General features: G+C 44.7%; 89 protein-coding genes, 11 tRNA genes and 1 pseudogene (1 of these 101 running past the window's edge). 62 read left to right on the plus strand and 39 right to left on the minus strand.

Annotation, left to right across the window (positions count from 1 at the left end; translation table 11 throughout):
- Positions 1 to 43 precede the first annotated feature (43 nt).
- From KFE26_RS08540 to KFE26_RS08550, 3 genes are all read right to left on the minus strand, one after another.
- Positions 44 to 120: transfer RNA gene (locus KFE26_RS08540), tRNA-Met, on the minus strand.
- A 156-nt stretch (positions 121 to 276) separates the two neighbouring features.
- Positions 277 to 353: transfer RNA gene (locus tag KFE26_RS08545), tRNA-Met, on the minus strand.
- A gap of 41 nt (positions 354 to 394) precedes the next feature.
- Positions 395 to 471 (minus strand) — tRNA-Met (locus KFE26_RS08550).
- A 257-nt stretch (positions 472 to 728) separates the two neighbouring features.
- On the opposite strand from KFE26_RS08550, the gene rlmKL reads away from it, so the two are divergent.
- The 5 genes from rlmKL (at position 729) to rmf (ending at position 7,269) form a co-directional block, all read left to right on the plus strand.
- Positions 729 to 2,858: a bifunctional 23S rRNA (guanine(2069)-N(7))-methyltransferase RlmK/23S rRNA (guanine(2445)-N(2))-methyltransferase RlmL gene (rlmKL, locus tag KFE26_RS08555; protein ID WP_212600162.1), complete on the plus strand. Its 2,130-nt coding sequence runs from the start codon at positions 729 to 731 to the stop codon at positions 2,856 to 2,858.
- Positions 2,851 to 3,105, plus strand: a complete 255-nt coding sequence (locus KFE26_RS08560; RefSeq protein WP_113940891.1) for a glutaredoxin family protein — start codon at positions 2,851 to 2,853, stop codon at positions 3,103 to 3,105. The genes rlmKL and KFE26_RS08560 overlap by 8 nt, the downstream gene beginning before the upstream one ends.
- Before the next feature lies 1 nt (position 3,106).
- Positions 3,107 to 5,032, plus strand: coding sequence for an ABC transporter ATP-binding protein (locus KFE26_RS08565; protein ID WP_212600163.1), 1,926 nt, complete (start codon positions 3,107 to 3,109; stop codon positions 5,030 to 5,032).
- A gap of 28 nt (positions 5,033 to 5,060) precedes the next feature.
- Positions 5,061 to 6,905, plus strand: a complete 1,845-nt coding sequence (locus tag KFE26_RS08570; RefSeq protein ID WP_212600164.1) for a DUF3466 family protein — start codon at positions 5,061 to 5,063, stop codon at positions 6,903 to 6,905.
- A gap of 187 nt (positions 6,906 to 7,092) precedes the next feature.
- On the plus strand, positions 7,093 to 7,269 hold the full coding sequence (rmf, locus tag KFE26_RS08575) for a ribosome modulation factor (protein WP_006082074.1): 177 nt from the start codon (positions 7,093 to 7,095) through the stop codon (positions 7,267 to 7,269).
- A 122-nt stretch (positions 7,270 to 7,391) separates the two neighbouring features.
- Here rmf and fabA read toward each other — a convergent pair whose 3' ends face one another.
- Both fabA and KFE26_RS08585 read right to left on the minus strand, forming a co-directional pair.
- Positions 7,392 to 7,907, minus strand: coding sequence for a bifunctional 3-hydroxydecanoyl-ACP dehydratase/trans-2-decenoyl-ACP isomerase (gene fabA, locus KFE26_RS08580; RefSeq protein ID WP_028759638.1), 516 nt, complete (start codon positions 7,905 to 7,907; stop codon positions 7,392 to 7,394).
- A gap of 74 nt (positions 7,908 to 7,981) precedes the next feature.
- Positions 7,982 to 9,715, minus strand: coding sequence for an AAA family ATPase (locus KFE26_RS08585; RefSeq protein ID WP_113940941.1), 1,734 nt, complete (start codon positions 9,713 to 9,715; stop codon positions 7,982 to 7,984).
- A gap of 221 nt (positions 9,716 to 9,936) precedes the next feature.
- Between KFE26_RS08585 and KFE26_RS08590 the strand changes: the two genes are divergently transcribed.
- The 11 genes from KFE26_RS08590 to KFE26_RS08640 all read left to right on the plus strand — a co-directional run bounded on the left by KFE26_RS08590 (position 9,937) and on the right by KFE26_RS08640 (position 17,666).
- Positions 9,937 to 10,027, plus strand: a tRNA-Ser gene (locus KFE26_RS08590).
- Between the two features lie 671 nt (positions 10,028 to 10,698).
- Positions 10,699 to 12,696 carry a methyl-accepting chemotaxis protein gene (locus KFE26_RS08595; RefSeq protein ID WP_212600165.1) on the plus strand — a complete coding sequence of 666 codons (1,998 nt, stop codon included), beginning with the start codon at positions 10,699 to 10,701 and terminating at the stop codon, positions 12,694 to 12,696.
- A 178-nt stretch (positions 12,697 to 12,874) separates the two neighbouring features.
- Positions 12,875 to 12,965, plus strand: a tRNA-Ser gene (locus KFE26_RS08600).
- Positions 12,966 to 13,155: 190 nt separating this feature from the next.
- Positions 13,156 to 13,246, plus strand: a tRNA-Ser gene (locus tag KFE26_RS08605).
- Between the two features lie 478 nt (positions 13,247 to 13,724).
- Positions 13,725 to 14,369, plus strand: coding sequence for a UvrY/SirA/GacA family response regulator transcription factor (gene uvrY, locus KFE26_RS08610; RefSeq protein WP_006082070.1), 645 nt, complete (start codon positions 13,725 to 13,727; stop codon positions 14,367 to 14,369).
- A 103-nt stretch (positions 14,370 to 14,472) separates the two neighbouring features.
- A complete protein-coding gene (gene uvrC, locus KFE26_RS08615; RefSeq protein ID WP_212600166.1) occupies positions 14,473 to 16,302 on the plus strand; it encodes an excinuclease ABC subunit UvrC in 1,830 nt (609 codons plus the stop codon).
- 47 nt (positions 16,303 to 16,349) lie between these two features.
- Entirely contained in the window at positions 16,350 to 16,898 is a 549-nt protein-coding gene (gene pgsA / locus KFE26_RS08620) for a CDP-diacylglycerol--glycerol-3-phosphate 3-phosphatidyltransferase (protein ID WP_028759642.1), read from the plus strand.
- A gap of 214 nt (positions 16,899 to 17,112) precedes the next feature.
- A tRNA-Gly gene (locus KFE26_RS08625) sits at positions 17,113 to 17,188 on the plus strand.
- A gap of 44 nt (positions 17,189 to 17,232) precedes the next feature.
- Positions 17,233 to 17,306 (plus strand) — tRNA-Cys (locus tag KFE26_RS08630).
- 49 nt (positions 17,307 to 17,355) lie between these two features.
- Positions 17,356 to 17,442 (plus strand) — tRNA-Leu (locus KFE26_RS08635).
- Between the two features lie 137 nt (positions 17,443 to 17,579).
- Positions 17,580 to 17,666 (plus strand) — tRNA-Leu (locus KFE26_RS08640).
- A 466-nt stretch (positions 17,667 to 18,132) separates the two neighbouring features.
- Here the strand turns inward: KFE26_RS08640 and KFE26_RS08645 are convergent.
- Complete coding sequence (locus tag KFE26_RS08645; protein WP_249195627.1) at positions 18,133 to 19,716, minus strand: glucan biosynthesis protein G; 1,584 nt, start codon at positions 19,714 to 19,716, stop codon at positions 18,133 to 18,135.
- Between the two features lie 452 nt (positions 19,717 to 20,168).
- Positions 20,169 to 20,882, minus strand: coding sequence for a dipeptidase PepE (gene pepE, locus KFE26_RS08650; protein ID WP_168825265.1), 714 nt, complete (start codon positions 20,880 to 20,882; stop codon positions 20,169 to 20,171).
- A 435-nt stretch (positions 20,883 to 21,317) separates the two neighbouring features.
- Between pepE and htpX the strand changes: the two genes are divergently transcribed.
- A complete protein-coding gene (gene htpX, locus KFE26_RS08655; protein ID WP_006082065.1) occupies positions 21,318 to 22,181 on the plus strand; it encodes a protease HtpX in 864 nt (287 codons plus the stop codon).
- A 208-nt stretch (positions 22,182 to 22,389) separates the two neighbouring features.
- Here the strand turns inward: htpX and KFE26_RS08660 are convergent, their stop codons facing one another.
- Positions 22,390 to 23,325: a LysR family transcriptional regulator ArgP gene (locus tag KFE26_RS08660; protein WP_113940883.1), complete on the minus strand. Its 936-nt coding sequence runs from the start codon at positions 23,323 to 23,325 to the stop codon at positions 22,390 to 22,392.
- A 125-nt stretch (positions 23,326 to 23,450) separates the two neighbouring features.
- On the opposite strand from KFE26_RS08660, the gene KFE26_RS08665 reads away from it, so the two are divergent.
- Complete coding sequence (locus KFE26_RS08665; protein ID WP_028759646.1) at positions 23,451 to 24,068, plus strand: LysE/ArgO family amino acid transporter; 618 nt, start codon at positions 23,451 to 23,453, stop codon at positions 24,066 to 24,068.
- 244 nt (positions 24,069 to 24,312) lie between these two features.
- Here the strand turns inward: KFE26_RS08665 and bcp are convergent, their stop codons facing one another.
- Together bcp and KFE26_RS08675 are read right to left on the minus strand one after the other, a co-directional pair.
- On the minus strand, positions 24,313 to 24,780 hold the full coding sequence (gene bcp / locus KFE26_RS08670) for a thioredoxin-dependent thiol peroxidase (RefSeq protein ID WP_113940881.1): 468 nt from the start codon (positions 24,778 to 24,780) through the stop codon (positions 24,313 to 24,315).
- A 3-nt stretch (positions 24,781 to 24,783) separates the two neighbouring features.
- A complete protein-coding gene (locus KFE26_RS08675) occupies positions 24,784 to 25,335 on the minus strand; it encodes a glycine cleavage system protein R (protein WP_028759648.1) in 552 nt (183 codons plus the stop codon).
- Positions 25,336 to 25,507: 172 nt separating this feature from the next.
- On the opposite strand from KFE26_RS08675, the gene dapA reads away from it, so the two are divergent.
- The 10 genes from dapA (at position 25,508) to nadE (ending at position 39,922) form a co-directional block, all read left to right on the plus strand.
- A complete protein-coding gene (gene dapA / locus KFE26_RS08680; RefSeq protein WP_131523286.1) occupies positions 25,508 to 26,392 on the plus strand; it encodes a 4-hydroxy-tetrahydrodipicolinate synthase in 885 nt (294 codons plus the stop codon).
- A gap of 3 nt (positions 26,393 to 26,395) precedes the next feature.
- The gene (bamC, locus tag KFE26_RS08685) at positions 26,396 to 27,493 is read left to right on the plus strand and encodes an outer membrane protein assembly factor BamC (protein ID WP_198572357.1); all 1,098 of its coding nucleotides are present in this window, start codon (positions 26,396 to 26,398) and stop codon (positions 27,491 to 27,493) included.
- Between the two features lie 368 nt (positions 27,494 to 27,861).
- Positions 27,862 to 28,944 carry an efflux RND transporter periplasmic adaptor subunit gene (locus KFE26_RS08690; RefSeq protein ID WP_173244299.1) on the plus strand — a complete coding sequence of 361 codons (1,083 nt, stop codon included), beginning with the start codon at positions 27,862 to 27,864 and terminating at the stop codon, positions 28,942 to 28,944.
- On the plus strand, positions 28,941 to 32,036 hold the full coding sequence (locus KFE26_RS08695) for an efflux RND transporter permease subunit (RefSeq protein WP_212600167.1): 3,096 nt from the start codon (positions 28,941 to 28,943) through the stop codon (positions 32,034 to 32,036). The genes KFE26_RS08690 and KFE26_RS08695 overlap by 4 nt, the downstream gene beginning before the upstream one ends.
- Before the next feature lie 193 nt (positions 32,037 to 32,229).
- Entirely contained in the window at positions 32,230 to 34,143 is a 1,914-nt protein-coding gene (gene htpG, locus KFE26_RS08700) for a molecular chaperone HtpG (RefSeq protein ID WP_212600168.1), read from the plus strand.
- A 184-nt stretch (positions 34,144 to 34,327) separates the two neighbouring features.
- Complete coding sequence (locus KFE26_RS08705) at positions 34,328 to 35,191, plus strand: tetratricopeptide repeat protein (protein WP_212600169.1); 864 nt, start codon at positions 34,328 to 34,330, stop codon at positions 35,189 to 35,191.
- A gap of 140 nt (positions 35,192 to 35,331) precedes the next feature.
- Positions 35,332 to 35,976 (plus strand): adenylate kinase, encoded by a 645-nt coding sequence (adk, locus tag KFE26_RS08710; RefSeq protein WP_028759655.1) that lies wholly within the window; start codon positions 35,332 to 35,334, stop codon positions 35,974 to 35,976.
- A 112-nt stretch (positions 35,977 to 36,088) separates the two neighbouring features.
- A complete protein-coding gene (hemH, locus tag KFE26_RS08715; RefSeq protein ID WP_212600170.1) occupies positions 36,089 to 37,108 on the plus strand; it encodes a ferrochelatase in 1,020 nt (339 codons plus the stop codon).
- Between the two features lie 477 nt (positions 37,109 to 37,585).
- Positions 37,586 to 38,890 carry an inosine/guanosine kinase gene (locus tag KFE26_RS08720; protein WP_028759658.1) on the plus strand — a complete coding sequence of 435 codons (1,305 nt, stop codon included), beginning with the start codon at positions 37,586 to 37,588 and terminating at the stop codon, positions 38,888 to 38,890.
- Between the two features lie 201 nt (positions 38,891 to 39,091).
- A complete protein-coding gene (gene nadE, locus KFE26_RS08725) occupies positions 39,092 to 39,922 on the plus strand; it encodes an ammonia-dependent NAD(+) synthetase (RefSeq protein ID WP_212600171.1) in 831 nt (276 codons plus the stop codon).
- A 117-nt stretch (positions 39,923 to 40,039) separates the two neighbouring features.
- Here nadE and KFE26_RS08730 read toward each other — a convergent pair whose 3' ends face one another.
- Positions 40,040 to 40,540 (minus strand): DUF6942 family protein, encoded by a 501-nt coding sequence (locus tag KFE26_RS08730; protein ID WP_212600172.1) that lies wholly within the window; start codon positions 40,538 to 40,540, stop codon positions 40,040 to 40,042.
- A gap of 221 nt (positions 40,541 to 40,761) precedes the next feature.
- On the opposite strand from KFE26_RS08730, the gene KFE26_RS08735 reads away from it, so the two are divergent.
- Both KFE26_RS08735 and KFE26_RS08740 read left to right on the plus strand, forming a co-directional pair.
- Positions 40,762 to 42,291 carry a carboxylesterase gene (locus KFE26_RS08735; protein WP_212600173.1) on the plus strand — a complete coding sequence of 510 codons (1,530 nt, stop codon included), beginning with the start codon at positions 40,762 to 40,764 and terminating at the stop codon, positions 42,289 to 42,291.
- A 311-nt stretch (positions 42,292 to 42,602) separates the two neighbouring features.
- Positions 42,603 to 42,679 (plus strand) — tRNA-Pro (locus KFE26_RS08740).
- 349 nt (positions 42,680 to 43,028) lie between these two features.
- Here the strand turns inward: KFE26_RS08740 and KFE26_RS08745 are convergent.
- The 3 genes from KFE26_RS08745 to KFE26_RS08755 form a co-directional block, all read right to left on the minus strand.
- The gene (locus KFE26_RS08745; RefSeq protein WP_212600174.1) at positions 43,029 to 44,255 is read right to left on the minus strand and encodes a DUF819 domain-containing protein; all 1,227 of its coding nucleotides are present in this window, start codon (positions 44,253 to 44,255) and stop codon (positions 43,029 to 43,031) included.
- Positions 44,256 to 44,293: 38 nt separating this feature from the next.
- Complete coding sequence (locus KFE26_RS08750) at positions 44,294 to 45,175, minus strand: LysR family transcriptional regulator (RefSeq protein WP_212600175.1); 882 nt, start codon at positions 45,173 to 45,175, stop codon at positions 44,294 to 44,296.
- Positions 45,176 to 45,298: 123 nt separating this feature from the next.
- A complete protein-coding gene (locus KFE26_RS08755; protein ID WP_028759679.1) occupies positions 45,299 to 46,327 on the minus strand; it encodes a porin in 1,029 nt (342 codons plus the stop codon).
- A 226-nt stretch (positions 46,328 to 46,553) separates the two neighbouring features.
- On the opposite strand from KFE26_RS08755, the gene KFE26_RS08760 reads away from it, so the two are divergent.
- Positions 46,554 to 48,323, plus strand: a complete 1,770-nt coding sequence (locus KFE26_RS08760; protein ID WP_173496814.1) for a flavocytochrome c — start codon at positions 46,554 to 46,556, stop codon at positions 48,321 to 48,323.
- A gap of 469 nt (positions 48,324 to 48,792) precedes the next feature.
- On the opposite strand, the pseudogene KFE26_RS08765 reads toward KFE26_RS08760, so the two are convergent.
- Positions 48,793 to 49,116, minus strand: a pseudogene (locus KFE26_RS08765) (efflux RND transporter permease subunit); the annotation flags it as partial.
- Positions 49,117 to 49,133: 17 nt separating this feature from the next.
- On the opposite strand from KFE26_RS08765, the gene KFE26_RS08770 reads away from it, so the two are divergent.
- The 3 genes from KFE26_RS08770 to trmY all read left to right on the plus strand — a co-directional run bounded on the left by KFE26_RS08770 (position 49,134) and on the right by trmY (position 50,851).
- Positions 49,134 to 49,331 carry a hypothetical protein gene (locus tag KFE26_RS08770; RefSeq protein WP_249195628.1) on the plus strand — a complete coding sequence of 66 codons (198 nt, stop codon included), beginning with the start codon at positions 49,134 to 49,136 and terminating at the stop codon, positions 49,329 to 49,331.
- Positions 49,328 to 49,627, plus strand: coding sequence for an ATP-binding protein (locus KFE26_RS08775; protein WP_249195629.1), 300 nt, complete (start codon positions 49,328 to 49,330; stop codon positions 49,625 to 49,627). The genes KFE26_RS08770 and KFE26_RS08775 overlap by 4 nt, the downstream gene beginning before the upstream one ends.
- A gap of 627 nt (positions 49,628 to 50,254) precedes the next feature.
- Positions 50,255 to 50,851, plus strand: a complete 597-nt coding sequence (gene trmY / locus KFE26_RS08780) for a tRNA (pseudouridine(54)-N(1))-methyltransferase TrmY (protein ID WP_028759682.1) — start codon at positions 50,255 to 50,257, stop codon at positions 50,849 to 50,851.
- A gap of 84 nt (positions 50,852 to 50,935) precedes the next feature.
- On the opposite strand, the gene KFE26_RS08785 is transcribed toward trmY, so the two are convergent.
- On the minus strand, positions 50,936 to 51,802 hold the full coding sequence (locus KFE26_RS08785) for a LysR family transcriptional regulator (RefSeq protein ID WP_212600176.1): 867 nt from the start codon (positions 51,800 to 51,802) through the stop codon (positions 50,936 to 50,938).
- A 118-nt stretch (positions 51,803 to 51,920) separates the two neighbouring features.
- Between KFE26_RS08785 and KFE26_RS08790 the strand changes: the two genes are divergently transcribed.
- Complete coding sequence (locus KFE26_RS08790) at positions 51,921 to 53,027, plus strand: NADH:flavin oxidoreductase/NADH oxidase (RefSeq protein ID WP_212600177.1); 1,107 nt, start codon at positions 51,921 to 51,923, stop codon at positions 53,025 to 53,027.
- Positions 53,028 to 53,373: 346 nt separating this feature from the next.
- Here the strand turns inward: KFE26_RS08790 and KFE26_RS08795 are convergent, their stop codons facing one another.
- Together KFE26_RS08795 and KFE26_RS08800 are read right to left on the minus strand one after the other, a co-directional pair.
- Entirely contained in the window at positions 53,374 to 55,161 is a 1,788-nt protein-coding gene (locus KFE26_RS08795; protein ID WP_212600178.1) for a DUF3413 domain-containing protein, read from the minus strand.
- A 66-nt stretch (positions 55,162 to 55,227) separates the two neighbouring features.
- Entirely contained in the window at positions 55,228 to 55,446 is a 219-nt protein-coding gene (locus KFE26_RS08800) for a YejL family protein (protein WP_011847036.1), read from the minus strand.
- A gap of 77 nt (positions 55,447 to 55,523) precedes the next feature.
- Between KFE26_RS08800 and yejK the strand changes: the two genes are divergently transcribed.
- Entirely contained in the window at positions 55,524 to 56,552 is a 1,029-nt protein-coding gene (gene yejK / locus KFE26_RS08805; protein WP_006081997.1) for a nucleoid-associated protein YejK, read from the plus strand.
- A 159-nt stretch (positions 56,553 to 56,711) separates the two neighbouring features.
- On the opposite strand, the gene KFE26_RS08810 is transcribed toward yejK, so the two are convergent.
- Complete coding sequence (locus tag KFE26_RS08810) at positions 56,712 to 57,710, minus strand: cytochrome-c peroxidase (protein ID WP_105252705.1); 999 nt, start codon at positions 57,708 to 57,710, stop codon at positions 56,712 to 56,714.
- Between the two features lie 469 nt (positions 57,711 to 58,179).
- On the opposite strand from KFE26_RS08810, the gene KFE26_RS08815 reads away from it, so the two are divergent.
- Positions 58,180 to 59,052 carry a 6-carboxytetrahydropterin synthase gene (locus KFE26_RS08815; RefSeq protein ID WP_028759687.1) on the plus strand — a complete coding sequence of 291 codons (873 nt, stop codon included), beginning with the start codon at positions 58,180 to 58,182 and terminating at the stop codon, positions 59,050 to 59,052.
- Positions 59,053 to 59,350: 298 nt separating this feature from the next.
- Positions 59,351 to 60,289, plus strand: a complete 939-nt coding sequence (locus KFE26_RS08820; RefSeq protein ID WP_409437983.1) for a M23 family metallopeptidase — start codon at positions 59,351 to 59,353, stop codon at positions 60,287 to 60,289.
- A 154-nt stretch (positions 60,290 to 60,443) separates the two neighbouring features.
- Here the strand turns inward: KFE26_RS08820 and KFE26_RS08825 are convergent, their stop codons facing one another.
- The 3 genes from KFE26_RS08825 to KFE26_RS08835 all read right to left on the minus strand — a co-directional run bounded on the left by KFE26_RS08825 (position 60,444) and on the right by KFE26_RS08835 (position 62,367).
- Positions 60,444 to 60,704 carry a DUF5062 family protein gene (locus KFE26_RS08825; RefSeq protein WP_006081993.1) on the minus strand — a complete coding sequence of 87 codons (261 nt, stop codon included), beginning with the start codon at positions 60,702 to 60,704 and terminating at the stop codon, positions 60,444 to 60,446.
- A 292-nt stretch (positions 60,705 to 60,996) separates the two neighbouring features.
- Complete coding sequence (locus KFE26_RS08830; RefSeq protein WP_212600179.1) at positions 60,997 to 61,680, minus strand: VOC family protein; 684 nt, start codon at positions 61,678 to 61,680, stop codon at positions 60,997 to 60,999.
- Between the two features lie 174 nt (positions 61,681 to 61,854).
- The gene (locus tag KFE26_RS08835) at positions 61,855 to 62,367 is read right to left on the minus strand and encodes a murein L,D-transpeptidase family protein (RefSeq protein ID WP_028759690.1); all 513 of its coding nucleotides are present in this window, start codon (positions 62,365 to 62,367) and stop codon (positions 61,855 to 61,857) included.
- A 172-nt stretch (positions 62,368 to 62,539) separates the two neighbouring features.
- On the opposite strand from KFE26_RS08835, the gene KFE26_RS08840 reads away from it, so the two are divergent.
- Together KFE26_RS08840 and KFE26_RS08845 are read left to right on the plus strand one after the other, a co-directional pair.
- On the plus strand, positions 62,540 to 63,397 hold the full coding sequence (locus KFE26_RS08840; protein ID WP_212600180.1) for an ion transporter: 858 nt from the start codon (positions 62,540 to 62,542) through the stop codon (positions 63,395 to 63,397).
- Between the two features lie 45 nt (positions 63,398 to 63,442).
- Positions 63,443 to 64,984 carry an MATE family efflux transporter gene (locus tag KFE26_RS08845; protein WP_212600181.1) on the plus strand — a complete coding sequence of 514 codons (1,542 nt, stop codon included), beginning with the start codon at positions 63,443 to 63,445 and terminating at the stop codon, positions 64,982 to 64,984.
- Between the two features lie 260 nt (positions 64,985 to 65,244).
- Here the strand turns inward: KFE26_RS08845 and KFE26_RS08850 are convergent, their stop codons facing one another.
- Positions 65,245 to 65,442: a DUF2986 domain-containing protein gene (locus tag KFE26_RS08850; protein ID WP_028759693.1), complete on the minus strand. Its 198-nt coding sequence runs from the start codon at positions 65,440 to 65,442 to the stop codon at positions 65,245 to 65,247.
- A 338-nt stretch (positions 65,443 to 65,780) separates the two neighbouring features.
- Between KFE26_RS08850 and yqfB the strand changes: the two genes are divergently transcribed.
- On the plus strand, positions 65,781 to 66,101 hold the full coding sequence (gene yqfB / locus KFE26_RS08855) for a N(4)-acetylcytidine aminohydrolase (RefSeq protein WP_028759694.1): 321 nt from the start codon (positions 65,781 to 65,783) through the stop codon (positions 66,099 to 66,101).
- A 24-nt stretch (positions 66,102 to 66,125) separates the two neighbouring features.
- Complete coding sequence (locus KFE26_RS08860; RefSeq protein WP_212600182.1) at positions 66,126 to 67,220, plus strand: hypothetical protein; 1,095 nt, start codon at positions 66,126 to 66,128, stop codon at positions 67,218 to 67,220.
- Between the two features lie 115 nt (positions 67,221 to 67,335).
- Here KFE26_RS08860 and KFE26_RS08865 read toward each other — a convergent pair whose 3' ends face one another.
- From KFE26_RS08865 to KFE26_RS08880, 4 genes are all read right to left on the minus strand, one after another.
- Positions 67,336 to 70,383 carry an efflux RND transporter permease subunit gene (locus KFE26_RS08865; protein ID WP_212600183.1) on the minus strand — a complete coding sequence of 1,016 codons (3,048 nt, stop codon included), beginning with the start codon at positions 70,381 to 70,383 and terminating at the stop codon, positions 67,336 to 67,338.
- A complete protein-coding gene (locus KFE26_RS08870; protein ID WP_212600184.1) occupies positions 70,380 to 73,631 on the minus strand; it encodes an efflux RND transporter permease subunit in 3,252 nt (1,083 codons plus the stop codon). Before KFE26_RS08870 ends, KFE26_RS08865 begins: the two co-directional genes overlap by 4 nt.
- Positions 73,632 to 73,643: 12 nt before the next feature.
- Positions 73,644 to 74,708, minus strand: a complete 1,065-nt coding sequence (locus KFE26_RS08875; protein ID WP_212600185.1) for an efflux RND transporter periplasmic adaptor subunit — start codon at positions 74,706 to 74,708, stop codon at positions 73,644 to 73,646.
- Positions 74,709 to 75,286: 578 nt separating this feature from the next.
- Positions 75,287 to 76,573, minus strand: a complete 1,287-nt coding sequence (locus KFE26_RS08880; protein WP_105252697.1) for a citrate synthase — start codon at positions 76,571 to 76,573, stop codon at positions 75,287 to 75,289.
- Positions 76,574 to 76,987: 414 nt separating this feature from the next.
- On the opposite strand from KFE26_RS08880, the gene sdhC reads away from it, so the two are divergent.
- The 10 genes from sdhC to KFE26_RS08930 all read left to right on the plus strand — a co-directional run bounded on the left by sdhC (position 76,988) and on the right by KFE26_RS08930 (position 88,023).
- A complete protein-coding gene (sdhC, locus tag KFE26_RS08885; protein ID WP_012089416.1) occupies positions 76,988 to 77,383 on the plus strand; it encodes a succinate dehydrogenase, cytochrome b556 subunit in 396 nt (131 codons plus the stop codon).
- Positions 77,377 to 77,724, plus strand: coding sequence for a succinate dehydrogenase, hydrophobic membrane anchor protein (gene sdhD / locus KFE26_RS08890; RefSeq protein ID WP_028759700.1), 348 nt, complete (start codon positions 77,377 to 77,379; stop codon positions 77,722 to 77,724). Before sdhC ends, sdhD begins: the two co-directional genes overlap by 7 nt.
- Positions 77,725 to 79,491: a succinate dehydrogenase flavoprotein subunit gene (gene sdhA / locus KFE26_RS08895; protein ID WP_011847025.1), complete on the plus strand. Its 1,767-nt coding sequence runs from the start codon at positions 77,725 to 77,727 to the stop codon at positions 79,489 to 79,491. It abuts the gene before it with no gap.
- A gap of 11 nt (positions 79,492 to 79,502) precedes the next feature.
- On the plus strand, positions 79,503 to 80,210 hold the full coding sequence (locus tag KFE26_RS08900; protein WP_028759701.1) for a succinate dehydrogenase iron-sulfur subunit: 708 nt from the start codon (positions 79,503 to 79,505) through the stop codon (positions 80,208 to 80,210).
- A 214-nt stretch (positions 80,211 to 80,424) separates the two neighbouring features.
- Positions 80,425 to 83,256, plus strand: a complete 2,832-nt coding sequence (gene sucA, locus KFE26_RS08905; RefSeq protein ID WP_212600186.1) for a 2-oxoglutarate dehydrogenase E1 component — start codon at positions 80,425 to 80,427, stop codon at positions 83,254 to 83,256.
- Positions 83,257 to 83,287: 31 nt separating this feature from the next.
- A complete protein-coding gene (gene odhB, locus KFE26_RS08910; protein ID WP_105252694.1) occupies positions 83,288 to 84,478 on the plus strand; it encodes a 2-oxoglutarate dehydrogenase complex dihydrolipoyllysine-residue succinyltransferase in 1,191 nt (396 codons plus the stop codon).
- A 105-nt stretch (positions 84,479 to 84,583) separates the two neighbouring features.
- Positions 84,584 to 85,750, plus strand: a complete 1,167-nt coding sequence (gene sucC, locus KFE26_RS08915; protein WP_006081976.1) for an ADP-forming succinate--CoA ligase subunit beta — start codon at positions 84,584 to 84,586, stop codon at positions 85,748 to 85,750.
- Positions 85,750 to 86,622, plus strand: a complete 873-nt coding sequence (sucD, locus tag KFE26_RS08920) for a succinate--CoA ligase subunit alpha (RefSeq protein ID WP_028759703.1) — start codon at positions 85,750 to 85,752, stop codon at positions 86,620 to 86,622. Before sucC ends, sucD begins: the two co-directional genes overlap by 1 nt.
- Positions 86,623 to 87,022: 400 nt before the next feature.
- Positions 87,023 to 87,430, plus strand: a complete 408-nt coding sequence (gene rnk / locus KFE26_RS08925) for a nucleoside diphosphate kinase regulator (RefSeq protein WP_028759704.1) — start codon at positions 87,023 to 87,025, stop codon at positions 87,428 to 87,430.
- A gap of 95 nt (positions 87,431 to 87,525) precedes the next feature.
- Positions 87,526 to 88,023, plus strand: coding sequence for a GNAT family N-acetyltransferase (locus KFE26_RS08930; RefSeq protein WP_212600187.1), 498 nt, complete (start codon positions 87,526 to 87,528; stop codon positions 88,021 to 88,023).
- Positions 88,024 to 88,106: 83 nt separating this feature from the next.
- Here the strand turns inward: KFE26_RS08930 and fur are convergent, their stop codons facing one another.
- Positions 88,107 to 88,538 (minus strand): ferric iron uptake transcriptional regulator, encoded by a 432-nt coding sequence (fur, locus tag KFE26_RS08935; protein ID WP_028759706.1) that lies wholly within the window; start codon positions 88,536 to 88,538, stop codon positions 88,107 to 88,109.
- Between the two features lie 257 nt (positions 88,539 to 88,795).
- Between fur and cobB the strand changes: the two genes are divergently transcribed.
- From cobB to corA, 4 genes are all read left to right on the plus strand, one after another.
- Positions 88,796 to 89,527, plus strand: a complete 732-nt coding sequence (cobB, locus tag KFE26_RS08940) for a Sir2 family NAD+-dependent deacetylase (protein ID WP_212600188.1) — start codon at positions 88,796 to 88,798, stop codon at positions 89,525 to 89,527.
- Positions 89,524 to 89,973: an ATP-binding protein gene (locus KFE26_RS08945; protein ID WP_212600189.1), complete on the plus strand. Its 450-nt coding sequence runs from the start codon at positions 89,524 to 89,526 to the stop codon at positions 89,971 to 89,973. Before cobB ends, KFE26_RS08945 begins: the two co-directional genes overlap by 4 nt.
- A gap of 324 nt (positions 89,974 to 90,297) precedes the next feature.
- Entirely contained in the window at positions 90,298 to 90,669 is a 372-nt protein-coding gene (locus KFE26_RS08950; protein WP_212600190.1) for a hypothetical protein, read from the plus strand.
- A gap of 127 nt (positions 90,670 to 90,796) precedes the next feature.
- Entirely contained in the window at positions 90,797 to 91,744 is a 948-nt protein-coding gene (gene corA, locus KFE26_RS08955) for a magnesium/cobalt transporter CorA (RefSeq protein ID WP_028759710.1), read from the plus strand.
- Between the two features lie 188 nt (positions 91,745 to 91,932).
- Here corA and KFE26_RS08960 read toward each other — a convergent pair whose 3' ends face one another.
- Positions 91,933 to 93,195 (minus strand): HD-GYP domain-containing protein, encoded by a 1,263-nt coding sequence (locus tag KFE26_RS08960; RefSeq protein ID WP_028759711.1) that lies wholly within the window; start codon positions 93,193 to 93,195, stop codon positions 91,933 to 91,935.
- A gap of 116 nt (positions 93,196 to 93,311) precedes the next feature.
- Here KFE26_RS08960 and KFE26_RS08965 point away from each other — a divergent pair, with 116 nt between their 5' ends.
- Positions 93,312 to 94,007, plus strand: coding sequence for a 2OG-Fe(II) oxygenase (locus tag KFE26_RS08965; RefSeq protein ID WP_131523317.1), 696 nt, complete (start codon positions 93,312 to 93,314; stop codon positions 94,005 to 94,007).
- Between the two features lie 15 nt (positions 94,008 to 94,022).
- On the opposite strand, the gene KFE26_RS08970 is transcribed toward KFE26_RS08965, so the two are convergent.
- From KFE26_RS08970 to KFE26_RS08985, 4 genes are all read right to left on the minus strand, one after another.
- Positions 94,023 to 95,372, minus strand: a complete 1,350-nt coding sequence (locus KFE26_RS08970) for a sensor histidine kinase (protein WP_028759713.1) — start codon at positions 95,370 to 95,372, stop codon at positions 94,023 to 94,025.
- Positions 95,363 to 96,037, minus strand: coding sequence for a response regulator (locus KFE26_RS08975; RefSeq protein WP_028759714.1), 675 nt, complete (start codon positions 96,035 to 96,037; stop codon positions 95,363 to 95,365). Before KFE26_RS08975 ends, KFE26_RS08970 begins: the two co-directional genes overlap by 10 nt.
- A gap of 182 nt (positions 96,038 to 96,219) precedes the next feature.
- Positions 96,220 to 96,579: a hypothetical protein gene (locus KFE26_RS08980; RefSeq protein ID WP_028759715.1), complete on the minus strand. Its 360-nt coding sequence runs from the start codon at positions 96,577 to 96,579 to the stop codon at positions 96,220 to 96,222.
- Between the two features lie 171 nt (positions 96,580 to 96,750).
- Positions 96,751 to 98,073: a dicarboxylate/amino acid:cation symporter gene (locus KFE26_RS08985; protein WP_173496825.1), complete on the minus strand. Its 1,323-nt coding sequence runs from the start codon at positions 98,071 to 98,073 to the stop codon at positions 96,751 to 96,753.
- Between the two features lie 222 nt (positions 98,074 to 98,295).
- Here KFE26_RS08985 and KFE26_RS08990 point away from each other — a divergent pair, with 222 nt between their 5' ends.
- Positions 98,296 to 100,737, plus strand: a complete 2,442-nt coding sequence (locus tag KFE26_RS08990) for a hypothetical protein (protein ID WP_212600191.1) — start codon at positions 98,296 to 98,298, stop codon at positions 100,735 to 100,737.
- Between the two features lie 104 nt (positions 100,738 to 100,841).
- Here KFE26_RS08990 and astB read toward each other — a convergent pair whose 3' ends face one another.
- On the minus strand, positions 100,842 to 102,176 hold the full coding sequence (gene astB, locus KFE26_RS08995) for an N-succinylarginine dihydrolase (RefSeq protein WP_212600192.1): 1,335 nt from the start codon (positions 102,174 to 102,176) through the stop codon (positions 100,842 to 100,844).
- A 330-nt stretch (positions 102,177 to 102,506) separates the two neighbouring features.
- Here astB and topA point away from each other — a divergent pair, with 330 nt between their 5' ends.
- Positions 102,507 to 105,149 (plus strand): type I DNA topoisomerase, encoded by a 2,643-nt coding sequence (topA, locus tag KFE26_RS09000; protein ID WP_105252683.1) that lies wholly within the window; start codon positions 102,507 to 102,509, stop codon positions 105,147 to 105,149.
- A 243-nt stretch (positions 105,150 to 105,392) separates the two neighbouring features.
- Here topA and zomB read toward each other — a convergent pair whose 3' ends face one another.
- Positions 105,393 to 106,172 (minus strand): flagellar motor control protein ZomB, encoded by a 780-nt coding sequence (gene zomB, locus KFE26_RS09005; RefSeq protein ID WP_028759720.1) that lies wholly within the window; start codon positions 106,170 to 106,172, stop codon positions 105,393 to 105,395.
- 228 nt (positions 106,173 to 106,400) lie between these two features.
- Between zomB and cysB the strand changes: the two genes are divergently transcribed.
- Positions 106,401 to 107,384 carry an HTH-type transcriptional regulator CysB gene (gene cysB / locus KFE26_RS09010; RefSeq protein WP_028759721.1) on the plus strand — a complete coding sequence of 328 codons (984 nt, stop codon included), beginning with the start codon at positions 106,401 to 106,403 and terminating at the stop codon, positions 107,382 to 107,384.
- A 66-nt stretch (positions 107,385 to 107,450) separates the two neighbouring features.
- Here the strand turns inward: cysB and KFE26_RS09015 are convergent, their stop codons facing one another.
- From KFE26_RS09015 to KFE26_RS09030, 4 genes are all read right to left on the minus strand, one after another.
- Positions 107,451 to 108,113, minus strand: coding sequence for a response regulator transcription factor (locus KFE26_RS09015; RefSeq protein WP_028759722.1), 663 nt, complete (start codon positions 108,111 to 108,113; stop codon positions 107,451 to 107,453).
- Positions 108,114 to 108,333: 220 nt separating this feature from the next.
- Positions 108,334 to 108,798, minus strand: coding sequence for an acyl-CoA thioesterase (locus KFE26_RS09020; RefSeq protein WP_168825401.1), 465 nt, complete (start codon positions 108,796 to 108,798; stop codon positions 108,334 to 108,336).
- Between the two features lie 180 nt (positions 108,799 to 108,978).
- The gene (locus KFE26_RS09025; RefSeq protein ID WP_028759724.1) at positions 108,979 to 110,043 is read right to left on the minus strand and encodes a 3-deoxy-7-phosphoheptulonate synthase; all 1,065 of its coding nucleotides are present in this window, start codon (positions 110,041 to 110,043) and stop codon (positions 108,979 to 108,981) included.
- 182 nt (positions 110,044 to 110,225) lie between these two features.
- Positions 110,226 to 111,038 carry a pyruvate, water dikinase regulatory protein gene (locus tag KFE26_RS09030; protein WP_028759725.1) on the minus strand — a complete coding sequence of 271 codons (813 nt, stop codon included), beginning with the start codon at positions 111,036 to 111,038 and terminating at the stop codon, positions 110,226 to 110,228.
- A gap of 124 nt (positions 111,039 to 111,162) precedes the next feature.
- On the opposite strand from KFE26_RS09030, the gene ppsA reads away from it, so the two are divergent.
- Positions 111,163 to 113,532: a phosphoenolpyruvate synthase gene (gene ppsA / locus KFE26_RS09035; RefSeq protein ID WP_028759726.1), complete on the plus strand. Its 2,370-nt coding sequence runs from the start codon at positions 111,163 to 111,165 to the stop codon at positions 113,530 to 113,532.
- A gap of 98 nt (positions 113,533 to 113,630) precedes the next feature.
- Positions 113,631 to 115,343, plus strand: partial view of an FAD-binding and (Fe-S)-binding domain-containing protein gene (locus KFE26_RS09040; protein WP_212600193.1) — the 5' portion only. Its footprint extends 1,329 nt past the window's final position; only the first 1,713 of its 3,042 coding nucleotides appear in the window; it begins with the start codon at positions 113,631 to 113,633; the stop codon falls past the right edge of the window.

Raw genomic sequence — 115,343 nt, forward strand, 5'->3', positions numbered from 1 at the left:
TGAGCCCGATAAGCTGTTTCTCTTTATAAACACATATAGAAAGTGGTTGCGGGAGCCGGATTTGAACCGACGACCTTCGGGTTATGAGCCCGACGAGCTACCATGCTGCTCCATCCCGCGTCCGATTGTTGCTGTTAATAACTATTTTAATTCTGTCATCTAAGAATTGGTAGCGGAAGCCAGATTGCTAATGTTAAATCAGCGACGACCTTCGCCTGTTGTTTATAAGGAGTTGGGCCCGATAAGCTGTTTCTCGTTATAAACACATATAGAAAGTGGTTGCGGGAGCCGGATTTGAACCGACGACCTTCGGGTTATGAGCCCGACGAGCTACCATGCTGCTCCATCCCGCGTCCGATATCTATCTGTATTACTTTACTATTTTGCTTTTAAATGGTTGCGGGAGCAGGATTTGAACCTACGACCTTCGGGTTATGAGCCCGACGAGCTACCATGCTGCTCCATCCCGCGTCCGTCTTCAAAGCGGGGCAGACTATAACGGCAGCGCCTTGGCATTGCAAGGACGAAGATCGAAAAAGGTGGTGAACGCTTAAATATAAAGCGGAGTGGGGGGCTTTCATACAATTTAAACATAAGTTAGGGATTTTTCGTTGATTATCTTAAGTCGAGGATGAGACTAAATGGGGTTTCGACTAATAACTGTTTATCTTTTATGTATTCGAGCAGGTATAATGTCGCTTTGATTTTGACTGCGTACTGATTATCCCATGCTTAATTTTTTTGCCGCCGCCCCTAAGGGCTTTGAATATAGCTTAGCCCAAGAGCTGACAGAATTTGGTGCGACTGAAGTAAAAGAGAGTGTTGCTGGTGTGTATTTCACTGCCCCCTTAGCTTTAGCGTATCGGATTACTTTATGGACACGTTTAGCCAGCCGTATCGTGTTGGTTATCTATAAAGGTAGCTGCGAGTCGGCAGAGCAACTTTATAATGCCGCCTATTGTGTCGATTGGCCGGCGCATTTTTCCAATAAAAGCACTTTTAGTATCGATTTTCATGGTACGGGTGGTTTTATCAATAATACCCAGTTCGGCGCACTTAAGATTAAAGACGCGGTTGTGGATAGATTCCGGGACGATGAGGTTGAGCGCCCAAATGTGTCACGCGTCGATGCTGACTTTAAAGTTGATGCCCATTTTCGTAATGGCGTAATCACGATTGCGATGAACTTCTCTGGTCCATCATTGCATCAACGTGGCTATCGTTCTACTACTGGCGAAGCGCCTCTGAAGGAAAACTTAGCCGCCAACATGTTAGTACGCAGTGGCTGGCAAGCAGCGCCTTCGACCTTGCTCGATCCTTTCTGTGGTAGTGGAACTGTGCTGATTGAAGCGGCTTTAATGGCGGCCGATATTGCCCCAGGCTTACAGCGTAGCCGTTTTGGGTTTGAACATTGGCGTCGTCATGATAAAGCTGTGTGGCAAGAAATCGTTGAAGAAGCAAAAGCGCGTGCCTCATTAGGCGTGAAACGTTGCGAGATTAAATTCTACGGCTCAGATATCGATTCGCGCTTAGTCGCGTTAGCCAAACGTAATGCCGAAAATGCCGGTGTACTCGAGTTAATTGAGTTTCAAGTTGCAGATGCGTTGACGATAACGCCGCCTGCAGAAAGTGGATATTTGATCACTAACCCTCCTTATGGTGAACGTTTAGGCAATGTGTCTGAGTTATTGCAGCTTTACTATCAGCTAGGCGACAAGTTTAAGAAAGAGTTTGGCGGCTGGAAAGTGGCCATGCTGTGTAGTGATATTGAGCTGGTATCATCACTTAAGCTTAAAGCCGACAAACAGATGAAGATGTTCAACGGTGCCCTAGAATGTGCCTTTAACATTTATACCTTGCATGCGACCAGTACACGCCGTGATACGCCAGTGCTGCCAGACGGCGTCGACATTGCCGATATCGCCCCTGCATTTGCTAACCGCATTAAGAAAAATGCCAAGTCATTAGAAAAATGGGCGAAAAAAGAAGGCATCGACAGCTATCGTATTTATGATGCCGACATTCCTGAATACAACGTCGCAGTAGATAAGTATTTAGATTACGTGATTATTCAAGAATATATGGCGCCAGCAACTATACCAGAAGCCGTAACCAAGCGTCGTTTAAGCGATGTATTGTTAGCACTGCCGTCGGCCATTGGTATCAATCCGAACAAGATGATTATGAAGACGCGTGAGCGTCAAAAGGGCACTAGTCAGTATCAAAAGCTGGATGAGCGTAAGTTAGAGCTTATCACTACTGAATATGGCGCTAAGTTCAAACTGAACTTAACTGGTTATTTGGATACAGGTTTATTCCTCGATCACAGATTGACACGCCGTTTAGTCGGTCAAAAATCTAAGGGACGCCGTGTACTTAACCTGTTCTCTTACACAGGTTCTGCTTCTGTGCATGCGGCGCTTGGTGGGGCTAAATCGGTGACGACGGTGGATATGTCAAATACCTATATTGCTTGGGCGAAGGACAACTTTGCACTCAATGGACTGCAAGGTAAGCAGTATGAGTTTGTTCAATCTGACTGCATGCAGTGGATCCGTGATTGCCGTGAACAGTACGATCTGATTTTTATCGATCCGCCGACCTTCTCAAATTCTAAGCGTATGGAAGATTCATTCGATGTGCAGAGAGACCATGTGAACTTACTGGCATCCTTAGTGAAACTGCTTAGCCCAACGGGCGAGCTAGTGTTCTCTAATAATAAACGTAAGTTTAAGATGGACATAGAGGCGCTGACAAAGATGAACATTAATGTGAAGAACATTGATGACGTGACTTTGCCTATGGACTACAAACGTAATCCACATATTCATAATACTTGGCTTATCACCCATGCCTGAGTTGACTCAAGCAGAATTAGATAATAGGCATTATCTGCTATATCACACAGAGGGATGTCATCTGTGTGAACTGGCCGCAGCCTTATTGGCAGCGGCTGACATTGGCTATCGGGCCATAGATATTTGTGACGATGAATACCTCGCGCAGCGTTATGGCGTATCGATCCCTGTGCTTAAAGCTTGGGATGGTAGAGAATTACATTGGCCATTTAACGCAACGCAATTACAAGAGTTTACAGGAGCTTAGTTTGAGTCTGGTTCGTATCAATAGTGGCTCTTTAGCCTATGGTTACACTCCGTTGTTACAAAAAGCGGATTTTACTATTCAACGCGGTGAGCGCGTGTGTATTGTTGGCCGTAATGGTGCTGGCAAGTCGAGTTTATTAAAAGTGTTATCTGGTGATGTACTGCTGGATGAAGGCGAATTCAACATCGCTGGTAATGTGACCGTTAGCCGTCTACAACAAGATCCGCCAAAGGCTGAGCAAGGCACGGTATACGCTTATATTGCTGCGGGATTAAAGGAAGTGGGCGAGGCGCTTGAGCGTTATCATCAACTGTCCCACGATGTGGCCCATGCCGATCCCGAGCAAATGGATCGTATGCTGAATGAAATGCAAGGTCTGCAAGAAACCTTAGACCACTATAATGGATGGCAGCTAGATTCTCGCATCCAACAAAACTGCGAATTATTAGGACTCGATCCTGACAAATCCTTGAGCGAGTTATCGGGTGGTTGGCAGCGTAAAGTGGCGTTAGCCAGAGCACTGGTGAGCGAGCCAGATCTGTTGTTACTTGATGAACCGACCAACCATTTAGACATAGACACTATCGAGTGGCTTGAAAAGTTTTTACTCGATTATCAAGGCGCTATCGTCTTTATCAGCCACGATAGGGGCTTTATTGCCCGTATGGCGACGCGGATTGTCGATTTAGACCGTGGCGTGGTGACCTCATGGCCGGGCAACTATCAAATGTATCTTGATGGTAAGCAAGAATGGTTGCGCGTCGAAGCTGAGAAAAATGCCTTGTTTGACAAGCGTCTCGCCGATGAAGAAGTGTGGATCCGTCAAGGCGTTAAAGCCAGACGTACCCGTAACGAAGGTCGAGTTCGCGCACTTAAGGCGCTACGTGAAGAGCGAAGTGAACGTTTGAATCGTCAAGGCAATGCTAAAATGGCAGTATCGGATACTGAACGTTCTGGTAAGTTAGTCTTTGATGTGACCGATCTTAACTTCAATCTGCCCGATAAAAATCTGGTTAAAAACTTTAATACAACTGTTATCCGCGGTGACCGTATTGCGCTGATTGGGCCAAACGGTTGTGGTAAATCAACCTTGATCAAGCTGTTAATCGAGAAGCTGCAACCGCAATCGGGCGAAATTAAAGTCGGTACTAAGCTCGAAATCGCTTATTTCGACCAATATCGTGAAGCGTTAGATCCTGAGCAAACCGTTGAAGATAACGTTGGTGAAGGTAAAAAGACTATCACGATCAATGGTCAAGACCGCCACATTTTAAGTTATTTGCAGGACTTCTTGTTCTCGCCTATGCGTGCCAGAACGCCAGTGAAAGCGCTGTCGGGTGGTGAGAAGAACCGTTTGTTATTGGCTAAGTTATTAATTCGCCCTGCAAACTTAATCATTCTCGATGAGCCAACTAACGATCTTGATATTGAGACCTTAGAATTGCTAGAGTCGTTGCTCACTGAATACCAAGGTACGTTGTTGCTAGTGAGCCATGATAGGGCATTTATCGACAATACTGTGACCAGTAGCTGGTGGTATGCGGGTAATGGCCATTGGAGCGAGTATGTAGGTGGTTATCAAGATGCCGTGAACCAAGGGGCAAAGTTTTATTCTGAGGAACCTAGTTCGCAAAAGGCGGTCGAAGCTCCTGCGGTTGAAACTAAACCCGTTGAAGTTAAAACTGTAGAACCTGTGAAAGTGGTAAAAAAACTGTCGTATAAGCTACAGCGTGAGTTAGAGTCGCTACCTAATGTGATGGAGCAATTGGAGGCAGAAATTCTCGCATTCCAGACCACTATTGGACATTCAGACTTTTATAGTCAGGCGCAGGATAAAGTCAATCAGGTATTGAGTCAGTTGGCTGATAAAGAAAAGCAATTGGAAGTTTGCTTCGAGCGTTGGGAAGAGCTTGAGTCACTGAAGTAAACCAATAATAAAAATGGGAATAGAATTAATGAAGTCAAAGTTGGATAAAGCCCTTTCCTTGGTTGCCTTAGGTGTCCTTGGTGTATTAAACAGTGCCCATGCTGCACCTGTCTATGAAATCGTTAATATCGATAATTATGACCTGCAGGGCACGCTTGAAGGCACTCGTAACGGTTATGCTTTAGGTGTAAATGCTAGTGGTGAATTAGTCGGTATTTCAAAGGGTAAGAAAAAACTCAGCAGTTCAGATGTCGAAGGCGGCGTGATTGATGTTGCCGATGGTATCGCACCGGAAGAAACCATTACGTATTCGATAGATAAAGCAATTATTGCCAATAACTTTGCCTTTATTGCTAAGGAAAATGACGATACATCTAACCCTTGGACCCCCAATTTTGACAGCATTAATGGGACTACAGCACCAAGTGATACTACTGTGATTAACTCTGTTGATACCTTTTATTACGGTATTAATGATGCCGGTATTAAAGTGGGCAGCATGACTGCGCCTGAAAAGAAAACAGAGAACACTGCAACTACTGATGTTACCGATGATTACTGGTATTACCGCGACTATGAGCTCCGCGGTGCGGTAAAAAATGGTGACACTCAAATTGATTTACCACCGCCGTATCATACATTTGTCAATCCTGATACCACTAACGCCATAAAAGAGGTTAAGTTAGGTGGATGGTCTGCAGCAACGGCGGTTAATAACAATAATTTAGTAGCAGGCTACGCCAGTACTGCCATCAGTAAATATGGTAGTGAGCGTGTTACTTACTGTTTAAGTACCGATAATACTTTGCCTTTGGATGTATGCGTTCAACGTGAACAATACCCGAATACAACGGGTACACGTAATATTCAGTACCAGACCCGTGCCTATGTATGGCAAATTGACAATGATGTTGCTACTGGGACTGAGTTACCTTTGGGGCTGACTCCAGCGACAGATAATACCTTGACCTTTACCGCTCAAGCACTGGGTTTGAATGATAATGGTGTCGTTGTGGGTCGCTCACATGTTTATCGTGGTGGTGACACCAATAATTTGCGTCAAGATGCAGCTTATTGGGCTAAAGATACTGAAGGTAAATACCAATACCATTGGATCCCTATGGTCGATTCGATTTCTAGCTCTATTGCCTATGACATCAACGATAGTGGTATTCTTGTCGGTAGTTATCGCAGCTATATTCAAGGTTATTTGCGCGACAAGTTTTTCTATTTTGATACGAATCAAGCTGATGCAACAATAGTAACCCCGAATGATTTCGCCGCTTCTACAACGGATCTTTCGAGTAAACCAAAGGATATTAATAATAAAGGTCAAGTCGTAGGTTATATAGAAACCACCTATGATAAGGAAAAACCACGTCCTAAGGCGGGCTTCCTGTATGAGAAATCTACCGGTGAATTTAGTAACCTTAACAACTTGTTGACCTGTGAATCTAAGGGCTATGAAAAGGGCTCTGATGGCAATTGGACCCGTCATAAGGTTGAATTTACGGATGGTACTGGAAAAGTACTGACTTATAACAGTGATATTCTCGTTGTTGAAGCGACCAGCATTAATGAAGATGGCACCATTGTGGGAACTGCCTTTATTCGTAAGCCTTCTTTCCAGTTAGACTCTAATGGTAATATTATTGTTGGTGAGAATGGTGAACCACTATTTGAACTGAATGGTAATGGTGATCCAGTGACTGCTTATGTTCTACGTATGGTTGTGCTTAAACCTACAAGCAGTGGCGCAGCCTGTACTATGGATGATAGTCAAGATACCGGTAATTTTGAGCGTTCTGGTGCGGCAACGTTAGCTTGGTTATTTGCCTTGCCATTGGTGTGGTTCCGTCGTCGAATTCGTTAAGTTTTAAGCTTCAATTCAGACTAAAAAAATCGAGGCGAAATGCCTCGATTTTTTTTCGCTAAGATCTCAATAGTTTAATAAATAGTCAGTATAATAGCCGATTTTTTGATTGATCTTGGCGTCAAAAAGCACTATTTCTATGGGTGAAGCTTTTGCTTCTATTTTATGTAGAACAGAGGACGCTTGCATGAAAAGACAAAAACGAGATCGTTTAGACAGAGCTTTTTCAAAAGGATTCCAAGCTGGGGTTGGTGGACGCTCTAAGGAGCTCTGTCCATATGCAAATCTTGATTCGCGATCGCAGTGGTTAGGCGGTTGGCGTGAAGGTGTGGATGGCCGAGTTAATGGGCTATTTAATAAATAATTGAGTTTTACTCATTAATTAAATAGCCCAGAACAAGCAAAGTAATGCAGCATATTGCCCTCAGATGAGGGCATTTTTATATCTGTAGTACTGATATCTTCAGTGTATTGGAGTAAGACTGTTCAGAATGTAGACGTATCGCTAAAGACACCGACTTTAAGATCGGTTGCACTGTAGATTTGACGGCCATCAACTTCAAGGATTGCATCGGCAATACCCATCACCAGTTTACGGTGAATAGTACGCTTGATATTGAGTTTATAAGTGACTTTCTTAGCGCCTGGTAATACTTGACCCGTAAACTTCACTTCACCTACACCCAGAGCACGTCCTTTGCCTTCTGCGCCTTCCCAGCCTAGATAGAAGCCAACGAGTTGCCACATGGCATCAAGCCCTAAACAGCCAGGCATTACCGGGTCGGTAATAAAGTGGCAGTCAAAAAACCATAAGTCTGGATTAATATCGAGTTCAGCGACAATTTCACCTTTGCCAAACTCACCGCCATTATCATTGATAGTAACGATTCTATCTATCATCAGCATGTTATCGACAGGCAGACGAGGTGAGTTTGGACCAAATAATTTCCCATGGCCACAGGCGATGAGTTCTTCTTTATTGAAACTGTTTGCTTTGTTCATTGTTTTACTACTCCAGCAATAAGAGCCGCCAAGGTTAGCGAACACGTGTAAGCTAAACAACTCCGATCAGCTAATTAGCGGCGAAAAAATCCCAATTTTGCGAGTAATCTCGTGATTATGCCGATTTCCTCCTCGCCATTTCCTGCGAGCTTGTCTAATCGTTCCTGTACAAGGCCGTATAATGAATCATGTGGAAAATCATTATCTTCATCGGCTACACCCGCAGGCATTTGCATTAATAGCTCAACAGCTTGGTCCATATGCTCGATTGCATAGAGGTGAAATAAGCCTTTGCCTACAGCTGTAATCACTTTGGGATTGAGGTTAAGCTGTAACACGTTCGACTTGGGCATAATAACGCCTTGTTCTCCCGTGAGACCACGACGTTCACACAGATTAAAAAAGCCTTCAATTTTCTCGTTGATGCCACCAATCGCTTGCACATTACCAAATTGATCCAATGCACCAGTTATTGCCAGTGACTGAATAATGGGTTGTTCAGCAATCGCTGACATCAAACAGCAGTATTCGGCGAGTGATGCGCTATCACCATCAATTTCTTGATAGGATTGCTCGAAAACGATATTGGCATTTAGGTGTAATGGTGCATCTCGCCCAAAGATACGGTACAAACAGGCAGAAAGGATCATCATTCCTTTGGCATGTATATTGCCACCAAGTTCAGATTTTCTTTCGATATCGGCGACTTCACCATCACCGTAGTGAACAGATGCCGTGATCCGCGCTGGCTCACCATAACTGTAATCGATGGCATCAATGACAGTTAAGCCATTGATCTGACCAACCATAGCACCCGAAGTTGGCAGATTTATGAAGTTGTCATCGAAGCTTTGACCTGAATACTCTTCCGAGCTGTTATGACGATAGTTGGCTTGGGCTAACGCGAGCTCAATACTGCTCGCATTGATACTCGGTTTACCACAATAGGCTTTAGCTTGCACCATCAGTTGGGCAAACTCGAGCATAGACAAACTGAGGCGGCGCTGATGTTCAGTTAAACGTGCACTATAACGAAAAAGTGGCGCTAGGCTTGATTGTTCTAGAGTGACCTCGACACTTTGTGCAACCGCTTGCAACCATGCGACGTATTGTGACTCTGTATAACGGACCAAGTCGATTTCGCTAGCGAGTTCTGCTAGTAGGGTAAAGTGACGTTGAAATTGCCAATCCTCAGTTCTGACTTGGCTATAAATCATTCCTGCACCGATAAGGACAATTTTACAATTGAGCGGGATAGGACTTAAGTTATTACTAATCTGATACGCTTTATGGGTGAGGATTTGCATCACTAATTCCCATAAACCTTCACGTTTCCAAAGTGACTCGGCGCAAATAAATACATAATGACATTCGGCCAGAGCACCAGCTTGATACTGACTTGTTGTTCCTGTTTGTGCCATACGGCCAATGAGGTCTACACGGCGAATATTACCACTGAGGTAGCGATAGCGAGTCGTTTTTTCGGCAATACTGACCTGATTTTCCTGTGGTTTCTCTGATTGCCACTGAAATGTTGCCGCTTTGTCAGTCGGGCGTGTTGCCACTAAATAAGCTGGAGATAACGGCGCTAGGCTATCAATACAGGCTTGGATCATTAATTGGCGGTCAATGCTCGGGAAATCAGCCAGATACAAGTGCTGATCGACAATAGCTTGGTGGAGTTTAAACGCATCCACAGCACGCTCTTGTCCTAAGAGTAATGCGCTTAGATTGTCAGCCGTTTCGGGAAGGGTTGGCAGGCTAAATTCAGGTGCGAGTGAAGACGTGGGTATCAAGAGTGAATTCATATAAGCATTTACCGTGAAAAGTTGCAGTGATTTTACCATACCAAGGCGACAAGTCTCTCACTGTATAGGTGTTTTTACGTCTGTTTACTCGATTATTCGTTGAAACTGGCCATGTATTTGTTGTAAAAAACATCGGGGTGAACATAAGTTGAGCATTTGACTCGATATTTAAAAATTGAGGTTTACAAGTTAGCGGTATACTTATATTATTTTCGGCGTTCGGAGGGGTGGCAGAGTGGTTTAATGCACCGGTCTTGAAAACCGGCGTGGGTTTATAGCCCACCCAGGGTTCAAATCCCTGCTCCTCCGCCATATTAACGAGAAAGGCCATCAGTAATGATGGCCTTTTTTGTTTGTGTAATTTGAACCAAGGTTCCTTATTCTAAGCTCAGCTCCTACGTCATATTAAGTCAAAAAGCCGCTAAGCAATTAGCGGCTTTTTGCATTTATACAGTTTGAACCCTTGGGTTCCTGATTTGAAGCGCAGCTCCTGCGCCATATTCACGAGAAAGGCCATCAGTAATGATGGCCTTTTTTGTTTGTGCAATTTGAACCAAGGTTCCTCATTCTAAGTTCAGCTCCTCCGCCATATTTAGTCAAAAAGCCGCTAAGCAATTAGCGGCTTTTTGCATTTATACAGTTTGAACCTTTGGGTTCCTAATTTGAAGCGCAGCTCCTCTGCCATATTCACGAGAAAGGCCATCAGTAATGATGGCTTTTTTGTTTGTGCAATTTGAACCCTTGGGTTCCTGATTTGAAGCGGAGCTCCTCCGCCATATTCACGAGAAAGGCCATCAGTAATGATGGCCTTTTTTATCCGCGCTTCTCATTTATGGTCTACACTAAGTTTGTGGCCAAGTTAATGGTTTTTATGGCCTTTAAAATTTGCACTAGGATGGTGCGACGTATGATTCTCGACAGTCTTGGACCATACGGCCGAACAATTCTCCCATCTGGGTGACTTATTTTAAGTAGAGAAAGCTATGTTGTTACCTACACGTATTTCGCAGCGGCTCACAATGGGCAGTGTAGTGCTGCTTCTACTGACCGGGCTCGCAGTTTTTGGTGTGATGTCACTTCGAGGGCAGCCTCGAGTGGTGGCGGCGAGTCAAGAGTTAATTGAGCAAACGGGTAGCAGTATCGTAAGGCAACTCGCCCTTAAGTTGGCAAGCATTGAGGGGATTACTTTAAGCCTTGCACACCTCGCCGAAGTGTTGCCCCACGAGCAAGCTCTTTATCTTAATTCTTTACCTAATCTAATTGATAACAATGGCGATCTCACTATTGCTGGCGGTGGGATCTGGCCTGAGCCAGATAAATTCGTCGCTGGGGGTATCCGCCACAGTTTCTTCTGGGCCCGTGGTAGCGATAATCTACTGGCTTATTCGGATGACTATAATGCGCCATCTGGCCCTGGGTATCATAATGATCCTTGGTATACGGGCGCGCGGACTAGCTCAGTATCTCAATGTTTATGGTCAGAGGCTTATCAAGATCCAGTCACAAAGGTGGCTATGGTGACATGTAGTGTGCCATATCGTCTCACGGGGACATTTGCAGGGGTCGCAACGATAGATTTAAAACTTGATGATTTAGCCAAATTTTTAACAGAACATGGCAATGTAACTGACGGTTATGCTTTCGCTTTAGACCAAGCGGGTAATATCTTACATTTTCCTGAAACGAATAAGTCCGACACTATGTTGCGTTTTACGGATCTCGTCGGGCAGTTACCTTGGCTTGCCCCCGTTGAAACTGCACTTAAGCAAACCTCAATCAACAAAGTGGTGTCTGTAAGCTTAAATAAGGATGGAAGACTTAATCAGGCGAGTGAGGTGAGCCTTTTTGTAATGGCTGATACTGGATGGGTGATTGGCCTTGTGACGCCTAAAACGCGAGTCACAGGGCTTGCCCGTGAGCTGACATTTGATATTTTATTGTTTTTATTACCATTACTCGCCATTTTACTTTCTCTGGCTTGGTTATCGGGTAAAAAACTGTTGGCGCAACTTGAGGAAACCACAGATCAAATTGCTTCCCTTGGGAGCGGTAGTTTGGGGGCGAATGTTGAACTGCAAATTCAGCGGGATGATGAGATTGGTGCTTTGCGCCGAGCCGTAAACACCTATGCAGGGACGTTAAGGGCAATGTTAGATCTGATCACTCAAGAAGCGAAGAAAATTCAATTTGAGGCAACGCAATTAAGCGGACTTAGCCGTAAGTTAGCTCAGCGCGCAGAGCAACAGCGGCTGGAGAGTGCACAATTAGCCGCTGCGATAACGCAAATGTCTTCAAGCGCTATGGAAGTCGCGAATAATACCAATGACTGTGCTGCAACTGCGCAATCGTCTTTGATTGTAGTGCGAGAAGGGCAAACCCGTGTTGCAGCCAGCAATACTTCTATTGAGGCATTATCAGGAGAAATTGCCAACGCAACTAAGGTGATATCCCAATTGGCCCAAGACAGTCAAAAGGTGGGCGCTGTATTAGATGTGATTAAGGCGATTTCTGAGCAGACTAATTTGCTCGCTCTCAATGCGGCAATTGAGGCGGCTAGAGCGGGCGATCAGGGCCGCGGTTTTGCAGTCGTTGCTGATGAAGTTCGAACCCTTGCGGGGCGAACTCAAGATTCGGCCAATGAAATTAGTACCATGATTAACGCTTTGCAATCGGCTTCGCGGCTCGCTGTGCAAGCAATGCAAGCTGGGGAGTCCCGCACTGTCCATGCAGTTGCGGAGGCTGAGGGCGCTGCCAATTCTCTATCGAGTACCGTACAAAGTTTCGATGATATTTCACAGCGTGCCCAACAAATCGCGTTAGCTGCTCAGCAGCAAAGCCAAGTCACTCAAGAAATTAATGAGTTGGCGGTGCGAATAAATAGCATCAGTGAAGATAACTCTCTCGATGCAACGGCGCTTGATGTGTTAAGCCTTGAGATGCAGAAACTATCTGACCGTTTAATCAATATCAATCGAGCTTAGTCTTAATATAGTGTGAAGTGTGCCACCTTAAAATGGCGCTTCAACTGACAAGGGTGTCAAAGATAAGTTGAATAACGCGATATTTTTAAGCGGATTGGATGTAGATTGACCATGTAGATTGCTTCTTTAAATTAAGGGTTTACAGCAGAGTAGTAGATAGCTATTATCTCGCTCGTTCGGAGGGGTGGCAGAGTGGTTTAATGCACCGGTCTTGAAAACCGGCGTGGGTTTATAGCCCACCCAGGGTTCAAATCCCTGCTCCTCCGCCATATTTACGAGAAAGGCCATCAGTAATGATGGCCTTTTTTGTTTGTGCAATTTTCATTTCAGTTTTCTCATCCTAAGCCCTTTGTTGTTCACGGCTTTCGATTTAAGTGAATATGAAATAGTCAATCAACACTATTAACCATAAATTTAAGTTTACAGTGGCGACAGAGATAGCTATTATCTCGCTCGTTCGGAGGGGTGGCAGAGTGGTTTAATGCACCGGTCTTGAAAACCGGCGTGGGTTTATAGCCCACCCAGGGTTCAAATCCCTGCTCCTCCGCCATATTTTACAAAAAAGGCCATGTTTATTCATGGCCTTTTTTGTGTGTGAAATTTGAACTAGGGTTCTTCATTCTAAGCGTAGCTCCTACGCTTTTTTGCATTTAAGCTATTTAAAAACCTTAGGTTCCTGATTCTAAGCGTATCTCTTCTGCTATTTTCACGTGAAAGGCTAACAGTAATGATGGCCTTTTGTTTTTCTTGAACTGAAAAATTGCCTATATTTTCTGGATACTTTGATATCGATTTAACAGGGATTTTAGGCTGGTCATTCTGGGGTTATTGCTTCGTTTTTAAACGCTTTTTATTGGTATGCTATTCTGGAATCCTTCCTTTAAATATCATCTAGTTAACAATGTTGAATTTATGCTTTGCGAAATGGGGTTGTTGGGCTAAATTAGCCCTATGAACTCGTTATCCGTTTGCCATGTTGCTTTTTCTAACACACGGATCGAGCTGTAAATTGTAAAAGGTGGGTTAAGTTGATTTCGATATATTTGGTTGACGATCATGAGCTTGTGAGAACTGGGATCCGCCGCATCTTGGAAGATGAACGTGGGATCAAAGTCGTGGGCGAAGCCCCTGATGGTGAGACTGCGGTGCAGTGGGCTCGCCAAAATGAAGCGGATGTGATCTTAATGGATATGAATATGCCTGGGATGGGCGGATTGGAAGCCACTCGAAAAATTTTACGATATCAACCCCATGCAAAAATTATTGTATTAACTGTACACACGGAAGATCCGTTCCCAAGTAAGGTGATGCAGGCTGGCGCTTCGGGCTATTTAACAAAAGGAGCGACGCCGCCGGAAGTACTGCAAGCGATTCGTCAGGTCTCTCGCGGACAACGTTATTTGTCCCCAGAAATTGCCCAACAGATGGCGCTGAGCCAGTTTAATCCTGCCGATGAAAACCCGTTTAAATCTTTGTCCGAGCGTGAGTTACAGATCATGTTGATGATCACCAATGGCGAGAAGGTTAACGATATTTCTGAGCAACTGAACTTAAGTCCTAAAACCGTTAACAGTTACCGTTATCGTTTATTTGCTAAGCTGGGGATCAGTGGTGATGTCGAACTAACGCGGTTAGCTATTCGCTATAAGATGTTGGATGCTGGCCATTTTTAATGGAAAGTGGATTGCGTTGGTCGATGACTTTAATCTAGCGAGTTCCTGGGTTATATGTTCCTATGTTGTTTGTGTTAAGTCTCCAAAACTGTGGGTGTGAATGATGTCTAATGAATTTAACGCCCAAAGTTTCTTACGTACTGTTTCATCCTCCGCTGGGGTTTATCGCATGTATGACGTCAAGAATGACGTCATTTATGTGGGTAAAGCCAAAGATCTTAAAAAACGGCTCAGCTCGTATTTTCGTAAAAACCTCGGTAATGTTAAGACCCAAGCCTTAGTTTCACATATTCACCATATTGATGTGACGCTGACCCACAGTGAAACAGATGCTCTGTTACTTGAGAATGATTACATCAAGCAATACATGCCAAAATACAATGTGTTATTGCGTGATGACAAATCTTATCCTTACATCTTATTAAGCCAGCACGAACACCCAAGGCTCGCCTATCATCGCGGTCCGCAGCGGGAAAAAGGCCACTATTTTGGTCCTTATCCCAATGGCGGCGCCGTGCGTGAAAGCCTGCATTTGATGCAGAAGCTGTTTCCTATTCGTCAATGTGACGATCTTTACTACAAATCGCGCTCACGCCCTTGTTTGCAATATCAACTGTCTCGCTGTAGCGCGCCCTGCGTGGGCAAAGTCAGTAACGCTGATTATGATGAGCAAGTGAAATTAGCCAGCCTGTTTTTAAAGGGGAAAGATCAGCAAGTGATCAGCGCCTTGGTTGATAAAATGGAACTTGCGGCTGAGCAGCAGGCCTATGAACAGGCTGCACGATTTCGCGATCAGATCATGGCGCTGCGTAAAGTTGCCGAGCAACAGGAAGTCTCTAATAATAAAGGCGATATGGATGTTATTGGGGTGCATTATGCGTCAGGCATCGCCTGTTTCCACCTGCTATTTATCCGCGAAGGTAAAATTTTTGGCAGTCGTAGTTATTATCCTTCAGTGCCAGCCCAAACTGATATGGATGAAGTGCTGCGCTCCTTTATCCTACAGTTTTATTTAAATGCAGATATTCAACGCACGATTCCAAAAGAAGTGGTGATTAGCCATAATTTTGAAGAATTACATGAACTTGAAGCGGCGATTTCAGAGGCGCTAGATAAAAAGTTTTCGATTAAGACCAATGTTCGCGCCGACAGGGCGAGCTTCTTACGTTTAGCCGTGACCAATGCGACGAATGCAGTGGTTACGCGCTTGTCCCATAAGAACACCGTCGAACAGCGTTTTGTGTTACTCGAAGAAGTTTTAGAGTTGAGTGGGCCTATCCAGCGAATGGAATGTTTCGATATCAGTCATACCATGGGAGAGAGCACCGTTGCCTCCTGTGTGGTGTTTAATCGAGAAGGGCCGCACAAAGGCGAGTATCGTCGTTATAATATTGACGGTATTACACCGGGTGATGATTATGCGGCGATGAAGCAAGCGGTGAGCCGCCGTTTCGATAAGATTGAGGCAGGCGGTAAAATCCCTGACATTCTGTTTATCGATGGTGGACTCGGGCAGTTACGTATTGCCCAAAAGATAGTGGATGAAAAGTTTGTTCATTTGGATAAAGCGCCGCAGCTTATTGGGGTGGCGAAAGGTGAGGGCCGTAAACCTGGGCTTGAAACCTTGATCTTAGGGGATACCGAAACCAGCTTTTCCCTCGAAGGGGATTCGCCAGCACTGCACCTTATCCAACATATTCGTGATGAGTCTCATCGATTTGCAATCACTGGCCACCGTAATCGTCGCCAGAAAACCCGCAATACTTCAACACTGGAATCGATTCCTGGAATTGGTCCTAAACGTCGTAAAGCTTTGTTACAGCATTTAGGAGGCTTGCAGGAAGTGAAAGGGGCAAGTGTGGCGGAATTAGTCAAAGTACCAGGGATCAGCATAGAAATGGCACAAACCATTCATGATGCATTGCGAGGGTGATAAAATTAAGGCAAGATTGGCGCTGCTTTTGACTAACTGGTTTGATCATGCCGTTTAACTTACCTATAGCATTAACTCTTTTCAGGCTTTTTTTACTGCCCATTTTTGTGGTGCTGTTTTATTTACCCTATGACTGGACCCCTTTTGTTGCCGCATTTACCTTTTGGCTCGCGGCGTTAACGGATGCATTAGATGGTTATGCTGCCCGTAAATTGAAACAATTAACTCGTTTTGGCGCTTTTCTTGACCCAGTCGCTGATAAGTTGATGGTGATTACAGCTTTAGTTTTGTTGGTCGATCAATACGCGAATATCTGGCTGACATTGCCCGCCCTGTTTATGATTGGTCGCGAGATTGTCATTTCAGCGTTGAGGGAATGGATGGCTGAAATTGGTAAACGTGGTACTGTCGCCGTGTCTTGGATCGGTAAATATAAGACGGCTGCGCAAATGGTGGCAATTATTGGGCTGATTTGGCAATACAATCCTTTAATGACTAATGCCGCATTTGTACTGTTATATATCGCCGCTGTATTAACGTTTTGGTCAATGATGAGTTACATTTTAGCCGCTTGGAAAGATCTTACCGCTGAATAGTGCAATAAAAAATCAAAGAGATTATTTAGTGTGCAAGCAGTAAGTTATCGATAAAACAGCGGTTGACACTGGGTGGTAAATCGGTAGAATGCCACCCCGTAGACAAGAGGCAATGTGCAAACAAAGTCTTAACGTTACCAAATATTGATGTTTGATATTAGCTAGGTAATAAAGTGAAATGCTTTGTTTATCTGAGTGAATAGTAAAACAAGATGCGACATTAGCTCAGTTGGTAGAGCGATACCTTGCCAAGGTATAGGTCATCGGTTCGAACCCGATATGTCGCTCCAATATTTTTAAAGTCTAATTCTACTCAATATGAGTTAGCAACTATGGCGCGATGGCAGAATGGCTATGCTGCGGATTGCAAATCCGTCGATCTCGGTTCGACTCCGGGTCGCGCCTCCATAGATTAAAGTATTAATGACACGATTCCGTCGTTAATATCAAGAGTTTGGCCCGAGTGGTGGAATCGGTAGACACAAGGGATTTAAAATCCCTCGCTGGTAACAGCGTGCCAGTTCAAGTCTGGCCTCGGGTACCATTATTTTGATAGTGATGGTAAAAATAAAGTCTGAATCTTCAATAGGCTTTATTAAATAGATTTATTAGTGTTAAGCGTTAATGATGTAGAGTTAATAATATTTTTGACATGATTCCCGTCATGAATATTCAGCGTTTGCCCGAGTGGTGGAATCGGTAGACACAAGGGATTTAAAATCCCTCGCTGGTAACAGCGTGCCAGTTCAAGTCTGGCCTCGGGTACCAAAAAAGAAAAAGCCTCGATATTTATATCGAGGCTTTTTTGCATTTAGATTTCTACTTTTAGTCGGCATTCTTCGTGAGGGGTTTAAGGTCAAACTTGACTGACGCACTTAACTTACTGCTTACTTTAGTTCGCAGAGGTCCTTGCGGCGACGCACATCAGGAGAGGCTAATAACCCTAAAATCACACAATAGTGCTACGTTTTAAGCTGATAGTGTCATTTTGAAGTAAGCCAGCAGTTATGCTGGCAGAGAAGTCGAGCGATAAGGTATGGGATTATGTTTGCTGAAAAGCAGATCGTGAGTTTTTAGCTTTGGCTTGTTCTATTTATGCTAGAGATAAAACCTATAAATAGTAAGCCTATAAATAAAACCCTAGGCATAAAAAAACGCCAGTAAAAACTGGCGTTTTTATTCATTTACTCAGTCAGTTTATGTTTGTTAGACAGTGATACTAGTGAATATTAGCTTATTGCCAATCATCGCTATTCCAGCGGTACAGCCAAGTCGCTGCAAGTGGTTTATCGTCTTTCTTAAGCTGTATTCTCAGTTCGGCTACATTGGTACTTTCTGGTTCGAAGCTGATAAATACTCGAGCGCCATTGATGTCTGGGTGGGCGACAATCCGAGACGACAGGATTTTACCTTTGCTGATGCTGGCATCGATGATAATTTTATCAATATCTTGCGGCTTGATGTTACTGAAATCAATAAGTAATTCTTTGCCTTTTGCTAAGACTTGCCCCTTAGTACTGCGAACAACACGTGCTTTTGACGCCGTAGACGGGCTGTCGTTTGAGGCTGTTATGCGATAGGAGTATTTATAGGGCTGATCCTTTTTCAGTCCGCCTTGCGGCTCCCAATAGGCAACTATGTTGTCGTTGGTTTCAGCATTAGAGGGAATTTCAAGCAACACCAGTTGGCCTTTGCCCCAATCATTGAGGGGTTCAATCCATGCAGAAGGTCGAAGTTGATAGTTTGCACTCAGATCTTGATAGTCTTCAAATTTACGATGGCGCTGGATAAGACCAAACCCCTTTATATCTTCATCGCCAAAAGCACTGATCTGCAGTTTGTTAGGATTATTTAATGGACGCCATAGGCGCTCGCCATTACCGCGATCGATTTGTAGGCCGTCGGAGTTATGTACTTGTGGGCGGTAATCGGGTTTATCTGAGTTATCGAGTCCGCCAAAGAGGAACATAGAGGTCAGCGGTGCAAGACCAACATGTTGGATATCTTTGCGTGGGAATAAGGTTACATCCACTTCGACACGTGATGGTGCGCCGGGATAAATACCAAAACGATAGGCGCCAGTGACACTTTGACTATCTAGCAGAGCATGAACCACAATTGCCGTCTGATATTTAGATGGGCGCTCGACCCAGAAACGCTTAAACAGGGGATATTCTTCACCTTTTGGCTGAGCGACATCAATCGCTAAACCACGATTAGACAAGCCATAGGTTTGCCCTTTAGAGAGCACGCGAAAATAGCTCGCACCTTGAAACATGATGAATTCATCTTTTATTTCATCATCATTGATAGGGTAATGTAAACGCACACCCGCGTATTGGCCCACCTGAGTGATGAGTTTTTCAATGGTGTCGTTAGGGACATCGAACGAAGCTTCTGTTAGCTCAATTGGAATAGCTTTGCTGTTTTCGACCACGTCGATATCGACAAGGTTTTTATAGAGAAAGCCTGGAGCAAAAAGTTGTACCGAAAATTTGGTCGGTGTTCCGCCCCAAATCGCGGCATTTTCTTGGTAATTGATTTTGCCATAGGTTGCGAAATCGAGATCAACCAGTTCTTTAGGTGCTTTTTTCGCTTCTTTAAATGGCTTTTGCGACAGTTGTTGAGCGAGTTCAATAACTGTGTCTTGGGAGAATTTTTTAGATTTCTTCTCTGGTGCTGGCGTTGGTGTTGTCTCTGCCGCTGCGGCATTGACGTTGTTTATGCCGACGACATAGACGATGGCGGTCAAGATGACAAAAGGTAGTTTTTTGAGTAATGCCGGATAACCGGTAGGGTAATTCATCATAAGATTCATTCGCAAAATGGAAACTCCTTACTAAAATGACGCTGATTCATAGGCACAATGTATGCTTCAGTCTATCTAATCCCTAAATATTAATAACTTGTCTGCTATAAAATCCTCAGTCGTGGGATTCGAGTAGCTGAGGTGAGGGATAATTTTACCTGCGTAGCTGGAGATTTGTAACATAAATTATGCTTGGCGCTATTTTAGGTGCCGTTCTCAATACTTTGCGGTGTGATATTACGATAAGTAATCGCAATTGGTACTGCAGTAAAAACTGTCTTGGCTGAGCTAACACTGTTCTCATAGAATTCAGTGGCGTTTTTACACAAAATTGGTGCAGTTGAATCGAGAATGTTAATTAAAAACTTACAATATCAAATAGTTAATCTTAATTATTGCTAATGAGTGATTTAGGCTCACGGTGTTAACTGTGAGCCCATTTAGATATGCTAACGTGGATATTATGACTTGAGTAAGTGCGATAGGTCACTGCCCACAGGGATTGGGATCTCTTGTTGCTCACCACAGAATAAATACGCAGGTTTGTCACCTAAGAGTGATAGTGTGTCTCCTTGTCGCCACAAAGCTGAGCCTTCAACTATGCCGATCACTGGGGTTAATGGGTCGACTTTAGTGAATTCTAATAATCGCTGGGCACGGGTTTCACCATTGTGGCCCGGTGCTTGGTAATTGGAATAGTGTGGATTGAGCTGGAACGGCACTAAGTTTAATGCGTTGAACGAAGGCGGTTCGATGATCGGCATATCATTAGTGGTGCGAATACTCAGTCCCGATACGTTTGAACCCGCACTCCAGCCGATATAAGGTTTACCAAGGGCGACTTGCTCACGAATAAGCGCGACCAGATCATAATGATATAGTTGGTGTAACAGGTGAAAGGTATTACCCCCACCGATTAAAATTCCATCGGCATCTTTTATTGCTTGTTTAGGGTCTGGATGCTGATGAATACCACTGATATCGAGTTCAAGCTCAGCTAGCCCAGTCACGACAGATGCTAAATAAGTGTCATAACTCATGCTAACCCCTGCATAGGGGATAAAAATCCATTTTTGTGCGTTGGCGGTGAGCGGTTTAATAAAAGGGAGCGCGTGGGCAAGATAAGGCGTATCACCGACACGAGAGCTGCTCAGTAGTAGGGCGTTGATTGTCATTTTGTATCCTGAAATCTCGGAGTGTATTGGTATGTTAACAAAGATTAATTCCGATAAACATAGAGAGTTAAAGCAGAATTGCGCCATAGCACGGCTAGCGGTGGTGTTTTTCAAGATAGTGATCCCCACCAAGATGGAGCGTTCTGGGCATTCTACTTCTGTGTGGCATCAATGCAAAAGTCAGAGATTGATGCGCCTTGAATTAAAGCTCTCAGAACGCGATGAAACTCGTATCTTGAGGTTGCTTGGGCATAAGTTTAAGTTTCGATTAATATACTGTCCCTAGACTCTCGGCCATGAAAGGCAGTGTCTATATACGAGAAAAATAACCTATTTTAAAAACTCTTTTCTTTTACCACTTGAATTTCGATGATTTGGACATATTATGTCTTTGAACAAAGTTAAATGGCCTATTCTTGCCCTAAAGGAGCTGAAATGAAGCGTATATTTCTATTGATTGCGACTAACCTAGCTGTGTTGCTAGTAGCCTCAATTGTGATGTCTATTCTAGGCGTGAACACGTCTACTATGGGTGGACTGCTGGTGTTCGCTGCCATTTTTGGATTCGGTGGGGCCTTTATCAGCTTAGCCATTTCAAAATGGATGGCGAAAAAGACCATGGGTTGTGAAGTCATCACTACCCCACGTGACAGTACCGAACGTTGGTTAGTGGAGACGGTTGCCCGTCAAGCTAAGCAAGCTGGGATTAAAATGCCAGAAGTGGCGATTTATCAATCACCAGACATGAATGCGTTCGCTACTGGTCCAAGTAAAGATAATTCATTAGTGGCTGTCAGTACGGGTCTATTATATGGTATGAGCCAAGATGAAATTGAAGGCGTATTAGCCCACGAAGTGAGCCACGTTGCTAACGGTGACATGGTGACCTTGACACTGATCCAAGGTGTGGTTAACACGTTCGTGATCTTCGCGGCCCGTGTGGTTGCTGGTATTATCAACAACTTCGTGTCGAGTAATGATGAAGAAGGCGAAGGTTTAGGTATGTTCGCGTACATGGCCGTTGTTTTCGTACTGGATATGTTATTCGGTATCTTGGCTTCAATTATCGTCGCTTACTTCTCACGTATTCGTGAGTACAAAGCCGATGAAGGTGCAGCACGTTTAGCGGGTAAAGGTAAGATGATTGCTGCGCTTGAGCGTTTACGCCAAGGCCCTGAAAGTACGGCAATGCCTGCACAAATGTCAGCCTTCGGTATTAACGGCAAACGTTCAATGGCAGAAATGATGATGAGTCATCCTCCATTAGAGAAACGTATTGCTGCGTTAAGAGCAAGCTAATAGATAGTGAGTTAGATTTTAAGTTTTAAGACTCACAATTTCGGGCTCAAACTTTGGTTTGAGCCCGATTTTTTATGCCTGCCATTTAACTCACATTTGATGAAGCAAAAAGACGCCGCTATGAGAATCATCACACCGCGTTAAATACCATCGCAGGTAAATCGCTGTAGATTCATGCGGGTTGTGCGTTCTGTCTTGATGCAACAAATCATACCTGCAGCAAATTATGCTGCGCTGTTGCTGCAAGGGCGCGATAGACCAGTGTCGTTTGTTTTGCTTTGATATTCCAATGCTGCCAAAACAGCGGCACGCGCATGCGCCGTTCAGGGGTGATCTCAATCAGTATCCCTTTATCGATTAATGGTTTAGCTTGTAAATGCCCAACGAGTCCATAACCTAAACTCAAGTTAATCGCTTCTAAAAAGCTCTCGGAAGAGGGGATCGTATGTTGCCACCATTGCCCTGGCGTCATATTGAAATACTGGGCGAGAAACTTCTCGTGAAGCTTATCTTTGGTGGAGAACACCACTGCTGGCGCCTTTGCTAACTGAGCTTGGTTGATGGTGTTGAATGACGAGGTGTTACTAAATGATGGAGTGTCGCTCAGATCGCTAAAATAGCGCGCGGCAAATTCGGGCGTGGCTACACACCAATATTCCATCGTGCCTAAAAACTCACTGCTGCAACCCGCCATCGGCACTTCGGTTGTGGTGACACATCCGACCGCTTCACCATTTTTCAATAGATGATGGGTGTAAGACTCATCATCGACAATTAATTCCAATAACCAAGCGTGGCGACTGAACATGCCTGCTAGCGCAGGTAAAAACCACGTGGCCAAACTGTCGGCATTCACAGCGATGCGCACTGTGGTTGGATGGTTGGGATCGTCGGCGTCCATCTCGGCTCTTAATTCACTCTCTAGTAATTGTACCTGTGAATAGTGGCGCAACAGGCGCTTACCTGTGGGCGTTGCGACCACAGGATTGGAGCGAATAAGCAGTGACTGACCGACTTTTTCTTCAAGTTGTCGAATGCGCTGTGATACCGCCGACTGGGTGATGTGCAGCACTTTGGCGGCGCGGTCGAAGCCGCCTTCCGAGACCACAACGGCGAGCGCTTTGAGATTCGCGTATTCCAGCATAGTCATCCTCAAATGAGTGTGTTTGGACGGTTATTAATTTTACTTATGATACATAAAAAACATTAGTTATATTAATTTTGTTGTTTTGACTATGCTAGCGCCTTCTTTGAACATGAGAGGTGGTTATGCAAGCGGCATTTATACAGGGTATGGGGATTGGTGGGAGTTTGATTATTGCTGTGGGCGCACAAAATGCCTTTGTGCTCAAGCAAGGCATCAAGCGCTCATACCCGTTACCGATTGCCTTGCTCTGCTCAATCATTGATGCGCTGATGATCACTGCGGGTGTAGCGGGGCTAGGACATATTATTGAGTCGTTTCCCACTATTAAGCATGTGGCGAGTTTCGGTGGCGCCGCGTTTCTACTCTGGTATGGTGCGAATGCACTAAAGGCGTCGTTTGTGGCTAAGGGTATTGAGATGGATCAAGCCGATAATGCGGACACATTTAAGAAAGCCGTACTGACGACGCTTGGGATCAGTTTACTTAATCCGCATTTGTATCTTGATACTGTGGTGTTACTCGGCAGCATTAGCACTCAATTTGATGATTTCGATCGGCCTTGGTTTGGCGCGGGTGCCGTACTGGCATCATTTATTTGGTTTTTTGGCTTAAGTTTTGGTGCGCGTTTGTTAGCGCCCATTTTTACTCGCCCAGCGGCATGGCGTTACCTTGACCGTTTTATTTGGTTAACCATGTGGAGCATTGCCGCTGCGATTATTTGGCCCTATGTGGCAGGATAACCGGTGTTGGGATGCCATAGAATACGGGCATAGCTGAATACTTTTGCGGTTTTTTTGCTCGGTTAGAACGTATCTTGTGATATGAAAGTGAAAATTTTTCATGAAAAAGGTCCTGATTTCAGGACCTTTTCGTTATCGATTGCCGATTATTTATTCAGGCTACCAAGATCAACTGACAACGTTTACACTTTTGTGCCGATTAAAGCAGCAGCTTGAAGCCTTGTATTCGTCGTCATATTAGTCATTAACCCGCGATTTGCGCGAGTACGACTTCATGGTGATCTTTGGTTTTAAACTTATCGAATACGTGGGCGATGGTGCCGTCGGTATTGATAAGGAAGCTTAATCTGTGGATGCCATCATAGGTTTTTCCCATGAATTTCTTTTCACCCCAGACCCCAAAAGCGTCGGCGACACTGTGGTCTTCATCGCTCAGCAAAGTGAAGTTGAGTGCTTGTTTCTCTGCAAATTTAGCCAGTTTAGCCACAGGATCTGGGCTAATGCCAAATACAGTGACATTATGACTATCGAGCTCGGCTTTACTGTCACGTAGACCGCAGGCTTGAACTGTGCAACCCGGCGTTGATGCTTTCGGGTAAAAATACACTAAAACAGGGCCTTGCTTAAGGCTGTCAGCCAGCGATACTGAGTTGCCATGTTGATCTTGCAGTGTAAAGTGAGGCGCTTTTGCCCCAGCCGTTAAGGTATTCATCTATTATCCTCTGTCCTCTAAGATGGCAGTGCCTTCCATACGACGAATAGTACAATCTAAGGTCATATCTTGGGCGAGCTGATAGATACTCTGTTCGAGCTTTTCTAGTTCAACTTTTTCAGGAATATTAATGGTTAGCGACACATTTTGCGTTTGTTCACCACCGGGGAGTTCCTCAGAAAATGAACGTACTGCGGCAAGATCTAATGACCTGTCAGCAAGGAACTGGGTAATACGTTTAATGGTGCCGCGTTGGTCTTTACCCGTAAAGCGTACTTCGAGGCGAGAAAGGTAGTTTTGTGGTGTGTGTTTAGAGGTGCGTTTCATCACCGTCAGCAGTTCTAACTCAACGCTGAGACTGGGGAACATACTTTCAATTTTCGTTATTGATGCCCACGAGCCAGACAACATCATAATCAGGGTAAATTCGTTACCAAATAATGCCATACGGCTGTCGACGATATCGCAGTCACAGTCACTGGCAAGTCGAGCTAGTTTACTTACAAGTCCAGGACGGTCGAGACCCATCGCTGTTACGACCAGGAAATTGGTCATGAATTTTCCTCACTTTTTCGATATCATAGAGCGAAAACTCAGGGTTAAAGCTGAGTTTTTGTGCGGGATGTAATGCTACCATAACTAATTCAATTTGAGAGCCCCGTTAATGCTTGTCATTAGTGGTTGGCATCAGTACCATAGCGAATCCTGAAATCTTGGGGAAAGTCAGATGATAAACGGAAGCATCGTAGCCTTAATCACGCCAATGAACAGTGATGGCTCAGTAGATTTTGCAAGTCTTGAAAGGTTAGTCGAATTCCATATTGACCAAGGCACAGATGCCATTGTGGCCGTTGGTACTACTGGCGAGTCAGCGACTCTGCCTATGCCTGAGCATGTAGCGGTCGTTTCACAAACCGTTAAATTTGCTGCGGGACGTGTTCCTGTCATTGGTGGCAATGGCGCCAATGCCACATCTGAAGCCGTTGAGCTCACCAAGTCCTTATCTAAGGTGGGTGTTGCTGCTATGCTTGGCGTAACGCCATATTATAATAAGCCAACGCCTAAGGGATTGATTGCGCATTATAAAGCCGTGGCCGCTAGCACAGATATTCCACAAATTCTTTATAATGTTCCAGGCCGTACAGCCGTTGATATGCTGCCAGAAACTGTTGCCGAGCTTGTTAGCGTAAGCAACATTATTGGTGTAAAAGAGGCGACAGGTGACTTATCCCGTGTAAAACGTCTGCGCGAACTGTGCGGCGACGATTTCCTCTTGTATAGCGGTGATGATGCCACTGCCAGAGAGTTTTTACTCTTAGGTGGAAATGGCGTAATTTCTGTTGCTAACAACATAGTACCAAAGGCTTTTAAAGCTATGTGTGATGCGGCGCTCGCGGGCCATGCCGAGCTGGCTCAGAGCATCGATACCCCGCTGCGCGGTTTGTATAGCACACTGTTTTGTGAAGCCAACCCTATCCCAGTAAAATGGGCTGCCCATCGTATGGGTTTGATTGAATGTGGCCATATTCGTTTACCTTTGACTGAACTTTCTGAGCAATGTCATGGTCTGTTGATAGAAGCAATGACTCGTGCCCAGATAGAGGTTAAATAATTAATGTTAAAGAAAGTCACTCCACTGATCTTAGTTGCTGCTGTTGCAGCCTGTAGTTCGCCACTTGATCGCCGTCAAGCGAACGGTAACGACGACTATGTTCAGGCCGAGCAAGCGCCTTTGCTTAAGATCCCCGCGGGATTAAAAACGCCACCCTACAATAAAGAATTCGATGTACCAGCACTGGGTTCTAAAGTGAATGCTTCGCTGTATGGCAAAAACTTAGATATCCGTCCGCCACTGCAAGTACTGCCAATGGCGGAAGGTACTCATGTGGAAGAGGGCAGTGACAACATTAAAATCGTAGTTGAATCCATAGACAATGCTGTGGATTTGAAACAAGAAATCTTCACAAACTTAGATGGTTTCTTTGCTCAAAAAGGTATTGCTGTTCGTAGCCGTGATTTTGACAAAGGCAACGTAGAAACCGATTGGATTGAAAGTCGTGAAGTGATTGAATCGAGCATGTGGGGTGCGGATAAAGTTTATCTGTTGCGCCAACGCTATCGTTTTGATGTGGAAACACGTCCACATGGTCGCACTGCCAATATCGTTATTCACTTAGTTGAACACGAAGAGTTCTACGACGATAAAGCGCAACAAGTTTTATTAAGCGGTGAAGATAAGCAAAGATACACTATTGATATGCTGAACAGCGCCATTGCGTATATCAGCGTTAAGCGCGACCAAGCGATCCAATCGAATCGTTTGAAGCAAACCTTAGGTATTAATGTAGATCTCGTGACGCCTGAAGAAGGTAAAGCTTACTGGTCTGCTAAAGCCTCTTACAAGCAAGTATGGGATCGTCTACGCATAGTGCTACCTGAAATGGGCTTTGAAATTGCCGATATGGATAGTGCTAAAGGATTGTACTTTATCAAGTTTGACGATAACTCTGGTTTCTGGAGTTCATTGTGGGGCGAAGATAAGTTAGCACTGAAAGAAGGTAGCTACCGTTTACTGCTTGAAGATGGTGATACTCCAGAAGAAACGAAAATCTTCCTTCGCGATAACGAAGATCAGCCATTAAGCGATGAAGTAGTTAGCAATGTGTACCAGTCACTGTCAAACCTGATGAAAGAAGAACGTCAAATACGTTAATTTCAGCAGTTGACTAGAAAAGGGCGAATTATCGCCCTTTTTTATTGGCTGCAATTTGAGTTTTAAGCAGGGGATTGTCGATTATCTAGGCGATCTGTGTTGCAGAATTAAATTATCTATATACCAATCTTTTTCAAATGGTTTTAGTGATAAATGTTGATTTAGTGGTGATAAGTAAAATTAATCACTTAAAAACCTTGTTATCGTACTGCATTCTGGCAACTCAACCATTGATATCGCCAAAGACACTTAATCATACATATTTTGCGCTATCAGCGTAATTTGTAAGAAAAAGTAAAACGTATTGATGCGATGATGTGAGTGAGTAAACTAGCCGTCATTAATGCGAGTCATTCCTTGGAAGCCCGATGAAAAAAATTATTCTAATAATCGCCATATTGGCCGCGGCATGGTTTGGATACCAAGCCATGCAACCGCAAGAGATTGCTGCAGCCCAGATTAAACTCATACCTAATGTTGTGATTGCCACTGCCGCTATGGCGCCCATTCGCGATGAAGTTGAAGCTATTGGTAGCAATAAAGCCACAGAATCTGTAACGATAACGCCTAAAGTTACCGACATGGTGATAGCGCTTAAATTTGACGACGGCGATATCGTTAAAAAGGGCGAGTTATTAGTCCAACTGCAAAATGCTGAGCAGATCGCTAAGGTTAAAGCCGCGCAAGTCAAAGTCAGTGATAATCAACGTGAATTAGCTCGGATCAGTTCGTTGGTGACTAGCCGCACTGTGGCCGAGTTAGAACGCGACAGATTACAAACCCTTATTGATACCACCCGTGCCGAGCTCGAACAGGCACAATCATCACTCAATGATCGCAGTATTCTGGCGCCTTTTAATGGCCGTTTAGGTTTACGTCAAATCAGTGTGGGCAGCTTAGTGTCGCCCGGCACTGTGATTACGACATTGGATGATATTTCTACCATTAAGCTCGATTTTTCAGTGCCAGAGCGCTTTATTCAAGATTTAGAGCCAGGTAAAAAGGTGGAAGCCAAAGCGGTCGCTTTCCCTGATGTGACTTTCAAAGGTGTGGTGACATCGATTGATAGCCGCGTGAATCCAACCACGCGCACAGTGATCGTTCGCGCCGAAATCCCAAATCCTGAGCTGCGTTTATTACCGGGCATGTTGATGAAGGTTAAACTCATCAAGCGTAGCCGCGAGGCCTTGATGTTACCTGAATCTGCCATTATCCCGATCCAAAACAGCCATTATGTTTATAGCGTCAATGCTGACAAGGTGATTGAACGTAAACAAGTCACTATTGGTATTCGCACCCGTGGCTGGGTGGAGATCTTAGACGGTTTAGCCTTGGGCGAAAACGTGGTGATCCGCGGCTTACTGAAAGTTCATCCTGGGGATAAAGTGCAAACGGAGTTCGCGGAAAAGTTTAGTTATCTTGCCGATACGAACGCGGAGCCAAGTGTATGATCCTTACTGATCTCTCGGTCAAACGTCCCGTATTTGCCTCAGTGATCAGCTTGCTGCTGGTCGCTTTCGGGCTTGTCTCCTTTGATAAATTACCCCTGCGCGAATACCCAAACATAGATCCGCCAGTGGTATCTATCGACACGAATTACCGCGGTGCCAGTGCTGCCGTGGTGGAAAGCCGCATTACCCAATTGATTGAAGACAGGATCAGTGGCGTCGAAGGCATTCGTCACGTGAGTTCATCGAGCAGTGATGGCCGCTCATCGGTTACCTTAGAGTTTGATATTAGTCGTAATATTGAAGATGCAGCTAACGATGTGCGCGACAGGATATCAGGTTTACTCGACAATTTACCCGATGAAGCTGATCCCCCAGAAGTACAAAAGGCCAATGGCAGTGATGAAGTGATCATGTGGCTCAATCTCGTGTCGGATCAAATGACGACCCTAGAATTGACCGATTACACCAACCGTTATTTGTCGGACCGCTTTTCGGTGGTCGATGGTGTGGCGCGGATGCGTATTGGTGGCGGTAAGGTTTACGCCATGCGCGTTTGGCTTGACAGACAAGCCTTGGCCTCTCGCAGTTTAACGGTTGCCGATGTTGAGGCCGCGCTCAGAGCTGAGAACGTCGAGTTACCTGCAGGTTCGATAGAGTCGAAGGAGCGGCACTTTACAGTGCGACTGGAGCGGGGTTATCGCACTGCCGAAGATTTCGCAAACTTAGTGATCACCCAAGGGGAAGACGGTTATTTAGTCAAACTGAGCGATGTCGCGCGGGTGGAAATTGGCTCTGATGAAGAGCGGATTATGTTCCGTGGCAACAAAGAGGCAATGATAGGTTTAGGCGTGTCTAAACAGTCAACCGCCAATACGTTAGAAGTGGCGCGCGCAGTGAACGCGCTGGTTGACAAAATCAACCCGACCTTGCCAGCGGGCATGTCGATTAAACGCAGCTACGATAGCTCAGTGTTTATCGAAGCCTCGATTAAAGAAGTGTATCAAACCCTGTTCACAGCGATGATTTTAGTGATTATCGTGATTTATCTGTTCCTTGGCAGCGTGCGCGCTATGTTGATCCCCGCGATCACTGTGCCTGTGTCTCTGCTCGGCACCTTTATTGTGCTGTATGCGCTAGGTTATACCATTAACCTCTTGACCTTATTGGCGATGATCCTCGCCATCGGTATGGTGGTGGATGATGCGATTGTGATGCTGGAAAACATCCATAGACGTATCGAAGAAGGAGATTCCCCACTCAAAGCTGCTTTTCTCGGTGCGCGTGAAGTGGCTTTTGCTGTTATCGCGACTACACTCGTGTTGGTCGCGGTCTTTATGCCAATCACTTTCCTTGAGGGTGACTTAGGTAAACTCTTTAAAGAGTTTGCCGTGACCATGAGTGCGGCCGTGCTGTTCTCTAGCCTAGTGGCGCTTACACTCACGCCCATGATGTGTTCTAAGTTGCTTAAGCCGAGCTCGCAGGATTCTTGGTTGGTGCGTAAGGTCGATGGCATAATGACAAAAGTGTCAAATCGGTATCAATTGTCCTTAAAATCCGCCATGGCCCACCCTATATTGGTGTCGATTCTGGTGTTAGTCGCATTAGGTTCTAGTGTCTATTTAGTCCAAAAAGTACCGCAAGAATTTGCGCCACAGGAAGACCGTGGTTCGTTATTCTTGATGGTCAACGGGCCACAGGGCGCGAGTTACGAATACATAGAATCCTATATGAATGAAGTGGAAAACCGCTTGATGCCATTGGTCGAAACGGGTGATATCAAACGTCTGCTCATTCGTGCCCCCCGTGGTTTTGGCCGCGCGGCGGATTTCTCTAACGGTATGGCAATCATAGTACTGGAAGACTGGGGCAAACGTCGTCCAGTAAAGGAAGTTATCGTCGACATTAATAAACGTCTTGCCAATCTCGCCGGAGTGCAAGCGTTCCCTGTAATGCGCCAAGCCTTTGGTCGCGGTGTAGGTAAACCTGTGCAATTTGTGATTGGTGGACCTAGCTACGAAGAGCTTGCCCGCTGGCGCGATATCATGATGCAAAAGGCGGCCCAGAATCCCAAATTATTAGGATTAGATCACGATTATAAAGAGACTAAGCCTCAACTTCGTGTCGTCATCGACAGAGACAGAGCCGCGAGCCTTGGGGTGTCGATTTCAAACATTGGCCGTACGTTGGAATCCATGCTGGGCTCACGCTTAGTGACGACGTTTATGCGTGACGGTGAAGAATACGATGTGATCGTTGAAGGCGAGCGCGATAATCAAAATACTGCGGCAGATCTGCAAAATATCTATGTTCGTTCCGAGCGCAGTCAGGAGCTTATTCCGCTGTCTAACTTAGTGACTGTGGAGGAGTTTGCCGACGCCAGTTCACTGAACCGTTACAACCGTATGCGCGCGATCACCATAGAAGCCAGTTTAGAAGATGGCTATAGTCTGGGTGAAGCCCTTGATTATATGAATCAATTGGCGCGTACCCATTTGCCAGCGGAAGCGGTGATTAGCTACAAGGGCCAATCCCTCGATTATCAAGAGTCGGGTAGCTCTATGTACTTCGTATTCATCCTCGCACTGGGGATTGTATTCCTCGTGCTCGCGGCGCAGTTTGAGAGTTATATCCACCCTGTGGTGATCATGCTTACTGTGCCGCTGGCTACCGTCGGTGCATTAATTGGTTTGTGGCTTACGGGGCAGAGTCTTAATATTTACAGTCAGATAGGCATTATTATGCTGGTCGGGTTAGCCGCGAAAAATGGCATCTTGATTGTCGAGTTTGCTAACCAATTGCGGGATAAAGGCGTTGATTTTGATAAGGCCATTATCCAAGCGTCAGCGCAGCGGTTACGACCTATCTTAATGACAGGGATCACCACTGCTGCTGGTGCCGTGCCATTGGTATTGGCGGTAGGCGCGGGTGCTGAAACTCGTTTTGTGATTGGTGTGGTTGTGCTATCGGGGATTTTACTGGCAACCCTATTCACTATCTTCGTGATCCCAGCCGCTTATGGACTCTTTGCCCGCAACAGCGGATCGCCCGAAGCCATCGCCCAACAGTTAGAAAAAGAATTAGCCCAAGACTAACGCCTCGTGCGGGCTGATGTTGAAAGCACACGAAAGTCCACATATATAGGCGCTTGGTATTCATCAAGCGCCTTATTTTTCGCCATTCGAACCTCGTTTTAGCCCTTGCCCTTGAAAAGCAAATTTGGAGCCCCATTTAGTAAACACTAAGCGTTACTTTTACCAAATTGCGTAACAAATAAAGGAAAATTTCATGTCACAACAAGAAACTCATGGTTTTCAAACAGAAGTCAAACAGCTGTTGCATTTGATGATCCATTCTTTGTATTCCAACAAAGAAATTTTCTTGCGTGAACTGGTCTCCAACGCTGCGGATGCGGCGGACAAGCTGCGTTATCTGGCGTTGACCAATGACGCACTCTATGAAGGCGACGGTGAACTGCGAGTCCGTATCAGTGCCGATAAAGAAAAAGGCACTGTGACCATCGAAGATAACGGCGTGGGTATGACCCGCGACGGCGTGATTGAGCATTTAGGCACAATCGCAAAATCAGGCACCGCTGATTTCTTTAAGAATCTATCGGGCGAATCCTCAAAGGATTCACAGTTAATCGGCCAATTTGGTGTCGGTTTCTATTCGGCTTTTATTGTGGCGAAAAAAGTCACCGTTCGCACTCGCGCTGCCGGTCATAAGGCCGATGAAGCCGTATTGTGGGAATCTGAAGGCGAGGGTAACTTCACCGTTGATACCATCACTAAGGCGAGCCGTGGTACTGAAATCACGCTGCACCTACGTGACGAAGAAAAAGAATTTGCCGATGATTGGCGCCTGCGTTCGATCATCACTAAATACTCAGATCATATCTCTGTGCCAGTCGAAATGTGGCAAGAAGGCTCGCCAGAGCGTGATGGTCCTGATGGCGAAAAAATTCCTGCGACCGAAGGTCAATGGAAAGTCATGAACAAAGCCACGGCTTTGTGGATGCGCAATAAAGCTGACATCAGTGACGAAGAGTATCAAGAGTTTTATAAACACATTTCCCACGATTACACCGACGCACTACTGTGGAGTCATAATCGGGTAGAAGGTAAGCAAGAATACACTAACCTATTGTATATTCCTGCAAAAGCGCCTTGGGATATGTGGAATCGCGACCGTAAACACGGCCTAAAACTGTTTGTGCAACGTGTGTTCATCATGGATGACGCCGAGCAATTTATGCCATCTTATCTGCGCTTCGTGCAGGGCTTAATTGACTCAAACGATCTGCCGCTGAACGTATCCCGCGAAATTCTGCAAGATAACCACGTGACCAAAGCGATGCGTACTGGTATCACCAAACGTGTGCTTGGCATGCTGGAAAAACTGGCGAAAGACGATGCGGAAAAATATCAACAGTTCTGGGCTGAATTTGGTCAAGTGCTGAAAGAAGGGCCTGCGGAAGATTTCGCCAACCGTGAGCGTATCGCGGGCTTATTACGTTTTGCCTCGACCCACACGGGCAGTGCTGCGCCGACTGTGTCACTTGATGACTACATCAGCCGCATGAAAGAAGGCCAAACTAAGATTTATTACATTGTTGCCGACAGCCATGAAGCCGCCGCTAACAGCCCACATTTAGAGTTGCTACGTAAGAAAGGCATTGAAGTCTTACTGATGTCAGAGCGTATCGACGAGTGGCTAATCAACCACTTAACTGAGTACAAAGAGAAACAATTGCACTCAGTGACCCGTGGTGATTTAGAACTTGGCGAGTTGGAAGATGCATCTGAAAAAGAAGCGCAAGAAAAGCTTGAGCAAGAATCGGTAGCTTTAGTTGAACGCATTAAAACGGCATTAGGCTCAACCGTTGCGGATGTGAAAGTCACGTCACGCTTAACCGACACTCCTGCCTGTGTGGTGGCGGGTGAAGGCGAAATGTCGACTCAGATGATCAAGCTGATGCAAGCTGCGGGTCAACCTGTGCCAGAAGTGAAGCCGACATTTGAGATCAACCCAGCGCACCCATTAGTATCGCGCTTAAATGATCTTCAAGATGAAGCCGTCTTCGCGGATTGGTCAAATCTGCTGCTGCAACAGGCGCAATTATCTGAAAAAGGTAGCCTTGCGGACCCATCGGCCTTTATCAAGCTGATGAACCAAATGTTACTGGCTAACATGAAGTAAATGACTATCGGGGCCCTTCTTTGAACGGCCCCGATATTGTTTCTAGTGCAGGAAGAGTGGTTTGCGCCTAGCCTGTCACTCAATCCGTTAGCGGTAAGACTCGATTTTAAGACTCGGTTCTAACGCTTAGTTTTAAAAGAATAAGGCCTCCCATGATAGAGGCCTTAAATGTTAAGGGAATACTATGGATAATATCCTCAGTCTGACTAAAGACAATATTCAGCAAGTGGTTGACGCCTCGATGCAACAGATCGTGGTGTTAGCATTTTGGGCACAGCCGCAGGAACAAAGTGTGGCTATGCTGCACACCTTAGAGAAAATTGCCGCGCAAAATGCGGGTCGATTCGTGCTCGCAAAAGTTGACTGTGAAGCCGAATTAGAAATTGCCAATTACTTTCGGATTCAAAGTCTACCGACCACGTTAGTATTGGATAAAGGTCAGCCTGTCGATGGTTTTGCGGGGGTGCAAGATGCGGCGCAAGTCACGGCTATGCTGGATAAATATTTACCGCCTATGTGGCAGTTACAGTTAGCACAGGCCAAAGCATTACTCGCCCTGAGTCAAGTTAGCGCAGAGGATCTTGCCACTGCCGCCGTGTTGCTTAAAGACGCGCATGCGGGGTCAAATCAAGCGGGTGAGGTGAGTCTAGTGCTTGCCGATGTGTATCTGATGCAGGGCGAATTAGTGTTAGCACAAGCCATGCTTGAGAAGGTAGGGCTTGCTGACCAAGATGGTTACTACCAGAGTTTAAAAGCTAAGCTCGTACTTGCCTTAGATGCGGCGGATACCCCTGAAATTCGCGATTTGCAGCAAAAGTTTGAGCAAAATCCAACAGATTTAGTGTTATTACTCGAGCTGAGTAAGGCATTGCATGCTGCCCACCGCGATGATGAAGCATTAGAACTGTTATTCGGTGTGCTAAGTAAAGATTTAGGTGCTGAAAATGGCACAGTAAAACAAGTATTTATGGAAGTATTAACGGCACTTGGCCAAGGTAATCCCATAGCCAATCAATACCGCCGTAAGCTCTATACTTTGCTCTATTAATGAAAAAAATCGCTTAGTAACCGCAGTTTATTTGCGGTTTCTGAGGCTAAAGTCGAAGCTAAAACCCTTCTCAATGGCGGCCAGATGTGCGAAGATCGCCGCCCTAAGAAGAATATCAATGCGAAAAGAGGACTCTTGAGATGCGCATTATCCTATTGGGCGCCCCAGGTGCCGGTAAAGGTACCCAGGCCCAGTTCATTATGGAACAGTATGGTATCCCACAAATTTCCACTGGTGATATGTTACGTGCCGCGGTAAAAGCGGGTACTCCACTGGGTTTGGAAGCGAAAAAAGTGATGGATGCTGGCCAACTGGTTTCTGATGATCTGATCATCGGTCTGGTTAAAGAGCGTATCGCACAGGAAGACTGTGTTAAAGGTTTCTTGTTAGACGGTTTCCCACGTACCATCCCACAGGCGGATGCGATGGCAGCAAACGGTATTAGCATTGATCACGTGATTGAAATCGACGTGCCAGACGAAGAAATCGTTAAGCGCATGAGCGGTCGCCGTGTTCACCCAGGTTCTGGCCGTGTTTACCATGTGGTTTTTAATCCACCTAAAGTGGAAGGTAAAGACGACGTGACGGGCGAAGATTTAGCTATTCGTCCAGATGATGAAGAAAGCACAGTGCGTAAACGCCTCGCGATTTATCACGAGCAAACTAAGCCGCTGGTTGAATACTACGGTAAAGTGGCTGCCGCTGGCCAAACTCAATATAACAAGTTTGACGGTACTCAATCGGTTGCGGCCGTGAGTGAGCAGTTAGCTAGGGTATTGAAATAACCGAATAAAGGTTAATTTACGAGAACAAGTTCTCATATTAAGAAAAAGCCTGCCGATGCAGGCTTTTTTTATGGGTATCGCAATGTTAGCCTCCAAGTGAACTTCATTAACCATGAGCCTAACGTTGAATCCTTCCCCTGCTTTTGGTGTGTTATTGGTTAACCTCGGCACGCCTGATCAACCTAGTCCTAAGGCCGTTAAACGCTTTTTAAGGCAGTTTTTAAGTGATCCGCGTGTCGTCGATTTATCGCCGTGGATTTGGCAACCGCTGCTGAACGGCATTATCCTCAACACCCGTCCGACGAAAGTCGCCAAACTTTACCAAAGCGTGTGGACGCAGGAAGGCTCGCCCTTGATGGTGATAAGTGAGCGCCAAGCACAAAAACTGGCGGTGGACTTAAGCGCAACCTTTAACCAGAGCATTCCGGTTGAACTGGGTATGAGTTACGGCAATCCCTCCATCGATGCGGGATTTAAACGCCTGAAAGATCAAGGAGCAGAGCGTATTATTGTGCTGCCTTTGTATCCCCAATATTCCTGCTCGACGGTGGCAAGTGTGTTCGATGCCGTTGCCCGTTATCTTAAAACCGTGCGTGACATGCCGCAGGTTCGCTTTAATAAAGACTATTTTGACCATAGCGCTTATATTGCTGCGCTGGCACACAGTGTGACGCGCCACTGGAAAACCCATGGGCAGGCCGACAAGTTGCTCTTGTCATTTCATGGTATTCCACTGCGTTATGTGAAAGAGGGCGATCCATACCGCGAGCAGTGTTTTGTCACGGCTAAACTGTTGGCGCAAAAACTTGAGCTGAGCGAGTCGCAATGGCAAGTGTGCTTCCAATCGCGCTTTGGCCGCGAAGAATGGTTAACGCCCTACGCCGATAAATTACTGTCCGAGTTACCTGCGCAAGGGATCAAAAGTGTCGATGTGATTTGCCCTGCGTTTGCGACCGATTGCCTCGAAACCTTAGAAGAAATCTCCATTGGTGCTAAGGAAACCTTTTTACATGCGGGTGGCAGCGACTATCGGTTTATCCCTTGTTTGAACGACGATGAGTTACACATTGAATTATTACGGCAATTAATCCAAGAACAAGCGGTATCTTGGGCCCATACCCAAGCCACCTGAAGATACGAGTTTCAGAGCGCCTAGGGTGATTCAATTCAAGGCGCATCAATGACAGAATGTCGGCCACCTTTTGAATTGATGCAACACGGAAGTGAAGTGCCCTAGGCGCTCCGTTCCGGCGGCAGATGTTAAACACGAGGTAACGCACTTTATGCCGTGTTGGTTATTCTTAACTTAGTCCACTAGGTCTGCAAATAGCCGCAATCGCCATGTATGGCGTGAATGCCATTTATGCAGGAGCAATAAATGGCCTTGTCTGAACCATTCCGTTAAATTCCCGCTGAATCCTGCATCTTCAGGTTGTTTGGGTATTGGAGCACTGGCTTCGAACTGATTTTGTGATAGAATCTGCGCCCTTCCGGCTAAGGGGTGGTTTTTTTGTCTCGCTAGCCTAGACTCAATATTTTTAGGATGCTGCTTGGCTTGACCGCCTCGGCAGACGCCAATTAGCATGGATGCCAGGAAAAGAGAGCCACTATGAAGTTTCCCGGTCAGCGTAAATCTAAACATTATTTTCCGGTTAAAACCCGAGATCCGCTGCTTGAACAGCTGACTCAACAGCCTCAGCCGTTTGCGACCTATATCAGCGGTATTGATCAAACCTTAGTGGATATCGAAGCGAAAGTGGAAGACGAATTGCTGAGCCGTTATGGCTTGCCCAAAGGCAATTCTACCTTGATCAATGATGAACAGGCCCACAGACTCTACACTGAGTTAAAAATTCATGGTTTGATTAGCGATGAATTTGCTGGTGGCACTATTGGTAACACAGTGCACAACTATTCTATTCTGGCCGATGACCGTTCAGTGCTGTTTGGGGTAATGAGTCAGAATATCGAAGTGGGCAGTTACGCCTACCGCTATTTATGTAATACCTCTTCTAAAGTCGACCTTAACTTTCTACAACCTGTAGATGGTCCTATCGGTCGCTGTTTTACCCTGATTTCTGAGTGCGGCGAGCGAACATTTGCGATCAGCAAAGGCGCTATGGATAAACTCACACCTGAATTTATCGATAAAGACGTGGTGCAGGGCAGTTCAGCCTTAGTGTTGACCGCGTATTTGATGCGCGCTAGCGATGGCGACCGTATTACCGATGCGGCCATGTGCGCTATCGAATATGCAAAAGCCGCCGAAGTTCCCGTGGTATTAACCTTAGGCACGCGTTTCTTGATTGAAGAAGATCCACAATGGTGGCAAAACTTCATCAAAGAACATGTCACCATTTTGGCGATGAATGAAGACGAAGGTGAAGCCTTAACGGGTTCACGGGATCCTCTGCTTGCCAGTGAAAAAGCCTTGGAATGGTGCGACATGGTATTAACCACAGCGGGTCCAATCGGGCTTTATACTGCGGGTTATACTGAAGATTCTGAAAAACGCGAAACGACTCACACGCTGTTGCCGGGTGCTATCCCTGAATTTAATCGTTATGAATTTTCCCGTCCAAAGCTTAAAAGTGACTGTGAAACACCAATCAAAGTCTTTGCCCACATTTCACCTTACATGGGCGGCCCTGAAAAAATCGGTAACACTAATGGCGCTGGCGATGGCGCATTATCGGCGTTATTGCACGATCTGGCGGCCAATACTTTCCACAAGACTAACGTGCCAGGCTCAAGTAAACATAAGCGTGATGGCCTATGTTATTCCTCGTTTTCTCAAGTGTGTAAGTATGCTAACCGCGTCGCCTATGAAGTCTTAGCTCAGCATAGCCCGCGTTTATCCCGCGGTTTACCTGAGCGCGAAGACAGCTTAGAAGAATCCTACTGGGAAAGATAAGTCGGTAGCTGTATTGGTATTAAGCTGACTGATTTACGCTAGGGCAATAACGGCAAACCGTTGTTGCCCTTATTTTTATGGTGTTTATCAATAATCAATTAACTAAGCATTAATTTTAACTACAGGCAGTTGCGAATAAATGTTAACGTTAGTTGGGTTCAGGTAGTCCAAATACAGCGATAATTTAAGGTGGAATTTTCGGTGAAAGCGCAAATCTTAAGAGAAATGAAGGTACTCACGGCTATAGAGCCTGAGTTCGAAGTGCAACGTCGTGTCGCGTTTATTAAAACCAAACTAAAAGAAGCGCGAAGCAAGGCATTGGTATTAGGGATCAGCGGTGGGGTGGATTCTTCTACTGCTGGGCGTTTGTGTCAGTTAGCGGTGGACAGTTTAAACCAAGAAAATAGCCAAGGCGGTTACCAGTTTATCGCTGTGCGATTACCCTATCAGATCCAAAAAGATGAGCATGAGGCGCAATTAGCCTGTCAGTTTATTCAGCCCTCTAAGTTGGTCACTGTGAATGTGCATCAAGGGGTTGATGGTGTGCATAGCGCTGCCGTTGCCGCGTTAGTCGAAGCTGGACTGCCTTTGCCCGATGTGGCGAAAGTGGATTTTGTGAAGGGTAACGTTAAAGCCCGTATGCGGATGATAGCGCAATACGAACTCGCCGGACTCGTAGGCGGGCTTGTGGTGGGGACAGATCACAGCGCCGAAAATATCACAGGTTTTTATACCAAGTGGGGCGATGGTGCCTGCGATTTAGCGCCATTATTTGGTCTTAACAAGCGCCAAGTTCGCCAACTCGCCGCGTATCTTGGTGCGCCAGAATCGTTAGTCTATAAAGCGCCGACCGCGGATTTAGAAGACAATAAACCTTTACTCGAAGATGAAGTCGCGCTTGGTCTAACCTATGCGCAAATCGATGATTTCCTTGAGGGTAAAGACGTTGGCAAGGCGGTTGAGGACAAGTTGATTGGTATTTATAAGGCGACACAGCATAAACGTCAGCCTATTCCAACCATTTACGACTAATCCTGAATCGTCCTTGAATATGCACTCGTTTGAACTCTGTTCACGAGTGCTTGTTTATGCCTTTGTTATTTGGTGACTAATGCTGTGGTGACAGCCGTTACCACAATCATAATGGAATTATTCACTGTGGTGGTGCTCAGGCGTTGCTAAGTGTTGGCGTGTCAGGGCGATCAGTTGGTTTGGGTATTGGCGATAATCCAAATAGGGCGTGAGTAAACAATGCTGTCTTGGCGAAGATGGCAGCTTAAGTGCGGTTATGGATTTATCTTGGGCAGTTAAATGCTGTGCATTGTAATCGTGCTCGGACATGGTGAGCCCTAAAGCATTTACGGCCACTTGCCCCGCAATGAGATGAATCTTAGCGTTTGCCATCAGCTCTATAGCGCCTATGCAGATCATTTCATTTTGCTTGAGTAACACTTGGTCACGATAGCTGCGCCAATCTTCTCCATCCGTGCTGATTTTTGCCATAATAGTGAAGATCTTACGCCAATGATTGCCATTTAACGCTATGAGAGCCCCGACAGCGTCTGGTTGAGTGTAATGCCAGCTCTCAGGTACCAGCGGCGCGGTAGGAAGATAGTAGACGAACCTAGCGTGTGGATTACCGATTATCATCGAGAGTGTATAAGTTTCGTTGGAATAAGACTATTTTCGATCCTAACCCGATTAAGGCCTATGCGGCTAATAAAATTGCGAGATGAGTAAATTGGGGTGACTAAATTGGAGTGATTAAATTGTACTGCTTAAGTGGTTTTTATCGCGGTAAAACGTTTGAAGGATGTTTTTATCTACCCGTATAATCTAGTTGCACATTTTATCTTCATGTAGGAACAGCGATGAAGGCTATCATCATAGGTTCGACAAAACACCTATTTTTAGCTGCAGTGTATGCGAGTACTGGCATAGTGGTGGCGTTACTCGCGACAGGGATCTATTTTCTTAATGCGCGCCCTGAGCTGTCACTTTGGCATACGGTTGAGCTAAAAAATGAGTTCCATTATAATACTAAACTCGCTAATTTTAATGAGTACTTAGCGTTAGAAGACCGCTTATTCGCCGAAGTTGAGCACAAAGTTGTACAGAAAATTCCTGCCTCTGAACTATCTCCCGTGAACCGCTATGTCAAAAATAGCTTATCTGATCCTGCCCATTGGCCACAAAACTGGAATCGCAGTTATGAATGGCCTGTGGCTAATGCCGAATTTGGAGTATTACTGCTCCACGGTATGTCGGATTCGCCCTATGCTCTATCCAATGTGGCAGTGCACTTTAAAGGTAAAGCTCATGTGCTCGGTTTAAGACTGCCAGGACATGGCACGATTCCAAGTGGATTGACTGAGCTTTATTGGCAAGATCTGGCCGCAGCGGTTAATTTAGCCACAGCGCATATGCGGCAAATTCTGAAAGATAAACCATTATTTGTGGTGGCTTTTTCGACGGGTGCCGCCGTCGCGCTGAACCATGAGTTAGAACGTATCAGCCATAATAAAACCCCAGATTATGATGGAATGATTTTTATCTCTCCCGCGATAGGGCTAGCGCCATCTGCGGCGGCCGCACGCTGGCAGAGTTGGATAGGACGATTGTTGGAGCTGGATAAACTGCAATGGAACAGTATTCAAGTGGAGTACGATCCCTTTAAATACACCTCTTTTGCGGTTAATGCGGGCGATGTAGTTTATCAATTAGCCCTGCGTAACCAAGGTTTATTGGCAGGATTAACGCCGCAGCAACGGGCGCAAGTTCCGTCGATACTCACCTTTCAGTCGGTAGTGGATGCAACCGTTTCAACCGCGGCGGTGGTGAATAATCTGTATCAAACATTGCCTGAAAAAGGCCATGAGCTAGTGTTGTTTGATATGAACCGACTCGATGTAAATGCCAAGATGGTGTCCAATGATCCGCTTGCGGGCTTGTTGGCGAACATTAATAACCCTGAGTTACATTATCGTGGCACTGTGGTGGAAAATATCAGTAATGAAACCACGCAGGTTCAGGCGCGATACTTTGGTTTAGATGAACTGGGTTTAGATGAACAGAATTTAGATACACAGGATATAGACGCACAGGGTAAAGTGCTCACTCAGGTCAGTGAAAACGTGCGGATATTAGATTTATATTGGCCTGCAGGTGTGTATTCCTTATCCCATGTTGCGCTACCTTTTGGCATAGATGATGGGCTTTATGGTGCCGTGATCCAGCCTGATTTACATAGGATCCAAATCGGAGCCTCAGCTTCGCGGGGAGAGCGCGGCTTGTATAGCGTGTCAGCATCTGAAATGTTACGACAGAAATGGAATCCCTTTTTCCCATATCTACTCGAGCGCATGGATGAGTACCGACTCGCCCATATGCACTCGCATTGAATGATGATTGAGTAAACGGGTGTCATTATGTCTGTTCTGCAGCTAAATCCTGTTTGAGTATGGTCGTAATCAGTATCGAGCAATCATTATCGACGAAAATTGTGTCATTCAGAACATAAACTAAGCAGTTGATCAAAGAGATGTAATGAAGCCCTTGCGCAGTTGCGAGGCAATTGCTACAGTTCTGGCTCGCTTAAGATAAACCCCATAAACAGTATCTTAGGTGATAAGTAATTGAGCAAAAACCGTAAAGATTATCGCTAAACAATATTTAGCTAAGTCAGCACAGGTATGCAATATACTTAAAAATTCGGTATGTAGCGCAGCCCGGTAGCGCACTGTCATGGGGTGTCAGGGGTCGGAGGTTCGAATCCTCTCATACCGACCAAATTCCTCTTTTTATAAGAGTTAAAAAGCCTGCAAACTTAATCGTTTGCAGGCTTTTTTATTTTAGTGCGATTTTTAAATTCATTTTAGTCATACCAAAAGACTGAGGTATATGTATGGTAAAGTGTCTCCAGTTTGAATCATGAAAAAACATAACAAATATGGGCAGGCTGCGCGTAGCTGCGACTTTATCACAGTGTTGAATCACCCCGAGGTTTGATTGATAGGGGGGATGTATAAGTTGTATTGTTAAATAGAAATTTTCTGAAAGCTTTGGGTAATGCTTTGAAGATTCAGAAGTGGCATTTATTGGGAGCAAAAAATTAGTTGGACACACTTTTGTTCCCATCTTATGGTTGAATAAACTGCATTAAAAAACCCAAATACCACGCCAACAAAGACGCCCAAGTATAACCCCAAACTGCCATCAATAAAGCAGCGGAAGCCAGCCTTGGGTGAAAAGCGCTGGCGATAACTGGTGCAGAAGCCGCACCACCAATATTACACTGACTCGCGATCGCGAAGTACATGATAGGTAATCGAAAACATACAGTAAAAATAAATAAGATAATAATGTGTATAGAGAACCAAATAAGAGCGATACAAACGTAATAGGGCGCGGCGCTCAATGCGCTAATATCAAAGTTCAACCCCATCAACATTATCATGATATAGATAAAAAAAAGAGCTGCCTGCTGAGTTTCCTTGACTAACACATGTCTTGCATTTGTTAATGAAAATAATAATCCTAAAAAAGTTGCAATTAATACTGACCAAAAAAATTCAGAAGTAAGATTGTATTTAAATAAGTGTTGGAAACTATTAGCGATTCTTGTTGCAAGGAAGGATGATAATTTTTCACTGAAGAAAATTACAATGAAAAAAGTCAAGCTCAATATCAGAATCCAATAATAGCTTGTTTGTTTTCCTATCACTTTACGTTTGATGTCAGTGCAAAATATCGGTCTATAGCTTTTATCAGCTTTCAAGAAATCATCGATTTTATCTTGGCGTTCTGCAATGAAAAGTAATATAACCATCCATATACCGGAAAAAAGAATATTAATAGCCATCATTACCGCAAATACGGCATCACCGACACTGTGGATTTCTTTTACAGCCAATTGATTGGCGGTTCCGCCAAGCCAGTTTGCCATCAGTGTTGACATGCCTTTCCAGGCAGCATTATCTCCCTGCCAGACGAGTTCGTTCGGAAAAAATATAGAGCCTAACCATAGGCTTAATGGACCGCCAATACAGATGCTCACAGCACCTAGCACGTACATACCGAGAAGTTTTTTTCCCACTAAACTGAGAGCAAAGAAATCGGTACCTAAAATCAGCAAAAATAAACAACCGGGCATTAAGTGTGTTTTTGCTATTTCGCTAAGTTGACTATGACTTGCATCAATAATATTTAGCGAGCTAAAGATGGCAGGTAAGGTGTAGCACATTAGCATCAGTGGAAAAATACGATAAAATTGCTTAAAAAGTGTAATAGAGGATGTGTGTGTATAAAATAAACCACATAGTAAAAAGACTAAAAAAAATCCTATTCCAAGATCTGATGATATCAATTAAATTCACCTAGTAAGAATAGCTGGTATACATTATTTTACAGTAGCTTACTAAAGGCTAGGAAACTCATGCTTAATGCAGATAATTCTTCTCCTTCACGCTGAATTGACCAATAAGTTCGTTTATAATCCCATCCATCCACAGGTAATAAAATAAGGTCTTTTCTTGCTAATTCAGCGTCAATCGCTAATAGGGGTAATACACTCAAACCTATACCTGTTCCAATTGCCCTTTTAATAGAGCCAATGGTTGACATACAGATTTCATCACGAACGTGGATATTTAAGCTTTTTAATAACTGAATTGCACGAATTCGAGAGAACGATGATTCATGGTCGAATATCCACAATTGTTCACTAAGCCAAGATTTTGTATTTAAACCATTTGCAGCAGGATGAGTTACGCCACTCACAATGCAAAGATTATCTTGTAACCAATGCTCACAAATGAGATTTTTACTCGCGGGTTTAGCATCAATAAAGCCTAAGTCTAGTTCTTTTTCTGAAACCATTTTTTCAATAACTAAACTATTATCAATGACTAGTTTTATTTTTACATCGGGATATTGGTTCTTAAATAATGGAATTTTTTTAGATAATACATAGTTGCCAGCAGTCTTACTGCTCCCAATGGTTAACGTCCCCTTAATGCTATGTTCAGGGAATGAAAATATATTTTCTAACTCTTTTCCCTTGGACAGCATTTCATTAGCATAAGGTAATATTATTTCTCCATGCGCATTTACAACCAAACCTCCCGCCACTCGCTCAAATAATCTGCAGCCTAAAGAACTTTCTAATTCTTTAAGTGCCATACTTACAGCAGGCGTTGACATATGAAGTACTTTTGCCGCTTTTGAGATCTGCCTCTCAGAATGTATGGCTTTAAAGATCATCAATTGTCTTAATGTTATCCGCATCAAATGCTCCGCGAGGGGGAAATCAGTTATACTAGCAGTATAATAGTTTAAAACGATAAATAATTAACATGATAAATATCTGATTTTTATAAAGCGGCTATTTAGCCGCTTTATCCATAGAGGTTAAAATAGATATCTTGTAGATACAAAAATGAGAGTGTCATCAAACTCAGTATGTCCTTTGACGTCAGTATAGTCACCATCAAAATAGGAAATACCTACCCCAAAAGTCAAATCCTTTTGAGCCTTAAAATCAACGCCTACTGAATATTGACTTGCATCACTCTCTCTTAGTGTTTTTAGATCTGCTCCGGCATTTTTTGTCACTTTACCCAGCCCAGCATCATCTTTTAAATATTGAAATTTTATATCATATTTATTAATAGGAACAACCATACTTAACAGGTAGGAGTTACCTTTAATATTATCATAAATACTTGACTCAGAGCGCTGGTACATAGCCCCCAATTTTACGGATGAAATAGCAACACCACCCACCAGTCTTGTTGCCTCTAACTGGTTCAATCCATCAGCATAGGCTATTGAAATATAGTGACTATTCTTTTTAAATGCAGCATCGCCTAGGGAAAAACTAATTGCATAATTGTTTTGTTTATCAGAAAGTTCTGGATTTTTTTGATTAAAATCCTTTTCAAAAACATAACTAATACCCATAGTAACACCTGCGACCTTAGCGCTATTTAATGTTACCGAATCGCCTAATCTATCGTTACCTGCAATGATCATATTCATATCGCTTGAGGTAATATTAAATAAATCCACTTTACCTTCAGCACTTTTAAAAACGGTATCATTTCTTCCGAAAACAGCTGAACCATAGTTAGTTTTAAAACCTAAGTATGAGTTTCTCGGTTTGAAAATATTAGAATCATCGTTATCAAAGCTTTCTATCCCTGCTTCAAATTTATATAACAAGCTAAAATTATCATATACACTATACTCACCTTTAACGCCTAAATATGATGCATAATTTTCAAGGGAAAATCCATCAACTTTTTCGTTACCAGAAAGACCATTACTTGAGTTGGCCACACCAAGCCACAGTCTTCCATAAAAATCTAGTGGCTCAGATAAAGCTGGAGTTGAACAAATTAAAATTAAACTAAAACCAATATATTTAGTGTTTTTCATCGACATCACCTTTTTAGAATGTAAAAGCAATGCCATATTAGAGATTTAAGCAAACACATCTCCGCTTTAGATCACATCTAATCAACAAAAATATCGAGTTAAGCATAACTTAAAGTGTGTTAAGTTATATTTAACAATTTCAATTTATTGCTCAATGTCACTATTTAAAAAAATTAAGAAACTATCATCACGCCAAATCTTACCAAAATAAAAACTGGAGAATTGCATGAAGATAAAATACTTGAGTATTATTGTCTGTTCGATTTTAACGGCGTCATCATGGGCTGCTGATAATAAAAATGATTTAGCATCATTCCATAAAGATGTTAATGGTTGTAAAACCTGCCATACAGCACCCAATAAAGTGAGCGATAGCGAGACATTTGAAAATAAACAATGTAAATCCTGCCATGGTGATTATGGAAAACTAGCAAATCCCAAACTAGAAATTGACCCACATTCTTCACACTTAGGTGATATTAATTGTACGTCTTGTCATAAAGGACATGAACAACCAAAGTTATATTGTAATGAATGTCATTCATTTAAAGGGCTCGACATGCCTTTTAATAAAGCAAAATCCAAAGAACCGTGGGACAAAGGTTGGGATAATGAAGCAATAAATAAAGCGATAGCTGCAGGTCCTAAAGAAACAACGGATGTGATTGTTGTTGGAGCCGGTAGTGCTGGGTTTAATGCTGCGATTGCAGCTAAAAAGGCGGGGGCTAACGTTATATTGCTTGATAAAGCACCATTTAGTGGTGGTAACTCTATGCTCGCCGCAGGCGGGTATAATGCTGTGGGTACAGTTCAGCAAAAAGATCATAAAGTCGATGATAAAATCGAATGGTATGTCGAAGATACAATGAAAGGCGGTCGATATGCTAACGACCCTAAATTGGTACAAATATTAGCTGAGCAATCGGCTGATGGCATTAAATGGTTAGAATCTTTGGGCGCCAATATGGATGATTTAAAACGCTCTGGCGGCGCTAGAGTCGATAGAACACATCGTCCATCTGGTGGTTTAAGTGTTGGTCCACATATTATTGATGTACTAAGAAAAGCATCGGATAAAGAAGGGGTTGATACAAGACTCAACTCAAAAGTAGTTAAACTGGTTGTTGATGATGAACAAAAAATTGTGGGTGTTGTCATCCACGGTAAACACTCTGGTCACTATATGGTTGCAGCTAAGTCGGTTGTTTTAGCCACAGGTGGTTATGGGTTTAACAAAGAAATGATTGCTTTTTATCGCCCTACATTTAAAGGCATGACAAGTTCAAATAATATCACTTCAACTGGGGATGGTATTGAACTTGCTAAAGCAGTCGGTGCAAGTATGACTGATATTGATTGGATCCAGACACATCCAACAGTAGGAAAAGATAGCCGTATATTAATTTCAGAAACGGTTCGAGGTGTCGGGGCCATAATGGTTAATAAAGAAGGCAATCGCTTTATCAATGAATTAACGACTCGAGATAAAGCCTCTGATGCCATTCTAAAACAACCTGAACAATATGCTTGGCTAGTATTTGATAATGAATTATATAAAAAAGCTAAAATGGTTCAGGGGTATGATCATTTAGAAATGCTTGAAAAGGCCAATACTGTTGCAGAGCTTGCAAAAATAACAGGAATGACTCCAAGTGTTTTAGACAAAACTATCACAAACTACAACCATTATTTCAAACAGGGTAAAGATGAGGCATTTAACCGTGAGCAGATGCCACTATCAATAGAAAAATCTCCTTATTATGCCGTAAAAGTTGCTCCTGGCATCCATCATACTATGGGGGGAGTTGCCATTGACACTAAAGCTGAAGTACTCGATATACAAAGCCAACCGCTCAAAGGTTTATTTGCGGCGGGAGAGGTGACTGGTGGTGTTCATGGGTATAATCGACTGGGTGGTAACGCTGTCGCTGATACTGTGATTTTCGGTAAAATCGCAGGGACAAATGCTGCCAAACATGCTCTAAATACAAAGTAACGCTAAATCAGTGAGAGACTCGTTATTGTCTCTCACAACATCTCAAGTTTTATTCATCGTAAATATTAGCAATAAAATTATTGCTTGAGTTAAAGTACTCCCCTGCTATTTTTTGAGAGGCTAATGTAGCCTCTCTTTTTTATTTGTCGGCAGAATTAGATTCGATGGATTTTGCTCACTTTTCGATGGCTTCATCTTCTTTATATCGCGCGGTATATAGGTTAAAAGTACTCACTTTTCCATAAAGCTAATCGTTCCCTGTGGGCGAGTTCGGCATTACATTACTATTTGATTGGAGTGTTCACAGACTTGATTAAGTGCCTTATAAGCTGAAACTATTGTGATTACTGAACCTATATTTCCAGCTTTTTAAATGATGACAGATATATTGACTAGCGCTAGTGCTCTGTTGGCTCGTGTCACGAAACTCCTACAGAGCATTAGCGAGGCGTCAGCTCATTTCCTGAGGCTATTTGGCTGTATTATGCCGCGTAAGCCAGGCACTCAAGCGCTCTTGTGTGCCGATGACAAAGACAAAAAACGCCGGTACGAAGAATATTGCCAGCAAGGTGCCACTGAGCATGCCACCGAATACGCCAGTACCGATTGCATGCTGAGTTTCGGCGCTGGCACCGCTCGCAAGCATTAAGGGCACCACTCCGAGAGTAAATGCCAATGACGTCATCAGAATTGGCCGTAGACGCAAGCGTGCAGCAGTCACTGCAGCATCTATCAGCGTATGGCCCTCGGCATGCAATTGGCGGGCGAACTCGACGATGAGGATAGCGTTTTTGCCGATAGGCCGAGGTGGTGGCTAGGGTGCAGGCGGTATTGCGACGCGATCGCACTAACACGCCTATAAATACCCAAATGTTGCGCGTCGGCCCGTTCCAAATCGACTTAGACAGTCACGAGGCTAGCGTAATCTGTAACGGTCAGCAGCAGGCACTGGATCTGACTTTGACCGAGTTCAAAATGCGCGCCAGCATGCAGAACCTGGCACTTTGACTGTACGATTTTACCGCTCGGGGGCAAGCTATTATCTTTGCGTCGAAGATGAAGGCCCTGGTATCCCTGATGAGGCAGCAAGCTACGTATTCGAAGCATTTCGCCGAGTTGATCCGTCTCGCTCTCGAAAAAGTGGTGGCAGTGGACTCGGTCTCGCAGTGGTTAAGACAATTGCTGAAGCTCACGGCGGCCACGTGGTTTGCCAGCCATCGGGTCGTGGAGGAACAATATTCGTTCTTTCTTGGCCTGTTAAGGCTCCCCTTAACTACATCCTGATACTGGAATTATCTATATGAACGGTGATGTGCTTAGTGATTCCTGCACGTATGGTCACCACGCCAGAGCACATTGCTGAATCGGGAAAATGCAGGGATTGTAGATATTCTCTAGATCCCATTGGTTGTTATTCGATATTGATTACAACTAATGGGATGTTATTTTGTTTGAATACGCTCAATTTGTTGTACTTGTAGCCTTGATATCGCATTTGCGTGTAACTGTACATAAATTTTCGAGGTAATTAAAACGTGCAAAATCACATAATTTATGTTTAAATTTAGCAGGTTATGATTAAGCGGTTCACTGTTATAGAGTGTCAGGGGTCTGAGGTTCGAATCCTCTCAGACCGATCAAATTAGATGCTTTTTGTTAGTTTGTTTTAATCATTAAAATAACCAGCAGTTAAGTAAAACAAAACCCAGTGTTAGCATTGCTATACGGGTTTTGTTTTTTATACCTTTTCGCTGCCGATATGACTAACGCTGCTTGCGACTAAGGTTCAAGTTCGAGTGATTAGGCAGGCTTTGGCACAGCAAAAGGCAAAAGGCAAAAGGCAAAAATTTTCAAGGCGAAATCGTCAATTTCACAAATTATATGCATCCGCCATTTAGCATTTAAGACATTATTGAGTAGGACATTTACCTATGCGCGCGTTTGTTTTACGAGCAAGATCAGCACCTACTGACAGTCAGTTGTTTTTGGCTTCTGTCGGCCAAGAGGCGCATACCGAGATTTTAGCTCATACCCTGATGAACACTATCTTTGTGGCTCAGTCCCATCGAAACGATGTTGTCGTTTATTTGGTGCTAGAAAGTACCCATGATTTTTCCCGCACTATTTGCTTCGATACTCGAAATATTTGCCATATTGGTGGTTTTCACGAGCAAGCTTTGCTCACTAAAATTGCCAAAGCCTTAGATATTTCTCGGGGCATGACGAAGGAGCAAACCCGTGTTGTTGACGAGGGCATCAGTGTTAGCACTATCAGTTTTGAAAAGCTGGTACAGGACCTCGCGGTGGATTATCAATTGTTTATGATGGATAAGAAGGGTACATCAATCCGTGAGCAAGAATTTGTGGGTAATCCGTGCTTTTTACTGACCGATCATATTCCTATGCCGAAGAAAAGTTTTAATACCTTGAAACGACTTGGTGCGCAAAAGATCAGTTTAGGGCCAAAGATGCTGTTTGCTTCTCAGTGCGTGGTATTGATCCATAATGAATTGGATATCAATCAATAGCCTCTGAGTCTTATGTATCCGTTGCTAACGCTGACTATTCCTGTGTGGCAACGTGTGTGTCGAGCCCCATTTTTTAATGGGGTTTTATATTTTCCCCTTTAAAAATGTAATCGCTTTTTGGGCTCTGCGTGACAAGGGCCATTCCGCGCGGTGGATAAGCCAAATGGTATCTACAACTTGGCTACCACATTCCACAACATAGATATCTTCTTGTCGTTCAAAGGCTTTGCGGGCGTATTGCGGGATAATCGTAAATCCTAGCCCTTTTGCGACAGGTTCGAGAATGAGGCTGATTTGGTTGGTAAATCCCTTGCAGGGGATCTCTTGAATACCGGGGTGAGTTGGATATTTACGGCTAAGCAGCCGAGTCGCCATAGCCTCACCATCGGGATGGGAGATAAACCCTAGCCGTTGTAAATCAGTCCATTCATGTTGTTTATGGCTCGCCGGTACCACAAGTTCAAGCGGCTCTTCGGTAAAATGTGTGCTGTGAATACGAGGATCGGAAGGTTTTAAGGTTACCATGCCGATTTCATGTTCATTGGCCAACACTGAGGCCACTATCTCACTATCAGGTGCAAAACGGTGGCGAATGCTTAACGCCGGAAAGGCTTGTTGTAATTCGATTAATAGTGGAAAGAGCGTTAAACCAATGCTACCTGGAGTGATAAGGCTAATATCACCGACATTGGCATCATCATGGATCAGTTTCTGCTGTAAGCGCTTTTGCGCGCATTCAACTTCTTTGACGTAGGTCAGCAGGTTTTCCCCTATGGGAGTGATTTCAAGCTGGCGGGTGCGGCGTAAAAACAGTATGCCGTAGGTTTCTTCTAAGCGACTGATATGCTGGCTCACAGCCGCTTGGGTGATACCTATAGCTTCGGCGGTGCGGGTGAAATTCCCTTTCTCGACTAGCACGCTAAAGGTGTGTAACCACTGTGGATTTATCATAAGTAAAATTTATCAAATATATAATCTGTATGTGCTTTTAATTATGGCACGATAAGACTAGTCTGTCGTCATTCAGTATTCAAATACCTTTTTGATTCTATTTGACACAGGAAACACCATGGCCGATCTATTTTCATCCTTCAAACTTAAAGACATCACACTCAAAAACCGTATTGCCGTTGCACCCATGTGCCAATACCAAGCCACTGATGGACTCATCAATGACTGGCATCAGGTGCATTACACTGGCCTTGCCCGTGGCGGAGCGGGTCTTGTTGTGGTTGAAGCCACTGCGGTTTCTCCTGAAGGCCGTATCACCCCCAAATGCCTTGGGTTATGGAATGACGAACAAGCACAAGGCTTAGCAAAAGTGGCTAGTGCGATTAAAAATGCGGGTGCTGTTGCAGGCATTCAGATTGGTCATGCAGGCCGTAAAGCGAGTGCCAATATCCCGTGGGAAGGGGATGACCATATTGCCGATGATGACACGCGAGGTTGGCAACCGATTGCACCATCAGCTGTCGCATTTGGCGCAAACTTACCTAAAGTGCCTACCGCTATGACGATTGAGGACATTGAGCGGGTTAAAGCCGACTTTGTGGCGGCAGCAAAGCGTGCTTTAGCCGCAGGATTTGAATGGTTAGAACTGCATTTCGCCCACGGTTATTTAGCCCAAAGTTTCTTTTCAACCTATGCCAATCAACGCACCGACCAATATGGTGGCAGTGCCGAAGGGCGGGGGCGCTTTTTGTTAGAAACCATTGCCGCGGTAAGAGACGTTTGGCCATCGCATTTACCCTTAACGGCGCGATTTGGCGTGATTGAATTCGACCATAAAGATGAAGAAACACTGACGGAATCGATAACCTTGGTGAAGCAATTTAAGCAAGCTGGGCTCGATATGTTAAACGTCAGCATTTGCTTCTCGACCCCAACGGCAAATATTCCATGGAGTCCTGCATTTTTGGCGCCTATTGCAGCGCGGGTTCGTCAAGAAGTGGGGTTCCCCGTTGCGACTTCTTGGGGTATGGATGATCCACATCAAGCCAATGCGGCCATTGAAGATGAGCAAATGGATTTAGTGATGATAGGTAAAGCGTTTTTAGCGAATCCACATTGGCCGTATCAAGCAGCGCAAACCTTGAAAATTGCGCGCCCATCTTGGGTATTACCCGCTTCCTACGCCCATTGGTTAGCACGCTACTCTACGGTTAAAGCCGATTGATTGTAGAGTGACTTGAGTTGATTTAAGCCTAAGCCTTAAAAAGCCGTTATCTAGCGATAGCGGCTTTTGGCTTTAGTGGCAGGTAAGGTCCATCATAAGAGGCTAGCTACAAGAGGCTAGCTACAAGAGGCTAGCTACAAGAGACTAGCTACAAGAGACTAGCTACAAGAGACTAGCTACAAGAGACTAGCTACAAGAGACTAGCTTCAAGATACTCTCCACGCGGTCCCTTCAACCCACGCAGTTAAATCCAAGCTTCGTGCATTTCGTATTCATCCAGTCACTAGGGAATAAAAAAAGCCCCAATCCTGCGGGAATGGGGCTTTTTTAACTAAGATGATGAAGCTCAGTGGTTATAGAAACGTCGACCTTCACGCATCACTTCAATCAATTCAGGCGCGCTCATTTTTTTATTGAGCCTATGTTCATAGTTTTCATCGTAAATACGATATTTACCGTGGCGGTCAATCACTGTCACTTCTGCTTCTTGATAGATAGCAAAAATACGGCTATCACCTATATAGATCCACGTTTCTTTGTCAGGTTGTAATAGGCTGCGGCCAGCGCTGTAATCTGTTGTGTTATTGGTGCAACCTAGCACGTGGGTCATTAAAGTCGGCGCAATGCCGTAATGGCTGGTGCGGTATTTGACCTTAGAAGCGCCCGTATTCGGCCAGTGGATCACTAATGGCACTTTGACACTCTGTGGTGACAGGTTGCGATTAGCTTCATCACTGTTGCTGGTGAACATTTTGCCATTGACCCCAGTGATAATCACTAAGGTGTCGTTGGACACATTGGCCAGCATCGCCTTGAGTTGTTGATCGACAAAATACAGAGATTGGCGATATTGATTAAACAGTACTTTTTGCGCTGGCATAAGGTCGGTATTGGCTTTCACTGTTTCGATACCCAGAAAACCCACGGGAGTATCAAAATTTTCTGGCGCTTTTAAGTTAACGAGCGCCAACCAAGGCTTATGTTGGATGCTGTGCCACTCGTTAAAACTGGCCACTGTGTGCAAATCGGCATCGGCACTGCCATTGGTTTCTTTGGCTACGACAGGATTAAAGTCATTAAACATCGCTTGTGATGAACGCAAATTGAGATTGGTTTCAGGGAGGAAAAGCCCCAATTCATAGCCTGCTTGTTGAAAGCTTCTGGTCAGTAAAGGACTGGTGCTATTAAAAATTCGCGCATCGCCATAACTGCCTTGCAGGCCATAGAGTAGTGAAAACATGCCCGTTCTAAATTGGTTGCCGCCGCTGAAATGCTGGGTAAAAGATTGATTATTTTCAGTGTATTGTTGTAGGAATGGCATGCTTTTACCATCGACCATATCCGCCCGCAAACTGTCGATGGTAATCATCAACACGTTGATTTTCGTGTCGGCTTGGCAGGTGAGTGGCTGCTCTGGATAGCTGAGTACACTGGTGTTGTGATTGACGTCATCGCCTTGGTATGAACCATCGATACCGTGACTTTCCATAAAGGAGCGAGCAGTCGCGGGATAAGATAAAGGATAAGTATCGTCGAAACGGGTAATTTCGGTGATATCGGCGGCATCGGCCCAAATGTGGATCAAGTGGCTGCTGATAAAACAGATACACACTAAGGTGATAACTTTATTGCCTAAATTGAGTTTTTGGATTTTCTCTATGCGTTTCCACAAAAAATTGGCCATGGTCAGTTCAATGGCGATGATGGCCAGCGGTGTGACGATATAAGAAGTACCACGGAGCAGGGCATTGAGATCAGCCCAAGCTAAATCGAAGGCGAAGGGGCTCAAGTGCATGCCGTAATCGGCGTAAACAATGGTATCGTACAATAAGATACAAAGACTTAGGGTCGCGATCACCGCCGCGACACCTCTTAATATCTTTGAATAGGGCAATATCAAGGTTAGTGGAAATAGGCAGATCAAATAGGCGATAAAGGCGAGAAAGCTAAACTGACCAATAGTGCTGACGCTCAGATAAAACCAGCCATACCAAGTTTCTGGATAACCCACGCTGCCAAGGTATCGGCTTCCGACTATCATGGCTAATAAGCCATTGAAGAAGGCGAACCAATGCCCCCAGTTGATGAGCCGGGAAACCCGATCGCGGCTCATTTGCTTTTTTCGCTCGACCATAGTGATCCGCTTATTCCTAAAAGGCCTTGTATCTTATATTCTTTTGATGATTATTACCCAGTTAACTTACTGGGATTTAACCGATTGTGCGAGTGCTTTTGCAAATTGTTCGGCCACGGCTTGGCGCGATTCGCTGGGCACTTTACGTTCTAGCAGGTTAGTCACGCAGTTACCCAATGCCATCAGGCTCAGGTCAGTCGGTGCTTTATGCTTTTCTAACACAGCCAATATTTCGGCGATTAATGATTCAACTTGGGTGTTTGAGTATTTCGATTGGATTGCCATAATCAAAAAATGTTTCACTTTGGAATGGATTAGCGGCATATAATAGCGGATTTATCCCAGTATCACTATCAGGGCTTATGAGTATTAACATCGAACACGCAATTATTCACGAGATTTCTCAGGACAGTCAGGGGCAATTACGCTGCCGTTTACGTCCTCAACCTCTGCTGAACGGTCAGGCGGTCGAGGTGATGCTCGACGAGTTGCATCAGACATATACGGGAAAGGCCGGTAAAGGTTTTGGCTATTTTGGTATCCATGGTGACGACGGTGAGGCGAACCCCGCCTTTGCCAATGCGCTAACTCAATACCGTGGCGGTGATTTAGGGTTTGTGGAGTTTTCCGGTCAAGCCAGTAAATTACTGCAAGAAGAATTGTCAAAGTACGACTTCAGTCAAGGCGGTTTCCTGTTGATGTCTTGCTATACCAGCATCACCAGCGATTATTTGTTTGTGGCTTTATTAAGTGCGAAGTCGTCAATGACAGTATTAGACGATATGGAACTGTCGCAAAATAACCATTTGGATTTAAATAACATCCAACTCGCGGCGCGTATCGATTTAACTGAGTGGCAAGCCGATAAGGATTCTCGCAAGTACATCTCCTTTATCCGTGGCCGTGCGGGACGTAAAGTCGCCGACTTTTTCCTCGACTTTATGGGCTGCGTAGAAGGCGTCAACACGAAGGCGCAAAACAAAACCTTAATGAATGCGGTTGAAGATTTTGTTGCCAGTAGTGAGTTGACGAAAGACGAGCGTCAGCAGTGCCGTAATAAAGTGTTTGAATACTGTAGTGAGCGTTTCGATGAAGGCGCTGACATTGAGATCAAAGACTTGGCCGATGAGTTAGCCGATCAAGGTATGGACTCCTTCTATGATTTTGCCCGTGGCGGCAGTTATGATCTCGATGAAGAGTTTCCGGCCGATAAATCGACCCTGCGCCAATTGAAGAAGTTTTCTGGTACAGGTGGCGGCGTAACGTTAAGTTTTGATGGCGGCCACTTAGGTCAACGGGTGATTTACGATCCCATCTCGGACACGATTTTAATCAAAGGTGTGCCAGCAAACTTAAAAGATCAGCTTGATCGTCGCCTTAAAGGCGAATAGCACTTAATTAATCCATCGTTTTTTAAGCGAAAGAATAACCAAAGGCCGAGAGTGTTTACTCTCGGCCTTTTTGCTGTGCTAAGTCGCGCTGACTTAGTTTCTATGCTTAAGTGAGTACAGCTAAGTGAGTACTTCTTAGTCAGTGACTCGTTGCCTATGTTAATTATTGGAGCTAAATGGCACTGGACGTGGCGTATCTTTATTCGATGGTGGCAAAATAGGTAGCGTGATTTGCGGCTGATCGCCCGTTAAGGACTCAAGGAAGGCGACCATTTCTTTCACTTCTTGGTCAGAGAGTTTTTGCCCTAATTGAATGTCTGCCATGGTATTCACCGCTTCTTCCAGGGTCCAGACACTGCCATCATGGAAGTAGGGATAGGTGAGTTCAATATTGCGTAGTGTCGGCACTTTAAACACATATTTATCAGCTTCTTTACCAGTGACGCCCTTACGACCTTCTGCTGGGTTATTGGTGTGGAACGGTTTGATGAGTCCCATTTTCATATACATGGTTCCACCGACTGCGGGGCCGTTATGGCAACTCACGCAACCTTTATCCTTGAAGAGTTGGTAACCCGCTTTGGCATTCGCGCTGATGGCCTCTTGCTTGCCCAGAAGATATTGATCAAAGGGGCTATTAGGGGTGACTAAGGTTTTTTCAAAGGTGGCAATCGCATCGGTTAAACGGTCAATTGTGACTTTTTCATCGCCATAGACCTTGGCGAAGTGCGCTCGGTAGGCGGGCATAGAGGCGATAGTTTCAGTTGCGAGTTCATGGGTAAAGCCCATCTCTTTCGGGTTGGCGATAGGGCCCGCGGCTTGTTCTTTCAAATCACTGGCACGACCGTCCCAAAATTGAGCCAGCATAAAGTCGGCATTAAGCACTGTGGGCGAGTTAATTGGGCCTTCCTGCCAATGATGACCAATGGACGTTGGCAGAGCATCGACACCACCAGTGGATAAATTATGGCAAGAGTTACAAGAGATAAAGCCAGATTTAGACAGTCTGGGTTCGAAGAACAGCATTTTACCTAATTCAACTTTTTCAGGCTCAGTGATCTTGGCTGCTGTAATGACTTCGATGGGTTCTGCACTGATAGCATGGGTACTGGCTAACATACCTGCGATGAAGATTGCGATAGATGTAAGTTTGGTCATCTTATTTCTCCCTATATAACCTTGGTTTTTGTATGGTTTAACAGGGATGCTAGCGGTTAATAATGCTGAGTGATAATGCTTTGTTTCGATTGGGTCTATCGTTGTTGCGGATTAAGCTTTTGCGATCTAATTCGCTGTTTTTACGTTGTTATTTTGCTAGGTTGAGTGGTATTTCTGTTAAGGCTTTATCTGTTAATCGACAAGGTCGATGCATTGTTGCTTTCTGCCTATCGGTACCTGATGGTTGCAATGAGTTGCATTGCTGGATTTTCGACTACCTGATACACACATCTGATACAAAATATTAGGCCGAGTGGATTCATTTGTCGCGACAACAGACGGAATTGATTAGAATCTCTGTTCATGTTGAGTTAACTCGTGTTGAGTGCCTCAAGTTAGCATGCTCGGCCATCGCCAAGCGGTGCTATAAAATTACATAGGCGGACTGTTTTTCTGCCGAGGAGCGTTAATGCAATTGTTTGTCAAAGATTTAACTGTGATCGATTTTTCCTATTTGTGCCCAAAGCGCGGCATGGTGGGGGAGAGTTGGATTGTTGATGTTCTGCTAGAGGGCGGATTAGACGAGCAAAACATGGTACTCGATTTTGCTAAAGTCAAACGTACGATTAAGCAGACCATAGATGCGGTGGCCGATCATCGTTTATTAGTGCCTACGGCCTGCAGCAGTGTGCGATGGCAACAGCAGGGCGATAGAGTATGGATGGATTTTGATAGTCAGTTAGGTGAAATTCATTTGGCCTGTCCTTCCCAAGCCTTTGCCTTAGTGCCGACCGAAGAGATTGATATTCCCAGCGTGAATGCCTTTTTACAGAAAGCGTTGCGCGAAGCTTTACCTAAGAATGTCGAAGGGATCACGCTCACCTTAAGACACGAAATCCTCGATACGCCTTATTACCATTACAGCCATGGTTTACGTAAACACGATGGTAATTGTCAGCGTATCGCCCATGGGCATCGTAGTCCTATTCACGTTTATGAAAATGGCAGTCCAGCACCTAAGTGGGATGAGTATTGGGCCAAACGTTGGCACGATATTTATTTAGGCAGTGAAGAGGACTTGGTTTCAGTTAAGACCCTTAATCTTTCGCCGCAAACGCGGATAACCGATGACAGCCACTATGGTTTTCATTACCAAGCCCCCCAAGGGGATTTCCAATTGGCAATGCCAAAGGAATGCTGTGATTTAATTCCCCACGACACGACGGTTGAGTTGTTAGCCGATTATATTGCCACGACATTAGTCGCTAAAGTGCCAGGAAGTCAGTTTAAAGTGGTGGCGTTTGAAGGTGTTGGCAAGGGCGCGATCGTCGTTAAGGGATAGGCACTACGAGCTGATATAAGTGAATGGACTTAAACTATTCACCTTTTAATCACGGATTTAATAGGCCTCGATAGATTATCGGGGCTTTTTTGTTTGTTTTTATCATAGGCTGAACTGAGATTACGACAGGGATGTGGGTTTGCAGAATCGATTTTTATGGTGCGTTAGGTTAACGTGGCATTGATTGAATTCGGCTGCGTTTTGTGTCGCGATGAATGTATTTAGTGGGTCTTGATCCCTATTGCCCATCGATAAGGATTTTTTGAAGATGTTGGAAACTAGAATATTGGAAACTAAGATGCTGGAAAATAATAAGATGTTGGGAAATAAAGTATCACAATTTTTATCTCACGGTGGAGCCCCCCTAAGTTCAAATCCAGTGCGCTGCTTATCGGCATTATTCACTTTGGGCCTAGTGCTCATTGCGCCTCAGGTACAAGCTGAGGTGAGTTTACAGGGTAAGTTAGAGCAAGGCGCATTAATGCGGGGTCAAGCGCCAGCGGGCACTCAGATTAGCTTAAATGGTGAAGCCATCAAGGTCACGCCTGATGGTCATTTTGCCTTTGGTTTTGATCGCGACGGTGAACTGAGCCAGCAGCTAACCTTGGTTTATCCCGATGGTTTGACTGAGGTTAAGCCTTTAACCTTAACCAAGCGAGAGTACGATATTCAAAGTGTAAAGGGCATTAGCTCGAAGATTATGAAGCCTGATCCCGTCGCGCAGGAAAGAGCGGCGAAAGACACGGCGCAGGTGAAAGCGGCACGGGCAACATTTAGTGAGCAAACTGCATTTTTACAGGCGTTTATTTGGCCGCTGACGGGGCGTATTTCAGGGGTTTATGGTAGCCAACGTATTTATAACGATGTACCCGGTAATCCACACTTTGGGGTGGATGTGGCGGCGAAAACCGGCACTGTAGTGGTCGCCCCTGCCGATGGTGTTATTAGTCTTTCTGTGCCTGACATGTTTTATTCGGGCGGGACTATGGTGATCGACCATGGTTATGGCGTGAGTTCGAGTTTTTTGCACTTGAGTAAGCTGTACGTCAACGCGGGTGAAGCGGTTAAGCAAGGCCAAGCTGTTGCAGAGGTGGGCGCAACAGGCCGTGCAAATGGCCCACACTTAGATTGGCGAGTGAACTGGTATCAAATGCGCCTCGACCCTACAACCATAGTGCCGCCAATGGCAACAGTGCTAGCGAATGAGAAAGCCAACAAAGCGGCCAAAAAGGGCTAGGTTTGATATCCAGTTCTGGCTCACTTAAATGGCGCAATAATGCGCCATTTAATGGTGATCCTTATCGTGAACACTTAGCGAGTTGGCTTCTTTCTAGGCTAGCTTCAAATGTCTGCTTGCCAATAATCATTTTTAACCGAGTCGCCTAAAAAGATTACTTCAACAGTGGATGATCAGCAGGCAGTTGGCGGGTGATCCATAAAATCAGTTTATGTTTCATGTTTGGCCCATCTTCTTTATCTTTGGCCAGTGGCTGAATCAAGTTGTCAGTGACCAATAAACGGTAAATACATTCCACTTTGTCTTTGGGTGAGATGCCTTTGTCGAAGTCTGCATATCCGCGTTTTTTGGCATAGCCCACGCCGATTTCCATGGCGAACTTCAATATTTGTGCTTCGTTCTTGTGTGGCTTCATTGGCGATCCTCTGTTTGCACATAGCATCCATCTACTGGACACGATAATTTGTGCCTGATGGCATCTGCGAGTTATATGTCCTAAGTTACGCTAAATATGCTGTTTTTTAGATTTAATTTTGGCGATTTTTGACAAAACTACCAAAAAACTGACCTAAAAATAACGAGAATATTGAATCTGATTAAATTGTGATCAACTCAGGTGTTAACTCAGTTACTGTCGTAGGTTTTAGCTAAGGCAAGTGCCGATGAAAATCTAAGCTCAGTTTTATCTGCCTGAGTTTAAGTCTGACTTAACATTCAGATACTTGTTCGCTCGCGATGACCGCTTTTATGCCATGGGGATGCACTTTAATGCACACATTGCCGCGTTTAAAGGCGATAGTTGGATTGGCTAAACGTTCTTTATCGCCTTTGGGCGAGCTCATTTTGACTTTAATCTCAGCAAGGGATGGCAAGTCTGGTAATCTTGACTGCTCTGATTCAGCTGTCTGCTCAGATTGCGGCAATGGACTCAGTCCTAGGTTGAGTAAAGGGCGGAGTGTTGGACATAAGACCAGTAAATCTTGGCTCAAGGTATCGCAATCTTTGGCTTTAGAATCAATAACTAACTCTATGTGCTCCCAGCCTTCCTGTGGATAAACTTTATCACTAGGATAGGGAAGCTCGACGCAGGCAATGCTAAATTGACCGAGTGTGAGTGGCGTGTCTAGCTCGATGATCAGAATCGTACGGCCATTGATGATGTTGTCTGAAATGATTTTACCTATGCGGCTAAAGGCGTCTTTCAGTGCATTGGCACTGGCGATAGAGTTAACACGTAATGCCACGTGATCGCAAAACAGTGCTTTATCTGTTAAATCTAAGGTCTTAAGGAAGGCGACAATTTGTGCTTCAAAGGCTGGCCAGTATTGGATTAATTGCTCATAGCTGAGGTTTGCACTGTGCGGCGCAACAGGCTCGTTGAATTTAGGCATAAATACTCCAAGGCATTTCTATTGGCGTTAGTTTTATCCCTTAAGTAAATGACTGAGACTATTACAACTAACATCATGCTTTTAATGGTTAAATAAAAACGCCCATTAAGCTGGGCGTGTTTGATATCGTTCAATTATCTATTTGGCATTTTGCCATCTGGATATTGGCTAAGGTTAAGGCCAAATCTCAATTGGTGTTCCTTCATCGACCACTTTCCACACTTCATCCATTTCGGCGTTGGTAATCGCGATACAGCCGTCAGTCCAGTTGTATTGCTGGGCTTGTTCTGGTGGCAGTGACGACTTAGGGTTTTGGCCGTGGATCATGATCATGCCTCCGGGTCTAATGCCTAAGGCTTTGGCTCTGAGTTTATCCTCTTCATTAGGATAGGAAATATGGATCGATTTATAATAAGCACTATCTGGCTTTTTATAATCTAGGGTATAACGCCCCTGTGGTGTGCGTTGATCGCCTTCCTTTAATTTGTGTCCAGCGGGTAGGTCACCCATGGCGATACGATATTGTTTGAGCACTTTGCCATCGCGCAATAAAGCCATACTGGATTCGGATTTAGTGATCACCACCAGATCCACTTTACCCATGCCAGAGGCATGTAATTCGGGTGAAACGAGAGCCGCGATAGTCACAGTGAGAGATGTCAATGTGGAAAGTAGGGTGGCGCGCATGAAGTCCTCGAAAATAAACACAGGTTGTTGGCTTTTTTCGGCATCATACCGCAATTTTATCCTACTGTGAGTAGATAATTTTGAGCTAGGTGCAATTGCATGGCAGACTCGTGGCATATTTATGCTGTAATCCCTGTGTTAGTCAGTTTGTTGCAAGGAAGTAAAAGTTTGTATGTCTGAGAATATCGAATCCGAAAGTCCGTTAAAACGTCAATTACGTACCATTATTTTTGGCACTGATACTCCCGCTGGCCGCTATTTTGATATCACCCTCATGGTGTGTATTGTGTTGAGTGTCGGCTTAGTGTTCCTCGACACAGTAGAGATATTCCATCGCGAATACGGCCAGCTTATTTCTGTGTTGGAATGGGTATTCACCATTATTTTTACGATTGAATATGGCCTACGTTTGTACTGCGCGACTCATCCTGTGTTATATGCTCGCAGCTTTTATGGTTTAGTGGATTTGTTATCGGTATTGCCAAGTTATCTGGCGTTGCTGATCCCTGGTGCTAACTTTACCTTAGTCATCCGGATACTTAGGCTGTTTAGGATTTTCCGCGTACTCAAATTACTGCGTTATTTGAGTGAAGGAAATGTGCTGCTTAGGGCGATGATGCAGTCGAGTCGTAAGGTTTTTTTGTTTTTCTTCTCGGTCAGTTTGATCGTTATGGTACTGAGTTCAGTAATGTATGTGGTTGAAGGGCCTGATAATGGTTTCAGTTCGATCCCTAAATCTGTGTACTGGACAATTGTGACTATTACTACAGTCGGTTATGGCGACATTACTCCTAAAACCGGATTAGGTCAGGCGATTGCGGCTTTTACTATGCTGATTGGTTACTCTATTATCGCAATCCCAACGGGGATTTTAACCGCCGAGATATCCCAAGAAGTAGGGCGTCATCGAGATTTACGCTCGTGTAATCAATGCCATAAGACAGGTCATGATATTGATGCCATGTATTGTAGTCGTTGTGGATGTGAGTTAGATAGCTTGGATGTGCCTGTCGATAAAGGCGTTTCATGATGACTTCGGCGAACACTTTTTATTTTTTGTAGGTAAAAGACACGTATGACGCAAGCCAAGTTTGTTGAAGGCCCCATATTACGCCATATCTTAGTGATGAGTTCGACCGCCGCGGTAGGGATTTCTGCCTTATTTGTCGTGGATTTACTGGATATCTTTTTCCTGAGCCTATTGGGAGAGCATGAACTTGCGGCGGCCGTGGGATATGCGGGGAGTATTTCGTTTTTTACCACATCGATTGGAATTGGTTTATCGATTGCATTAGGGGCTTTAGTGTCTCGCTCGATTGGCGCAAAAGAGGTGGTGTTGGCAAAGCGCTTATTACTCAATAGCGCGGTTGTGACGACACTGATTAGTGTGCTGGTGGCGGCTGTGGTCACCATCTTCATTCCTGAGCTAGTTGGCTTAGTAGGCGCTAGTGGTCATACAGCAGAGCTTGCTGCGAGCTATTTGTATATTCTCGTGCCTTCCTTGCCTTTTATCTGTCTTGCGATGGCACTCGGCGGGGCTTTGCGCGCCGTGGGTGATGCAAAGTTATCTATGATGTCGACCTTAGCGGGGGGCGGGGTTAATGCGGTACTCGATCCGATTTTTATCTTCATGTTCGCCATGGGGATTGAAGGCGCTGCATTGGCATCCGTTTTAGCGCGGGTGGCGGTATTTGTGATTGCCGCTCGCGGTGTGGTGGTTAAGCATAAGTTGTTAGGCCATTTTGATAAGGCACATTTTGTCGCTGATCTTAAGCCCATCTTTGCCATTGCAGGCCCTGCGATGTTAACCAATGTAGCAACTCCCATCGGAAATGCCTTTGTGACCCGAGCGATCGCCGATTTCGGTGATGCTTATGTGGCAGGCTGGGCAGTATTGGGGCGTTTAATCCCTGTGGCTTTTGGGATGATCTTTGCACTGTCCGGCGCGATTGGACCTATTGTTGGGCAAAACTTTGGCGCAGGTCAGTTTGACCGAGTACGTGAGAGTTTAACGCGGGCGATTCAGTTTTGTACTGTGTATGTGCTGGTAATGTCTTTGCTGCTGTTTATGCTTAAGTCACATTTGGTCAGTGTGTTTGATATGAAGGGCGACAGCGCTGATCTAATTCACTTTTTCTGCAGTTATATCGCAGTATTCTTTATCTTTTCTGGGATTTTATTTGTGGCGAATGCGTCCTTTAATAACCTTGGCAAGGCCAAATATTCCACGCTATTTAACGTAGGTAAAGCCACTTTAGGCACTGTGCCCTTTGTGTATTTTGGTGCGCTTTGGGGTGGTGTTTACGGTGTATTGATTGGGCAAATTTTAGGGTCTATTTTGTTTGGTACATTAGGTGTGTGGGTTGCCTATCGTTTAGTGGATAAAGTGGCGGCGCAGGCACAGTTTTCAGCCGCGCCTAATCTTGATGCTGCGAATGCTATCCCCCGTAATGTAGTACTGAGTGAGGAAGAGGAAATCGCTAATTGTGTTGCACAGAACTTACCGAGTGCGACCAATCCGCTTTCATCCTCGTGCGTGCAGATGGCGCAATTAACGGAGGAGCAAGAAAATGAGCCCGTATTGCCCTATTTAGACGAGGGGAAAAAGCCTAATTGACGTTATGTGGCTTAGCTGTGCCGTGTAGAAGCTGTGGGCAAGAACGCAGATAAAAATGAGCTCTTAATAATGAGGAGCAGTCAGAAAGCTGCTAATGATAGGAATGCTGAAAAACAAAATGCCACAAGATTGCTTGTGGCATTTTGTTTGAAACGGCGTTTGCACTTCATTTAATTAAGCTAACAATGCCAAAATACGCCGCTAAAAGACTATTCTGCTGAACTTCTTATTCTTCGTTACTGCTTATTCTTCGTTACTGCTTATTCTTCAATACTTGGCGTGTCTTGTTGGCCTTCGACTTGTTCAGTCGCGGCTTCTGATGCCGCCATTTTTGCGCGATCAGCCTTAGAGATGTAACCTGATTTTGCAGGTGAGCCGATAGTCACTGGGTCGACTTTATTCAGTCTGGCCTTAGCGCGTTTAGCTATTTTCTTGATGATCTTTTGTTTCTTGTTCATGACGTCTCTAATTTCGTTTCGCACCCGCTACGCGCAGGAATATGAGGCCAAGGGCTCAATTGAGGCGGGATTCTAACTCAATCTGAGCGAACTGACCATGTTTTGCTGAATTTTGTCGAAAACAACGGCTACTCTTTGGGAACTAGTTTTGCTAAATGGCGTTAGCATAACAATTTGACTTAAACGGCGCTGTTAGTATTTCACACGACAAATGCTGCAAATTCTGCGGTGTATGCTGTCAGTGTGGATCAAAAGCCATTATATTGCCTAGCATTATGAGTTTGAAAAATTGACTCTACTGTTATTTTATTGCTCATATCCTGAGCCGAGGAAGATGTGTGTTATTAACTAAAATCACTTTTTTTGAGCGCTTTGAGCACGATATATTAAGTGGCACTAAAACCATTACATTGCGTGATGAAACGGAATCCCATGTGATTGCAGGTCAAACGCTTCCCGTTTCAACCTTCGAAACCGACCGCTGGTTTTGTGATATCCATATTATTGATGTCGTGCCTATTTTATTTTCTGATCTGTCAGATCAACATGCCAAGCAGGAAAATATGTCACTCTCTGAGCTTCGTCGGGTGATTAACGAGATCTATCCTGGACTTGAACAGTTGTTTCAAATTCAGTTTTGTGTGGTGAGAGAAAAATAAAAATATTTATTACAAGGAGTTGAAATGAAAGTCTTGATGTTTAAAACCCCTTTACTGGTGATATTGGCTGTGAGCACTTTATCGGCCTGTACCATAGCCCCCTACAAGGTAAACCTTGATACTAACCAACAAGAAAAGCTCAATAATGCACAATTAGTCGTTGATTTATCAAATAAAAAATTAGGAGCTCAGTATCACTTATATGGCACATCTGATGGTACGTTAGCTGCAGCGGGTGTCACTGCAGGGGCGCTTGGCGGTTTAATTGTCGGTTTGACAGAGGCTGCAATTAATGAATCCCGAGAGACTGATGCAGAAGAAGCGATAACAAAAATTAGAGAGTTACTTGCGGGCGATACCTTAAAAAAGGCCTATGAGAAGCAGTACCAAATGTTGATCACGACCTTGCCTCAATTGGCTGACAATCAAGTGAAGGTTTATGATGAATGGCCTTCAAAAGGAATTAAAACCTTAGGATTAGCACCAGATGATACTGCGCTTATCCTTACACCGGAATACAGCTTAACACCGGATAACACAATGCTGCATGTATTGTTACAGGTCCAGCTGTATCAAGGTGCCGTTAAAGGGGCAAAGCCGCAATTGCTTTACCAAAACCGCTTCCTATACCAATCAAAATCAAATCCCTATGTGGATAGACTCCGCACCGAAGAAGAAAAGCAGGAGTATCTTGCGAAAATTAATGCCAAGTATGCCAAATTGCCTGATGGCATGCGTGAACGTTTAAGGGAGATTAAAAAGCGTGACAAAGCCTTAGCCGCGGTTAATGAGCCTTTAGATGAGCAAGCGTTCGCTGCAAAACAGGCTAAGACATGGCTAGCGGATAATGGTCAGCCGTTACGCCAGTATCTTGAGGAAGGGGTACAGGAAGTATTTAACATGTTTGCATATGATGTTGCTGAGCAAACTGATTTTACGCAAGGAAAGGTGTTTCCCATCGCTTTTCGCTCATTTTCGAATACATCCGGTGAGCGTCGTTGGTATCGACTAGGGGATAATTTCAGTAAAGGTATTATGTTATCACTCAATAGCAACGACTTTTTTAGAGGGACGCAAACTGCGCAAGGTCAGGTGATTGTCGCGCCGTTAAGGCAATAATTAATTATTTTTTAATAAAAAAGGCCGCACAGCAGCCTTTTTATTACAAATTCAATGGCATATTAAGTTGTCGAAGATTGCTGAACTGTTCAAGAACATCAGCTATCCAAGACAACTAAACCGTCCAAGGTAACAGTTTTTTTGCAAAGTGATCGGCTTGGCCTAAGCGAATCGCTGCGCGATGACGCATCCGATAAAATGCTTGATAGCACAGGGGGACTAAGTACAAGCTAGTCACTGTCGAGAACGATAAGCCACCGATAATGGCGATTGCCATGGGGTAATATGGCGGGCCGCCGCCACCGATTTGGGTATCACCCATCGCCAGTGGGACTAATCCCAGTACTGTTGTACCTACTGTCATTAACACTGGCCGCAAACGGGTGATACACACCTCCCGAATGGTGTCAGACAATTTGTCGAGATCCGGTGTCATCTGATTGATTTGATCCACCAGAACGATACCGTTGTTCACCACTATCCCCATTAAAATCAAGATACCTATCATTGCCATCACAGAAATTGGGGTGCCTGTGATAAACAGCGCCCAGAATACACCTGTGATGGAAAATAGGATTGAGGTAATAATCGCCGTTGGTAACAGTAGAGATTCAAACAACGCCGCCATAACAATATAAATCATCGCGACAGCCAAGAGCATATTAGTCACCATCACGTTCTGATCTTCATCTTGGCGCTCGAAGCCACCACGGAGTGAATAGTCGTAACCATCGGGGAAACGGATATTTTCCATCACTTGCTTGATCTTAGTTTGCGCCTCTTCTGTGGTGAGGTTTTCTAAGTTAGCCCCAATCGACAGCGAGGTTTGGCGATTGAAGTGTTTGATAGTATCGAAGCGGGGTTGGATCTCAATCTTCGCCAGATTATCTAAGGTGTACACTCTTTGGTCGAGGCGTACTATGGGTAACTGCTTGAGTTTCTCAAGTGACTTTTGCCACTCTTTCTCGTAGGCCATTTCGATGCGCAGCTCGCCATTAGGATCGTGGCGGAAGGATCGTAGCGGTGAACCGCGCAGTGCCATGGAGATACTTGAGGCAATTTCATTGAGTTTTAAATCTAACCGCGCCGCCATTTGTCTATCAATGCGGATAATCACTTCTTGCTGAGCGCCATTAAGCTCGGAGCGAACATCTTGCAATCCTTTGATGTTTTGCAACAAAGGAATAACTTGCTCGCTCAAATTAATCAGCTCAGAGGTTGAACGCCCTGTCAGTGTGACTCGCACGCCAGAGTTGTCATTGCCCCAGCCAAATTGCGGTTTGGCGATGGAATACTTAGGGAAGCCACTGCGGATTTTCTTTTTTAACTCATCCACTGACATAGGCAAATCTTTCTTTAGGAGGATCACCGATGAGCCATCGTCAGAGGCATAATAGCTGTAGACAGAATCAATATGGAATTCCTCTTTATTGTTATAAAGATACTCTTCCATTTGGTTGATCATTGCCTCAGTGACATTGAGATTATGTCGACCTTCTACTTGATAGTTAATGTAGATTCGCTCATTGCTCTCGCTGTCTTCTTGGTCCTGTTTAACCATAGATAGCGGCAGGGCGGTGGATGCGAGGATCGCTACAGCAATCACGCCTGAACGCCAAGGTCTGAGCAATACCCAATCTAGGGTATTATTGTAAAAACGTTGTAATTTACCTGCATCCTTTTCGGGTGCGATGTCGAAGTGAAACTTAGTCAACATCAAAGGGATTAAGGTTTTTGCGACCAATAGCGACGCGGCGAGTGAAATACAAATCGCAATAGCAACATGCTCTAGAAAAATGGTGATCTCGACTTTTACGCCAAAAATATTAGGTAAAAATACAATGGCGGTTGTCATTGTGCCTGCCAATACTGCCAGAGACACTTTATCGACCCCCGTCATGACAGACTCTTCATTGTCTTTAGGGTGTTTACCTTGTTTTTCCTGCAGTACGCTCTCAGTGACAACCACAGCGTTATCAATAAGCATACCGACGGCGAGCAGGAGTCCCATCATAGACAGAATATTCAAGCTGTAACCGAGTAGATACATAGCGGCGAGCGTCATACCGATTGAAATAGGCACGGATGACACAACCACTAAAGTCATTTTAAAATTACGCAGGAATAAGTACAGCACGACAAAGGACAGCAGTGCACCGATTAACCCTGAAAGCAGCAAATCCATTAGTGAAGATTTTACTCCAGAGGCTTGATCTTCCATGATAAATAGGCGAATACCTTGGAACTGTTGGTCCTGCTTCGCAAGCTCAATCACCTTCATGACACGGTCTGACACTTCGACTAAGTTAGCGCCAGATTCCTTAAACACATCCAAACCCACGGCATAGTGCTTATCTAAATGTCGACCTTCGATACGTTCAGGTAGGGCAAATTGCACATCGGCGATATCGCCTAAGGTCAATCCGGGGATCAGTACTAGTGCTTTGATATCTTCAAGGTTTCTAAACTCACCCTTAGGTGAAACTTGATAAACGATATTACTGGCCCTGAGTGTGCCAGCGCTCAGCACAAAGTTCTCTCTGCTGAGACGTTGTTGCAAATCTGTGGCTGAAAATCCACTGGCGGCAAGGCGATCGGCATTGATGCGTACCTCAATTTGCTTTTGCTCAACGCCGTACAGGCTGACCTTAGAGACACCTTCAACACGTTCAAGCGGACGCTTGAGCTGTTTATCGAGTAGATCGAATGCACCTGAAAGCTCACGATCACTTGAGATGCGTATGGTGAGCACAGGCATGTCGGCGGTGGAGAATTGGCGGATAAAGACCCGCTCCACATCCTTGGGCAGTAAATGCCGCACTGCATCGATTTTTTCCCGCGCTTCTAAGCTCTTAGTGGCAACGTTTTCCCCCCACTTCATGTTGATTTCGATTTCGGCGCCTTCTTGGGAGGATTCTGATTCAAGCTCATCAATCCCCCCCATAGTCGCGAGGGATTCCTCCAGCACTTTGGTTATATCGCGTTCCACTTCAGCAGGGGTCGAGCCTTTGTAAGGCACTTCCACCACTATCTGTGGGATATCAATACCGGGGAACATTTCCAGCGGTAATAGGCGACTCGAGGCGAGACCAAACAGCAAGATAGCAAAGAAGAACATGCTGGTGGTTACGGGGCGCTTAATGGCTAAACGGGTGAGGTTCATGGGCGAGCCTCCTCTACGTTTACATGTGAGCCTGTTGCTGCGTATTCTTTTCGATCAAACAGGGCATAGAGCACTGGGAGCACAATTAAGGTCAGTAGTGTTGATAAACTCAGACCAAAGATCACCGTAATCGCCATCGGTGCGCGCACCTCTGAGCCATCACCTAGACCTAGCGCCATCGGCAATAAGCCTAAGGTCGTGGTGAGGGTTGTCATCATAATCGGGCGTAGGCGCGATTTAGCTGCATCGCGAATGGCATCAAGTTTTTGAGCACCTTCGCTACGCAGTTGATTGATCCGATCCACAAGCACAATCGCGTTGTTCACGACGATCCCCGCCAACATGATAAGGCCAATAAATACCACCACACTCAAGTTAGTTTGGGTGATATAAAGCCCAAGTACACTGCCACCTAATGCCATAGGTACGGCAAAGAGGATAAGCAAGGGATGTAATAGTGATTCAAACTGACTCGCCATGACTAAATATACTAAGAAAATCGCTAAGATAAGGGCAATTTTGAGTGATTGGAATGAGTGCTCCATTTCCTCATTTTGACCACCAAAACGGGCCTGAACCGATGCGGGTAACACTTGTTGCGATAGTATCTGCTGCGCCTGTGCAACCGCATCGCTTAAATCACCATAGGCGAGGTTAGCTGATACGAGAGCCACACGTTGTTGGCTGATGCGGTTAATCGCAGATGGGCCTAATTGCAATGAAACTTCTGCAACTGCGCTTAATGCAATAGGCTGACTGCTATTCGGATTGATGATTAAGGCATCGATATCGCTGATTTGATCCCGCTCCGCGAGTTCACTGCGCACCAGAATATCAATCTTACGGTCACGCACTGTGTATTGACTGGCAACAGTACCACCAACACGTTGGGCGATACGGTTCGCAACCGTTGGCGCATCCATTCCTAGAGCCGCTAACCTTGCATGATCGAAACGGATACTTAGCTCAGGTTGACCATCACGTAGACTGGTGTTCACGTCGGCAAAACGCTCCGATGCGGATAATGCTTTGACGAGACTATCTGCGCTGCGTTTGAGCAAGTTTAAATCGTAACCTGTGAGTTCAATTTCCAGTGGCGTTTTAAAGCTGAATAACTCAGGTTGCTCAATTTTCGCTTCAAGTTCAGGAATGCGGCGCGCAGTATCACGTAATACTTGAGTGACTGCGTTATAGGCACTGTGGTCGTTAAGCACCACTTGCAAGCGGCCCCAGTTTTCACCCCCGCGGGCAGTATCCGAAGTCATCAAACCGCCACTACCGGCTTGGCTATAAGCATGTTTAACTTCGGCTCTGTCTTTAATGGACAGTGCAAGTTGCTGTAATATCTTGTCGGTTTCGCTCACTGCCGTACCCGGCGGCAGTAAGATCTCCACGTAAAACTCGCCCTGATTCATTGGCGGAATAAGCTCCATACCAAGTCGCGGTAATAAGCTAATACAAGCGCCTGTTATTGCAATCGTGAGTAACAGTGTTGCTTTTTGTTGGCGCAGCGCCGAGGCCAGAAGCTTGTAATAAACCTTCTCAATACTGTGGTAGACAAAGTTAAATGCTGAGCTTAACGGGCGCATCACTAGACCAATAAGCCATGAGAAGAAGCGGCCTAAAATCAACACTAAGGTCAGTAGTGCACTGGGTAAGTAACTAACAATTAATAGAATAGGAAAGGAAAACACAGTCGCACTATAGTGTTTAAGCTTACCCATTTTAGTGGTGGGTTTATCCTTAGGTGCCGTTTTTATCAGCGCGGGTAAGGTTTTAAAGCCTTCACGTGATGCCAGCATTGGAATGGACGTTAACGCGACTAATAGCGATGCTAACAGTGCAAAAGTGACCGTTAGCGCTTGGTCTGAGAAGAGGGCGCCGGCAATCCCATCCACAAATACTAGCGGCACAAACACCGCAAGAGTGGTGAGTGTTGAGGCAAAAATTGCGCCTGCCACTTCTTTAGTCCCCGTCACTGCAGCTTCTAATTTACTCATGCCTTCGCTACGGCAGCGGTCTATGTTCTCTAATACCACAATGGCGTTATCGACCAAGAGACCGATGGCAAGGGCAATACCACCTAATGACATGATGTTTAAGCTGATATCGGCAAAATACATCATGTTAAAGGTGGCGATGACTGAGAAGGGAATCGAGATAGAAATAATCAGTGTCGGGATGATATTACGCAAGAACAGGTAAATCACTAGCATAGATAACAAGCTGCCCATCAGCGCAGAAGAGGTGACTTCGCTGACCGCACTTTCGATAAACTCAGACTGATCGTAAATCACTTCGAGCTTATTTTGCTTAGGGTCTTGATTGATTTTGACGAGTTCATCGCGCAGTTTTTTGGCGACAGCGACAGTATTTGCATCACCTTCTTTATAAATGGCCAGTTCAATCGATTCTTGACTGCCGATGCGGGTGATGTCACTACGCTCCTTGTAGGCATCTGTGATGGTAGCAACTTCGAATAAACGGACTAAAGCTTGCTCATCGCGATAGACGATCACTTGGCCGAGTTCATCTAATGAGTTGAATTGGTTTAGCGTTCGTACTAAGTATTCGCGATCACCTTGGATCACTTTACCCGCAGAGAGGTTGATGTTTTCCTCATTAATACGACGTTTAATATCATCGGCATTGAGATTGAGCTGCGACAGTTTTTCTTGATTGAGCTGAATATGCACTTCTTGCTCTAGGCCGCCAGATAAACGCACTGCGGCGACCCCAGATAGCGCCTCTAAACGACGCTTAAGCTCTTCCTCTGCATAGGTGCGCATTTGTTTGAGATCGGCTTCTGAGGCATTGGGCACAGACAGCGCAAGACGCATAATGGGGTCGAGATTGGGGTTAAAACGCAGTAATAAGGGCTTTTTAACATCAAGTGGCAGAGCGATAGTGTCGAGCTTTTCACGTACATCTAAACTCGCCATATCCATTGTTGTGCCCCATTCAAACTCAAGCACCACATCTGACATGCCTGAGCGCGAAATAGAACTGATTTTACGTAAGCCTTTGACCACGCCAACGGCTTCTTCAATTGGTTTAGAGACGAGCTGTTCGACTTCAACTGGCGCCGCACCGTCATACATAGTGCGAATGGTTAATGTGGGATAGCTTAAGTCTGGCAGTAACTTCACCGCTAGGCGGGAAAATCCCACCATACCGAATAAAATCACTGCCAGCATGAACATCCATACCGTGACTGGCCGTTTAACGGAAGTGCTGATAATTGACATGAAAGGCTCCTATCAGTTCTTAGCGGAAGCAAGATCGAGTGGGGTGATCACTTCGACTAAGGATTGGTCTTTCAAGTTTTGCTGGCCACGGGTAACGACTTGCTCACCGGGGTTAATACCTGTAATCACTTCTACCGAATCACCTTCACGGTAGCCAATTTCGACTTCACGACGGTTCGCATTGGTACCATCAATAACATAAAGCGCTTGTTTGTTGTCTTGGTTAATCAAGGCGCTGTAGGGAACAGTAATCACGTTCTCGTGGGTATCGTATTTGAGCTCAACCCGGGTAAACATGCCAGCTTTAAGGCGCGCCTCTTGATTTGGCACAGCAAGTGTCACCTTAAAGGTGCCACTTTGTGGGTCCACAATCGGGCTTATGCGCAACACTTTGGCGTGGATAGCATTCTTGCTATGTTGATTACTAAACACTTGTGCTTCTTGGCCGAGTTTTAAGCTCGCAAGCTGTTGCTCTGGCAAATGAACTATACCGTGGAGTTCATCTTGGTTGACTATATAAAACAAGTCGCCAAATTCCTTCGCCATATTGCCAGCTTTCACATAGCGTTTAGCAACTACACCGCTGATAGGGGACAGTACGCGGCTTTCTTTTACTTGCAGTTCGGCGAGATCTTTTTTAGCGATAGCGGCTTGCAAGTTATATTCAAGTTTGGCCATTGAATCCGCGCTGATAAATTCTCTGTTGCTCATTTTCTTCAGACGATTTAATTCTTGTTCGATGATTTTGACTTCGGCTTCTGAGCGGTCTAAATCATATTGCTGCCTCTTGGCATCAATAACAGCGAGCACTTGGCCCTTTTGAATGCGGTCACCTTCTTCAACAGCGAGAGATTCAATGAGTCCTGATATACGACTCACTACATTGGCTTCCTGTGGCGCTTCTAAGGTGGCAGTTGTACTGTAAAAAGAAGAAACGTTTCCTTGCATCACTGTAGTGGTTTCGACGGGAATGGCATATTTTTCTTCTTTTTTGACCACTTCTTCCTCACCACAGGCTGCTAGCATCGAAATCATTAGCAGTGGCAGGGTGAATTGAGCAATTTTTGACTTTTCCATAAGAATGTTACCTGTTGTCTTTATTGTGATGTCAGTTGTTAGCAGAAACCATGCCAATACTTAAAGTTGTTTAATTTCAGTCTATTAGTCGTATTTTTGGCTAAGTGTGATTTGTGATTCTTACTAAATGTAGCCAAAAGGTTTAAAAAGTGATGAGAATAACTAAGCGCGGTTAATTAAGATTACACAAGTGCGCAATTGCAACAATGTATTTTGTCAGGAGAGGTAATACCAATCGTATTAAATATCTGTACATTCAGCGGGAGTTCAACGCGCTTTAGACAAGGTGAAGGCTTGAAGGCATAGTGGTGCTCTGTCGAAAGCCTTGAACGCAGTATAAAGCGCTTTGCCATGTAGTGAACATCAGCCGCTCTTCGGGAGCCTCACAGACATCCCACTCCGGTGTTGCATTGACTTAAAAGGGAATAACCCTTTCTGCGTCAATGCGCCTTGGATTGAAATGCCTGTGAGGCTCTGAACTGATTAGATATTTAATGTGATTGGTATAAGTTTAAAAGAGGATTATTTGAAATGAAAAAAGCGCCCTTAGGCGCTTTTTAATGCGTAAGTCGTGGGACTTAGCGTTTGTCTTGTGCGACGAAATCACGCGCAGTTTCACCAGTATATAACTGACGTGGACGGCTGATTTTGTGGCCTGGTTGATCTAACATTTCTTTCCAGTGAGCAATCCAGCCTACAGTACGTGCCAGTGCAAATAGCACAGTGAACATACTGGTTGGAATACCAATGGCTTTCATAATGATGCCAGAGTAGAAGTCGACGTTTGGATACAGCTTTTTAGAAATGAAGTATTCGTCTTCAAGTGCAATGCGCTCAAGCTCCATTGCCACATCCAAGAGTGGATCTTGTACTTTCAGTTCTTTCAGCACTTCATGACAGGTTTCACGCATCACTTTGGCTCGTGGGTCAAAGTTTTTGTAAACACGGTGTCCAAAGCCCATCAGACGGAAAGGATCATTTTTATCTTTAGCGCGTTCAATGAATTCAGGAATACGGTCTACTGAACCGATTTCTTCTAACATTTGCAAACAGGCTTCGTTAGCGCCGCCGTGTGCAGGGCCCCAAAGAGATGCGATACCCGCTGCGATACACGCAAATGGGTTTGCACCTGAAGAACCGGCTAAACGTACTGTTGAAGTCGATGCGTTTTGTTCATGATCTGCATGTAAAATGAAGATCCTGTCCATTGCACGTTCAACAATAGGGTTCACGACGTATTCTTCGCACGGTACAGCAAACATCATGCTTAAGAAGTTGCCTGCATAGCTTAAGTCATTACGTGGGTACACGAATGGCTGGCCTGAAGAATACTTGTAGCACATGGCTGCTATCGTAGGCATTTTTGAGACTAAGCGATAAGCGGCGATTTCGCGGTGACGTGGATCGTTAACATCCAGAGAGTCTTGGTAAAATGCAGATAATGCACCCGTCACACCACATAACATGGCCATAGGATGTGCATCACGACGGAAACCTCTAAAGAAGAAGGCTAGCTGCTCGTGAACCATAGTGTGGGTTTTAACTGTATGTACAAACTCAGTATATTGCGCTTTGGTCGGCAGTTCACCGTAAAGCAGCAAATAACACAGGTCTAGGTAATCGGAGTCAACGGCAAGTTGATCGATTGGATAGCCACGGTGTAACAATATACCTAGATCACCATCAATATAGGTAATTGCAGATTCACAGGAGGCAGTCGCAAGAAAACCTGGATCAAAAGTAAAGTAACCTTTGCTGCCAAGTTTACTGATATCGATTACGTCAAAACCAGCGGTTCCCTGCTTTACTGGCAATTCTATCGAGTCGTTCCCTGGTAATTCTAATTTGGCTTTTAAATCAGCCATACCCCGTTCTCCTTACTTAGTTCTTATCTGTGAGTGCGGCATGTCAAACCGCCATTACTTTACAGCCATTCTAGATCACATTTCAATTTAAATAAGCGTTTAAATTTGTTAGACCATGGTATAAAAGCCTTTACTTTTCTATTTGTAACTGGCACTTACAGTAAAAAATAGTCAAAAAAACATAATTTGCATTCTGTGATGTTTGTATTTGACATTTGCCGCGAGTATACTTGCCTCGCCCAATAAGGGCCGCAAACAACGATTATAAAGCACCCTTTGTTTACATGTTAAATGAGTGCGTGCTCAGATAGTTAACTGTTTGTTTAAACTTTGCTTTTGTGTTTACTTTTGCAGTGATCAACCTCCTGTTTAAAGTTTGTACAAAAGCGGTTCACATAACAAAAAAAATGCTCAATGGAGCTGAGTGAGCAGAACGTGAAAAAGCAAAGACCTGTCCATTTAGATCTGCAGACCATTCGCTTTCCTGCAACAGCGATTGTGTCAATTCTTCACCGTGTTTCCGGTGTCATCATGCTGTTCGCAGTTGGCATTCTCATTTGGTTGCTAAATTCATCTTTAGCATCAGCTGAAAGTTTCGCTGGCGTACAGTCTCTATTCGATAACTTCGTGATGAAGTTTATCCTGTGGGGCATTATGACTGCACTGGCCTATCACTTGTTTGGTGGCCTGCGCCACTTAGTAATGGATACCGGTCGTTGGGAAGAATTGTCATCGGGTGCCGCATCAGCGAAAGCTGTATTTGCCTTAACGGTAGCCTTTTCAATCATAGCGGGGATCTGGGTATGGTAACCAATGCAGCAAGTTTTGGACGCAGTGGTGTTCATGACTATATTCTACTACGCGCTAGTGCAGTGATCCTCGCCTGTTACACCATTTTCTTGGTTGGCTTTATTGCATGTAGTTCCCCTCTCACCTACGACGTCTGGCATGGCCTATTTAGTGCTCTGCCAATGAAAGTGTTTACACTTCTGACGCTGGTAGCCTTATTAGTACATGCTTGGATTGGTGTATGGCAAGTGCTGACAGATTACGTTAAGTGCACGTCGTTACGTGGTGTTTTACAGTTCACCTTTGTCGTTACCGTATTTTGTTATTTAGCGGCCGGCATTGTTATTGTGTGGGGTGTCTAAGTGAGTATTCCAGTACGCGAATTTGATGCTGTAGTGATCGGTGCCGGTGGCGCTGGTATGCGTGCAGCGCTGCAGATTTCCAAAGAAGGTAAAAGCTGTGCGCTTTTATCAAAAGTATTCCCAACCCGTTCTCATACCGTATCTGCGCAGGGTGGTATCACTGTTGCGTTAGGTAACGCCCATGAAGATCATTGGGAACAACACATGTACGATACCGTGAAAGGTTCCGATTTTATCGGTGACCAAGAAGCGATCGAGTTCATGTGTAAAACCGGTCCTGAAGCCGTGATTGAACTTGAGCAAATGGGTTTGCCTTTCTCTCGTTTCGAAAATGGTACGATTTACCAACGTCCATTTGGTGGTCAATCTAAGAACTTTGGTGGCGAGCAGGCTGCGCGTACTGCGGCAGCTGCCGACCGTACTGGTCATGCTTTGCTTCACTGTTTATACCAACAAAACGTTAAGCATAAGACGCAAGTCTTCTCAGAATGGTATGCATTAGATCTCGTTAAAAACGATGATGGCGCCGTTGTGGGTTGTACTGCGATTGAAATTGAAACGGGCGATATCGTTTATTTCAAAGCCAAAGCAACGATTCTTGCGACCGGTGGTGCAGGGCGTATTTACGCTTCGACGACTAACGCGCATATCAACACCGGTGACGGCGTAGGTATGGCAATGCGTGCTGGCGTGCAAATGCAAGACATGGAAATGTGGCAATTCCACCCAACTGGCATCGCCGGCGCGGGTGTACTTGTGACTGAAGGCTGTCGTGGTGAAGGTGGTTATCTGCTGAACAAAGACGGCGAGCGTTTCATGGAGCGTTATGCCCCTAACGCGAAAGATTTGGCATCACGCGACGTGGTAGCACGTTCTATGATGACTGAAATCCGCGAAGGTCGTGGTTTAGACGGTCCATTAGGCCCACACTGTTTGCTCAAGCTTGATCACTTAGGTAAAGAAACATTAGAAGCACGTTTACCAGGCGTGTGTGAATTGTCTCGTACTTTTGCCCATATCGATCCAGCCGATGGTCCAATTCCAGTACTACCAACGTGTCACTATATGATGGGCGGTCTACCAACGAAGGTCAGTGGTCAAGTTATTCGTAAGAATGAAGACGGCACTGAACAAGATGTTATTGGTCTGTTCGCTGTGGGTGAGATTGCCTGTGTATCTGTACATGGTGCAAACCGTTTAGGTGGTAACTCACTGCTTGACTTAGTGGTCTTTGGCCGCGCAGCGGGTCAGCATTTAGGTAAAGCTTTGGATGAGACTGACGATCCAAAAGACGCAAGTGATGCAGATATTCAAGCTTCTCTGGCTCGTCTGAATCGTTGGGAAAGCAACAAAGATGGCGAAGATCCAGCGCAAATCCGTAAGGATCTACAGCTGTGTATGCAATTAAACTTCTCTGTATTCCGTCGTGGCGATGCTATGGCTGAAGGGTTAGAGCAGTTGAAAGTGATTCGTGAACGTCTTGCAAATGCTAAATTGTCTGATAACTCTCGTGAATTCAATACTCAACGTATTGAATGTTTAGAGTTAGATAACTTGATGGCAACGGCAATCGCCACGGCTTATGCGGCTAACTTCCGTACCGAAAGTCGCGGTGCTCACTCACGTGAAGATTATTTAGAGCGTGATGATGAGAACTGGTTATGCCACAGCTTATTTGACCCAATCACTGAAACGATGGATCGTCGTGCAGTGAACATGGCACCTAAGTTACGTGAAGCATTCCCGCCGAAGAAACGTACCTACTAGGAGTTGCAAAGATGAAATTGACATTTGCAGTTTATCGCTACAATCCTGACGTAGATACTAAACCGTATATGCAGGATTACAGCTTAGAAGTGGCTGAAGGCTCTGACATGATGGTGCTCGATGCACTGATCAAGTTGAAAGAGCAAGATCCGACTTTGTCATTCCGTCGCTCATGCCGTGAAGGCGTGTGTGGTTCAGACGGCGTGAACATGAATGGTAAGAATGGTCTGGCGTGTATTACCCCAATTTCAACCTTTAAAGGCAAGAAATTAGAAATACGTCCATTACCAGGTATGCCAGTTGTTCGTGACTTAGTTGTTGATTTAACTCAGTTCTATAAGCAGTATGAGAAGATCAAGCCTTACCTCATCAATGATGAGAAACAACCTGCTCGTGAACACTTACAATCCCCTGAAGAGCGTGCTCATTTAGATGGTTTGTACGAATGTATCATGTGTGCCTGTTGTTCTACGGCTTGCCCATCATTCTGGTGGAATCCTGATAAGTTTATCGGTCCAAGCGGTCTGCTTCACGCATATCGTTTCTTGATCGACAGTCGCGATACAGCTACAGAAGAACGTTTATCTGAGCTGGACGACGCCTATAGCGTGTTCCGTTGCCATGGCATCATGAACTGCGTTGACGTTTGTCCAAAAGGTCTTAATCCGACTAAAGCAATTGGTCATATTAAGTCCATGCTGTTGAAGCGAGCAGTGTAATGCGAGAACCCGAGCTGAAACCAATAATAATATAGCTCTTGAAGAGTCACTTTCTGGTAGCAGAAGGTGACTCTTTTGCGTATGTAATGGAAGACAACGCGCCGTATATCTGGACATCTAGGGGCGGCAGAAATTATGCGTCGAAGGTAATCTCTACAGACTGCATATTTAATACTATGGCTAAGCACGTGTATAAAGTTTGAAAGGAATAGAAATGCACCAAGGCATCATGAAAGCCTGGCTCGAATCATCTCACTTAAGTGGTGCAAATTCGACCTACGTAGAAGAGATGTATGAAGCCTATCAAGAAGACCCACAGTCAGTCGCTGATGATTGGCGTGCGGTATTTGATAATCTCCCTCCTGTGAACGGTGCCTCTGTTGATGCGCCTGAAGCTGCTCACTCAAAAGTACGTGATTATTTTCGCAGTTTAGCGTTAGAAGGTCGCCATAAGAGCTCAGCTCGTGTGACGGATCCTGAAATGGATGCTAAACAAGTTAAAGTCCTGCAATTAATTAACGCCCATCGTTTCCGTGGTCACCAAGGTGCTAATCTTGATCCCCTCGAACTGTGGAAACGTGAACCCGTAGCTGATTTAGATCCTGCCTTCCACGGCTTGACTAAAGAAGACATGGAACGTGAGTTTAATACAGGTTCTTTTGCTCATGGTGGCGAAACCATGAAGCTCGCGGATTTGGTAAAAGCGCTGAAAGCCACCTACTGTGGTTCTATCGGTGCTGAATATATGCACATTACCGATACCGATGAGAAACGCTGGATCCAACAACGTCTCGAACCTTCCTTAGGTAAAGCTAACTACGATAAAAGTGTTAAGACACGCATTCTTGAAGGCCTTAACGCCGCAGAAGGTATTGAAAAATACTTAGGTGCTAAATTCCCTGGTGCGAAACGTTTCTCGTTAGAAGGCGGTGATGCGTTAGTGCCTATGATGCGCGAAATTATTTATCGTGCAGGTGAAGCCGGTACTAAAGAAATCGTCGTCGGTATGGCTCACCGTGGTCGTCTGAACGTGTTGGTGAACGTATTAGGTAAGCGTCCAGCTGAACTGTTTGACGAGTTCGCGGGTAAGCATGCTGATACCCACGGTTCTGGTGACGTTAAGTACCACCAAGGTTTCTCCTCTGATTTTGAAACGCCGGGCGGCAATGTGCATTTAGCACTGGCCTTCAACCCATCGCACCTTGAAATCGTTAACCCTGTGGTCATTGGTTCTGTACGTGCCCGTCAAGACCGTCGCGGTTGTAAGGATGGCTTACAAGTCATGCCTATTACTATTCACGGTGACTCTGCAATTGCGGGTCAAGGGATAGTACAAGAGACATTCAACATGTCTCAAACCCGTGGCTTTAAAGTCGGCGGCAGTATTCGCATTGTAGTGAACAACCAAGTGGGCTTCACGACTTCTAACCATGCGGATACTCGTTCGACTGAATACTGTACTGACATCGCTAAGATGGTTCAGGCACCGATTTTCCACGTTAACTCTGATGATCCCGAAGCCGTTGCTTTTGTGTCGCAGTTAGCCGTTGATTATCGTAACGAGTTCAAACGTGATGTGGTGGTTGAATTAGTGTGTTATCGCCGTCATGGCCATAACGAAGCCGATGAGCCAAGTGCAACTCAGCCGCTGATGTATGCCAAGATCAAGAAACACCCAACGCCACGTAAGATTTATGCAGACAAGCTAATCGCTGAAAACGTGATCGCTGCTGATGATGTGACTGGTCTTATCAATAATTACCGTGATGCATTAGATCAAGGTGATTGTGTAGTTAAAGAATGGCGCCCAATGACGCTGCATTCTGTTGATTGGACACCGTATATCGGTCGTGAGTGGGACGAAGCGTATCAAGCCTCTATGTCGGCTGAGCGTTTACAAAGTCTGGCTGACAAACTGAGCTATGTACCTGAAAGTCATCCATTGCAATCACGGGTTGCTAAGATTTATAGCGACCGTTTAGCGATGGCAAAAGGCGAGAAGCCACTCGATTGGGGTTTTGCAGAAACGCTGGCTTATGCCTCGATTCTGGAAGACAACAAGCGTGTACGTATTACAGGTCAGGATTCTGGCCGCGGTACTTTCTTCCATCGTCATGCTGTATTGCACAATCAAAACGATGGCACGACTTACATGCCACTGCGCAATATTGCTGATGAACAAGGCCCAATTGATATTACTGACTCAGTATTATCTGAAGCCTCAGTACTGGCGTTTGAGTATGGTTATGCCACAGCAGAACCCGGCGGATTGACTATTTGGGAAGCGCAGTTTGGTGACTTTGCTAACTGTGCCCAAGTGGTAATCGATCAGTTCTTGTCATCGGGTGAGCAGAAGTGGGGCCGTTTATGTGGTCTGACTATGCTGTTACCCCATGGCTATGAAGGTCAAGGCCCTGAGCATTCAAGCGCCCGTTTAGAGCGTTTCTTGCAGATGTGTGCTAACCACAATATGCAAGTGTGTGTGCCTTCAACACCTGCACAGGTCTACCATATGTTGCGCCGCCAAGTGGTGCGTCCTATGCGTCGTCCACTTATCGTCATGTCGCCTAAGTCATTACTACGTCATCCATTAGCGGTTTCAAGCTTGGAAGAATTAGCCAATGGCAGTTTCCAAAATGTGATCGGTGAAATCGATACGTTGGAAGCAAGCAAGGTGGACCGAGTTGTCTTCTGCAGTGGTAAGGTTTACTTCGAACTGCTGGAAAAACGTCGTAAAGAAAATATCACTAACGTAGCGTTAATCCGTGTCGAACAGTTATATCCGTTCCCACATGATGAAATGATCGTTGCTTTGGCTGATTACCAACATGTGAAAGATTTTGTTTGGTGTCAGGAAGAGCCACAGAACCAAGGTGCTTGGTACTCTAGTCAACACCATTTCTGGGCCGCGGTTCCTGCAGGTGCACAGTTAACTTATGCTGGTCGTGAAGCGTCAGCTGCACCAGCGTGTGGTTACCCTGAGTTGCACACACATCAGCAAGAATCTTTAGTGAACAGTGCCCTGAAACTTACAATCGCACTGTAGTAATAGACATTTTATAAAAGGATAGTTTTTCATGAGTATCGAAATCAAGGTACCCGTACTACCAGAATCTGTTGCCGATGCCACGATTGCCACTTGGCATGTGAAAGTGGGCGAGCAAGTTTCTCGTGATCAAAACCTGGTTGATATTGAAACCGATAAAGTGGTTCTTGAAGTGGTTGCGCCAGAAGATGGCCACATTGGCGAGTTTTTGTTTGAAGAAGGCGCCACTGTTCTGGGTGAACAAGTGATCGCTAAATTCATCGCCGGTGCTGTATCGGGCAAAGAAGTCACTAAAGCGCAAGCTGAAGCGGCAACGCCTGTAGCTGAAACCAGCGATGAAAGCAGTGATGCGTTAAGCCCATCTGTACGCCGTTTACTGGCTGAGCACAATGTTGATGCCAGCAAAGTAAAAGGCACTGGTGTGGGTGGTCGTATTACTAAAGAAGACGTTGAAGCCTTTGTTAAGTCTGCGCCTAAAGCAGCGGCACCAGCAGCACCTGCTGTAGCTCCGTTAGCGGCTGGCCGTAGCGAGAAGCGCGTGCCAATGACACGTCTGCGTAAGACAATCGCAAACCGCTTGTTAGAAGCGAAAAACTCTACCGCTATGCTCACGACGTTTAACGAAGTGAACATGAAGCCCATCATGGATATCCGTAAGCAATACCAAGATATCTTTGAAAAGCGCCACGGTATCCGTTTAGGCTTTATGTCTTTCTACATCAAAGCCGTGACTGAAGCGCTGAAACGTTTCCCAGAAGTCAACGCGTCTATTGATGGCGATGATATCGTCTATCACAACTACTTCGACATCAGCATCGCAGTATCAACACCACGTGGTCTGGTAACACCAGTGTTACGTGACACTGATACCATGAACTTAGCTGAAATCGAAAAAGCAGTTCGTGACTTAGCCCTTAAAGGCCGTGACGGTAAGCTGACTGTGGCTGACATGACTGGCGGTAACTTCACTGTGACTAACGGTGGTGTTTTCGGTTCACTGATGTCTACACCGATCCTTAACCTGCCACAAAGTGCGATTTTAGGCATGCATGCCATTAAAGATCGCCCAATGGCAGTCAATGGTCAGGTTGAAATCCTGCCCATGATGTACCTAGCACTCTCATATGACCATCGTATTGTTGATGGCCGTGAGTCTGTTGGTTTCTTGGTTGCGATTAAAGACTTCCTAGAAGACCCAACTCGTCTGCTGCTTGATCTGTAACACAACTCGATAAGAGATTGCGCTTAAAGAAATAGCCAGACATACCCTCGTGACTGGCCCAAACGGGCCAGTTGGATTTGATTAGAAGTATACGGATAGATCATCATGAATTTGCATGAGTATCAGGCAAAATCCTTATTTGCCGAATATGGTTTACCAGTGTCAGAAGGTTTTGCATGTGATACAGCCCAAGAAGCTGTAGAAGCGGCAGGCCATATTGGCGGAAATTTATGGGTTGTTAAGTGTCAAGTACACGCAGGCGGCCGCGGTAAAGCGGGTGGCGTTAAAGTCACTGGCGATAAAGAAGAAATCAGAGCCTTTGCCGAACACTGGTTAGGCAAAAATCTGGTGACTTATCAAACTGATGAGAAAGGTCAGCCAGTTGCTAAAATTTTAGTAGAAAGCTGCACCGACATTGCTAACGAACTGTACCTAGGTGCCGTTGTTGACCGCGCGACTCGTCGCGTAGTGTTCATGGCGTCGACTGAAGGTGGTGTTGAAATTGAGAAAGTGGCAGAAGAAACGCCAGAACTCATCCACACTGCAATCATAGATCCTTTGACTGGTCCACAAGGCTATCAAGCACGTGATCTTGGCTTCAAGTTAGGTTTAAACCCAACTCAAATGAAGCAGTTCACTAAGATTTTCATGGGTCTGGCGACTATGTTCGTTGATCATGATTTCGCATTGCTTGAAATCAACCCACTGGTTATTACCACTGAAGGCAACCTACACTGCCTAGACGGTAAAATCGGTATCGACGGTAACGCACTTTATCGTCAACCAAAAATCAAAGGCATGCACGATCCATCACAGGATGATGCCCGCGAAGCTCACGCTGCTAAGTTCGAACTGAACTACGTAGCATTAGACGGTAACGTTGGCTGTATGGTGAACGGTGCTGGTCTGGCTATGGGTACTATGGATATCGTTAACTTGCACGGTGGCAAGCCAGCGAACTTCCTAGACGTAGGCGGCGGCGCGACTAAAGAACGTGTAGCAGAAGCTTTCAAAATCATTCTGTCTGACAGCAATGTGAAAGCGGTTCTGGTTAACATTTTCGGCGGTATCGTACGTTGTGACATGATCGCAGAAGGTATTATCGGCGCTGTTAAAGAAGTGGGCGTTAAAGTACCTGTTGTGGTTCGTTTAGAAGGTACTAACGCTGAACTTGGCCGTGAAGTATTAGCTAAATCAGGTCTTGATATCATTGCAGCTACCAGTCTGACTGACGCGGCTGAGCAAGTTGTTAAAGCTGCGGAGGGCAAATAATGTCTGTCTTAATCAATAAAGATACCAAGGTAATTTGCCAAGGTTTCACTGGCGGTCAAGGTACATTCCACTCACAACAAGCTATCGATTACGGTACGCAAATGGTGGGCGGTGTGTCTCCTGGTAAAGGCGGTCAAACTCACTTAGGTCTGCCAGTGTTTAACACTGTGAAAGACGCTGTAGCTGCTACTGGCGCGACTGCTTCTGTGATCTATGTACCTGCACCATTTTGTAAAGACGCCATTCTTGAAGCTATCGACGGTGGCATTGAGCTTATCGTTTGTATCACTGAAGGCATTCCTACACTGGACATGCTGCAAGTTAAAGTGAAGCTTGAAGAAACTGGCGTTCGCATGATCGGTCCTAACTGCCCAGGTGTTATCACCCCAGGTGAATGTAAGATCGGCATTATGCCAGGTCACATCCACTTAAAAGGCAAAGTGGGCATCGTTTCTCGTTCAGGTACTCTGACTTATGAAGCGGTTAAGCAAACAACGGATGAAGGTTTCGGCCAATCTACTTGCGTAGGTATTGGTGGTGACCCAATTCCAGGTACTAGCTTCATTGATGTACTGGAAATGTTCCAAAACGATCCACAGACTGAAGCGATCGTTATGATCGGTGAAATCGGTGGTAACGCTGAGGAAGATGCGGCGGCTTTCATTAAAGCACACGTGACTAAACCTGTTGTGTCTTATATTGCGGGTGTCACTGCACCTGCTGGTAAGCGTATGGGCCATGCTGGCGCGATTATCGCTGGCGGTAAAGGTACTGCAGAAGACAAATTTGCTGCATTAGAAGCAGCGGGCGTAACAACTGTCCGCTCGCTTGCTGATATCGGCAAAGCGCTGCGTATTCGTACAGGTTGGTAAGCTAACCTTTCGAATATAAAAGGCGCCTAAGGCGCCTTTTTTATTGGCTGTAATTTCGGCAGCGAATCGCTGTAAATGACAGGAATGGGATTGAGCTAACACCATGAAGACTAGATATTTTTTCTTCTACGGGTTAGATTGATGCTTCTCTACTACGCGCTCGTCTGTGTCATTGGCGAGGATAATGTGAGTAGAGCCATTAACCATGAGCTAAGTGCTTATGGCTTCAGTGCTGTTCTGCAAAAAATCTTGAACTCAAATTTATTTAACACGGTTGCAGTTTATCGTTGCGAGCGTATTTGTTTTATGGGGCTTATCGCATTGGGGGAGGGTAAGCAACAGAGTCGATGTTAGCCACAGTAACGGCTTAAACATCACATTTTTTTACGAGGGAAAAACTGTGAAAACACCTAAAATCATTATTTCGGAAATTGACTTAGAAAGACTAGAGCGATTATTGGAGTCACTGCCGGCAAATGCGTTTCCGGGCAAAGCGGCATTGGAGGCTGAATTAGACAGAGCCGATATTGTGCCTGCATCACAGGTGCCCGCGAATGTGGTGACCATGAATTCAGAAGTGAAGTTTAGCGTTTCATCCAGTAATGAGACTTTCTGTTTACGTTTAGTGTATCCAAAAGACGTGAACGGCGCGGGCACGATTTCTATTTTGGCGCCGGTGGGCAGCGCATTATTAGGGCTCTCTCAAGGTGATGAAATTGAATGGCCAGGTCCGGGTGGTTCTATGGTAAAAGTGCGTATTGAGGAAATCCTGTATCAACCTGAACGCAGTGGTGATTTCCACCGTTAAGCTTGAGGTATTGGCGTAGTGTCGTTGACGTTACGCCAGTGCACTTTAAGCGAACCATTGGTTGATTTTTAAGTGCCATTTTTGAAGGAGCAAAGATGATAACCCAAACTGAACGGTTAATTATTCGACCATTTACTGAGCAAGATTGTGAAGCGCTTTATTTGATGAACAGTAATGCTGCGATGCTGAAATACATTCCCACCGCGGCATTTACAGCTCGCGAGCAGGCGGTTGAGTTGTTTCACAAGGTGATCCAAGTCGATTATCAGCAACATGGTTTTGGTCGTTGGGCGGTAGAGCATAAAGTCGATAAGCGGGTGATTGGTTTTTGTGGTCCGAAATTTATTCCAGAATTCAGCGAAGTCGAACTGGGTTATCGTTATTTCCCTGAGTATTGGGGAACAGGAATTGGTACTGAGGCCGCATTTGCTGCATTAGCCGAATTTAAACGTTTTGGTATTGATCAGACGATTGCACTTATCTTAGCAGGGAATCTCGGTTCTGAAGGCGTGGCTAAGCGTGTGGGCATGCATTGGCGTGAGCAAAATGAGTTTATGGGCCATAAAGTGAATATCTACGCCAAGGTGTTATAGCGGTTTGCCCGTAAACATCATCCAATAAAAAACCAGCCTTAGGCTGGTTTTTTGCTTAATTCTTTATAAACACAATGGCCGACTTAGGCGTCGTTATGCTCACAGGTATCGTTGGTGCAAGTGCCGTACAAATATAAGCTGTGATTAGTCAACTTAATGTTGTGTTTCATGGCAATTTCATCTTGACGACGTTCGATGACTTCATCTGAAAACTCAATCACTTTGCCACACGATAGGCAAACTAAGTGATCATGATGATGCTGAGTCGATAGTTCGAAAACGGCTTTACCGCTCTCAAAATGATGGCGACTGACAATACCTGCATCATCAAATTGGTTTAACACACGGTAGACGGTGGCTAGACCAATTTCTTCACCGATATCGAGCAGCTTCTTGTACAAATCTTCTGCACTGATATGTTGGTTTTCAGGTCCTTGCATCAGTTCTAGGATCTTGACTCGTGGCAGGGTAATTTTCAAACCCGCTTTTTTTAGCGCTTGATTTCCATCTGTCATTGCTAATCTCTTGATTGCAGAACCAATAGGTTCATCCGTGGATAGTGTTTGCCATTATAGGTGCTCAGGTTGAAAACTTAAACCTTTGTTCTGGCTTTCTAGGGCGATATGCAGATAAATTGTGTCAATAGGCGTTAAATCACAATATTTTGCGGCAATTCAAGCATAGTTTTTGTATGGTTATACCAAGGAATAATATTCACGGCTGCCAAAGTCAGTGAGAATAATTCAAATAAATAAAATAATAAGGAATCAGCATGTACCAGCAAATTGTGGTGTTAACCGGCGCAGGGATCTCTGCTGAGTCGGGTTTACGCACCTTTCGCGATCAAGATGGTCTGTGGGAAGAGCATCATATTGAAGACGTTGCGACACCAGAAGGTTATGAGCGTGATGCTGAATTGGTAGAGCGATTTTACAATAGTCGTTGGTTGCAACTGCACAGTGGCACGGTTGAACCCAATGCAGCGCATGTGGCCTTGGCAAAGTTGGAAGCGGACTTTAAAGGTCAATTACTTATCATCACACAAAATATTGATGACTTGCATGAGCGTGCGGGCTCGCGCCGTCTATTGCATATGCACGGTGAATTATCCAAAGGCCGTTGTCCGCGCTCACGTCAGACCTTTATTTTACGTGAGCCCTTTGGTATCGATAATTGCTGTACTTGTTGTATTCCGGCTCAGCGTTTACGCCCCCATGTGGTGTGGTTTGGTGAAATGCCCTTAGGGATGGATCGAATTCACGATGCGCTCGATAACTGTGACTTGTTTATCGCCATTGGCACCTCTGGCACTGTGTATCCTGCCGCGGGCTTTGTGGATACTGCTAACCATCATGGGGCTCAAACAGTCGAAGTGAATATGATGGCACCCGATAGACACAGTCAGTTTCAATATCACCTCACAGGAAAAGCGGGGGAGTTAGTGCCTCAGTTGGTTGATACCATTTTAGCGGGTCGAGTGATTGGCAGTGAGTCGAACACATGAGCGAAAAAGTTGCGATTATAATGCGTGGCTTACCGGGCAGTGGTAAGTCACATTGGGTTGAAACTTACATTCTTTCCCTTCCTTTAGAAAAAGCCATTGGCGTGCGGCAACGTGGCGTATTTTCGACCGATAGTTTTTTCTACCATGAAGATGAATACCGTTTCGATGCCAAGAAATTACCTGAGTTTCATCAATGTAATTTGACGGGGTTTATTCAGGCACTTTCTTCAAGCGAGCCCGTGGTGATTTGTGACAATACCAATCTGTGCCACTGGGAATACATGGCCTATGAAGCGGCGGCAAAAGCCTTCGGTTATCAAGTTAGAATTGTGCTTGTGGGTGAACCAAGCAGTCTGGCTCATCAGCAGGAATGCGCGAAACGCAATCGCCACGACGTTCCTTTGGCACAAATTCAGCGGATGGCGAAGGTATTTGAAGATTTTTAATTTCAGGTACTTACTTATGTTGAGTATTGTGATCTGTAGCAATCAATTTTAGGTATGGGTCCCGCAGTGTTTTCGCCCTGTCATAAGTCTGTTGTACTCTGTTTCAACGTTCTGCTTTGTGTATGTGTATGTGTATGTGTGTGGCTCATACATTCGCCTTATCTATTTGACCGTGCACTTTAAGCTTGATCCCAAAGACAGTTTATCCACATAAGTCTGCGTATAATGCGCTAACTTGTGTGGCATTGAAGGGTCAATGCAAGATTGCTGCTGGCTTGAACGAGACCATTGAGCACAAGCGGACGTATATCAGAGGAAAGAGCCATGCTCATTAAAATTTTACTAACAGTCTTAGTTATTGCTGGCACTTGGTTTTTGCTGGTGAAACGCAAGCGTCAGATTGAATCTCAGGCTGTTAATCTCAGTTCAAAGCGTTTTAGTGAACCGCTGTGGCGTCGATACCTGTTGACGAGTGTGTTTGTGGTGATTGGATTTAGCCTGCTGAGTTACAGTGTTTGGTATTGGCGCGATCAGCATAGAATTGTCACTGTGAGAATTGTGTCACCGAATGCCGACAATAACGGCGAGTATCGTGTGCGAAAAGGGGATATCTCAGACTCGAAAATGGTCACTCTCGATGGCATCCATATTCGCTTTTCGACCCAAGAACGGTTGGCTATTATCGAAACCGACTAAGGCATATTTATTTTACTAAATTACCTTGCACGCCTTTTCATTGCCAACTTATGCGGTAAACTAGCGACAATTTTTAAGCCTGCACTTAAGTGGAATCGTTAACTTAAGTTTTTTTTCAGGAGGACAAATGATTACTGCTTATGTCTATGATAATCGTCACCTTACTGTGACAGAGCTCGGCATACTGGACAGTATTCCCGCGTCGACCATTTGGTTAGATCTGTATAAACCCGATGATGAGGAGCGAGAGTGGTTAAGTCATTTTTCTGTTGAAGAAGTGCCTGACGAAGAAGATATCAATGAAATTGAGGCCTCAGCACGTTTTTATCAAAACAGTGACGGCTTGCATATTAATTCGTTATTCCCACAGCGTGTCGGCCAAGATGTGCGCGGCGTTAACGTTTCCTTCAACCTTCGTAGCAATTTTTTACTGACAATTCGTGAAGAAGACGTAGGTCTTATCCGTTTGCTGCGTAACTATTTGCGTTTAGGGCGGTTAGAAGTATCGACACCGCAGGAATTGTTTCTCGAGTTATTTAATCTGAAAGTGGATTATCTATCTGACTTAATTGAAGACGTTTACACTGTACTTGAAAATGTCGGTGAGCAAGTATTTGATAACGACGAACTTGACGATGTATTTAAACTCATCACTCTGCAAGAAGACTCTAATGGTAAAATCCGATTAAGTTTGCTCGATACTCAGCGCTCACTGCGTTATATGCAGCGTTATTATCGTGGCCAGTTATCCGATGAACATTTAAAGGACTTGCGGGAAATGTTGTCGGATATCGAGTCGCTGATGCCCCACAGTCAGTTTATTTTCGATAAGTTAAACTTTCTGCTCGATGCGGCCATGGGTTTCAGTGGTCTGCAGCAGAACAAAATCATCAAAATCTTCTCGGTTGCCGCTGTGGTGTTTCTACCACCGACCTTAATTGCCAGTAGTTATGGGATGAACTTTACCAGCATGCCTGAGCTTGAGTGGCAATACGGTTACCCTATGGCGATTGTGATGATGTTAGCCAGTGCCGCAGGTACTTACTTCTTCTTTAAACGTAAGCATTGGTTATAAGCCTGGCGCGAGCTGTGTTTATTTCTCGAATTAACAACAAGGGTCGAATGCAATATTCGACCCTTGTTGTTATCACTTTTATTAATCATGTTCATTCAATGACTTTTATTCAATGAGTGAGACTCGATGACTTTGCTTAAATGAGTGAAGCTCGTTAGACATAATCGTTAAGCCAGTTTCTTAATCAACTACTTACGACTATCGCCGCCAAAGTAGTAACTCACTCGCTCACGCGGATTCAAATACTCGTGGACTTTTTCAGGAAGCGCCGCAGGTGGTAAGCAGCGCACTATGCTGATCCCTTCAATTTCCAGATCAACGATAGGCGCCTGATCTTTGGGCACTAAGGCATCGTAAACCAATATTTTTGGACATAGTAGTTTAGTTAAGTTAACCGACATCACCATGGCATATTGACCGCTGGATAATTCCACCACACTGCCGGGGGGGTAAATGCCCAGCATCTTGATCATCTTGCCAATATACTCTTGATTTAGCTTAGTTTTGTATTGCTTATACAAATGCCCCAGTGCGGCGTAGGGCATTCTGGCTTTGCCCTGTTGGCTTGGGTAACACAAGGAGTCATATTCGTTCACTACCGCAATCAGTTGCGATACCTTATCGAGAGCCTCTTCCTTTAGGCCTTTGGGATAACCACTGCCATCGAGAAACTCGTGGTGATTGGTGATTGCAGGTAAGGCTGCTTGGGGAAAATTATCGGCTAATTTGAGCAGTTCAATCCCAAGTAATGGATGCTGTTTGATAAAATTAAGCTCTGGTGCTGACCAAGGTGTCGATTTTTTTAGAATTTGTGGTGGGATTTTTAATTTACCCACGTCGTGGAACAGGGCACTGAGACCGACCGTTTCGATTTCACTTCTATCCCATTCCATTTCTTTGGCGATCAGCATAGAGAGGATCGCAACATTCAAGGAGTGGTAGTAAATGCTTTCATCCTGCTTAGCATCACTCATCAAATGCAGCACTAAGTTATCTGAGTTGAGCAGCTGTTCGACTATGGTGTGGACCAAATCTTTGGCGTCATCGACCGCATTTAAGGGGCGATTACGTAGCTTAGAGATGAGGCTGCGCATCATGGCTACTGAGCGGGTAAAATTTTGCTCAGTTTTATTAATGTCACGGCGTAATTTTTTTTGTACTTCGATTTGCTCAGCCTTGTATTGATCCATGTCGTTTTTAAGCACATTGATTTCAGCACTTGGCGGCAATTTGATAGGGTTGACCGCATCAGCATGTATCGGGGCGACGTCGCTGCGTTCTAAATCGACGATGACATGTTCGATGCCCAGATTTTTAATCAACTCGATTTGCGCAGCTTGTTTAATATGAAAGCTACTGAATAAAAAGGGATGATCTTTCCAAGCCACGGGCAAACGCACAAAGTTGCCGACTTGAAGTTGATGGACTGAAACTTTACAGCTTTTTTTCATATTCTTGTTATCGTGAAGCGTTGTGGGTTATTTTATCTCAATGATGCTGCTTTACAATTACTTAACTAACATGTCAGCATAGTAAGCCTAGAAAGTAGCCACTCCATTGAGGAAGTATGGACTTTATTGAAGTATACCCTAATGCGTTGCCGAATGACTTGTGTGACCGTCTCATTCTGGCATTTGAGCAACATGCTGGCGTTGTTGATGGACACACGGGCAATGGCGTCGATTTGGAGAAGAAGATCAGCCGCGATTTGACCTTAGATAGTTTCGTCGACCTGCAGCCCATCAGAAACGAACTCTTAGGTTATACCTTAAAGGGCGCGGTAGATTATTTTACAAAGTATTCAATGGCATTAATGGGTGCGGTTGCTGTGTCAGTGAGTGATGAGCAGGGCCAACCAGTGACGCTAACTCCGACTAATTTTGCGACGCTGGGTGCGCCTAGGGCCGATGGCTTAGTGAAGTATTTGTATCGCAGTGGCAGTATTAATATTCAAAAGTATCAGCAAAATAAAGGCGGTTATCCCCATTGGCATTCGGAGCAATTCCCGCAGAATGGCCACAATGAAGCTCTGCATCGCGTCGTGCTCTATATGTTTTATTTAAATGATGTGGAAGAGGGCGGCGAAACCGAATTTTATTATCAACAGCGTAAAATCTCCCCCAAAAAAGGCACTATGGTGATAGCGCCTGCGGGATTTACTCATTCACATCGGGGAAATAAACCTGTGAGTGGTGACAAATATATTGCCACTTCTTGGATCATGTTTAATCGAGCCGAACAGTTATATGCGGTGATAGCATGATAATATCCCAGTTTCTTACACTGGGATACGGATCCTAAAGAGCGCCCCTTCTAAGCGACTTTCTTCAATTTTTAAGCTGCCACCGTAGCTGTGAACGATTTCATCACAGACAGCTAATCCGATCCCTTGCCCTGGGGACTGGGTATCGGCACGCACGCCACGTTGGATAATCTTCTGTCTTAAGCTTTCTTCAACACCAGGGCCATCATCTTCGACAATAAGTTCAAACTCACCTTGTGAGTTAATTTTAGCCGATACATGCACTTGGCTGATACACAGTCGGAAAGCATTTTCCATAAGGTTGCCACAAAGCTCCATTAAGTCACCCTTGTTGCCGGGGAACATCAAAGAGGGGGAGATGTTGGCCGAGAACTGCACTTGTTTTTCTCGATAAATTTTAAACAACATTTGTGCTAATTGATCGACTAAGGGCGCGATAACAGTTTGTTCTTGCTTCAGGCCTTGGCGGCCTAACATGGCCCGTTTTAATTGGTATTTGACCAGCTGATCCATCTGGCTGACTTGTTCCATGATCTTTTCGCTTGCCGATTGTTTACTCAAACTGGCGTCATCTGTAATGGCATGCACGGCGGCTAAGCGGGTTTTAAGACTGTGTGCCAAGTCATTCATAGCATTTTGATAGCGCTGTTGTTGGGCACTCGATTGTTGCAACATCTGGTTGAGTGCTTGCGTTACGCCTTCAAGTTCAACAGGATAGCCCTCAGAAAGTGATTTACTCTTACCTTGGTTAATTGATTGCAGTTCATTTTGCATCCGTACCAAGGGACGCATGCCCCAATAGGCGGCGCTGACCAATAGAATTAAGGCTAAGGCCAATACCATGGCTAAACGAATATAAGTACGTTTACTGAATTTACTGTATTCCTGCTCCAGTTTGGCGGCATCTTTCATGACGAGGAGGTTGTAATGCACACTGGCAATTTCTACCGCGAGCAAATAGACGAAATATCCTCTGTCGTCAGCCATGGTGAGGTAGTAGGGCGGGGAGTCGTTACGGATTTCGTTAAAACGCTCACAGGTATCAAATAAGCCACGATCTACTGCGAGGGATGAGGTCCAAACCTGCTTAAATTTGTCATCGCAGCTCGCTATTACATAGCGCTCTTGTTTATTATTTTCTTCCAGCCAAGCACTGGTATCGGGGATAAGATCGTGCTCCCGTAATTCGGCGGCGACTTGGGGAATTTCGGCAATGAGTTGGGCCGTTTCTTCGTTATAACTATTTTGCGCATGCAGAATATTAACCATCCATGCGAGACCAAAACCCACTAAGGTAATAATTGATAGCGAGGTGAGAAACATCCGTGTCAGCAGACGTTTCTTGAATTTTAATCTTAATTGCATGGCAGGTTAAATTTATATCCTTGGCCGCGGATGGTCACTATGGGGTTATCGATACCATCTCGGGTCAGTTTTTTACGCAGGCGGCTGACCATGACTTCAATCGTATTGGGATCGCCTTCCTTATCACCATAAATCACATCGAGTAAACGTTGCTTGGCGACAACCTCATGACAATGGCGCATCAAATATTCGAGGATTAAATATTCAAAGGCCGTGACTTCCATGACTTCGTCGCCCAGAGTGACTTGCTTGGCGGCGAGATCGAGTTTCAATTCTCCACTGCAAATCACAGGTTTAACAAAACCTGCGCTACGGCGTACTAAGGCATCAAGTCTTGCGACAAGTTCTTCTTTTTGAAAGGGTTTCACTAAATAGTCATCGGCTCCGGCGTTTAGGCCTTCAACTTTATCCTGCCAATTAACTCGTGCCGTGAGAATTAATATTGGTGCTTTAAGACCGGCTTCACGGAGCTGTTGAATTAAGCTAATACCATCTTGATCGGGTAGCCCTAAATCGACAATGGCGACATCGATGGGATAATTAGTGGCTTGATAAAAACCTTCTTTGGCAGTCAGTGCCACTTGAACTTGATTGCCGAGATCGCTTAATTGCACTTTTAAGTGGTGGGATAAAATAGGATCGTCTTCAACAACCAAAATTCTCATAATATAATGCCTTAAAGTGTATGAGCTAAGCTTTAGCAAACTAGTCTACGTAAAATCACACTGATAACCAAATAGAGGATCAGCATATCTTAGTTGAACTTAACCTTTGCTGACCGAGTTGAACTTGTGGTCAAAATAAGTACTAATTTATTGTTGAATAAGAAGGTTTTGCCGTTAAAGTGTTAGCGTATCGGGGAATTTCCCCAAGGCGATTTTTGTTTTCTGATCCGCAAAATGCCGTTGCCACACATAATCGCGCCTAAGGTAAATAACATCACCGCCATCATGATAAAAGACAATCTCAACCAAGGCATTTCTTGCGCTAATCGCAGATGTACCGCTTCAATGGTTGTGACGCCCCATACGGCAAAGACACTTATAAATAATAAAATTTGTAATAAACGAAGTAAGTAAACTGAGTTAAAAAATAAGACCAAAGGCGCAAGTGCAAAAGGAATAGCAAAGTTAATTTGCTCGTAACGTACGAAGTGGGCACTCAATAACCAGCATGCAATCAGGATCCAAAGACTTCTCCACCACATTTATACCCCTCCCATTAAACGTATTAAAATAGTAAACATAATGTATCTAAAAACAAACTTCCGTACTATTGGCGCGTTCACATTTTGCTAACAATAGAAATGTTAACTGTATTGCGTTCAAACAAAAACGCCCAACACTGAAGCTGGGCGTCATTTTGGTCTTTGTGAGGTTTAGTTCGATTTATCTAAATGATGAACTTGCTCATCAAAACTTCTAGCAACTTTACCCGCTTGAGTATTGTTAAACACTTGCTCGTTAAATTCGCCCTCTGATTTAGCAATAATTACAGTTGCTACGCAATCACCTGTGACGTTTACAGCAGTACGTACCATGTCGAGTAAGCGATCGACACCGATAATCAAGGCAATCCCTTCCACTGGCAAGCCAACTTGATTTAACACCATGGCCAGCATGATAAGTCCGACACCTGGAACACCCGCTGTACCAATTGATGCTAACGTGGCAGTCACAACGACAACGGCATAATCGGTTAGTGAGAGCTCAATGCCAAAAACCTGCGCAATAAACACAGTGGCAACGCCTTGCATGATTGCTGTGCCATCCATGTTAATCGTAGCGCCTAACGGTAGCGTAAAAGCGGCGATTTTATTATCGACACCTAATCTATGTTCAGACGCTTCTATGGTAATGGGTAAAGTGGCATTTGAACTGGCGGTTGAAAAAGCAAACAACTGCACATCACGCATTTTACGAATAAATATTAAGGGATTGAGGCCTGAGAAAAGTTTTAGAAGTGTAGGGTAAACAACAAACGCATGGATCAGTAATACACCTAAGACCACGAAGAAATATTTAACCACACTACCAAAGGTCTCTAAACCGAGTGTTAATGCAAGTTTTGCCATCAGCGCAAATACACCATAGGGCGCGAGTTGCATGATCAGTGTCACTACACGCATGATGACTTCATTTAAATCTTCAAACAACGCCGCAATACGTTTGCCGCGCTCACCAATATGGGCAATAGCAAAGCCAAAAATGACCGCAAAAATAATAATTTGCAGCATATTACCTTCGCTCAATGCCTGCATCGGATTAGTGGGCACTATGTTTATCAGCACATCAGCAAGACTTGGGGCTTCTTTTGCGACGTACTCCATTTTTTCTGACGCCAGTGAGGCGTTTCCAGGATGTATAAGGACTGCGCTGACAATCGCAATCACTAAGGCAATGGCGGTTGTGAATAAATAGAAGGCGAGGGTTTTCCCCCCTAAGCGGCCTAATTTTGAAGGTTCACTCAGTGAGCAAGTTCCGCAAACTAATGAAATAAAGACTAAAGGAACGACTAACATTTTTAAGCTGGAGATGAAGATAGTACCGATAACATGCAAGAAACCTTCGGTAATATAATCTTTTACTATATCGCTTTCTGGAAAGGCATTACGAAGAAAGAGGCCTAAAGCAATACCTGTTCCCATACCGATCAGAATTTTACTTGTAAGGCCGAGTTTATTTTTTATAGAAATTGCCATAGAGAGTCCTGTGTGTTTTTTATACATTCTATTTTTTGGCGCTCACAAGACTAGCAAGAAAATCGTGAAGATGAAATGACAATTAATGTTAAAGTATTTATCAGATTTGCGAAATAAAATAAGATAGTTATGGGAAAGTTGCGTGAAAATTGTGTAATGTTAGCCTATAAGTAATAAGCGTCTCGCTTAGGTATTATCATCAGAGTAACAGGGAGCCTGACAATGAAGTCAGCGTATAAGGTTTTTCTCGCAGGATTGTGTTCGCTTTTATTATCAGCATGTGGTGGTGGAGGCAGTATCTCTGATGATGGTTCCGGTACTCCGCCGACGCCAAGTGTCGTCACTGTCACTCTGAGTATTACTAATACGGATATTTCTGCTTTAGCACCTGCCACAGTATCAGCTAAAGTTGTTGATTCGAAACTCGGTTCCTTGGCTGGTGAATTAGTTACTTTTACTCTGAGTAATTCTAATATTGGGTCTTTTGATCCTAGTACGGCAACGGCATTAACGAATACCGAAGGTGTTGCTACTATTATTTTAAATACAGCAACTATTGCGGGTGCAGGTACTGTCACTGGCAAAGTTGATACTGGGGAGTCTGGGAAAATTGGTTTTGTGATGAAAGGTGATGGCGGTGAAGCGGGTGGAGGTGCACAAGTTAATTTAGCCTTAACTGATATTACAGGCTTACCTATTCAAACTATTACATCCTTAAATCCAGGTAAGTTAACTGCTACTATCACCGGCATTAATAAACCCACGATAGTGACCTTTGACAATGATATTGGGGACCTTCCTATCAAAACTGCTGTAACAAATAGTCAGGGAAAGGCTAGTGTTGATATTTATGCTGGTAATACGTTAGGTGCAGGAACTATCGTTGCCTCTTTAGCTAGTGGTGAAAAAGGTAATACAGTAGTGGTGGTTGGTGCTACAAATGTAGTCATGGGTAGTGGAAGTCCTTTTGTTGCTGGTAAAGCAAGTGTTAGTTCAAGTGATTTAACTGCAGGTGGCACCGCGACTATTTCTGTCGTTATCCAGGACGATCAAGGTAAGCCTTTTACCCAACCTGTGGATGTTAAGTTTTCATCGGCCTGTTCAACTAAATCATCACCAGAAGCCATAATAAGTTCACCCGTACCCTCTGTGAATGGCGTAGCTACAACGACTTACCTTGCAAAGGGCTGCGTTGGAGATGATCCTATTAATGTTACTGCTAACGCAGGTGGATTAAATCTTTCAGCTACGGGCACTATTAAAGTACTTCCTGCTAACGTGGGAAGCATTATATTTATGTCTGCGACACCGCAAAATATCGCCATTTTAGGTACAGGTGGCTCAGAATCTTCTGAAGTTAAATTTAAGGTACTTGACACAAATAGTAATCCGGTAAGTAACCAGTTAGTTAACTTTAGTTTGAACACTACGACGGGAGGCATAGTGCTTGACCCATCAAGTGCAACGACTAACAATCAAGGCATTGTTCAGACAGTTGTAAGAACAGGGACTGTTGCTACTTCGGTAAGAGTAACAGGCACTATTGCTGGCTCTTCGCCAGTTATTTCAAGTCAATCAAGTCAGCTCATCATCTCGACAGGGATACCCGATCAAGACAGTTTTTCACTTTCTGCAACAGTACTCAATGCTGAAGGTTGGAACGTTGATGGCACCAAAGTGACCGTTACTGCACGCCTAGCCGATGCATTCAATAACCCTGTTCCAGATGGCACAACAGTATCTTTTACCACTGAAGGTGGCTCTATTGAAGATGCTTGTCAGACTGTTAAAGGTACATGTAGTGTTGTTTGGACGAGTCAGTTAACTAGGCCTGAAGGGCAGTCTCTTATTGACGCAACAGGCGCATTAATTCGCAATCCTATTGCGATACTTGCGCCTAATTTAGGTAATTATTATGGCCAGAAATATGGTGGTCGAGCAACTATTACTGCAACTGCGATTGGCGAAGAATCCTTCCCAGATCTTAATGGCAATGGTCGCTTTGATTCTTCTGAAGCAACAGCATTTTTAACTCAAAAGGATGTAAGTGGTAAGCCATTTGATTTGGATGATGCTTTCAATGATTATAATGAAGATGGCATTTTTAATCCTCAGCAAGCGGGTGGACAAATTGGTGGGGAATTAGAAGAGTTAATTGATTTTAATTCTAATGGTGTTTTTGATATAAAAGATAGTAAATATAACGGTGTACTCTGCTCTGAGCCTGCACATGCTGCTTGTGCTGATGGTATTACAGATTCAAAATCACTATATGTGAGAGGCAGTTTAGTGATTGTCATGTCAGGAAGTACTGCTTATGCGACTCCGATTGCTGATGTGCTTATCGACGATAGTTACAGCATCAGCAAAGACCAACGTATTGACTTAATAGGTAAAGATGCCGCTACTGTTTATTTCACTATATCTGACTTACATAACCAACAAATGCCTGCTGGTAGTATTGTTAGATTTAAAGCAAGCGCAGGTTCTGTTGCTAGTAGTGCTCAATATATTTGGCCAAGTAGTAACTATAACGCGGGACGTGAGTTTAGTGTGACACTGAAAGGTGAAGAGCAACCTAATGCAGGTACTCTTATTGTTGAGGTTGAAACCCCTAATGGGTCAGTGACTCAGGTTCTATCTATTCCGATTAGAATCAGCTAGTTTTAAGGACATTATTCAAATAAAAAGAGCATCTAAGGTGCTCTTTTTCTATTGTAGGTCTGTCGAATTTTATAATGATGTAGTTCCAGCGTTAGGAATAATTCCTAACGCTGGAATTGATATACGCTACCTAGTTTCATAATCTGTGTCAGTTCATCCAGAGCTGTTCGAGATTCGATGATTAGCTGAGGGTCTGCAAGATCTTGGGTGGTTAATCTGTCTCGATAATGTTTGTCTACCCAAAGGTTTAAACGAGTAAATAAAGCATTATTCATCAGAGTGTGTTGATTTATAGCTGCGACTTCCACTTCATTCATGGCGACACGTAAACGAAGACAGGCAGGGCCGCCACCGTTTTGCATGCTTTGTTTTACGTCGAAATAAAGCACTTGCTTAATCGGCGTGTTTAACGTGAGTAATTCGTTCAAATAGGCAAATACCGCTGGATTTTCTTGGCAATCTGTTGGGGCAATAATCGCCATTTCACCGGATGGCAACGTAATAATTTGAGTATTGAATAAATAGCTTTTGACTGCGTCGTTAATTGCTACTTTCGCAGTGGGCACTTCAATGAAATACAGCTCAGTGTCGAGTTTACGTTTAATTTCATCGATCTTATTCTGGGTATTTAAAAAGGCTTGTTCGTGATAGAACAGGACATTTTGATTACCTACTGCGATAACATCGTTATGGAATACACCTTGATCAATCACATCAGGATTCTGTTGGATGAAGACGCAATTATCGTCTTCCAGCTGATGTAAGCGTGCGACTGCCATCGACGCTTCTAAGGTTTGTCTTGCTGGATATTTTTGCGGTTTAGGTGCATTGGGATTAGTGGCTTCTTGTCCATAAACAAACAGCTCAACACCAGCATGGCCGTATTCATTGCAGAGACGAGTGTGGTTTGCGGCACCTTCATCACCGAAGCTATTATGCTCAGGTAAGTGACTATGGTGATGAAAATAGTGGGGATCACTGAAAGTTGCTGTTAATATGCGCCCCGTTGTCAAAGGCTCGATGCTGCGATGCAGTTTATCGACTAAATTTGCTGGGGTAAAATGTAGTTTGCCGTCACGTGTATCTGCACTTGGTGAGACTGTAGCGGCATTGGCTGTCCACATACTGGAAGCACTGCAACAGGCATTAAGTAATATGGGCGCTTCTTTTGCCGCTTGTTTTAATACATTAGCATCAGAGCCAGAAAATCCAATTCGGCGCAATGTATAGAGGTCTGGGCGCTCTTGAGGAGCTAATATTCCTTGAACCATGCCCATATCGGCTAGTGCTTTGGCTTTTTGGAGTCCTTGTTTTGCAGCAGCTTTGGGGTTGGAAACTAAGGCGGCATTGTTAAGTGAGGCGACATTGCCAAAAGACAACCCTGCGTAATTGTGTGTTGGTCCAACGAGTCCATCAAAATTCGCTTCAAAGTGCTTCATTGCTTATCCTTGTGATAGGGAAAGTTATTATTTGTTCATATGGTCCCTGAGGGAACCCAGTATACTGAAGCTTTTCGAGTGCACAAGCGGACGGTTTTGTGCTCAAAGCGACTTTTTCACGATAAATGCATAACTATTTCTTGCTTGCTGGCAAATAATGAAATATTAGTTTTTAATTACGCATATTATATTTTTACATTTTTTCAACTTTGATTAAAAAGTGACTCGCTGGTACATATAAAAGAGGGATTAACTTGAAACTATCAGTACAACCCTCTATATATGGTGCCAATTTCCACCTTCTTGAGATTTTTTGGCGCAAATTAAACTATGGGTAAATCGCTAGTTATTGTCGAATCACCGGCCAAAGCTAAGACTATTAATAAATATCTTGGCAAAGAATTCATCGTTAAATCGAGCGTAGGTCACATCCGTGATCTGCCGACATCATCGACTTCAGAAGGCAATGAAAAGGTTAAATCCGCTGCCGAAGTTAAGAAGATGTCGCCAGAAGAAAAAGCTCAATATAAAAAGGTGAAAGATCAGCAAGCGCTAGTGTCTCGTATGGGCGTAAACCCTGAAAAGGGCTGGGCGGCTAAGTACCAAATTTTGCCGGGCAAAGAAAAGGTAGTTAAAGAGCTACAGGCACTTGCCGATTCTGCTGACCAAATCTATCTCGCAACCGACTTAGACCGTGAGGGAGAAGCTATCGCCTGGCATTTGCAAGAGGTGATTGGTGGTGATCCTTCACGGTATCAACGTGTGGTTTTCAACGAAATTACTAAGTCTGCGATTCAAGATGCCTTTAGTAAGCCGTCGACACTCGACACTAACATGGTTAATGCCCAACAAGCCCGCCGCTTCTTAGACAGAGTTGTCGGTTTTATGGTGTCGCCTCTGCTGTGGAAAAAAGTTGCTCGCGGTTTATCCGCTGGGCGAGTGCAGTCGGTTGCCGTGCGTTTAGTGGTTGAACGCGAAAGCGAAATCAAAGCCTTTGTGCCTGAAGAATTTTGGGATGTACACGCAGAGCTCAATACGCCCGCTCAAGAAGCTTTGCGGATGGAAGTGGTTAAGCATCTAGATGCTGCCTTCAATCCTATCAATGAACAGCAAGCGATGGCTGCGGTTCAAGCGTTATCTGCGGCAAGTTTTACTGTGCTGGCTCGCGAAGATAAAGCGACTCAAAGTAAACCATCGGCTCCCTTTATTACGTCGACACTGCAACAGGCCGCGAGTACACGCTTAGGTTTCGGTGTGAAGAAGACCATGATGATGGCGCAGCGACTTTACGAAGCCGGTCATATCACTTATATGCGTACCGACTCGACCAATTTGAGTCAAGAAGCCGTTGAAAACCTGCGTGATATGATTGCTAAAGAGTTTGGTGATAAATATCTACCCGCTGAACCCATTCGTTATGGTTCTAAGGAAGGCGCACAAGAGGCTCACGAAGCGATTCGTCCATCGAACGTTCAAGTGCAAGCAGCGACCTTATCTGACATGGAACGTGATGCTCAGCGCTTATATGAGCTTATTTGGCGCCAGTTTGTCTCATGTCAAATGACACCTGCACAATATGATGCCACTAAGTTGACCGTAAAAGCGGGTGATTATGAGCTCAAAGCTACGGGACGTACTTTACGTTTTGATGGTTGGACTCGCGTGCAAACAGCACTCAAGAAGAAAAACGAAGAAGACAATACGTTGCCATTTGTGGCACAAGGCGATGTATTAGCATTAAAAGAATTGCAGCCTAAACAACATTTTACTAAGCCGCCAGCACGATACAGCGAAGCTTCTTTAGTAAAAGAATTAGAAAAACGCGGCATTGGCCGCCCATCAACCTACGCAACCATCATTTCAACGATTCAAGATCGTGGTTATGTAAAAGTTGAGAATCGTCGTTTCTATGCCGAAAAAATGGGTGAAATTGTCAGCGAACGATTGGTGAGTAGTTTTGCTGATTTGATGAGCTATGACTTTACCGCCAGCATGGAGCAAACATTAGATGATGTGGCTCGCGGCGAGTTAGACTGGAAAAAAGTACTCGATGGTTTCTATGCTGACTTTACTAAGCAATTAGAAAAAGCGGAGCTGGATCCCGAAGAAGGTGGCATGCGTCTTAATCAAATGGTGATGACGGATATCAAGTGCCCAACTTGTGGTCGTCCTATGGGGATCCGCACTGGAACGACTGGGGTTTTCCTTGGTTGCTCTGGTTATGAATTACCCCCTAAAGAACGCTGTAAAACGACGATGAACCTCACGCCCGGCGTTGAGGCGATTAGCGAAAACAGTGAAGATGCCGAAACAGATGCACTGCGTGCGAAGCACCGTTGTAGTATTTGCGGCACGGCAATGGACAGTTACCTGATCGATGAGAAGCGTAAGTTACACGTCTGCGGTAACAATCCAATCTGTGAAGGCTATGAAGTCGAAGAAGGCCAATTCAAGATCAAAGGCTATGAAGGTCCACTGATTGAGTGTGATCGCTGTGGTCACGATATGGAACTGAAAAATGGTCGTTTTGGTAAGTACTTTGGCTGTACCAATGAGGAATGTAAAAATACTCGTAAACTGTTGAAAAATGGTGAGGCGGCGCCGCCAAAAGAAGATCCAATTTATTTACCCGAACTGAAATGCAGTAAATCGGATGCCCATTTCGTATTACGTGATGGTGCTGCGGGTATCTTCTTAGCGGCCAGTACTTTCCCTAAATCACGTGAAACCCGTGCGCCTCTGGTTGAGGAACTGGTTCAATACCGTGAGCTGCTATGGCCTAAGTATCAGTATTTAGCGGATGCGCCAGTCACTGATGATGAAGGCAATAAGGCTGCGGTGAAGTTTAGCCGTAAGACGAAAGAGCAATACGTTGCGACTGAAGTCGATGGTAAAGCCACGGGTTGGTCTGCGCATTACGTCAATGGGAAGTGGGTGAGTGAATCTACCAAGAAGGCCAAGAAAGGCGCATAGCGGTGGATTGAGTTAGCTTAACGCCAAGAGAATAACAAAAAAGCCAAGTCAATTATGACTTGGCTTTTTGTTTGCATTTTTTCGATATCAATTTGTTGCTATAGATAATAATTTAAACATGTTGAGTACTTTACACTTACTGAGTACTTTACACTTACAGATACAAACTGACTCACAATGACGCGATAGAATGGTGGCAAATGTGTCGCTAATTCAACTTAACGGTAAGCAAATAGAGACTGATCACCATTTCTTTTTAGGTTGAAACAGCATATCGATATCATCTTCTTCATTTTTAGGTCTAGGCGCACTGGGCTCAGATTGTTTCTGTGCACCCATAATTTCATCAAGTAATTGTTTAGCCTCATCGACTTTACGCCCAATGAAGGGATCATTAGGCGTTTGTGCCTTAATGGCGTGTAATGTTGATAGGGCTTTGGTTACCATTTGTTTTGATGAGCCATATTGCTTCATAAAACTGGCCGCGCGGGCACGAGAAAGCATAGAATCGACATTAATTCTGAGCTGTAAACTGTCGATGCGGCTTTCTTCTTGAGCAAAAATGCTCGGATCGACTTTACCTTTATTATGCTCGGCTCTGAGTATCGCCTTTAATTTTTTTAAGGTTTGAACAAGCGCTAAAATTTGTTTGTCATTATCGGGTAGTCTGAAATTCTCAATTGGAGGAGTTTGAGGTTGTCCAGACTGTAAGCTTGTTATTTGATTATTAATATCGGCTAAGCGACGTTGGTAGTCAGACTGTTGTTGGCCATTACTGATCGCTGTTGCAGACTGCAAGGCATCTTGTACACGCCGGTACAAAACCAACACTATATTCGTGCTACAAGGCATCATTCCTGTGTTTGATAACACAGTTTCAGTTTCATCGATAATTGCTCTTTGACGGGCAAATTCAATGCGACGCTCAGCCTCTACACGTTCTTTTTGTTGCTGTAATACGTTAATTCCGATAACAAGCAGTAAAAGCGCACCGATGAGGATCAGAACCAAGGTGAATGACATAGATGTTCCATTATTTATCCAATTGAGCTAATGCTACAATAAATCAATAAACTAGCATAGTTATCTTAGCCTAGGTTATCATTTCTGTCGTATGAATCTGTAGACTTGTGCTCTATATTCCTATTTGCTTTAATTTTTACTATATACTATAACGATTGATTATAGCTGAGAGTGCTTTGAGGGCTCAGTTATTAATGGCATTTTGCGTGTTTGAGACAAGGAAATAAGATGAAACTGCAACAACTCAGGTATATTGCTGAGGTCGTAAAACATAACCTCAATGTATCGGCGACAGCTGAAAACTTGTATACCTCTCAACCTGGGATCAGTAAACAAGTTCGTATGCTTGAAGATGAGTTGGGGATCCAAATATTTGGTCGTAGCGGTAAGCATTTAACCCATGTCACACCTGCGGGTTTGCAAGTGATCAGCATTGCCAATGATATTTTAGGTAAAGTTGAAAGTATCAAAAAAGTGTCTGAAGAATATACTAAGCCAGATCAAGGTGAGTTAAATATTTCCACAACAGATACTCAGGCACGCTATGCATTACCGACGATAATTCGTCAGTTTATTGATCGCTATCCTAAAGTGAACTTGCATATGCATCAAGGGACACCGTCTCAGATCAGCGAACAGGCTGCTCGCGGTGATGCAGATTTTGCCATTGCGACCGAAGCAATGCATTTATATTCAGATCTGATCATGTTGCCTTGTTACCACTGGAACCGCTCTATCGTTGTACCCAAAGACCATCCTCTTGCGACCCGCAATCAAGGCAGCTTGATTAGTATCGAAGATTTAGCCCGTTTCCCCTTAGTGACCTATGTCTTTGGTTTTGACCGTGCTTCTGAAATTGAGAAAGCGTTCAATCGGGCCAATTTAGAGCCGCGTGTTGTCTTTAGTGCGACCAGTGCCGACGTGCTTAAAACCTATGTTCGTTTAGGATTAGGCGTGGGGGTCATCGCGTCTATGGCCATTGATCCAAATGTTGATAAAGATTTAGTCGCTATTGATGCTGGTCATTTGTTTGCCCACAGTACGACTAAAATTGGTTTTAGGAAGGGCAGTTTCTTGCGCAGTTATATGTATGATTTTATTCAGCACTTTGCGCCGCATTTAACCCGTGATGTGGTGGAGAAAGCCGTAGCATTACGGGATCAACAGCTCATAGATGAAATGTTTGCCGATAAAAATCTGCCAATGCGTTAATTGGCAATGATTTACTGACATAAAAAATGCCGCTAATATAAGCGGCATTTTTTATGGGTTTAGCGATTAAGATAAATCGACTTTATCCATCTCGAGTTGCGCAAGGGCAATAACTGCTTGAGTGCGGTTGCGAACGCCAAGTTTTCTAAATATGGCGGTAGCGTGCGCCTTGATGGTCGCCTCAGACACGCCAAGATCGTAGGCTATTTGTTTATTTAATAAACCTTCGGCAAACATCTGCAACACTTTATATTGTTGCGGCGTTAGATCGGATAACTTGCTGGCCATTTTATCAATGGCATCGTCATTGATAGCAATAATCTCAGTGCCTTTAGGCAACCAAATATCACCGAATAACACCGCACTTAGCGCCTCTTTTAGGGTTTCCATTGAAGCTGATTTAGGGATAAAACCACTGCTGCCATAATGAATCGCACGGCTAATGGTATTGATATCCTCGTGGGCTGAAATCACCACAACGGGTAACTCAGGATAATGTGAGCGTAGGTGGATAAGCGTGGAGTAGCCGTGGGACCCCGGCATCTGCAGATCTAACAGTACAAGATCGTAATCGACACTTCGAACATCCAATACAGATTGCAGTGCGTCAGCACTGTCGGCTTCAAACCACTGTGCATGCTCGAAAGCGCTGGTCAGCGCTTGACGTAGTGCATTTCTGAACAATGGATGATCGTCTGCGATAATAATATTTAAGTTTTCTAGCTTCATGGCTTTTATGATTATGTTCGGTGCGCGTGAAGATTGAACTCAATGTAACAGAAAAGTAATCAAGGATCCTATTGCTTTATTCAGGAATAAGGACAAAATTTTGATATGTTTCTGGTTGTTAGACTTTGGTCGGTGTTTTACAGGGAAAAAGATGGACCGTATCGTTTCAATTGAAAGCCCGAAAGTACGGGCTAACCTATACTTTAAAATCGTCTAAAAACTACCCATATGTCCACACTTTTGTGGGATTTCGTTGTTCGTCAACCGCAACAAAAGTGAACACACCACGTATGGCATGCTCTCGATGGTCTTGATACATGTCTTCGACATAGATGTTGACTTCAACTTTTAATGACGTATTACCTACATGGATCACACGAGCGATGAGTTCTGCTAGTGTGCCTGCTGGGATAGGCTTTTTAAAATCAATTCTATCGGAACTCACTGTGACTAAGGTTTTACGGCAGAAACGAGTTGCCGCAATAAAGGCTGTTTCATCCATCCACGCTAAAGCTTCGCCACCAAATAACGTATTGTGATGGTTGGTGATTGAGGGGAATACTGCTTTAATCACGCGCGCTTCTGAGGAATCAATTCGAGTTTGAATCGCGTCAGGAAAAGGTGTTTCAGCGGCTTCGATTCGTGAGGTATTTTCGGTGTTTGTGGACATGGGGGTAAGCGACATACAGCAACCTAAGGTAATGCAGCAAAATAAGCTCGAATTATAAAGATTTATGGTGGTTAAAGATAGAAAACTACAGGCTTTAAGGCGCAGTAGGCATATGACTGAGGATAATGTCATGCTTCCAATAAAAAAACCGAAATGAGATCGGTTTTTTATTGGACGATTTATTTTACTTCAGATTTATTTGGTTAACAGTGCTTTTCTTTCGCGGGAAGCCGCTGCGAGCTTACGTAGCAGAATTTCAGAGTCGTCCCAATGTAAGCAGGCGTCTGTGATACTTTGGCCATAACAGAGTGGCTGGCCTTCAACGACTTTTTGATTACCTTCTTGTAAGAAGCTTTCAGCCATAATACCTGCGATGGCAGTGCTGCCAGCACGCATTTGAGTCATAATTTCATCGGCGACCATCAGTTGTTTGAGATGGTTCTTCTCACTGTTTCCGTGGCTGAAATCGATAACCATACGTTGAGTTACCCCAACAGATGCAAGCTGTTGACGCGCTTCTTCGATATCTTGTGCGTGATAATTAGGTTTTTTACCACCACGTAGGATGATATGGCCAAACGGGTTGCCGTGGGTGCGATAGACCGCCATAGCGCCATCTTTATCTGGTGAATAGAAAACATGTGGCACTTGTGCGGCACGCACTGCATCAACGGCAATATTGATGTTCCCATCAGTACCATTTTTAAAACCAACCGGGCAGGACAGTGCTGAAGCCATTTCACGGTGGACTTGGCTTTCCGTGGTGCGCGCACCAATCGCACCCCAAGTAATGAGATCCGCTATGTACTGACCGTTCACCATATCTAAAAATTCGGTGGCGATAGGCAATTTTAATTCAGTGATTTGTTGCAGCAATTCGCGGGCAATGCGTAAACCTTTGTTTGGTTCGAAACTGCCATCGAGATCGGGATCTGAAATTAATCCTTTCCAACCGACAATTGTGCGGGGTTTTTCAAAATAGACGCGCATTAAGATACACAAGTCATCTTTCAATTCTTGGTGTAACGCGGCCAAGCGTTGAGCATAATCTAATGCCGCTTTAGTATCGTGGATTGAACATGGGCCTATGATCACCAATAGACGTTGGTCTTCACCCATAATGATGGCTTCGACTTCACGACGTTGCTGAACCAGATAATCGGCTGCATCTTGAGTTAATGGGAACTCAGATGCCAGTTGCGCAGGTGAGATGACTTTTGCTAATAAGGAAGTGCGTAGTTCGTCTGTTTTTATGGTCATTCAAAATACCGAGCTTGCGTGCGGCGCTTTTCGCCAGATTGCCTCGGATTATAACGAATCGAACCGAGTTGCACAGTGCCAATTGCGTTAATTGTCGGCAACTGTGCAATGAATTTGATTTAAGTTAGTTTCTTTTAGACTAAATTCACTCGGTTTCTTTTGCTGATTTTGGCTTATTAGGCTTAGAACATATGCCGTTCTAGGCCCGTGACATCTAATATTTTAGTGGCAATTTCTTCCACGGAATGATTAGTGGTGTCTATGTAAGGAATGCGTTCTCGTTTAAACAGCATTTCAACTTCTTTGACTTCTAAGCGGCACTGTTTGAGCGATGAGTAGCGGCTATTCTCCATTCGACTCTGACGGATTTCATGTAAACGCACGGGATCAATCGTTAAACCAAACAGTTTTTTCTTATTGCGTTTCAGCGCTTCAGGTAACTTAAGGTTATCCATATCATCTTCGGTGAAAGGGTAGTTTGCCGCTTTTATGCCGAACTGCATTGATAAATACAGGCTCGATGGCGTTTTGCCACAGCGAGAGACCCCAAGTAAAACCAGATCGGCTTGATCCATATGTTTCATGGTCTGGCCATCATCGTTATCCATGGCGAAATTAATGGCATCAATACGCGCTTCATAGCCGTGATTCGCTTTTCCATGGGTTCTATGTACAACTGGAGAGGCAGAAACACCTAAATGTTGTTCGAGTGGGGCCACAAAAGTATTCAAAAAATCATAATCAACCCCTTCACTCGAGTAGATGATGTCGCGGATCTCGGCTTTTACGATGGAATGGAATACTAACGGCCGCTCACCTGTTGTAATAAAACAATCATTAATTTGTCGCTTAACTTGCTCCGCTTTCGTCAATGTTTCGACAAATGGAATCGTAAGTGACTCAAATTCTAATGGAAATTGCGAGAGAACCGCATGACCAAAAACTTCAGCTGTGATCGCTGTCCCGTCGGAGATATAGAATACTTTTGGTGCCATACTGACCTCTTGTAGTAATAAAATTACAAATAAAATTATAGATTTACGCGTGTTCGACAGGAGTGTAAAATGCCGCTGCCCTCGTGTGAAGGGGCCACTGAAATAAACTTGCGGAGATAGAACTGTGCAGCAATACGTACTCTGGTATCAAGAATTAGGCATGGGTGACGTCAACTTGGTTGGCGGTAAAAATGCTTCTCTAGGCGAGATGATCAGCAATCTGGCCAATGCCGGTGTTCAAGTACCTGGCGGATTTGCGACAACTTCCCATGCGTTCAACGAGTTCCTTGAACAAAGCGGAGTTAACCAGAAGATTTATGACATTCTAGCCACACTGGATGTAGATGATGTCAATGCGCTGGCTAAAGTAGGTGCACAGATCAGACAGTGGGTTATCGACACTCCATTTCAACCAGCATTAGAGCAAGCGATTCGTGAAGCTTACGATAAACTTGCCGCTGAAACTAGCGAAGCGTCATTCGCGGTACGTTCTTCTGCAACAGCTGAAGATATGCCAGATGCCTCTTTTGCGGGTCAGCAAGAAACCTTCTTAAACGTAAAAGGATTTGAATCCGTACTGACAGCGATCAAGCATGTGTACGCTTCACTCTTTAACGATCGCGCTATTTCCTACCGTGTGCATCAAGGTTATGAGCACCACGGTGTTGCCTTGTCTGCTGGCGTACAACGCATGGTTCGTTCAGATAAAGCGGCTTCAGGTGTGATGTTCACTATGGACACTGAATCTGGCAATAACGATGTGGTGTTTATCACTTCATCTTTTGGTCTGGGTGAAATGGTTGTTCAAGGCGCGGTAAACCCAGATGAATTTTATGTTCATAAACCTATTTTAGCCTTAGGTCACAAGGCTGTTGTGCGCCGTAATATCGGTAGCAAGCTCATCCAAATGGTGTATTCAGATGATGCTGCTCACGGCAAACAAGTCAAAATTGAAGACGTGACTGCTGACAAACGTCGTCAATTCTCTATCAATGACGCTGAAGTTGAAGAATTAGCCAAACAAGCCATGGTGATCGAAAAGCATTACGGTCGTCCAATGGACATCGAATGGGCAAAAGACGGCAATGATGGCAAATTGTATATCGTTCAAGCGCGTCCAGAAACGGTTCGTAGCCGTGAAGATGTGCAATTGATTGAACGTTATCACTTAAAGAGCCGTGGCGCTGTGATCTGTGAAGGTCGCGCTATCGGTCATAAAGTGGGTACTGGTGTAGCCAAAGTATTAACCTCAATCGCCGATATGGATCAAATCCAACCTGGTGATGTGTTAGTGACAGACATGACAGATCCTGATTGGGAACCTATCATGAAGCGCGCAAGTGCTATCGTCACAAACCGTGGCGGTCGTACCTGTCATGCGGCAATTATCGCCCGCGAATTAGGTGTGCCAGCGGTGGTGGGTTGTGGTGACGTGACTGACCGTATCAAGAATGGTCAAATCGTGACTGTTTCTTGCGCCGAAGGTGACACTGGCTTTATCTACGAAGGTAAACAAGAGTTTGAAGTGATTTCAAACCGTGTTGACTCTCTGCCTGCATTGCCAATGAAAATCATGATGAACGTGGGTAACCCTGATCGTGCATTTGATTTTGCCCGTTTGCCAAACGAAGGTGTGGGTCTAGCGCGTTTAGAATTCATCATCAACCGTATGATTGGTATTCATCCGAAAGCACTGCTCGAATTCAATCAACAGGATGCAGCGCTGCAAACTGAAATCAACGAAATGATTGCTGGTTACGAATCACCTGTTGAGTTCTACATTGCCCGTCTGGTTGAAGGTATTGCGACTATCGGTTCAGCTTTCTATCCGAAGAAAGTGATTGTACGTATGTCAGACTTTAAGTCTAACGAATACGCAAACTTGGTTGGTGGTGACAGATACGAGCCAGAAGAAGAGAACCCAATGCTGGGCTTCCGCGGTGCGAGCCGTTATATCTCTGAATCCTTCCGTGACTGTTTTGCCCTTGAGTGTGAAGCGATCAAACGCGTTCGTAATGACATGGGGCTGAAAAACGTTGAAGTCATGATCCCATTCGTTCGCACAGTGAAAGAAGCTGAGCAAGTGGTTGGTCTGCTCAAAGAGCAAGGTTTAGAGCGTGGTAAAGACGGTTTACGTGTCATCATGATGTGTGAAGTGCCTTCAAACGCCCTGTTAGCAGACCAATTCCTTGAACATTTCGATGGCTTCTCTATCGGCTCAAACGATTTAACTCAGCTGACACTCGGCCTTGACCGTGACTCAGGTATCATTAGCCATTTATTCGATGAGCGTGATGAAGCCGTTAAAATGCTACTTTCATTAGCCATTAAAGCGGCTAAAGCGAAGGGCGCTTACATAGGTATTTGTGGTCAAGGTCCTTCAGATCACGCTGATTTTGCAGCTTGGTTGGTAGAACAAGGCATAGATACAGTGTCATTAAACCCTGATACTGTGATTGATACTTGGTTGTATTTAGCCGAAGCGCACGGTTGATCTAGATAGTAATTTTATAAACTTGTTAAAAAAGCCGCTTTTTAGCGGCTTTTTTTTGTTTATAATGGCGCCATAACGATAATTGACAGAAGCCATCTATGCTACCCCTGCTATCACATCAACAAACATTAGAGCCAGTGTATTTGGCATACCTTGATGCACTGGAGCAAAGTGAGTATTCCGGTGATATAGACAAACGTTACAGCGCACGTTTAGTGCAAGCCACCGACAACTCTGTATATCAATTCTTACCTCAAGCTGTGCTTTATCCTAAAAATCAGCAGGATATTCAAATTGCATTGACACTGGCAGCTACGGACGCATTTCGCAGCGTGACCTTCAGTGCGCGGGGCGGTGGTACGGGCACCAACGGACAATCACTGACCCATGGTTTGATTTTGGATGTGTCGCGTTACATGAACCGTGTTCTCGAAGTGAATGCTGAGCAAGGTTGGGTTCGAGTCGAAGCTGGCGTGATTAAAGATGCGCTTAACGATGCATTGCGTCCCCATGGATTCTTTTTTAGTCCCGATTTATCCACCTCAAACCGCGCCACTATTGGTGGCATGATCAATACCGATGCCTCGGGTGCGGGCTCACTGGTCTATGGTAAGACGTCAGATCACGTGCTGGCGCTGCGCAGTGTGCTGATCGATGGCAGTGTGCTGGATACGCATCCCCTAGATGCGGGACTACTGTGTAACCCCGATAATGTCAGTGATAACCCGCTGGGGCAGAAATTGATTTCTGCTGTGGCGGCTGTATGCCGTGAAAAGCGTACTCAGATTGAAAACCAATTTCCTAAGCTCAATCGTTTCCTCACGGGCTATGACTTAAAACACGTGTGGAACGACAAGCTGACGCAATTCGATTTATCACGAATTCTGACAGGCTCAGAGGGCACGCTTGCGGTGATAACCGAAGCCAAACTTAATCTCACCCCGCTGCCGACTGAGCGCGCTATGGTGAACATTAAGTACGATTCGTTCCAATCGGCATTGCGTCATGCGCCATCCTTAGTTGCCGCGCGGGCGACTGTGGTTGAAACCGTCGATTCAAAAGTGCTTAACTTAGCCCGTGAAGATATTGTCTGGCATTCGGTGGCTGATCTTATCCAAGAAGTGCCTGGTAAAGTTATTGATGGCCTCAATATGGTCGAATTTGCAGGTGACACGGTCGAAGTTGAGCAAAAGCTCGCGAGTTTGGAAGCTGTGTTAACTGAGCAGATCAGCAAAGACGAGTGCGGTGTATTGGGTTACCAAGTGACACAAGATAAGCCGAGTATCGAAAAAATTTACGGCATGCGCAAAAAAGCCGTTGGCTTACTCGGCGCCACTAAAGGTCGCCGTAAGCCCATCGCCTTTGCTGAAGATACTGCGGTACCGCCCGAAAAACTCGCCGATTATATTATGGAGTTTCGCGCGTTACTCGACGGGCATAATCTGCAATACGGTATGTTCGGCCATGTGGATGCGGGCGTGTTGCATGTGCGACCCGCGCTCGATATGTGCGATGTTGAAGATGAAAAATTACTACGAGTCATTTCTGATCAAGTCGCGGCACTGACGCTTAAATACGGCGGCCTAATGTGGGGTGAACACGGTAAAGGCGTGCGCGGTGAATACGGTCCAGCTGTCTTTGGTGATGAACTTTTCGGAGTGTTGCAAGATATTAAAGGTTTGTTTGACCCCGATAACCGACTCAATCCCGGCAAGCTGGTGGCGCCTAAAGATACAGGTGCCCTCTATTACGATGTCGACAGTGCTAAGCGCGGTAAGTTTGATCGACAAATCCCCGTTGATGTGCGTGAT

Origin of the sequence: Shewanella sp. M16 (genome assembly GCF_018224605.1) — a bacterium.
Classification (GTDB): domain Bacteria; phylum Pseudomonadota; class Gammaproteobacteria; order Enterobacterales; family Shewanellaceae; genus Shewanella; species Shewanella oncorhynchi.

Bases quoted from the DNA above. Each gene is read 5' to 3' on its own strand.
- rlmKL (WP_212600162.1), top strand. From the start codon at position 729: ATGCTTAATTTTTTTGCCGCCGCCCCTAAGGGCTTTGAATATAGCTTA.
- KFE26_RS08560 (WP_113940891.1), top strand. From the start codon at position 2,851: ATGCCTGAGTTGACTCAAGCAGAATTAGATAATAGGCATTATCTGCTA.
- KFE26_RS08570 (WP_212600164.1), top strand. From the start codon at position 5,061: ATGAAGTCAAAGTTGGATAAAGCCCTTTCCTTGGTTGCCTTAGGTGTC.
- rmf (WP_006082074.1), top strand. From the start codon at position 7,093: ATGAAAAGACAAAAACGAGATCGTTTAGACAGAGCTTTTTCAAAAGGA.
- fabA (WP_028759638.1), bottom strand. From the start codon at position 7,907: ATGAACAAAGCAAACAGTTTCAATAAAGAAGAACTCATCGCCTGTGGC.
- KFE26_RS08585 (WP_113940941.1), bottom strand. From the start codon at position 9,715: ATGAATTCACTCTTGATACCCACGTCTTCACTCGCACCTGAATTTAGC.
- KFE26_RS08595 (WP_212600165.1), top strand. From the start codon at position 10,699: ATGTTGTTACCTACACGTATTTCGCAGCGGCTCACAATGGGCAGTGTA.
- uvrC (WP_212600166.1), top strand. From the start codon at position 14,473: ATGTCTAATGAATTTAACGCCCAAAGTTTCTTACGTACTGTTTCATCC.
- pgsA (WP_028759642.1), top strand. From the start codon at position 16,350: ATGCCGTTTAACTTACCTATAGCATTAACTCTTTTCAGGCTTTTTTTA.
- KFE26_RS08645 (WP_249195627.1), bottom strand. From the start codon at position 19,716: ATGAATCTTATGATGAATTACCCTACCGGTTATCCGGCATTACTCAAA.
- pepE (WP_168825265.1), bottom strand. From the start codon at position 20,882: ATGACAATCAACGCCCTACTACTGAGCAGCTCTCGTGTCGGTGATACG.
- htpX (WP_006082065.1), top strand. From the start codon at position 21,318: ATGAAGCGTATATTTCTATTGATTGCGACTAACCTAGCTGTGTTGCTA.
- KFE26_RS08660 (WP_113940883.1), bottom strand. From the start codon at position 23,325: ATGCTGGAATACGCGAATCTCAAAGCGCTCGCCGTTGTGGTCTCGGAA.
- KFE26_RS08665 (WP_028759646.1), top strand. From the start codon at position 23,451: ATGCAAGCGGCATTTATACAGGGTATGGGGATTGGTGGGAGTTTGATT.
- bcp (WP_113940881.1), bottom strand. From the start codon at position 24,780: ATGAATACCTTAACGGCTGGGGCAAAAGCGCCTCACTTTACACTGCAA.
- KFE26_RS08675 (WP_028759648.1), bottom strand. From the start codon at position 25,335: ATGACCAATTTCCTGGTCGTAACAGCGATGGGTCTCGACCGTCCTGGA.
- dapA (WP_131523286.1), top strand. From the start codon at position 25,508: ATGATAAACGGAAGCATCGTAGCCTTAATCACGCCAATGAACAGTGAT.
- bamC (WP_198572357.1), top strand. From the start codon at position 26,396: ATGTTAAAGAAAGTCACTCCACTGATCTTAGTTGCTGCTGTTGCAGCC.
- KFE26_RS08690 (WP_173244299.1), top strand. From the start codon at position 27,862: ATGAAAAAAATTATTCTAATAATCGCCATATTGGCCGCGGCATGGTTT.
- KFE26_RS08695 (WP_212600167.1), top strand. From the start codon at position 28,941: ATGATCCTTACTGATCTCTCGGTCAAACGTCCCGTATTTGCCTCAGTG.
- htpG (WP_212600168.1), top strand. From the start codon at position 32,230: ATGTCACAACAAGAAACTCATGGTTTTCAAACAGAAGTCAAACAGCTG.
- KFE26_RS08705 (WP_212600169.1), top strand. From the start codon at position 34,328: ATGGATAATATCCTCAGTCTGACTAAAGACAATATTCAGCAAGTGGTT.
- adk (WP_028759655.1), top strand. From the start codon at position 35,332: ATGCGCATTATCCTATTGGGCGCCCCAGGTGCCGGTAAAGGTACCCAG.
- hemH (WP_212600170.1), top strand. From the start codon at position 36,089: ATGAGCCTAACGTTGAATCCTTCCCCTGCTTTTGGTGTGTTATTGGTT.
- KFE26_RS08720 (WP_028759658.1), top strand. From the start codon at position 37,586: ATGAAGTTTCCCGGTCAGCGTAAATCTAAACATTATTTTCCGGTTAAA.
- KFE26_RS08730 (WP_212600172.1), bottom strand. From the start codon at position 40,540: ATGATAATCGGTAATCCACACGCTAGGTTCGTCTACTATCTTCCTACC.
- KFE26_RS08735 (WP_212600173.1), top strand. From the start codon at position 40,762: ATGAAGGCTATCATCATAGGTTCGACAAAACACCTATTTTTAGCTGCA.
- KFE26_RS08750 (WP_212600175.1), bottom strand. From the start codon at position 45,175: ATGCGGATAACATTAAGACAATTGATGATCTTTAAAGCCATACATTCT.
- KFE26_RS08755 (WP_028759679.1), bottom strand. From the start codon at position 46,327: ATGAAAAACACTAAATATATTGGTTTTAGTTTAATTTTAATTTGTTCA.
- KFE26_RS08760 (WP_173496814.1), top strand. From the start codon at position 46,554: ATGAAGATAAAATACTTGAGTATTATTGTCTGTTCGATTTTAACGGCG.
- trmY (WP_028759682.1), top strand. From the start codon at position 50,255: ATGCGCGCGTTTGTTTTACGAGCAAGATCAGCACCTACTGACAGTCAG.
- KFE26_RS08785 (WP_212600176.1), bottom strand. From the start codon at position 51,802: ATGATAAATCCACAGTGGTTACACACCTTTAGCGTGCTAGTCGAGAAA.
- KFE26_RS08790 (WP_212600177.1), top strand. From the start codon at position 51,921: ATGGCCGATCTATTTTCATCCTTCAAACTTAAAGACATCACACTCAAA.
- KFE26_RS08795 (WP_212600178.1), bottom strand. From the start codon at position 55,161: ATGGTCGAGCGAAAAAAGCAAATGAGCCGCGATCGGGTTTCCCGGCTC.
- KFE26_RS08800 (WP_011847036.1), bottom strand. From the start codon at position 55,446: ATGGCAATCCAATCGAAATACTCAAACACCCAAGTTGAATCATTAATC.
- yejK (WP_006081997.1), top strand. From the start codon at position 55,524: ATGAGTATTAACATCGAACACGCAATTATTCACGAGATTTCTCAGGAC.
- KFE26_RS08810 (WP_105252705.1), bottom strand. From the start codon at position 57,710: ATGACCAAACTTACATCTATCGCAATCTTCATCGCAGGTATGTTAGCC.
- KFE26_RS08815 (WP_028759687.1), top strand. From the start codon at position 58,180: ATGCAATTGTTTGTCAAAGATTTAACTGTGATCGATTTTTCCTATTTG.
- KFE26_RS08820 (WP_409437983.1), top strand. From the start codon at position 59,351: ATGCTGGAAAATAATAAGATGTTGGGAAATAAAGTATCACAATTTTTA.
- KFE26_RS08825 (WP_006081993.1), bottom strand. From the start codon at position 60,704: ATGAAGCCACACAAGAACGAAGCACAAATATTGAAGTTCGCCATGGAA.
- KFE26_RS08830 (WP_212600179.1), bottom strand. From the start codon at position 61,680: ATGCCTAAATTCAACGAGCCTGTTGCGCCGCACAGTGCAAACCTCAGC.
- KFE26_RS08835 (WP_028759690.1), bottom strand. From the start codon at position 62,367: ATGCGCGCCACCCTACTTTCCACATTGACATCTCTCACTGTGACTATC.
- KFE26_RS08840 (WP_212600180.1), top strand. From the start codon at position 62,540: ATGTCTGAGAATATCGAATCCGAAAGTCCGTTAAAACGTCAATTACGT.
- KFE26_RS08845 (WP_212600181.1), top strand. From the start codon at position 63,443: ATGACGCAAGCCAAGTTTGTTGAAGGCCCCATATTACGCCATATCTTA.
- KFE26_RS08850 (WP_028759693.1), bottom strand. From the start codon at position 65,442: ATGAACAAGAAACAAAAGATCATCAAGAAAATAGCTAAACGCGCTAAG.
- KFE26_RS08860 (WP_212600182.1), top strand. From the start codon at position 66,126: ATGAAAGTCTTGATGTTTAAAACCCCTTTACTGGTGATATTGGCTGTG.
- KFE26_RS08865 (WP_212600183.1), bottom strand. From the start codon at position 70,383: ATGAACCTCACCCGTTTAGCCATTAAGCGCCCCGTAACCACCAGCATG.
- KFE26_RS08870 (WP_212600184.1), bottom strand. From the start codon at position 73,631: ATGTCAATTATCAGCACTTCCGTTAAACGGCCAGTCACGGTATGGATG.
- KFE26_RS08875 (WP_212600185.1), bottom strand. From the start codon at position 74,708: ATGGAAAAGTCAAAAATTGCTCAATTCACCCTGCCACTGCTAATGATT.
- KFE26_RS08880 (WP_105252697.1), bottom strand. From the start codon at position 76,573: ATGGCTGATTTAAAAGCCAAATTAGAATTACCAGGGAACGACTCGATA.
- sdhC (WP_012089416.1), top strand. From the start codon at position 76,988: ATGGAGCTGAGTGAGCAGAACGTGAAAAAGCAAAGACCTGTCCATTTA.
- sdhD (WP_028759700.1), top strand. From the start codon at position 77,377: ATGGTAACCAATGCAGCAAGTTTTGGACGCAGTGGTGTTCATGACTAT.
- KFE26_RS08900 (WP_028759701.1), top strand. From the start codon at position 79,503: ATGAAATTGACATTTGCAGTTTATCGCTACAATCCTGACGTAGATACT.
- sucA (WP_212600186.1), top strand. From the start codon at position 80,425: ATGCACCAAGGCATCATGAAAGCCTGGCTCGAATCATCTCACTTAAGT.
- odhB (WP_105252694.1), top strand. From the start codon at position 83,288: ATGAGTATCGAAATCAAGGTACCCGTACTACCAGAATCTGTTGCCGAT.
- sucC (WP_006081976.1), top strand. From the start codon at position 84,584: ATGAATTTGCATGAGTATCAGGCAAAATCCTTATTTGCCGAATATGGT.
- sucD (WP_028759703.1), top strand. From the start codon at position 85,750: ATGTCTGTCTTAATCAATAAAGATACCAAGGTAATTTGCCAAGGTTTC.
- KFE26_RS08930 (WP_212600187.1), top strand. From the start codon at position 87,526: ATGATAACCCAAACTGAACGGTTAATTATTCGACCATTTACTGAGCAA.
- fur (WP_028759706.1), bottom strand. From the start codon at position 88,538: ATGACAGATGGAAATCAAGCGCTAAAAAAAGCGGGTTTGAAAATTACC.
- cobB (WP_212600188.1), top strand. From the start codon at position 88,796: ATGTACCAGCAAATTGTGGTGTTAACCGGCGCAGGGATCTCTGCTGAG.
- KFE26_RS08945 (WP_212600189.1), top strand. From the start codon at position 89,524: ATGAGCGAAAAAGTTGCGATTATAATGCGTGGCTTACCGGGCAGTGGT.
- KFE26_RS08950 (WP_212600190.1), top strand. From the start codon at position 90,298: ATGCTCATTAAAATTTTACTAACAGTCTTAGTTATTGCTGGCACTTGG.
- corA (WP_028759710.1), top strand. From the start codon at position 90,797: ATGATTACTGCTTATGTCTATGATAATCGTCACCTTACTGTGACAGAG.
- KFE26_RS08960 (WP_028759711.1), bottom strand. From the start codon at position 93,195: ATGAAAAAAAGCTGTAAAGTTTCAGTCCATCAACTTCAAGTCGGCAAC.
- KFE26_RS08965 (WP_131523317.1), top strand. From the start codon at position 93,312: ATGGACTTTATTGAAGTATACCCTAATGCGTTGCCGAATGACTTGTGT.
- KFE26_RS08970 (WP_028759713.1), bottom strand. From the start codon at position 95,372: ATGCAATTAAGATTAAAATTCAAGAAACGTCTGCTGACACGGATGTTT.
- KFE26_RS08975 (WP_028759714.1), bottom strand. From the start codon at position 96,037: ATGAGAATTTTGGTTGTTGAAGACGATCCTATTTTATCCCACCACTTA.
- KFE26_RS08980 (WP_028759715.1), bottom strand. From the start codon at position 96,579: ATGTGGTGGAGAAGTCTTTGGATCCTGATTGCATGCTGGTTATTGAGT.
- KFE26_RS08985 (WP_173496825.1), bottom strand. From the start codon at position 98,073: ATGGCAATTTCTATAAAAAATAAACTCGGCCTTACAAGTAAAATTCTG.
- KFE26_RS08990 (WP_212600191.1), top strand. From the start codon at position 98,296: ATGAAGTCAGCGTATAAGGTTTTTCTCGCAGGATTGTGTTCGCTTTTA.
- astB (WP_212600192.1), bottom strand. From the start codon at position 102,176: ATGAAGCACTTTGAAGCGAATTTTGATGGACTCGTTGGACCAACACAC.
- topA (WP_105252683.1), top strand. From the start codon at position 102,507: ATGGGTAAATCGCTAGTTATTGTCGAATCACCGGCCAAAGCTAAGACT.
- zomB (WP_028759720.1), bottom strand. From the start codon at position 106,172: ATGTCATTCACCTTGGTTCTGATCCTCATCGGTGCGCTTTTACTGCTT.
- cysB (WP_028759721.1), top strand. From the start codon at position 106,401: ATGAAACTGCAACAACTCAGGTATATTGCTGAGGTCGTAAAACATAAC.
- KFE26_RS09015 (WP_028759722.1), bottom strand. From the start codon at position 108,113: ATGAAGCTAGAAAACTTAAATATTATTATCGCAGACGATCATCCATTG.
- KFE26_RS09020 (WP_168825401.1), bottom strand. From the start codon at position 108,798: ATGTCGCTTACCCCCATGTCCACAAACACCGAAAATACCTCACGAATC.
- KFE26_RS09025 (WP_028759724.1), bottom strand. From the start codon at position 110,043: ATGACCATAAAAACAGACGAACTACGCACTTCCTTATTAGCAAAAGTC.
- KFE26_RS09030 (WP_028759725.1), bottom strand. From the start codon at position 111,038: ATGGCACCAAAAGTATTCTATATCTCCGACGGGACAGCGATCACAGCT.